The following is a 115343-nucleotide window of genomic DNA, read 5'->3' as shown; positions in this document are numbered from 1 at the left end:
CGGACGATGCGCAGGACATCAGCGCGCGCCACGTGCGCCTGGCCATTGCCGACAGCCCCTTCCACCGTCCGCCCTGGCATGCGGGCAAGCTGCTTGCGGGCGTCTTGAGCGCGCTGATGCTGCTGCTGGCCTTTGCTCTGCTGTGGCAATGGCTGACGAGCAACCAGGATCAGATGCGCCGCGCCGCGCCCGCCGACGCAGCCGCAAGCGCGCTCCAGGCAACCGTTGCGCGCACGCCGCCGCCATTGCAGCCCACGCTGCTCGACAGCAAGCTGGCCGAATCGCGCGACTGGCTGGCAAAGCAAAGGCCGCAGCAACTGGTGCTGCAAATTGCCAGCCTGCCCGCCACCGAAAAGGCCGCGGCGGAAAGCTTCCTGCAGCAGGCGCAGCAAGCCATCGGCCTGCACGACCTCCACGTGTTTCGCCTGTCTGACGCAGCCCCCTCAAGCGCCGCCGCGCGCCTGGTCATCGTCTACGGCAGCTTCGCCGACCGGGCCAGCGCCGAAGCCGTGTGGGCCAGGCTGGCGCCCACGTCGCCGCAGAAAATATTGCTGAGCGACATAGATAGTATCCGCACGGAAATGAAAGCCGCAGCGCCGCCACAAACAAGGCGTGGCGCCCCCTGACTTTATTTCGGTATATTGCCTCCCGGGCACGCACAGCGATTGCTTTTAAGCGATCATGCTGGGTAAAATTACAAAAGCACAACACGACTTCAAGGGCGAACTTTTCATGAATCAACACCCTATTCCTGTGCTGGCCTCCTGGGTCGCCCTCGCCTGCAGCACCATGCTGTCCGGCTGCGCCACGCATCAAACGCCGCTGTCGCCTGTCCACATCAATGCCGCGCCCCTCCCGGCCGGCGTCATTCCCGAACCTGTGCAGCAAAGCAGCGCACTGGCCGCACCCCTGCCGGCACCCAAAATGGAAACCTACAGCGTCACCGTGCACAAGGTGCCCGTGCAATCGCTGCTGTTTGCCCTGGCGCGCGACGCGGGCATGAATATCGATATCCACCCGCAGATCGAAGGCAGCGTCACCCTGAATGCGCTGAACCAAACCCTGCCGCAACTGCTGGCGCGCATCGGCAAGCAAGTCGACATGCGCTACGAAATCGATGGCAAGAACCTGACGGTGTTGCCCGACGCGCCCGTATGGCGCAATTACAAGGTCGATTACGTCAACATGGCGCGCAGCACCAACAGCAGCGTGAATATCGCCACGCAAATTTCCACGGCAGGCGGCGGGTCGAACAATGCCAGCAACCCCGTTGGCAACACGCAGGGCAGTGGCGGCAGCGGCAATAACAATTCGACCACCCTGGTCGTGAATCGTTCAGAAAATAATTTCTGGTACAGCCTGGAAAAGAATATCCGCGACCTGCTGCGCGAAACCACGCTCAACGACGTGCAGGTGGACCCGCTGGCGCAGCTGAACCAGCAATTGACGACCATGCCCGGCCAGCAAGGGCAGCAAGGACAGCAGCAGAACCAGGCCGGCAACGTCCCTGCCGCCGGTGCGACTGGCCAGTACGGCGCCCAGCCGCCGATGCAGTATGGCAACCAGAATGGCAATCCGAATGGAGGTCAATCTGCGCCGGGCCAGCAGGGGACCAGCCAGAACGCCACGCCTGGCCAGCCGCTGGACGCGAACGGCATGCCGCTGTTAAAACTGGCTAACAAGGGCAGCCCCTCGTCCGTCGTCGTGAATGTGGAAGGCGGCTTGATCGCCGTGAGGGCCACGGGGCGCCAGCATGAAAAGATCGCGGAATTCCTCGACGCCGTGTTACACAGCGCCAAGCGGCAAGTGCTGATCGAGGCAACCATCATTGAAGTGCGCCTGAGCAATGAATACCAGCAAGGCATCAACTGGGCGCGCCTGACGGGCAGCCTGCAGCTGCGCCAGGGACAAGTGGGCACGGCGGCCCTGTCCAGCGGCGTCACGCCGAACGCCACGCCCGGCATCTTCCTGCTCAATTATCTGAAAGACAGTTTTTCCACCACCATCCAGCTGCTCGAATCGTTCGGCAAGGTGAAAGTACTGTCCAGTCCGAAGATCAGTGTGCTGAACAATCAAACGGCCATGCTGAAAGTGGTCGACAACAATGTCTTCTTTACCATCAAGGTGACGCCTGCCGTGATCAGCTCGACAGGCACCATCACCACGCCGGCCACCTATGAGTCGAAACTGGAAACGGTGCCCGTCGGCTTCGTCATGAGCGTCACGCCGCAGATTTCCGACAGCGATGAAGTCACCCTGAACGTGCGTCCCACCATCACGCGCATCGTGGGCTATGTGCAAGACCCGAATCCGGCCCTCGCCAGCGTGATCAGCCGCGTGCCCGTGATCCAGGCGCGCGAGCTGGAATCGATCATGAAAGTGGGCAATGGCCAGATCGCCGTGATGGGCGGCCTGATGCAGGATTCCGTCGACAATGCCAAGGATGGCGTGCCTGGCCTGTCCAGCCTGCCAATCGTGGGCAATCTGTTTACCTACCGCAATGAGGCAAGCAGCAAGACGGAGCTGGTGATCTTCATGCGCCCCGTGGTGGTCAAGGATGCCAGCGTCGAGGGCGATTACCGCGACTACCGCTACCTGCTGCCCGGCCAGGCGCCGCTCAACAGCCAGCCATACACGGATGGCCCGCCGGCGCCGGCCGTCCGGCCGCAGGCGCGCCTGCAGGGAGACTTCCCATGAGCTTGCTGATGCAGGCGCTCAAGAAGGCCGAGCGCGCCAAACAGAACAGCCTTTCCGACGAGGAACTGGAAAAGCCGTCCGAAGCCTACGACCAGGTACTGGAACTGGCGCCGGCCGACGCCCTGCCGCCTCGTCCCGCGCCAGCGCCAGCGCCAGCGCCAGCGACCGTGCAGCCGCCAAGCACCTTGCGCCTGGAACCGCTGGCGGACGCGCCCGCGCCGCAGCCGGCGCAGAATGCGGCCCAGCCAGATCCACAGCCAGCTGCGCAGCAAGGCGCGCAGCCAAGTCCGCAGCAGCCCCCTCGCCCCGAACCGCCGCAGGCCCGGCCACGCGCCAGCCGCAGCAATCCGCCGCCGAAAGGCCCCACGGGGCCCATCAGCGTCGATCCGGCCACCGTGCGCCTGGCCGTGCTGCTGGCGATATTGCTGGTGGTGGCAGGTTCCATGGGATATTGGTACTGGCGCGCCAGCACCAGCCCCGGCGCGGGCGCCAGCCTGCCCGGCGTGCCCATGCCGCTGACGGACGCTCCGGGCACAACCGGCGTTGCCGGCCCCGTGCTGGTGCTGCCGGCAACGGGTGCCGCGCCGCCCGACGCCATGACGCCCACCGCACTGCCGCCCGACTATCCGCGCGACACGCGCCAGCAAACAGGTGCTGCGGAACAGCAGGCGATGATACAGGCGGCAGCCCAGGCCGCCGTGGCGGCGCAGCTGGCGCAGCTGGCGCCGCCCGCACCGCCCAGCCTGCCTCCCGTGGCGGCGCCCGACAATAGCCAGATCCAGGTACAGCGCAGTGTCGCCGCGCCGCAAATCAACCCCGGCGTGCAGCAAGCCTACCAAGCCTTCAACGGGGGCCAGCTGGGTTCTGCTCGTCAGCAATATGAAACCGTGTTGCAGCAGGATGCCACCAACCGCGACGCGCTGCTGGGCCTGGCTGCCGTGGCCTTGCGCGAGCACCAGGGCGCGCAGGCGGCGGCGCTGTACGTGCGTTTGCTGGAAATCAATCCCGACGATGGCGAGGCGCTGGCCGGCCTGATCGGGCTGCGCCAGGGCGACGTGGCGCTCAGCGAGGCAAAATTGAAAGCCATCCTGGCGCGCAGCCCCGACAGCGCCCCCGTGCTGTTTGCATTGGGCAATGTGTACGCCAAGCAGCGCCGCTGGAACGAAGCGCAACAGCAATTTTTCCGCGCCTACGGCGCCGCGCCCGGCAATCCCGACTATGCGTTCAACCTGGCCGTGGGCCTTGACCGGCTGAACCAGCCCCGGCTGGCCGCCACGTATTACCAGCGCGCCCTGACACTGGCGCAAACGACGCCCGCCGCCTTCGACCAGGCCGTCGTGCAAACGCGTTTGCGTGAACTGGCGTCCCCCGCGGCAGCGGCCGAGCCGGCCATCATCACACCCCGTCAGGAATAAGCATCACATGGCAGAACAGGCAAAACTTCCCCTCGGCAAGCTGCTGATCCAGAAAGGCGTGATCAGCGAAGACCAGCTGCGCATCGCCCTGATCGAGCAACGGCGCAGCAGCGAACCGCTGGGCAAGCTGCTGATCACCCTGGGTTTTGTGACGGAAGCCACCGTGCGCGAGGCCCTCAGCGAAAACCTGAAACAGGTCAGCGCGGATCTGTCCAGCCTGGTGGTCGACGCCATTGCCCTGAAACTGATCCCGAAGGACGTGGCCAAGCGCTACCGCGTGTTTCCCATCGTGTATGAACGGCAGGCGGACAACCTGATCCTGGCCATGGCCGACACGAGCAACATCGTGGCGCTCGACCAGATCAGCGCCATGCTGGTCAAGGGCATCACGATTTCCACCGTGCTCGTCAACGAATCGGACATTTCGCGCGCCATCGACCAGTACTATGGTTTCGAGCTGTCGATCGACGGCATCCTGCACGAAATCGAAACGGGCGAAGTCAGCTATCAAAGCATGGCCTCGCCATCGGACGAGTACAGCCAGCCCATGGTGCGCCTGATCGATGCGCTGCTGGCCGATGCCGTGCAGAACGGCGCCTCGGACATCCATTTCGAGCCGGAACAGTCGTTCCTGCGCATCCGCTACCGCATCGACGGCATCCTGCGGCAAATCCGCAGCCTGCACAAATCGTACTGGCCGGCCATGGCCGTGCGCCTGAAGGTGATGTCGAACATGAATATCGCCGAGGCGCGCGCGCCGCAGGATGGCCGCATCAGCATCAAGTTTTCCGGGCGGCAAATCGACTTCCGCGCCTCGGCGCAGCCCACCACGCATGGCGAAAACGTCGTGCTGCGCGTGCTGGACCGGCAAAAAGGCATCGTCCCGCTGGATGCCCTGGGCCTGGCCGACGCGGAACTGAACTTGTTGAAACTCATGATTGCGCGCCCCGACGGCGTGATCCTCGTGACGGGCCCGACGGGCAGCGGCAAGACCACCACCCTGTATTCGATACTCAACCATATCAATACGGAAAGCGTCAACATCATGACCCTGGAGGACCCGGTCGAGTATCCGATGAACATGATACGCCAGACCTCCGTCAATGAATCCGTCAAGCTGGGCTTTGCCGATGGCATCCGCTCGATGATGCGGCAAGACCCGGACATCATCCTGGTGGGCGAGATCCGCGACCGCGAAACAGCGGAAATGGCCTTTGCGGCCGCCATGACGGGCCACCAGGTGTATTCCACCCTTCATACGAGCTCGGCCATCGGTTCCGTCGCGCGCCTGCTCGACATCGGCATCCTGCCCGACATCATGGCCGGCAACATCATCGGCATCGTGGCGCAGCGCCTGGTGCGGCGTTTGTGTCCGCATTGCAAGGAAACCGTCATTGCCGACGACGTCGAGCGCCGCCTGCTGGGCCTGGCCACGGATGAGGCGCCCGCCTCCATCTGCCGCGCCGTGGGCTGCGAGCGCTGCGCGCATCAGGGCTACAAGGGCCGCCTGGCGATCATGGAAATCCTCAAGATGACGGCCGAACTCGATGAGATGACGGCGCGCCGCGCCAGCAGCCGCGAACTGAAGAACGCGGCGCGCGCGGCCGGCTTCAAGGGCATCGTCGACGACGGCATGCGCCGCGTGCTCGAAGGCGTCACCACACTGGAAGAAGTGGGCCGCGTGGTCGACCTGACGGAAAGGCTGGCCTGATGGCGCAATATGTCTACCGCGCCATGGATGCCAGCGGCGCATTGATTCCCGGCAGCATGGAGGCGGCCAACGTGCCGGACCTGGAAGCGCGACTGCACCGCATGCAGCTCGACTTGATCGACTGCAAGATCACGGGCCAGTACCTGGTGTTGCTGGGCAAGCGGATCATCCACCGCCGCGACCTGATCAATTTCTGCTTCCACATGGAGCAATTGACGGGCGCGGGCGTGCCCATCCTGGAAGGCTTGAACGACTTGCGCGAAAGCACGGACCACCCGCGCCTGCGCGAAGTCGTCACGGATCTGATCGAAAGCATCGAGGGCGGCTTGCCCCTGTCGGGCGCACTGGCCCAGCATGGCGACATCTTCGACGCCACATTCACCAGCCTGATCCTGGCGGGCGAACAGAGCGGCAGGATCGCCGACGTCTTCAAGAACCTGTCGGAAAGTTTGAAATGGCAGGACGAGCTGGCCTCGCAGACGCGCAAGATCGTCATGTACCCCGTCATCGTGGCCATCGTCGTGGCGGCCGTGACGTTTTTCCTGATGATCTATCTGGTGCCCCAGCTGACGGCGTTCATCCGCAACATGGGCGGCGAGCTGCCGCTGCATACGCGCGTGCTGATCTTTGTCTCGAATGTGTTCATCGATTACTGGTATCTGCTGCTGGCCTTGCCCGTGCTGCTGTTTTTCGGCCTGCGCGCGCTCATCCGCCGCAGCGAGGCGGCCCGTTATGCGTGGGATGGCTTGAAGCTACGGCTGTGGCTGGTCGGCCCCGTGCTGCACAAGATCATCCTGGCCCGCTTCGCCACATTTTTTGCCCTGATGTATGCCTCCGGCATCACGATACTCGAATGCATCCGCCTGTCCGAAGGCATCGCCGGCAACCAGGTGGTGGCGGCCGGCCTGCGCCGCGCCGCACAGCTGATCGGCGAGGGTTACGGCGTGACCGCCGCCTTCCAGCACACGGGCATCTTCCCGCCGCTGGTGATCCGCATGCTGAAGGTGGGCGAGGCAACGGGTTCGCTGGACACGGCCTTGCGCAATGTCAGCTACTTTTACAACCGCGAAGTGAAGGAATTGATTGAAAAAGTGCAAGCCATGATCGAGCCGGCCATGACGGTCATCCTGGGCTTGCTGCTGGGCTGGATCATGCTGTCGGTACTGGGGCCGATCTACGACACCATCAGCACGATCAAAACTTGAGATTCGAGACCTGAGGCCGCCGTGTTCCGCAAACAATTACTTTACATCACCAGCGACACCCTGTACGCCTACGACTGGAACCACGGCGTGCTGGGCCCGGGCCAGGCCTTTCCCGCCAGCGCGGCCGGGCTGGACGGTTTCGCCGCGTGGCTGGAAGATCCGCAGGCACAGCGGCAAGACGTGCCCGCCTACCTGCTGACGGACTTGATCGAGGAAGATTTCCAGCGCCATCTGCTGCCCCACGTGCGTGGCAAGGCGGGCCGTGCCCTGCTCGAGCGGCGCAAGCAGCAATTGCACCGTGACACGCCCTACCGGGGCAGCACCCTGCTGGGCCGCGAAAGCACGGGCCGCCACGATGACCAGGTACTGTTTTTCGCCCTGACCAACCCAAGCTTGCTGCAGCCGTGGACGGAGGCGCTCGAGCACTTGCGCGTGCCCGTGGCCGGCATCTATTCGACCAGCCTGCTCAGTATCGCGCTGGTAAAAAAGCTGTCGATCGCGCACGAACACCTGCTGCTGGTGACGCAGCAGTCGGGCGGCTTGCGGCAAAGTTATTATGAAAAAGGCCAGCTGCGCTTTTCGCGCCAGACGGCCACCATCGCGCTCGACGGCGTGGCCGTGAATATCGCGCTGGAAACGGAAAAAACGCGGCAATTTCTCACCAGCACACGCATGCTGGCGCGCGGCGACGTCTTGAATACCGTCATCCTGGCGCCGGCCGCGCAGATCGCCAAGCTCGAATTATTGTGCGACAACGGCGTGGAAGTGGCTTACCACTTCATCGACCTGCAACTGGCCGCCGGGCGGGTCGGCTTGCGCCAGACGCCGACGCTGGCCGACGAATTGCTGCTGACCTTGCTGGGCAAGCATCCGCCATCCAGCCACTATCCACCCGGCGCGCTGGCCCGCTACTACCACTTCCAGCGCGCGCGCAAGACGCTGTATGGCGCCAGCGCGCTGATCGGCGCGTCAGCAGCCCTGTGGTGCGTGATCAATCTGCTTGGCGGCATAGCCGACGGAGCCGGCACGCAGCGCCTGGCGCAGGAAACGGCGTCCTACCAGGAACGCTACCGCAGCGTCATGTCGACGCAGCCGCCGGCGCCGGCCAAGACGCAGAACATGAAAGTGGCCGTGACCCTGGGCCAGATGATCGCCAGCCAGGCGCCGGAACCGGGCCGCCTGCTGGGCATGCTGAGCGCCGCGCTGGACCAGGCGCCGCAGGTTGCGCTCGGCCAGCTGCACTGGCATGCGGGCGGGGCGCCCGCGCGCGCGGCCGGCGGCCAGCCACCGCAGCAGCAGGCTGCGAGTTCGCCGCCCGGCAGCGCCATGGCCGGCATTCCGGTCGCGCCGCCACAGGCGCTGCGCCTGGAAGCGGACGTGGCCATGCCGAACAATGACTACCGCGCCGCGCTGGCCGCCATCACGGCCTTCGCGCAAACCCTGGCGCGCCAGCCGCGCATGCAGGTGACGATCGAGGAAACGCCGCTCGACCTGCGTCCCAGCGCGGCCCTGTCCGGCAAGAGCGCCGCGCCAGCGCCGGACAGCCAGGCCCGGTTTACCCTCTTGCTGGAGTGGCAGCCATGAGCGGCCCCGTCAAGCAGCCGCCCCTGCCCGGCATGCAGCGCGCTGCCACGCCCGCGCGCACCCTGCCCGCGTGGCTGGGCGAACTGCGCCTGGTGCGCCGCGCCCTGCTGTGCTTTGCCCTGACCTTGCTGGCCAGCGTAGTGCTGCTCAGTCTGAGCGCCGCCTACCGCACGCGCGAAGCGCAACGGCTGTACCTGGCCCAGCACACGCGCGCGGCGGCGGCGACACTGTTCAACCACGTGGAAGCGGAAAAGCAGGAAATCCGCGCCTACGAACCGCAATTCCTGGCCCTGCGCCAGCGCGGCCTGATCGGCGAAGAAAACCGCCTGGCCTGGATCGATGCCATCCGGCGCAGCCAGGAACAGCGCAAACTGCTGCCGATCAGCTATGACATCAGTCCGCAGCAAGCGCTGAAGGTGCCGCTGCCCATGGAGATGGGGCAATATCATTTACACGGCAGCCGCATGCGCCTGCAGATGGATTTGCTGCACGAGATGGATTTGCTGAACCTGTTTGACGATTTGCGCCAGGCCGGCTATTTCGCCGTACAGGATTGCACGCTCAAGCGCCATGGGGCGGCCGGAGCGACGGCCGGCAGCCAGGCAGCGCCCGCCCTGGGCGCCGAATGCGAGCTGCTGTGGCTGACCGTCAACAGCGTGCCCGTGCCGGAGCGGCCATGAAGCGCACCCTGATCCTTGGCGCGCTGCTGGCCGGCGCCGCGCTCACTGTCCATGCACAGGCACAGCAGCTGGGGCGCTTGTTCCTGTCGCCCGAGCAACGCACCCAGCTCGACGCGCAGCGCTACGGGCCGCCGCCAGCCGATCCCGCCCTGGCTGCGGCGCCACCACCACCGCCGCCACCGCCCGCCCCGCCCGTGGAATTGAATGGCGTGGTGCAGCGCAGCAGCGGCCACTCCACCGTCTGGCTGAACCAGGAAGTGCAGAACGAACCGCACAATCGCCTTGCCGTCGGCAAGCCCGGCACATTGACCCTGCGCCTGTCGAACGGCCAGGTGGTGCTGCTCAAACCCGGCCAGCGCTACGATCCGGCCAGCGGCGCGGTCACCGAGGTGCAGGAGACGCCGCCATGACGCCACGCCAAGCTCATCGCCAACCTCATCGCCAGCGCGGCGCCGCCCTGTTGCTGCTGGTGGCCGTGCTGGGCCTGGGCGCGGCCAGCCTGCTGATCAGCGCCTTCGGCCGCGGCACGGGCGAGGCCGAACGCCAGGAGCGCACCCTGGCCACCCTGGCGCAAGCACGCGAAGCCTTGCTGGGTTTTGCCGCCACGCAAGGCCGGCTGCCACGTCCGGCCGCCTCCGCCCTCGACGGGCGCGAACGGGCAGCCGACTGTGCCGACGATGCCGCATGCAGCGGCTTTTTGCCATGGGTCGCGCTGGGCGTGGACGGTGTTGATGCCTGGGGCAAGCTGCTGCGCTACAGCGTCACGCCGGAAATGGCGCGCGCGCCCATCGTCTCGTTTTCCGCTGTCGCCAACAGGGTCGTGCTCGAACGCGGCGCGCGCGGCGAATTCGCCTTCGTGGCGGGCCAGGCACAATGCGACGTCAGCGCCCAATGCCTGCCCGTCGTGCTGTTCTCGCAAGGCAAGGAGCATCACGGCACGTCCGCCAGCGGCGTGACGCAGATCAATACGGCGCGCGGCAATATCGACGAAGCGGCCAACGACAGCGCCAGCCGCAGTTTCATTGCCCGCCCCGCCACCGGCAATGCCGCGCTGCCCGGCGGCGCCTTCGACGACATGCTGACCTGGATTACCTTGCCCGCCCTGTACCAACGCATGCGCGCCGCGCGCAACCTGCCATGAGCGTCCGCCATGCGCGCCGCCAAAGCGGCTTTTCCCTGATCGAGATCGCCATCGTGCTCGTCATCGTCGGCCTGATGATAGGCGGCCTGGTCACGCCATTGACGGTGCAGCTGGAGCAGCGCAAGGTGGCCGAGACGCAACTGGCACTGAATGAGGCGAAGGAAGCGCTGACGGGCTACGCGCTGCGCTACGGCTACCTGCCGTGCCCCGCCGCCTCCGCCATGAGTGGCCTGGAAGACCGGCGCGGCACGCGCTGCACGGGCGAAAAACGCGCCGGGTTCCTGCCATGGGCCACCCTGGGGCTGCGCCAGGGCGACAGCTGGAACCATCTGTTCCGCTACAGCGTGACGCCGGCCTTCAGCGACAGCGGCCAGCTTTTCAATCTGACCACACCGCGCGACATCAGCATCGTCACGCGCAATGGCGGCGCCCTGCTGCAGGCGACGGCCTTGAACGACATCCCCGCCATGATCATGTCGCATGGCAAGAACGGTTTTGGCGCCACGGGCGTGCAGGGCCAGCGCCAGGCTGTGCCTTTCGGCAACAATGTCGACGAGCGCAACAATGCCTCGAACGCCACCACCTTCATCAGCCGCGCCGCCAGCGGCCCGCAGCAGCCGGGCGGCGAGTTCGACGATCTCGTCGCCTGGGTGTCGCCGAACATCCTGTTCAACCGCATGGTGGCGGCGCAAAGGCTGCCCCGCTGATGCCGATGCTCTTGCCCGCCCTCACCATCGCCCGCTACACGCTGCTCGAAGCGCTGCGCAGCCGCCTGCCGTGGCTGTTCCTGCTGGCCGCCTGCGGCGCCGCCGCCCTGGCTGGCTTCCTGCAGCAACTGGCGCTGACGGAAAGCGGCGCCGTGCAGGCGGCCCTGCTGGCGGCCACCCTGCGCCTGGCCAGCATTTTCCTGCTGGCCACTTTCATTATTACCAGCATGGCGCGCGAAGCGGCCGACCGGGGCCTGGAATTGCTGCTCGCGCTACCCATGCCGCGCGCCGCCTACCTGCTGGGCAAGCTGCTGGGCTACGGGGCGCTGGCGGCCGTGCCCGCCATACTCTTCGGCCTGTTGATGGCGCTGTTCGCCGCGCCCGCGCAATGCGCGCTGTGGGCGCTGTCGCTGCTGGGTGAACTGTGGATCGTCGCCGCCTTCAGTCTGCTGTGCGCGGCCAGCCTGCAGCAAGCCCTGCCTGCGCTGGCCGCCACCGGCGGCTTCTATCTGCTGGCGCGCATGCTGGGCAGCCTGCAACTGCTGGCCCACGGCCCGCAAGCGGGCGACTCCTGGCCGCAGCGCGCCATGACCGGCGCCATCGATGTGCTGGCCCTGTTGCTGCCCCGCCTCGACGCCTTTACACGCACGGAGTGGCTGCTGTACGCGACGGGCGACTGGCAAGCCCTGGCCAATGTAGCGGCGCAAACCTGCATTTATGTGGCCTTGCTGGCCAGCTGCGCGCTGTGCGACTTTTACCGCAGGAACATCTGATGGCGGCGACCACCCAGCGTCCATGGTCCAAGGTGCCGCGCCCCCTGTGCTGGCTGCTGGCGGCATGCCTGCTGCTGCAGCTGGGCTGGCGCCTGGCGCAGCAGCATGCTCCCGCCCAGGCGCGTCCGCTGCCCGCCGCGCCGCCTGCTGGCGTGGCGCGCCTGGCCAGCCTGGGCGAGCCGCTGGCCATGGCTAAGGCCATGCTGCTGTATCTGCAGTCGTTCGAAGACCAGGCCGGCGTCAGCCTGCCGTGGCGCGAACTCGACTATGACCGCCTGGCCGGCTGGCTGGAGACGGCGCAAACGCTCGATCCGCGCAGCCGGTATGCGCTGGTGGCCGCCAGCGAAGTGTATGCCGGGGTAGCGGACCCGCAGCGCGCGCGGCGCATGCTCAACTTTGTCGCCGCCAGCTTTGCGGCCGACCCACAGCGCCGCTGGCCCGCCATGGCGCAGGCGGTGCTGGTGGCAAAACACCAGTTGCACGATTTGCCGCTGGCGCTCGGCTATGCGCGCGCGCTGCGCCAGCAGGCGACAGGACCGCATGTGCCGGCGTGGGTGCGCGAAATGGAAGCGTTCATCCTGGAAGACATGGACCAGCTCGACGGCGCCCGCCTGGTGATCGGCGGCCTGATCGCCAGCGGCCAGATCAGCGACCCGCACGAACTGGCGTTCCTCGCGCGCCGGCTCGACGAGCTTGCCAAGAAGAAAGCAAGGGCGGCGCCATGAGCCGCTGTCCGAAAGGCCATGCGCATCCGGCATCAATTGCAGTAAACTGCCATCTCAAGCTATCGTACTTTTTTTTCAAGGAAACCCCATGCCCCCACGCCGCCAGCACGGCTTTACGCTCGTAGAAATCGCCATCGTCCTGGTCATCATCGGCTTGCTGCTCGGTGGCGTGCTCAAGGGGCAAGGCTTGATCGACAGCGCCAAGGTGAAAAACATCATCCAGCAATCGAATGCGCTGACGGCCGCCGTCAACGCCTACCAGGACAAGTTCCGCGCCCTGCCCGGTGACGATATCCAGGGCACCGTGCACGTGCCCAATTCGGCCGGCAATGGCAATGGCGACGGCCAGATCGGCGATGGCCAGCCGCGCGAATTCACCCTGGCGCCGCAGCACCTGGCGCTGGGCGGCTTCATTACCGGCTCGTTCAACGGCACTTCGCAATTCATGACCAGCGCCCAGGGCGGCGCCGTCTACCTGTACAACGACGAAGTGGGCGGCCGCGCCGGCAACGGCATCCGCTTCGACAACCTGCCGGAGAGCTACGCGGAGCAGATCGACAGCAAGCTCGACGATGGTGTGGCCAGCACGGGCAGCGTCCGGGCGAACATGCCCTACGGTAATGCCGGTGCTATCATTCCCCGCACCGCCGTCTTTTTCTGAGCCTCCAGTCACTATCAAAGGAATACCATGTCACTGCACCGCAAACTCATCGTTTCCCTGGCCGCCGCCTGCGCCTTGCTGGCCGGTAGCGCGCAAGCCCAATACGTGGGACCGACGACCGGCCCGGCCGCGCCCGGCAATGTGGCGGCCATCCTGAAAAATCCCGTCGACGACCAGGCCGTCGTGCTGCGCGGCCATTTGCTGCGCAAAGTGGGCAACGAGAAATACACCTTCTCCGATGGTACGGCGGAAATCCGCGTGGACATCGACGACAAGGTCTTCATGAACCGCAAGATCGATGCCAAGACCCGGGTGGAAATCCGCGGTGAAGTGGAAAAAGACTTCATGGAAAGCCCGGAAATCGATGTCGACGTGCTGACCCTGGTCCAGTAAGCCGCCTTGCCATCCCGCCGCCACGGCGGGATGGGCATTCCCCCTCTTCTGTATGCCTTGCGCAACCTTTTTTCCATGCCGGAAACTAGGCTTGTCAGAACAATCAATTTCGTCTAGCATCTTTTCATTCAACGTCAGCCAGCGCCAGCGTGAGCCTGCCTGTCGATTCATCCATTCTGGGAGCTTTCCGGGTGCAAGATTTGCCTTCGATACGCTCAAGAATTTCATGGCTGGTGCTCGCCTGGGTCATTCCGACGGCGCTGGTATTTCTGCTGCTCGTGGCGCAAAGCTACACGCGTGAACGCGACCATGTCGTCAGCGAAACGGCGCAGGCGGCGCGGGCTGTCGCGGCAGCCGTCGAACGCGACCTGAACGGCGCCCAGATGGCCGCGCGCATCCTGGCCGATTCGCCCGCCCTGCAAGCCGGCGACATCGACGCCCTGCGGGCCATGGCCGCTAGCCTGCTGCAGCCGGGCATGGCCGTCAGCGGCTTCATCGTCTCCGACGCCAAGGGCCGCCAGCTGATCAATACAGCCCTGCCCGCCAGCCAGGCGCCGCCACCCTTGCCGCAAAAATGGGCCGCCAGCATGGAGCGCACGCGCGACTACGGCAAGCCGCGGCTGACCAGCCTGGCAAAGACGCCGGACAGCATGCCGCAGCTGGCCCTGAATCTGCCGCTGCCGCGCAAGCAGGGAAGCGCCTACGTGCTGACAGCCCTGTACCCGCCCGACTACCTGTCCGTGCTGCTGCGCGAGCTGCACCTGCCAGCCTACCTGGGCGCGGCCATCATCAATGCCGATGGCATCAACGTGGCGCGCACCCTGGCGCCGCAGCGCTATGTGGGCCAGCGCACTGCGGCGCCCCTGCTGGAACAGATAAGCCAGGCGCGCGAAGGCGTGCTGCGCCATGCCACCCTGGAAGGCATCGATGTGTATACGGGCTTTCGCCGCGCCCCGGACGCCGCCTGGACGGTGGCCGTCACCATGCGCACCAGCACGGTGGCAGAAGCGCTGCTGCGCTCGGTAGTCACGGGATCCGTCATCCTGGCGCTGCTGCTGGCCGCCGGCTTTGCCCTGGCCTGGCGCGTGGGCGGCCGCCTGGCCCGCACCCTGCAGGAACTGACGCAGCAGATCCACGCGCTGGCGCAAGGCAAACCCTTGCTTTCGAACAAGCACACGGACCGCGAATCGGCCGACATGGCCAGCGCCCTGGGCACGCTGGAGCGCGACCTGCGACGCCACCGCACGCAACTGGAAAGCTTGGTGGCCGAACGCACGCTGGCCCTGGAAAAATCCACGCGGCTGCTGGAAACCGTGTACGCGACGGCGCCGATCGGCATGCTGTTCGTGGACCTGGACTTGCGCATCGTCATGATCAACCACTACCTGGCCGCCATCAACGGCGTCAGCGTGGCGCAGCACCTGGGCCGTCCCGTGGGCGCCATGCTGTTCGACGACGCCGTGCGCGCGGAGGTGGAACGTTGCGTGCGCCAGGTGCTGGAGACGGGACAGCCCATTGTCGACATCGAATTGAAAGGCCATAGCGGCCAGCAGCGCGAACAGCTGAGTCACTGGATCGTCTCGTATCACCCGATTTTCGGCCCGGAACAGCAGTTGCTGGGCGTATCGGGCCTGTGGCTGGACATTACCGAGCGCAAGCGCAGCGAAGCGGAATTTCGCCGTTCAAAACACCTGTTTGGCACCATCATCGAAAACATCCCGGCCATGGTCTTCGTCAAGCGCGCCGACAAGCTGAGCTTTGAAATGATCAACCGCCACGCGGAGCTGACGTTGGGACGCTCGCGCGAGCAATTGCTGGGCAAGACGGACCACGATTTCTTCCCGCCGCAGCAGGCGTCCGCCTTCGTCAGCGCCGACCGCAAGCTGCTGGCCACGGGGCAGATGGTGGAAATCGAACAGGAAGCGATCAATACGGCCGATGGCACGACGCGCCACTTCACCACGCGCAAGGTAGTCTTGCGCGACGATGCCGGGCGCGCCAGCCATGTGCTGGGGGTGTCGATCGATATCACGGAACGCAAGCGCGCCACCGAGGTGCTGCACGCCGCCACCTGGCGCCTGGAACAGAACGAGCGCTTCATCCGCACCGTCACCGACAACCTGCCCGGCATGGTGTCGTACTGGGGCGCCGATTTGCGCTGCCTATTTGCAAATAAATTCTACAACGAATGGTTTGGCCGCAGCAGCGCCGAGCTGGCCGGCATCCACATGAGCGAATTGCTGGGGCAGGAACTGTTCGACGTGTATGCGCCCCACGTCGAGGGCGTGCTGGCGGGCCGGCCGCAAAGCTTCGAGCGCGACTTGCTCGATCCCGGCGGCCAGGTGTGCCACACGTGGACCAATTACATCCCCGATTTCGACGACAGCGGCCGCGTGCGGGGCTTCTTCGTGCTGGCCTCGGACGTCTCCGAACTCAAGCGCACGGAATTGCGCCTGCACGAACTCAATGAACAGATGGTGCGCGCGCGCGACAAGGCCGAGGCGGCCAGCATCGCGAAGAGCGAATTCGTCGCCAACATGAGCCATGAAATCCGCACGCCGATGAACGCCATCATCGGCCTGGCGCGGCTGCTGGAAGAGTCGCCGCTGGAACGGCGCGAGCGCAGCTATGTCGGCAAGATCCAGATGGCCACGCAATCGCTGCTCAATATCGTCAACGACGTGCTCGATTTTTCCAAGATCGAGGCGGGGCAGATGGTGCTGGAACAGCGCCGTTTCCAGCTCGAACGCATGCTCGACAGCGTAGGCGTCTTGCTGGCCAGCAGCGCCTGGGCGCGCGGCGTGGAACCCGTCTTCGTGCTCGCCCCCGGCGTGCCGGACGAACTGATCGGCGACGCCCTGCGCGTGGAACAGATCCTCATCAACCTGGTGGGCAACGCCGTCAAGTTCACCTCGCATGGCGAAGTGGTGCTGGCCATCGGCAAGGTGGCCGAGGATGCTGCCAGCGCCACCCTCGAGTTTTCCGTGCGCGACACGGGCATCGGCATCGGCGCGGCCGAACAGGAACGCATCTTCGACGCGTTTTCCCAGGGCGACAGCGGCACCAGCCGCAAATACGGCGGCACGGGACTGGGGCTGGCCATCTGCCGGCGCATGGTGGAATTGATGGGAGGCACCCTCAGCGTGACAAGCGCGCTGGGCAAGGGCTCCGACTTCCGCTTCAGCTGCCGCTTCGACAAGGTGGCGCCACCGCCCGAGCCGCCCGGCAAGGGCGTGCCCAAGGCCCTGTCGCTGCTGATCATCGACGACAACGCCAGCGTGCGCGCCATGCTGGAAGACTGGTGCACGGCGCAGGGCTGGCGCAGCCGCAGCGCCGACAGCGGCGCGGCCGGCCTGGCGCTGCTGCGCGCCCACGCCAGCGGCGGGCCGGCGCACGATCTTGTGTTGCTCGACGCGGCCATGCCCGGCATGGATGGCATTTCCATGCTCACCGAGGCGCGCGCCGATGCGCTCATGGCGCTGCCGCCCGTGATCATGCTGGTGGCCGACCAGGATAGCGAAAACCTCGAACGCCTGGCCGACAGCCTGATGCTGGCCGGCATCGTCTCGAAACCGGCCACCCCGGCGCGCCTGCTGGCGGCCGTGACGGCCGTGCGCGAAGGCCGCAGCTCGCCTTCCGCGCTGCCCGTGTCCACGCCCTTGTCGGGTTTGCTCACAGGCATGCGCGTGCTGCTGGTGGAAGACAATGAAATCAACCAGGAAGTGGCGCAGTACATTTTGCTGCACTCGGGCGCGCGCGTGGCCGTGGCCGCCAACGGCCGGCTGGCCGTCGACTTGCTCACCAGCACGCCGGACGCCTGGGACGTGGTGCTGATGGATTTGCAGATGCCCGTCATGAATGGCTACGACGCCACCCTGGCCATCCGCGCCCTGGGCTTGCCGGACTTGCCCATCATCGCCATGACGGCCAATGCCATGGACGAAGACCGTCTGCGCGCCATCGCCAGCGGCATGAACGCGCATGTGGCCAAGCCCATCGATGTCGACGAAATGATCCAGACCCTGACCCGGCTGGTGCGCGCGCCCCTGAGCAGCGGCGACGGCGCCGCCCAGGCAGGCAATGCCGCCACGCAGACGCTGGACCTGCCGGCCGCGGTGCCCGGCATCGACCTGGCAGCGGCCCTGCACCGCTTCGGCGGCGACTACGGCGCCTTCCTGGCCCTGCTCAAGCGCTTTGAAAATTCGCAAGGCGACGCCGTCGAGGAAACCCGGCGCCTGCTGGCCGCCGGCCAGGCGCCGCAGGCGGCGCAACTGCTGCACCGCGTCTGCGGCGTGGCGGCCAACCTGGGCGCCACGCAGATCGCCAGCCTGGCCGCCGAGACGGAAAAAACGCTGAAAACGGGGCGATCGCACGCCACGGCAGCCTTGCTGGGCCGCCTGGAACAGGCGATGGCCGAAGTCATCGAAGCGGCGCGCACCCTGCCCTCGCCCCTGCGGCGCAGCCAGCCGGCAGCGGCCGCGCCCGGCAGTGGGCCGCTCGACCTGCACGCCGGCCTGGCCGAGCTGCTGGTCTTGATCCGCAACAACAACCTGAAAGCGCTGGCGCAATTCCACGCCCTGCACCCCGCCATACAACAGTCAGACCGGGAAGCGGCACTGGCGATGGCACATGCGATTGAAACGCTGAATTTTGCCGAGGCGGAAAAACTCGTGCTCGATCAGCTGAAACGAGAGGAAAACAAGTGAGCTGGACCAACCTTGCCATGAACGGGCGCATCCTCATCGTCGATGACGCCATGGAAAACATCCAGATCCTGCACCAGCTGCTGCGCGAGGAACACGACGTGCTGTTCGCCCTGAGCGGTGAAAAGGCGCTGGAAATTGCGCATAATCAACAGCCGGATCTGATCCTGCTCGACGCCGTCATGCCCGGCATGGACGGTTATGCCGTCTGCAGCGCGCTGCGCGAATCGGCGCTCCTGAGCGCCATTCCCGTCATCTTCGTCACGGCCCTGAACCAGCCCGAAGACGAGACGCGGGCGCTGGAAGCGGGCGCCGTCGATTTCATCACGAAACCGTTCAACGCGGCCGTCGTGCGTGCCCGCGTGCGCAGCCAGCTGACCATCAAGCGGCAGGCCGACGCCATGCGCGAACTGTCGCTGACGGACTCGCTGACAGGCGTGGCCAACCGGCGCAGCTTCAACGACACGATGGACAGCGAATGGCGGCGCTGCGCGCGCGACGGCGTGCCGATGGCCATCATCATGGCCGATATCGACCACTTCAAGGATTACAACGATACGTATGGCCACCAGGCGGGCGACCTGTGCCTGCAGCAGGTGAGCGCCGCCCTGCGCCGCTGCGCCGTGCGCCCGCCCGACCTGCTGGCGCGCTACGGCGGCGAGGAATTCATCATCCTGCTGCCGCAGGAAACGCGCGACGGGGCCGAAGTGGTGGCACAGCGCATCCTCGACGAAGTGCGCGCGCTGCAAATCCCCCACGCCAGATCAGGCGTCGGCCCGCACGTCACCGTCAGCCTGGGCATGGCCAGCGTCATGCCCACGGAAGGCATGGATCCCAGCGCCCTGATCCGCGCCGCCGACGCCCTGCTGTACCGCGCCAAGCATACGGGACGGGACAGGTATTGCGCGTCGGAGGGGGAGTGATCAGGGATAGCAGCGCATCAAAAACTCCGCCACGCACACGGGTTTCGTGTCGCCTTCCCGCTCCATGGTGACGGCCCAGTTTACTTGCGCCCCTTCCGGCAAGTCGTCGACGGAGAGGATGTCGAGCCGCGCGCGCAGGCGGCTGTTCACGGGCACGGGAGCGGGAAAGCGCACCTTATTCAGGCCATAGTTGATGGCCATGCGGATGCCGGCCATGTGCAAGGCGCCAGCCAGCATGGCCGGCAGCAGGGATAAGGTCAGGAAGCCGTGCGCCACGGTGCAGCCGTACGGCGACTCGCGCCCACAGCGCTCCACATCGACGTGGATCCACTGGTGGTCGTCCGTGGCGTCGGCAAAGGTGTCGATGCGCTGCTGGGTGATGGTCAGCCAGTCGGAAACGGCCACGTGCTGCCCCGCCAATGCCTGGAAACCGGCGATGCCGGCGATATCACGCATGATTTTCTCCTGCGGGACGGCGGCCGAACATGCCCATGCCTTCGACGGTGGTCACCACTTCGCCATGCTGGTTGCGCACGCTCCACACGGAAATGACGATGCCGCGGTCCGGCTTCGACGTGGATGGACGCACTTCCTTGACCTGGTAGGTCAGCTGCAGGGTGTCGCCGGCGCGCACGGGTTTGAGCCAGCGGATGCTGTCCAGGCCGGGCGAACCCATGCTGGACGAATGCTTGAGCAGGTTATCCACCACCAGGCGCATCATCATGCCGCAGGTGTGCCAGCCGCTGGCGATGACGCCCTTGAAGATGGTCTTTTCGGCGGCCGCATGGTCGACGTGAAACGGCTGCGGATCGAAATCCGTGGCGAAGGCGATGATTTCTTTTTCCGTCACATGGCGCTGGCCCAGGTCGATTTCCAGGCCTTGCGTAAAATCTTCGAAATACCAGTGTTTCGGTGCGATAGCAGTCGATGCGGTCATGCGGTCTCCGTCGGCAAGAAGCCCGGCTGGGCGATAAAGCGCTCGATATGGTGCTCCACGTCGCCCAGGGTCAGGGCGATCATGGAGAGGCGCTTGAAATGGTGGGCGGCGGGCAATTCGTCCGTGACGCCCATGCCGCCATGCAATTGCACGGCTTGCTGGCCGACAAAGGTGGCGGCCAGCCCTATCCGCGCCTTGGCGGCCGAGACCGTGCGTCGCCGCTCGGACGCATCCTCGCTGTCGACCTTGGCGGCAGCCAGCATGGCCATCGAACGGGCCTGCTCCAGATGGATGAACATGTCGGCCATGCGGTGCTGCAAGGCCTGGAACTTGCCGATCGGCGCGCCGAACTGCTGGCGCGTCTTCAGGTAGTCCAGGGTGGCGGCGAAGATGGCGTCCATGGCGCCCACGGCTTCCGCGCACAGCAGGGCGGCGCCGTAATCCACGGCCGCGTCCAGCACGGCCCAGCCCTGCCCCGCCTGGCCGATCAGGGCCGCGTGGCCCAGCACCACTTGCACGAGGGTGACGGTGGCGGCCCGCTGGCCGTCGATGGTGCGGTAGTCGCGCACGGAAACGCCCGGCGCGTCGGCGGGCACGAGGAACAGCGAAATGCCATCCGTGTCCATCTGGCTGCCACTGCTGCGCGCCGAGACGATCAGCGCGCCGGCCTGTGCGCCATGGATGACGACGCTTTTCTCGCCGTCGAGCACGAAGCCGTCGCCGCTGGCGGTTGCCGTGGTGGCGATATCATGCATATCGTGGCGCGACTGCCGTTCGCCCAGCGCGCAAGCCAGTTTCAGGCTGCCGCTGGCAACCTGCTCCAGCACGGCATCGTGGCCACCGGCCAGGGTCAAAAAGCGCGCACCCAGCACGGTGGCCAGGTAGGGCTCGACCACCAGGCTGCGGCCCAGTTCCTGCATCACCAGCAGCATGTCGACGGCCGTGCCGTCGAAGCCGCCCGCGCCGGCCGGCAGCGGCAAGGCCGTCATGCCCAGCTCGGCCAAGGTGGCCCAGGCGGCATCGGACGTGCCCGTGGCGGAATGGATGATCTTTTGCCGCGTTTCAAAGCGGTAATCCTTGTCGACCCAGCGCCTGAGCGCGTCGGCAAATTGCTGCTGTTCCTGATTAAAATGAAAGTCCATGTCGTCTCCTTCTGGCTTACAGGCCCAGGATCATCTGCGTGATGATGTTTTTCTGGATTTCATTCGAGCCGCCATAGATCGATGTCTTGCGGTAATTGAAGTAGTACGCGGCCAGCGGCGCGGCCAGGTCGTCGCCGCCAGCGCCGTGCGGCGCGCTGCCGTCAAGGAATGCCGGGTCGAACGGCAAGGCTTGCGGGCCGATGGCTTCGACCATCAGTTCCGTCAGTTGTTGCTGCAGTTCCGAACCGCGCACCTTCAGCATCGATGCCTGCGGTCCCGGTCCCTTGCCTTCTTCGCTGATGACGCGCAAGACCGTCATTTCCAGCGCCATCAATTCGATTTCCAGGGTAGCCACCTTGGCCGCAAAGGCGGGATCGTGCAGCAGCGGGGCGCCGCGCTTGCTCTGCTGCATGGCCAGCTGCTTGAGGAAAGTCAGCTCGCGCTTGGAGCGGCCCACGGCGGCGATGCCCGTGCGCTCGTGCCCCAGCAGATACTTGGCGTAGGTCCAGCCCTTGTTTTCCTGGCCGACCAGGTTGCTGACGGGCACGCGCACGTTATCGAAGAAGACTTCGTTCACTTCATGTTCTTCATCGAGCATGATGATGGGGCGCACGGTGATGCCCGGCGTTTTCATGTCGATCAGCAGGAAACTGATGCCTTCCTGCTTGCGCACCGTGCTATCCGTGCGCACCAGGCAAAAGATCATGTCCGCGTGCTGGCCCAGCGTCGTCCAGGTTTTCTGGCCATTCACGATGTAGTGGTCGCCGTCGCGCTGGGCCGTGGTTTTCAGGGAAGCGAGGTCGGACCCGGCGCCCGGTTCCGAATAACCCTGGCACCACCAGTCGTCGCAGTTCAGGATGCGCGGCAGATAGTAGGCTTTTTGCTCGGCGTTGGCGAAGGCCATGATGACGGGCGCCACCATGTTGATGCCGAACGGCAGGATCGGCGGCGTGGCGGCGCGCGCGCACTCGTCTTCCCAGATGTGGCGCTGCACGGACGTCCAACCCGTGCCGCCATGTTCGACGGGCCAGGCCGGCGCGGCCCAGCCTTGTTGCGCGACAATCTTGTGCCAGCGCACGTAATCGTCGCGGTTCAGGCGCAGATGCTGGCGCACCTTGCGCTGCAAGTCCGCCGGCAAATGGGTGTCGAGGAAGGCGCGCACCGTGTCGCGGAAGGCGCTCTCCTCGGCCGTGTAATGCAGGTCCATGTCTGTCTCCTTGTTCTTATCGGTTGCCGTGATGACTGCACGCAAGGAAGCTCAGCGCACAAAAAAGCACGACCGTTCTCAAGGATTGTACAACAGATTGGGAGGCGCGCCAGGCCTTTTACAAGGCTGGCGCGCAAGGGAAGCGGGTGGAATTGGCTGACTGCTGGCCTTGGGACCGCGTCTAGGTGTGCGACAGGATATTAATGAGCTTGCCGAAAGGGTCGCGCACGAAAAACCGCCTGACACCCCAAGGTTCATCGGCAGGACCATATTCAATGGGAAACCCTGCTCCACGCATGCGTGCCAATGCGGCATCCACGTCATCGACTTCAATGGAAAGGTCGGGCACAGCGGTATTCGAGCCGCCTTCCGTCGCGAAGCTCACTTGCACGCTCATCTCGCTTTGCGAACCATACGTCATGATCCAGCCGTGGTCCATCAACAGGCTCAGACCCAGCACGTCCTGGTAAAACGTCCGCGCCAGGCCCGGATCCGACGCCGGGAAATTTGCAACGATACGCTTGACTTGCATATTTTTCCTCCATGTCTATATAAGTCCAACCCTGCTCAATATCGCCCTCCACGTCTCCAGACGTGTCCGCTTCTGGCGTGATGGCCACTTGACGCGATTACTTGTCAAGCAACATCCCCCGTAACAGCAATTCCAATGCCGCCACTCCTTTTATCAGGCGCACATTGCCTTCCTCACCTTCTGCGATCCAGAACGCCGCTTCTGCCAGACTGCCGTAGATCAGCGAAGCCAGTGCTTCTGGGCAAGCGTCGGCCACGATGCCTCGGTGAATCAGCTGCTGGATAAGCTTTTGCATCGACTCGAGGCAATGGCGCTGCGAGTCCGGTGAAGCGCCACCGAGGACCGCCCTCGCATCGCGTAAGACGATGCGCTGAATTTCCGGTTCCAGGGCCATCTCCAGATAAGCACGGCAGCGGCTGCGAAAGCCTTCCCACAAGTCTTCGGCGCTGTCGGAGATGGCTTGCAGGCGGCCATCCATTTCCGCGTCGATCTGTTCGACCACCGCCAGCAGCAAGCCCTTCTTGTCGCCGAAGTGATGATACAGGGCCCCACGCGTCAGGCCGGCCTGCGCGGTAAGGTCGTCCATTGACGTGTCGGCATAACCGCGCTCGCTGAACACTTTGCGGGCCGTGGCCAGCAACGATGCTCGGGTTTCTTCCATTTCCACACGGGTGCGGCGAACCATTGCTTCCTCCTTGCATACGTAGCGCATGATCGTTTACATACAGTGCGTATGAATATATACTATTCATACGCACTGTATGTATTATCACTGCGACGTATCTCCATTGCAAGCAGGGCATGCGCCGTTTATCGAATGATCACATGAAGGATATGAACCATGAGTACGTCTGCCTGCGCTGCCGCACAACCCCGTGTCCGCCACCCTTGGCTGGCGGTCTGCGCTGTCGGCATGGCCACCTTTTCGGTCGTGACGACGGAAATGCTCCCGGTCGGCCTGTTGACGCCGATTGCTGACACCCTGGGCACCTCCACGGGAACCGCCGGCCTGATGATCTCGCTGCCAGCATTGCTGGCGGCCATGTTCGCGCCGCTGGTCGTGGTCGCATCGGGCAGCCTGGACAGGCGCAATATTCTCTGTGGTTTGCTGACACTATTGGTGATCGCGAACATTGCCTCGGCCCTGGCGCAGAACATGGTGTGGATGCTGGCTGCCCGTGTTCTCGTCGGGTTTTGCATGGGCGGCATCTGGGCCATCGCCGGCGGCCTCGCTTCCCGCCTGGTTCCTGCGCGCTCGACCGGCCTGGCAACGTCGATCATCTTCGGTGGCGTGGCGGCCGCTTCCGTACTGGGCGTGCCGCTAGGCGCACAAATCGGCGACGTTGCAGGATGGCGCTGGGCCTTCGGCGCCATGGCGCTGTTCAGCAGCCTGGTACTGGCGCTGCATCTGGCCGTCATTCCCGCACTGCCGGCTGCCGGTGTGGCGACCTTGCGCCAATTCGGCAAACAGCTGCGCAACAGGCAGTTGCAAGCGGGGCTGTTTCTGACCCTGTTGCTGGTGACCAGCCATTTCATGGCCTTTACCTTCGTGCGCCCGCTACTGCTGTCCATGTCGGGATTTGATACGCAATGGCTGGGCGCGCTGCTGTTTGCCTATGGCTGCGCGGGCATCATTGGAAACTTCCTGGCCGGTGTCGTGGCGGCGCGGCGCACGGCGACTACCATCGTCGCCATCTCGGGCGGCCTGCTGCTCACGCCGCTGCTGTTCCTGGCTATCGGCGACTCCGGCATCGGCGGCGGCGTGGTGTTGCTGGCCTGGGGACTGGCCTACGGTGGCGTATCGGTCGGACTGATGACCTTGATGATGAAGGCGGCGCCCGGGACCGTGGAGATCGTCGCCGCGCTGTATGTCGGTGTCTTCAATATCGGCATTGCGCTCGGGGCGTGGACCGGCGGCCAGGCCGTGGACAGGCTGGGCCTCTCAGCCAACCTGTGGCTTGCCGCAGGATGCGCCGCTGCCGCCTTGCTGCTGTCTTTTGGCATCCGCTTGGTTGACGCCGACAAGCAGCCTGGCCCTGCAAGAGACTGACTGTGGCCGCAATCAGCCGTACAGATGCAGCAGCACCTGCACGGCAACGATCTTGACGATGGTCATGCTGGGGAAAATCATCGCGTAACCGAGGTTCGGACGGTCCGACTTGGCCAGGCGGTTGGCGAACACCAGCACGGCCGGGTTGCCCGTGGCGCCGGCCGCGATACCCAGCAATTCGGGAAACGGCAGGCGCAGGAAGACCTTGCCCAGGATCACGACAAGGGCCACCACCACCAGCACCGTCACGGCGCCCAGCGCCAGCATGGGCAAGCCGTCGGCGCCCACCTGCTGCACGAAGGGCAAGCCGGACGCCATGCCGACGGAAGCGAGGAAAATCGTCAAGCCATAGTTGCGCATCACCAGGTTGGCCGACAGCGGCAAGCGCCAGCTGATCCGGCCCACCCTGCCCAGGCGGCCCAGGATCAGCGCCATCACCAGCGGCCCGCCGGCCAGGCCCAGGCTGAACGAACCGATCCACGGCAAGGGGATCGGTACCAGGCCCAGCAGCACGCCCAGCACCATGCCCATGCCCAGAGAGACATAGCTGAACTCGGCCGTGGCCGTGATGGAATTGCCGAACAGCTTGCGCACATCGGCCGCATGTTTCGCCGGCGCAATGGCCATCACCCTGTCGCCGAATTCCAGTGTCAGGAAGGGATGCGGCAGGATCATGGCGTCGCCGCGGCGTATGAACGCAATCTGCAGGGGGAAGTCTTTCGCCAGGTTCAATTCGCCCAGGGGCACGCCGACGATTTCCGCGTCCGACACGAACACTTCCGTGCCGTCGAACGCGCTGCGGTCCTTCATCAGCCGGCCCGGGTCCAGGTGGCCCAGCGCCGTGCGCGCCGCTTCCACGCCCGCCACCGTGCCCGACACCATCAGCGCGTCGCCCACGCCGAGCACGAGGCCCGGATCGGGCAAGCGGTTCTGGTGGCCCTGGCGCACGCCGATCACTTGCACGCCCGCCAGGGGACCATCGGCCAGTTCGGACAGGGCCGCGCCCGCCAATGTTGCTGCATCAATGGTAATTTCCGACACGACGATGGGCGCCGGCGGCGGCGTCAGCACGGGTTTTAATATGCGCCCCGCTAGGTACAGGCCCAGCATGGGGCCGACGACGCCGAACGGGTACGCGACGGCATAGCCGACGGCCGCGTCGCCATTGCCGTGCGACGCTTCCAGCGCCGCCTGCAAGGCAGCCGTGCTGGTCATGGCGCCGGCAAACACGCCGCTGGCCATGCGCAGAGAAATGTCAATCCACTGCCCGCCCCAGACAGACACGGCCAGGCCGCCCATGACGGCAATAAAAGCGATCAGATTGTGTTTCTGCCCCGCACCGCGCAAGCCGGCGAAAAACTGCACGCCATACTGCACGCCTATGCCATACAGGAACAGCAGCAGGCCGATGGAGCCGACCATCGGCGGCGGCACGGAGCCGGGAGCAAACGCGCCCAGCGCCAGCCCCGCGAACAGCACGCCGCCCACGCCCAGAGAAAAGCCGAACACGCTGATGCGCCCCAGCGCATAACCGGCGCCGATGACGAGAAACAGGGCGAGAATGGGCGTGGACTCCAGCGTGTGGCGAAATAATTGAAGCATCAGGCAACCTTGGTCTGGGGAAGGCCCAGTTTAGCATGCACAAAAGCAACACGATGGCGATGATGACAAGCAAGCGTGCGCGGGTTTGTACCTGAAAAACGGGCAAAAAAAAGCCCGCTATGGAAGCGGGCTGAATCTAATTCCTGTGAGGAAGTAGAGGAGACAGGTGAATGATGCCGCATCGCAGCATATCATTCCAATTGCATGTTGTGATGATGGAAATATGATTTATCAATATCTGCCCTCCTCCTCGCGCAGCGCCTGGCGCACGGCGGGACGCTCACCGACGCGCTCGATCAAGCGCCTGACTTGCGGGAAGGCCGACAGATCCACCTGCGTATGCGCCGACCAGCCGAGGATGGTGTACAGATAGGCATCCGCGATGGAATAACGCTCGCCCAGCAGATACGGCCCGCCGGCCGCCAGTTGCCGCTCGACGTAATCGAGGCGTGCGGCCAGGCGCGAGCGGGCCACGTCCTGCGCCTGCGTGCCGTATTCCGGGTGAAACAGCCAGGGGCTGAACACCTTGTGCAGCTCGGTGGCAATAAACCCCAGCCACGATTGCAGCTGCACGCGTGCCAGGGAACCCGGCGGCGGCGCCAGGCCGCTGTCCGGCGACAGATCGGCCAGATATTGCACGATGGCCGTACCCTCCAGCAAGACGGTGCCATCGTCCAGCACCAGCGCCGGCACGTACAGGTTCGGATTCACTTGCGCGTAGTCGGCGCCCGTTTCCGTGACGCGTGGAATCTTGCGAATATCGACTCTTTCCAGTTCCAGCGCGATGCCCGCCTCGACGGCCACGATGTGCGGCGACAGGGAACACGTGCCCGTTGCGTAATACAGTTTCATGATTACTCCTCGAAAAGTTACACGGACGCGGGATCAAGTTTTTCCACGTCGATGCCGTATTTGGCGATGGCTACGCCAATCTTGTTGCGCGGCAGCTGGCCCCCGTCAGCCAGCGCCGTCAGGGCGGCCAGCACGATGAAATGGCGGTCCACCTCAAAGAAGCTGCGCAAGGATTCGCGCGTATCGGAGCGGCCGAAGCCATCCGTGCCCAGGGCAACGAAGCGCCGGTCGTGCACGAAGGGGCGCACCTGGTCCGCCACGATCTTCATGTAATCGGTGGCGATCACCAGCGGGCCTTGCCGGCCGGCCAGGCATTGCGCGATATATGGCACGCGGGGCGCGCTGTCCGGATGCAGCATGTTCCAGCGCTGCACGGCCAGGCCGTCGCGCCGCACTTGCGTCAGGCTGGTGGCGCTCCACACGTCGGCGGCCACACCGAAATCCTGCTGCAGCAGCACGCTGGCGGCCAGCACTTCGCGCAGGATGGAACCGCTGCCCATCAGCTGCACGCGCGGCGTGGTTGCCGTGGGTACTGCCGGGCTTTCCTGCAGCAGATACAGCCCCTGCAGGATGCCCGCCTCGGCCCCTTCCGGCATGGCCGGGTGCGGATAGTTTTCGTTGAGCAAGGTGATGTAATAGAAAATATCCTCTTGCTCGGCAAACATGCGGCGCATGCCGTCGTGGATGATCACGGCCAGCTCGTAGGCATAGGTGGGATCGTAGGAAATACAGTTGGGAATCACGGACGACAGCACGTGGCTGTGGCCATCGTCGTGCTGGAGTCCCTCCCCCATCAGTGTCGTGCGTCCCGACGTGGCGCCCAGCAAGAAGCCGCGCGTGCGGGCATCGGCCGCCGCCCAGGCCAGGTCGCCCACGCGCTGCAAGCCGAACATCGAATAGAAGATGTAGAACGGGATGGTGGCCAGGCCATGGTTGCTGTAGGACGTGCCGGCGGCGATCCAGGAGGAAATCGCACCCGATTCGTTGATGCCTTCCTGCAATATCTGCCCATCCTTGGCTTCCTTGTAATAGCTGAGCTGGCCCGCATCCTGCGGCGTGTACAGCTGGCCCAGGTAGGAATGGATGCCGATCTGGCGGAACAGGCCTTCCATGCCGAAGGTGCGCGATTCGTCGGGCACGATGGGCACGATGATCTTGCCCAGGGCAGGGTCTTTCAGCAGGGTGCCGAGGATGCGCACGAAGGCCATGGTGGTGGACGCGCCCCGCTCGCCGCTATCCTTGAGCTGGGTGGCGAACGCGGACAGCGGCGGTATGGGCAGGGGCGCCATCTTGCTGATGCGGGCCGGGATGTAACCGCCCAGCTGTGCCCGGCGCGCGGCGAAATAGCGCGCCTCCTCGCTGTCCGGCGCCGGTTTCAGATAGGGCATGTCTTCCAGCTGCGCATCGCTGACGGGCAAGGCGAAGCGGTCGCGGAACGCGCGCACGGCGTCGGCGCTCATCTTTTTCAGCTGATGGTTGATATTCTGTCCTTCGCCCGCCTCGCCCATGCCGAAGCCCTTGACGGTCTTGGCCAGGATCACGGTGGGCCGGCCAGTCGTGCGCATGGCTTCCGCGTAGGCCGCGTGGACTTTTTCGGGATCGTGTCCGCCGCGCGTCAGCTGCCAGATTTCGTCATCCGTCATGTGCGCCACCAGCGCCAGCAGTTCCGGATACTTGCCAAAGAAATGCTCGCGCACATACGCGCCATTCTGCGACTTGAAGGTCTGGTAATCGCCGTCCACGCATTCCATCATGCGCTGACGTAACAAGCCGCTCGTGTCGCTCTGCAATAAAGCATCCCAGCCGCCGCCCCAGATGACCTTGATGACATGCCAGCCCGCCGCGCGGAAGGTGCCTTCCAGTTCCTGGATGACCTTGCTGTTGCCGCGCACGGGGCCATCCAGGCGCTGCAAGTTGCAGTTGACGACAAAGATCAGGTTATCCAGGCGCTCGCGGCCGCCCAGGGAAATGGCCGCCAGGGACTCTGGCTGGTCCATCTCGCCATCGCCGAGGAAAGCCCACACCTTGCGCCCCTGGTGCTCCTTCAAGCCGCGGTACTCGAGGTACCGCATGAAACGGGCCTGGTAGGCGGCCGTCAGCGGCCCCAGTCCCATCGATACCGTGGGGAATTGCCAGAAATCCGGCATCAAACGGGGATGCGGATACGACGACAAGCCCTCGCGGCCCGCTTCGCGGCGGTAATTGTCCAGCTGCGCTTCCGTGATGCGGCCTTCCAGATAGGCGCGGCCATAGATGCCGGGCGCGGAATGGCCCTGGATGTAGACCAGGTCACCGGCAAACTGGTCCGTATGGCCGCGGAAGAAATGGCTGAAGCCGACGTCGTACAGCACGGCCGCCGACTGGTAGGTGGCGATGTGGCCGCCCACGTTCGAGTGCCTGGCAGCGCGCAGCACCATCACCATGGCGTTCCAGCGGATGTAGGCATTCAGGCGGCGCTCGATGGCCAGGTCGCCCGGATAAGCGGGCTGGCGCGCCGTGGCGATGCTGTTGGTGTAGGCGGTGGTGACGCGGCCGGGCATGCCGCCATGCTGCGCGGCGTCATGATCGACGAGCTGGTCAAGCAGGTAGTGGGCGCGCGGACGCCCTTCCACGGCGACGACGGCTTGCATCGCCTCCAGCCATTCTTTGGTTTCCTGCGGATCGATATCGGGTACAGCGAGGGATGGGGTCATGGCAGTCTCCTGGGGGTGGCATTCATCGTCATGATCGATTGCCATTGCAATCATTGCATTTGCAATCGTTATGCCGGCCATTGTATCGCGCTATAATTGCATTTGCAACTGTGATCGATCTGGAGGAATACCGATGTCTGCAACTGAGCCTGCAAGCAAGTCCGCAACCGCGCCCGACCTGTGGTTTTCATTCGTGCGCACGCACCGTTTGATGATCCGCGAGATCGAACGCCGTCTGGCGGCGGCCAAGCTGCCCGTGTATGCGTGGTATGACGTGCTGTGGGGACTCGAAAGCGGCCCGGACGGTTCGCGCCGCATGCATGAACTGGCCGATGCGCTGGCCATCGAGCGCTACAACCTCACGCGCCTGGTGGACAAGCTGGAAACGGACGGGCTGGTGACGCGCACGCGCTCGATGGAAGACGGACGCGCCGCCTTTGTCTCCATCACGGAAGATGGAAAGATCCTGCGCAAGCAAATGTGGGCCGTGTACCAGGCCACGGTGGCCGACCTGTTCCTGGCGCAATTTGACAGCGGCGAGCAGCAGGACTTCAGCGCCGCCCTCGCACGCGCCGCCGAGGCGGCCCGCGGCGCAGGCCAGAGCAAGGTTCAGAGCAAGGCGTAGCGCCGCAGCGCGTAATCGACGAACTGCACCGGCAGCGCGCCATCGTCGGCCAGGGCTTTCAGCGCGGTGACGGCTAGCCATGGCGCACTCGTTTCCATCCGGGTATCGGCACCGACGGCGATGAAGCGCCCGCGCACGCAGCCGCCGATCTGGCTCGCGATATGCTGCCCATAGCCGGTGACGGCGATGACGGGCGCGGCACTGTCATCGAGGCAACGCCGCACATGGGCCAACCTTGGCGTGGCGCGCGGGTGGAGCAGGTTCCACTGTTCCGCCGCCTGCGCATCGCGCGCCAGGCGCGTATAGCTGGGGCAACTCCAGACTTGCGTGGCAATATCCCAGTCCTCCTTCAGCAGGCGGGCGGCATCGGCAACGACGGCCAGCATCTTCCCCGCCCCGCACAGACGCACCCGGCCTGGTGCAGGGCCCGGCGGCGACACGCGGTACATGCCCAGGCTGGCCGCTGCCGCATCGGCAGCCGACAAGGGCGCCGCCACCGCATCTTCATCTTCATCATGTGTGGCCAGGTAGTAATAGCCAGGCTGCTGTTCCAGGTACAGCGTTGCCAGTGCCGAGCGCAGGATGGCGCGCACTTCCTCGCCCGTCGCCGGGTCGAACGGCATGCAATTGTGCTGCGCGGCCAGCCAGGCGGGCAGCGCGGGGGGCACGCCTTTCGGCCAGTGCGAGGCTTGCGTTTCCGCATCATTACAGACGATGCCACGCTCACCCGACTCGGCCAGCACCGCGCGCAAGGCCGGCAGCGAGGCGGGGCTGCACAGGTAGAGCAGCGGCTTTTCCGCCTGCGTCGCGCCATGCCGGTAGCGGACAGCCCAGGCACCTGCGGACGCTCCCACTTCCCAGGCGTCGCCGTCCGAGAACGGCGGCGCGTGCGTGCCCACCTTGCGCATCCGCGCCACCACGGCGCCGCCCTGCTTCAGGCTGCCCGCCATGGCGCCCAGCGCGCGGCGCGGCGAAGCATGTACCAGTGGCAAGCCCGACGCCGGCGCCAGCGCGGCCATGCAGGCATGGGCGGCACGGCCCGTTTCGCCGCCTGGCAGTGGAGAATGGGGAAATAAATCGGGTGACTGCATGGCGGCTCCTGTTTCTGTATCGCTTGCGCAAGGCAGACATTGCCTATACGATTGCAAATGCAATTATTTTAGTTGCAATCCTTTGCGCGAGCAAGGGACACGAGATCCAACCGGAGTTCCTGCCTTCAAGGTGAAAAATGACGCTGAACAATTCTGAAACCGTGCGCATGGCCTACGCCGTGAAACTGACGAATGCGCAAGTCGAAGCGGCCAAGCGCCTGTATGCCGCGCATTTCGGCGCCACGGACAACCCGCAGGCAATGGCCGCCATCATCGCGACGCTGGCGCGCAACTACAGTTCCGCCGTGGCGGCGAATGTGCTGTAGCCCACACGCATCATGCATGACGCGGGCAAAAAAAAGCCCGCTATGGAAGCGGGCTGAATCTAATTCCTGTGAGGAAGTAGAGGAGACAGATGCATGATGCCGCATTGCAGCATCATTATCCAATTGTATGTTGTGATGACAGAAATACGATTGTTCTATATCTCAGGCATAACGGCCTCCCCTGCCCCTGCGGTCCTTATGCCACGTTGTCTCCGCGCAAGGTTTTCGCTGCCGCCACCATGTTGGCCAGCGCGGGGATCACCTCTTTCCAGCCGCGCGTCTTCAAGCCGCAATCGGGGTTGACCCATAGGCGCTGGGCGGGAATGCGCTCGGCCGCCTTGCGCATCAGTTTGACCATCTGTTCCTGGCCAGGAATATTCGGCGAGTGGATGTCGTAGACGCCAGGGCCGATTGCGTTCGGATAGTTAAAGTCATCGAAGGCATCCAGCAACTCCATGTCGGAGCGCGACGTTTCAATCGTGATGACGTCCGCATCCATGTCGGCGATCTGCGCGATGATGTCATTGAATTCCGAATAGCACATGTGCGTGTGGATCTGCGTCTCGTCGGCCACGCCATTGGCCGTGATACGGAACGATTCCACGGCCCAGCGCAGGTACTCGGCCCACTGGGCTTTACGCAGTGGCAAACCTTCGCGCAATGCCGCTTCGTCGATCTGGATCACGCGGATGCCGGCCTGTTCCAGGTCCCGCACCTCGGCGCGCATGGCCAGCGCCAGCTGGTGGCACGACACGGAACGGGGCTGGTCGTCGCGTACGAAAGACCAGTTCAGGATGGTGACGGGCCCCGTCAGCATGCCCTTCATCGGTTTGTCCGTGAGCGACTGGGCGTAGGTGCTCCACTCGACCGTCATGGCGCGCGGGCGGCTGATGTCGCCGAACAGGATGGGCGGCTTGACGCAGCGCGAACCGTACGATTGCACCCAGCCGAACTGGCTGAAGGCGTAGCCGTCGAGCTGTTCGCCGAAATACTCCACCATGTCGTTGCGTTCCGCTTCGCCGTGCACAAAGACGTCCAGGCCCAGGGTTTCCTGTTCCTTGACGCAATGCGCGATTTCCGCCTGCATCAGTTTTTTATAGCCGACTGCATCCAGCTGGCCGCTGCGGAACTGGCTGCGGGCCTGGCGGATTTCCGCCGTCTGCGGAAATGAGCCGATGGTCGTCGTCGGATACAGCGGCAGTTGCAGCAGCGCGGCTTGCTTGGCGGCACGCACGGCATAGCTGCCGGCGCGCTGGCCCAGGCTTGCGTTGCTGCGGGCCACGGCCGCCTTCACTTCCTGATTGTGCACGCGCGGCGACTGGCGGCGCGCTTGCACGGCCGCATGATTGGCGTCCAGCGCCGCTTGCACGGAGGCGCGTCCATTATTCAGCGCGCCGGCCAGGGTGCGCACTTCATCGAGCTTTTGACGGGCGAAGGCCAGCCACGACCGGATATCCGTATCCAGCTGTTGCTCACTGTCCAGGTCGACGGGCACATGCAGCAGGGAGCACGACGGCGCGATCCACAGGCGCGACTGCAGGCTGGCGTGCACGGGTTCCAGCCATGCCAGCACTTCCGTCAAATCCGTCTTCCAGATATTGCGGCCATTCACCACACCCAGCGACAGCACGCTGGTGGCAGGCAATTGCGCGATCACTTGCGCCACTTCCTCGCGGGCGTTGACGGCATCCAGGTGCAAGCCTTGCACGGGCAGCTTGCCCGCCAGTGCCAGGTTATCTTGCAGCCTGCCGAAATACGTGGCCAGCAGCAGTTTGACGTTGTTGACCTTGCTCAAGGCAGCGTAGGCCGTGACCAGCGCCTGCTGCCAGGCGCTGTCCAGTTCCGTGACGAGTACCGGTTCGTCGATCTGCACCCACTCCACGCCCTGGGCGGCCAGTTCCTGCAACAGTTGCACATAGACGGGCAGCAAGCCTTGCAGCAGCGCCAGCTTGTCGGAGTCGTCCTTGGCCTTGCCCAGCCACAAATAGGTGACAGGGCCGATCAGCACAGGCTTGGCTTTTACACCGAGCTGGCGCGCCTGCGCCAGTTGCTGCAACAGGCGGCTGCTGTCGAGCTTGAACTGCATGTCGGCCGCAAATTCCGGCACGATGTAGTGATAATTGGTGTCGAACCATTTCGTCATTTCGCCGGCGTGAATACAGCTGCAATCGCTGTCGCTGGCCGAGCGGCCACGGGCCACGCGGAAATAGTTGTCGAGCGCTGCGCCAGTCAGGTGGCGCACGCGCTGCGGCAAATTACCCAAGGTAAAGCTCAGGTCCAGCACCTGGTCATAGAAGGAAAAGTCGCCCACGGGCGCCAGGTCCAGCCCGTTCTGGTCTTGCCAGTGGCGCTGGCGCAGTTCGGCGCCCCGGCCTTCCAGCGCGGCCAGCGTGCTGTTGCCTTTCCAGTAGTCTTCCAGTGCGAACTTCAGTTCGCGTTTGGCGCCGATGCGCGGGTAGCCCAGATTATGTGTCGTGACGGTCATGGCGGTAGTGCCTCCTGGTGAAGTATGGAGACATCATAGAGGCTTTCATCCATGAAAAATAATGGTGAAACTTCATGCATCCATTATTAATATTCATGTGAGACCAGGCTCGAACGCGGCGGGGCGCAGGCAAAAAAAAGCCCGCTGCGGGAGCGGGCTGAATCTAATTCCTGTGAGGAAGTAGAGGAGACAAGTGCATGATGCCGCATCGCAGCATAGCTATCCAATTGCATGTTGTGATGATGGAAATATGATTCATCAATATCTGCCGTCAACCGTGGCCATCAGGCGCTGGCCCGCGCGATCAGCTGGTAGGCCAGCGGCGCCAAGGCTGGCGGCGCGGCGCCCTCGTCCACTTCGCCCAGGCGCTGCAGGATCGCCTGTGCAGCCAGGCGGCCGATGTCATAGCGCGGTACGCGGATCGTCGTCAGCGCGGGGATGAGTTTTTCCGAGAACGGGAAGTCGCCGAAGCCCGCCACCGCACATTGCTCGGGAATGCGGATGCCGAGGCGCGCCGCTTCGTAGATGGCGCCTGCCGCCATGTTGTCGTTGGCAAAAAACAGGGCGTCAGGACGCTCGGCGCGCGCCATTTGCTCGCTGAACACTTGCCCGCCCGCGTCGAGCGGCGCCGTCACCAAAGCTTGCACGATTTCAGGACGCAAACCCAGCTGCTGCATGGTTTCCTCATAGCCCTGGGCCCGCTTGCGCGCGCGGAAATCGCTGCCGATGCCGCTGTCCACATACACGATGCGCCGGTAGCCTTGCGCGTGCAGGTACAAGGTCATGTCGCGCCCCGTGGCGATATGCGAAAAGCCGATTTGCGGATACGGCCGCTCGGGACGGATATCCCACGTTTCGATGACGGGAATCTGCAAGCCCGCCAGCAAGGTTTCCGTGGCGGCGCTGTGGTCGGCGCCCGTCAGCACCAGGGCGCGCGGCGACCAGCCGAGAAAGGCGCGCACCACCTTCTCTTCCGTCTCGATCGAATAATCGTGGGTGGCCAGCAGCAACTGGTAATTATGCTGCGACAAGGTAGTCGACAAGCCCTGGATGGTTTCCGCAAAGATGGAATTCGACACGCTGGGCACGATGGCGCCCACGATGCGGCCCTGGGTCGACGCGAGGCCGCCGGCCGCCTCGTTGCGGATATAGCCGAGCTGGTCGATGGCGCTCTTGATGCGCTCGCGCGTTTCCTGCGACACGCGGTCCGGCTCCTTGAAATAGCGCGACACGGAAATGGCCGAGGTCTGTGCCAATTTGGCCACATCGAACACGGTGCTGCGGCCGAGGCCGCGCCGCTTGCGTACTGGGTCGTTCATGGGTACTGCCTTCTCAAAAATCGGTGATCACCACGCATCATGCCATGGCCGGCTGCACAGGGGATGCCAGAGTGGCGCCGCTGCGCCATGGCGTGCCGCGATACTGGCAGGCCGGGCCGCAGAAATTCCACCCTGGAAATTGGCGCCAATGAAATCATGCCGATAGTGTAATGGCTACGCGCATTCCCCCTGCATTAAATCTGTTGACAGCCCCCGGCGATTCAAATTATATTTCGCTGTACTTGCAATGTTAGCGCTAACAAAGACTGACAGCAAGACCCGAGACAGCCGCACTGGAACGCCATACGCAGCGCGCCAGGCAACCAAAAAGGACACACATTGAGCTCCGCTACCTCCCGCCGCACGCTGGAATCCCTGCGCAGCCAGCGCTGGCTGGCCCCAGACGACATGCGCTCGTTCGCCCACCGCCAGCGCCTGCAGCAGATGGGCTTGCGCCGCGAGGAATTCCTCGACCGCCCCGTCATCGCCATCATCAATACCTGGAGCGACCTGTCGCCGTGCCACTCGCACCTGCGTGAGCGGGCCGAAGCCGTCAAACGGGGCATCCTGCTGGCCGGCGGCTTCCCCGTCGAACTGCCGGCCCTGTCGCTGGGCGAAGTGATGGTCAAGCCCACCACCATGATCTACCGCAACTTCCTCGCCATGGAAACGGAGGAACTGCTGCGCTCGCTGCCCATCGACGGCGCCGTGCTGCTCGGCGGCTGCGACAAGACGACGCCCGGCATGCTGATGGGCGCCATCAGCATGGACATCCCCGCCATCTTCTGTCCCGCCGGCCCCATGCTCAACGACCGCTACCGCGGCCAGAGCGTGGGCGCGGGCACGCATACCAAGAAATTCTGGGACGACTACGTGGCCGGCGACATCGCCAAGCCCGAGTGGATCAAGCTGGAAGCGAAGATGACGCGCTCGCCCGGCACCTGCAACACCATGGGCACGGCGTCCACCATGACGTCCATCGTCGAAGCGATGGGCTTTACCTTGCCGGGCGCCACCAGCATTCCCGCCATGGATGCCAACCACGTGCGCATGGCCTCGCAATGCGGCGAGCGCATCGTCGGCATGGTGTGGGAAGACTTGAAGCCGTCGCGCTTCTTCACCCGCGCCGCGCTGTCGAACGGCGTGGCCGCCTACATGGCGCTCGGCGGCTCGACCAACGCGGCCATCCACCTGGTGGCCATCGCCGGGCGCGCCGGCCTGGCCCTGTCGCTCGATGAAATGGATGCGATGGCACAAAAAGTACCGGTCATCGCCAACCTCTTCCCTTCCGGCGACAAGCTGATGGAAGATTTCTTCTATGCGGGCGGCATGCCGGCCCTGCTCAAGGAAATCATGCCGCAGCTGGACTTGACGGCCTTGACGGTGACGGGCCGTACCTTGGGCGAGAATATCGCCGACGCCGTCTGCCTGGACGACAGCGTCATCCGCAAGGTGTCGCAGCCGGTGGCCGATGGCGCGGCGCTGGCCGTGCTGCGCGGCAACCTGTGTCCTGGCGGCGCCGTCATCAAGCCATCGGCCGCCAATCCGAAGTTCGCCAAACACCGCGGACGTGCCCTCGTATTCGACTCGAACGCGGAAATGCTGGCGCAAATCCACGCACCCGACCTCGATATCGATGAAAACACGGTCTTGATCCTGCGCAATGGCGGTCCCATCGGCGCGCCAGGCATGCCGGAATGGGGCAATCTGCCGGTGCCGAAAAAGCTGCTGCAGCAGGGCATCCGCGACATGGTGCGCATCTCCGACGCGCGCATGAGCGGCACCCACTACGGCACCTGCGTGCTGCACGTGACGCCCGAAGCGGCCGTCGGCGGTCCGCTGGCATTGGTACGCAACGGCGACATGATAGTGCTCGACATCGCCGCGCGCACCCTGAACATGGAGGTAACGGACGAGGAACTGGCGCGCCGCCGCGCCGAGTGGCAGGCGCCGGCGCAAAAATATGCGCGCGGCTATACCAAGCTGTACATGGAGCACGTGACGCAGGCGGACCAGGGCTGCGACCTGGACTTCTTGCTGGGCAACGCCGCCACGCCGGAGCCGCCGATTTTCTGACGCCGCCGCCTTCCCTACCTATATTAGAGAGCACAACTATGGATATCCTGGACAACCGTTTCCGCGCCTTGCTGGCGGACAAAGCAGTACCGCTGGGCAGCTGGCTGATGGCCGGCACGCCCGTGACGGCCGAAGCCATGGGCTGCGCCGGCTTCGACTGGCTGGTGCTGGACATGGAACACGTGCCCATCGACTACCAGGACGCCTACCAGATCCTGCAGGCAGTCGGCGGCACGCCGGCCTGCCCCGTCGTGCGCCTGGCCTGGAACGACCTGGTGCAGATCAAGCGCGCGCTCGACATCGGCGCGCAAACGCTGATGTTCCCCTTCGTGGAAAATGCCGGCGAGGCGCGCAGCGCCGTGGCAGCCACCCGCTATCCACAGCCGGGCCAGTCCATTCCCGGCACGCGCGGTTTTGCCGCCATGCACCGCGCCAGCCGCTATGGCACCGTGCCCGACTACGCCACGCGCGCCAACGGCGCCGTCTTCTCGATTATCCAGCTGGAAACCCCGGCCGCCCTGGCGCAGCTGGAAGAAATCGCCGCCGTCGATGGCGTCGACGCCCTGTTCGTGGGACCGGGCGACCTGTCGGCCGCCATGGGCCATATCGGCAACATCGGCCACCCGGACGTGCAGGCAGCCATTGCCGACGCGGCCCGCCGCGCGCGCGCCATCGGCAAACCCATCGGCATTGTCGGCCCCTCGCCGGAAATGGTGCACACTTTCATCAGTTACGGCTATGACTACGTGGCCATCGCTTCGGACATGGGCATGATGATGCGCCAGGCCAATGCCTTTATCACGGCCCTGAAACCGTCGCTGGCGAAAGCCCTCGACACGGGAGCCTACTAATTGTTCTGTTGCAACGCACTGTTGCAACGCACGTAACGCGCTCAGACGCGTCATTCGCATCTTTTGGAGACAAGCATGTCAGGTGTAAAACTGGAAAAGGTCGTCAAGAAGTACGACAACGGCGTCGAAGTCATTCATGGCATCGACCTGGAAATCAAGCAAGGCGAGTTCGTCGTCTTCGTGGGCCCTTCGGGTTGCGGAAAATCAACACTGATGCGCATGGTCGCGGGGCTCGAATCCATCACGGGCGGCACCATCTCCATCGAGGGACAGGTCGTCAACGACTTGCCGCCACGCGAGCGCGACATCGCCATGGTGTTCCAGGACTATGCGCTGTATCCGCACAAGTCCGTGTTCGACAACCTGGGCTTTGGCTTGAAACTGCGCAAGTTCCCCAAGGCGGAAATCGAACAGCGCGTGCGCGCCGCCGCCACCATCCTGAAAATCGACCACTTGCTCGACCGCAAGCCGCGCGCCCTGTCCGGCGGCCAGCGCCAGCGCGTGGCCATGGGCCGCGCCATCGTGCGCCAGGCCAAGCTGTTCCTGTTCGATGAGCCGCTGTCGAACCTGGACGCCCTGCTGCGCTCGGAAATGCGCACGGAAATCAAGAAGCTGCACCAGCGCATCGGCGCCACCACCATTTACGTCACGCATGACCAGGTCGAGGCGATGACCCTGGCCGAGCGCATCGTCGTGTTGTCCGGCGGCAACATCATGCAGGTCGGCACGCCGGACCAGATCTACAACGAGCCTGTGTCGAAATTCGTCGCCGGTTTCACGGGCTCGCCGCCGATGAACTTCCTCGGCGCCAAGGTGGCGCGCAACGGCGCCGGCCAGGCCGAGATCGTCCTGGGCGCGGCCCGCCTGGCCCTGCCGCTCGAGCGCCAGGCCGCATGCGGCAAGCTCGACGGCCGCGCAGTGGAATTCGGCATCCGCCCGGAAGACATCACGCTGGAAGCGGCCAGTCCCGCCAGCGCCGCCCTGGCCGCGACGGTCGTGGTGGTCGAGCCGCTGGGCGCGGAAACCCTGGTCATCTTCCAGTGCGAAGGCGGCGAATTGACGGCGCGCCTGCCGCCCACGTTTGCCCTGGCGCCGGGACAGCAAGTCACGGTACAGCTGGACATGGAGAAATTCCATCTGTTCGATCCGCAAGGGGGCGCGGTACTGCCCTCCCGATAAGCCGCGAACGACCGGCATACCCATTCCAAAAACAGGAGACAACATCATGCGTATCAAATCCCTCGTCCTGGCGCTCGGCGCCACCTTCGTCCTCGCTACCGGCGCGCACGCGCAAACCGTCAAGGTGTTCGTCGGCGGCCAGGAGCGCCCCGAAGTCATGCGCGAACTGTTCGCCAAGTTCATGGCCGCCAATCCCGGCGTCAAGATCGACCTGGAAACGGGCGGCGCCACGTCCGAACTGCAGCAGAAATACCTGAACACGGTGCTGTCGGCCGGCGACACCACCCTGGACGTATTCCTGATCGACATCATCCGCCCGGCCCAGTACGCGTCGGCCGGCTGGATCGAAAGCCTGGACAAATACCTGGGCGCCGACCGCGACAAGATCATGGGCCAGTACTTGCCCGCCTACAAGCAAGCCAATATGGTCGACAACAAGGTCGTGGCCCTGCCCGCCTTTGCCGACGCCATGTTCCTCTACTACCGCAAGGACTTGCTGGCCAAGTACAAGCTGGCGGCGCCAAAAACCTGGGATGAGCTGGCCAGCGTGGCACGCACCATCCAGGCCGGCGAAAAGAATCCGGAACTGCAAGGCATCAGCTTCCAGGGCAAGGCCATCGAAGGCGCCGTCTGCACCTTCCTGTTGCCGTACTGGAGCCAGGGCGGCGAACTGGTCACCAATGGCAAGCTGACCCTGGACAAGCCCAAGGCGGAAGCGGGCCTGGCCATGTGGCGCAAGCTGGTCGACCAGGGCGTGGCGAAAAAGAATATCGCCGAAGTGGCCACCGACGATACGCGCAAGGAATTCCAGGCCGGCAACGTGTTGTTTGCCGTCAACTGGGGCTATGCCTGGAATCATTTCCAGGATGGCGCCGACAGCAGCGTGAAAGATAAAGTCGGCGTCGTCAGCCTGCCGGCCATGGCGGGCGGCAAACCTGCCTCGTGCATCGGCGGCTGGCAGTGGGCCGTGTCTTCATTCTCGAAAAACAAGGAAGCATCGGCAAAGCTGGTGCGTTGGCTGTCGAGCCCGGAAGTGTCGAAGCAGCTGGCCATCAAGGCATCCAACCTGCCCGTCTACCCGTCCGTCTACCAGGACAAGGAAGTACTGGCCGTCAATGGCTGGTTCGCCGATGCCTTGCCAGTGGTGCAAAGCGCCCGTTCGCGTCCCGTCACGCCGCGCTACAGCGAAGTGTCCGAAGCCGTGCGCGTCAACACGAATGCCGTGATGGCGGGCGTGAAAACGCCGGCGGCGGGCGTGGCCGAGATCGAAAACCGGGTCAAGCGCATCCTGCGCTAAGGAGACCGAACCCGTGCCGCCACGACGGCGGCGCGGGCGGCACACGCATACGCACACCGCAACAGACGAGGAAATCATGAGGCAACGCACCCTGAAAAGCCGCATCACGGACCCCAGCGAAACAATGCTGGCCTGGGTCCTGCTGACGCCGGCGATTCTCTTTTTACTGCTGATCGTGGCCTACCCGGTCAGCAAACTGATCTACAACAGCTTTTTCGACATCCGCCTGTCCGGCGGCAGCCTGCCCAGTTTCGTGGGCCTGGACAACTACAAGATGGCGCTGGAAGACAGCCTGTTCTGGAAGTCCTTGAAAAACACCGTCATCATCACCGTCGTCACCGTACCGGGCGCGCTGGTGGCGGGCCTGGGCCTGGCCATGCTGGCCAACATGCCGTTCAAATACCGCTGGCCCGTGCGCCTGGCGCTGCTGCTGCCGTGGGCCTTGCCGCTGGCCTTCGTCGGCCTGATCTTCGCCTGGTTCTTCCACAGCGAATACGGCCTGGTGAACGACATCATCCGCCGCATCGACCTCTTGGTCCCCGGCCTGGGCTGGGAACCGCAGATCTGGTTCAATTCGCCCGCGCTGACCATGGCCGCCATCTGCATCACGACCATCTGGAAAACCTCGTCGTTCATGGCCCTGATTTTATTGGCCGGCCTGCAGACCATCCCCGCCTCGCTGTATGAAGCGGCCGAAGTGGACGGTGCCAGCAAGTGGAAGCAATTCACGGAAGTGACCCTGCCCCTGCTGGTGCCGTCGATGCTGGTGGCGCTGATCTTCCGCACCCTGACGGCCATCCAGTCCTTCGATATTCCGTACAACATGCCCGGCCCTGGCGACGAAACCAAGACCCTGGCCATGTATATCCAGTCCAATACCGTCGACTACCTCGACGTGGGCTACGGCTCGACCCTGGCGGTCTTCATGTTCCTGCTGTCGATGGCCACCACGTTTGTGTATCTGAAATATGTAAGAGGAGACAAAGAATGAGCGGCCTGTTTTCATCGAAGCGCCTGCGCTGGTTCGCCGCCGCGATCGTCATCCTCAACGGCGTCTTCCCCGCCCTGTGGATCCTGTTTACCTCGCTCAAGACCGAAAGCGAACTGACGCAAAAGCCGATCACCTACTGGCCGCACGAACCGACCATCGGCAATTTCATCTCCGCCTTCCAGGACCAGCCGTTGCTGACGTTCCTGACCAACAGCCTGATCGTGGCCGGCCTGTCGACCCTGCTCAGCCTGTTCATCAGCGCGCTGGCCGCGTATGCGATTGCCCGCTTGCGCCTGCGCTTCCGCGGCCTGATCCTCACTGCCATCATCGGCGTGTCGATGTTCCCGCTGGTGACGCTGATGGTGCCATTGTTCGAGATCATGCGCAGCCTGGGCTTGCTGAACTCCTACTGGGCGCTGGTGCTGCCTTACACGGTGCTGAACCTGCCCATCTGCACCCTGATGATGGTGAGCTTTTTCCAGGATATCCCGCGCGACATCGAGAACGCGGCCATGCTCGACGGCTGCACCCGGTTGAGCGCCCTGTGGCGCATCGTGCTGCCGCTGGCCGCGCCTGGCGTAGCGACGGCCGCCATCCTCGCGTTTGTGAATTCCTGGGACGAGTTCCTGCTGGCGCTGTCGATGAATTCGGCCGTGGCTTACCGCACCCTGCCCGTCGGCATCCAGCTGTACCAGGGCGAGTTCGCCTTCCCGTGGCCGATCATCTCCGCGGCACTGGTGGTGGCCATCGTGCCCATCGTCGTGCTGATCGTGATCTTCCAGGAAAAGGTCGTCAGCGGCCTGACCTCGGGCGGCTTGAAGGGCTGAGAATGGACCACCAGTCTCCCTTCACCCTGGCGCACGGCGACTGCCGCGCCGACGTCCACCCGGCCACGGGTGGCGCGCTGGCGGCTTTCCGCTGGCGCGGGCGCGACATCCTGCGCGCCGCGCCAGCCGCTGCCGACGTGCGGCAGATGGCCTGCTACCCTTTGGTGCCGTATTCGAACCGCATCGGCAACGCCGTGCTGCAGGCGCAGGAACAGGCGCATGCGCTGCGCGCCAACTTCCCGCCCGAGCCGCACAGCATCCACGGCTTCGGCTGGCAGCGCGCCTGGCACGTGGCGGCGCGTGCGGACGACAGCGCCGAACTGCTGCTGGTGCACGGCGGCGACGCCGACTGGCCGTTCGCCTGCGAAGCGCGGCAAACCGTGCTGCTCGACGCTGCCGGCCTGCGCCTGACCTTATCCGTGCGCAATGACGATACGCGCGCCATGCCCGCCGGCCTGGGTTTTCACCCCTACTTTCCGCTGGCGCCAGGCCTGCGCCTGCAGGCGCAATGGGATGGCGTGTGGAGCATGGGCGATGACCACTTGCCGGCCGGCCTCGCGCCCGTGGCGCAGGCGTCGCCATTCGCCACGCCGCAGCCCGTGGCCGGCTGGCGCAGCGACCATTGCTACAGCGGCTGGACGGGCCGCGCCAGCCTCGATTACGGCGACTACAGCGTGCAGCTGTCGGCCAGCGAGAATTGCCGCCACCTCGTGTGCTTCGCGCCCAACGACGAGCGCAGCTTCATCGCCATCGAACCCGTCACGCACGCGAATAACGCGTTTGCGCTGGCCGCGCGCGGCGCGCGTGACACGGGCATGCGCTTGCTGGCGCCCGGCGAGAGTCTGCACATCGCCATGCGCCTGGCCATCGAGGAGAGCCAGCATGCGTGAATGGCAAGCCGAACTCGTGCTCGACGCGCGCGCCCAGCTGGGCGAATGCCCGCTGTGGAGCGTGGCCGAGCAGTGTTTGTACTGGATCGATATCGCCGGGCGCCGCCTGCACCGCTACGATCCGGCCACAAGCCTCGACCGCGTCTGGTGGGTGCCGTGCGAGCCGGGCTGCATCGCCCTGGCTGAAAAGGGCGGCCTGGTGGCAGCCCTGCGCGACGGTTTCTACCGCTTCTATCCGCAGGAAGGCTTGCTCGACAAGCTGGCCGACGCCCCCTACGACAGCCGCGACATGCGTTTCAACGATGGCCGCTGCGACAGCGCCGGGCGTTTCTGGGCCGGCGCCATGTACGAACCGCGCACGGCGGAACTGGCTGCCATGTTTTGCCTGGAACGGGGCGCCACGCGCCTGGGCTGGGGGCCGCAGCAGGATCTTGGCGTGAAAGTCAGCAATGGCCTCGCCTTCGCGGCCGATGGCCAGTCGCTGTTCCAGTCCGACACGCCGAACCACGTGATCTACCGTTTCGCCTTTGACGCGGCCAGCGGCCAGGTGGGCGAACGCAAGGTGTTTGCCCGCCTGCCCGCCAAGGGAGAGGACGCCGTCTACGGCGGCCGCCCCGATGGCGCGGCGCTCGATGCCGAAGGCTGCTACTGGAGCGCGCAATACGAAGGCGGCCGGGTGCTGCGCTTTTCGCCGCAGGGAGAGATCATCGGCATCGTGCGCGTGCCCGTCACGCGCCCCACCATGATCGCCTTTGGCGGCGCCGACCTGCGCACCCTGTACATCACCAGCGCGCGCGAAGGCGCAAGCGACGACGAACTGGCGCGCCAGCCGCAGGCCGGGGGCCTCTTTGCCGTGCGCCTGGACGTGGCCGGCCGCCCCGAACCCCTTTACCGGGATTGATATCCGGATCTTCACCCTGAGGACAGCATGAACGCCAACATCACTCTCTACCCCAGCCTGCAGGACCGCGTGGTCTTCGTTTCCGGCGGCGGCTCCGGCATCGGCGCTGCGCTGGTCGAACACTTCGCCATGCAAGGCGCGCAAGTGGCTTTTTGCGACATCGACCGCGACGCCAGCGACGCCCTGGCCGCGCGCCTGGCGCCCCTTTGCCGCCATGCGCCCTATTTTGTCTACAGCGACATCCGCGACATCGCCGCCTACCAGGCCAGCCTGGCCGACGTCGAGGCGCGCTTCGGCGCCATCCGCGTGCTGCTCAATAACGCGGGCCGCGACGACCGTCATTCGCTGGCGGAACTGACGCCCGAATACTGGGACAACTGCCTGGCGCTGAACTTGAAACACCACGTGTTCGCCATCCAGCAGGTGGCGCCCGGCATGGCGGCCGCCGGCGGCGGTTCCATCATCAACCTGGGCTCGATCTCGTGGATGCGCGGGCGCCCCAACCTGGTCGGCTACACCACCTCCAAGGCGGGCATCGCGGGCCTGTCGCGCACCCTGGCGCGCGAGCTGGGCGAGCAGAATATCCGCGTCAACGCCATCGCCCCGGGCGCCATCGCCACGGACCGCCAGGCTGCGCTGTGGCGCGACCCGGAAGAAGACCGCCGTTTCATCGAACTGCAATGCCTGAAATACCGGCTCGACGCGGGCCACGTGGCGCGCACGGCCCTGTTCCTGGCGGCCGACGACTCGGACGGCATCACGGGCCAGAACATCATCGTCGATGCCGGCCTCGCGCAAGTATCTGTAGCTGGCTAAGCCCCCATTCAAGGAGAACCCTCATGTTGAACCTGCAAGACGCAAGCCTGTTGAAACAGCAATGCCTGATCGACGGCGCCTGGTGCGACGCCGATGACGGCGCCACCATCGATGTCACCAACCCGGCTACCGGCGCCGTGATCGCCACCGTGCCGCGCATGGGTGCGGCCGAGACGCGGCGCGCCATCGCCGCCTCGCATGCGGCCTTCCGGCTGTGGCGCAAGCAGACCGTCAAGGCGCGCGCCACGGTGCTGCGCGCCTGGCATGCGCTGATCCTGCAGCACGCGGACGACCTGGCGCTAATATTGACTACTGAACAGGGCAAGTCGCTGGCGGAAGCCAAGGGCGAGATCGTCTCGAACGCGGCCTACCTGGAATGGTTTGCCGAGGAAGGCAAGCGCGCGTATGGCGACGTGATCGCGCCGCCGTCGAACGACAAGCGCATCGTCGTCATCAAGCAGCCGATCGGCGTGTGCGCGGCCATCACGCCGTGGAATTTCCCGAACGGCATGATCACGCGCAAGGCCGGCCCCGCCCTGGCCGCCGGCTGCAGCATGGTCCTGAAACCGGCGTCGCAAACGCCGCTGTCGGCCCTGGCCCTGGCCGAACTGGCGCTGCGCGCCGGCGTGCCGCCCGGCGTGTTCAATGTGGTGACGGGCGCGGCGCAGGCGATCGGCACGGAACTGTGCCATAACGACCTGGTCCGCAAGATCACGTTTACGGGATCGACGGAAGTGGGCGCCTGGCTGTCGCGCGAGGCGGCCGGCACGATCAAGAAGCTGTCGCTGGAACTGGGCGGCAACGCGCCCTTCATCGTCTTCGAGGATGCCGATATCGACGCGGCCGTCGAAGGCGTGCTGATGTCGAAATACCGCAACAGCGGCCAGACCTGCGTCTGCGCCAACCGCATCTACGTGCAGGACAGCATCTACGACGACTTCGCCGCCCGCCTGGTGGCCAAGGTGGCCGAGCTGAAACTGGGGGCCGGCACCGAAGCAGGCGTCACGCAAGGCCCGCTGATCGATGAAAACGCCGTGCGCAAGATCGAACAGCACATCGCCGATGCGCTGGCCAAGGGCGGCAAGCTGGCCATCGGCGGCAAGCGCCACGCGCTGGGCGGCAGCTTCTTCGAGCCCAGCGTGGTGCTGGAAGCGAACAGCGACATGCTGGTCGCCACCGAGGAAACCTTCGCCCCGCTGGCGCCCCTGTTCCGCTTCGGCAGCGAAGAGGAAGTCGTCGCCATGGCCAACGCCACGCAGTTCGGCCTGGCCGGCTATTTCTACAGCCGCGACCTGGGCAGAGTCTGGCGCGTGGCGGAAGAACTGGAAGTGGGCATGGTCGGCATCAACACGGGCATGATCGCCAATGAAATGGCGCCGTTCGGCGGCGTCAAGCATTCGGGCATGGGCCGCGAAGGCTCGCATTACGGCATGGACGACTTCCTCGATATCAAATATTTGTGCATGGGAGGGATTTGATTATTTCAAGGTAGGCAAGGCAGGGATCAGCAACCATACTCATAAAAAACACAGGAGACAAGATCATGCAAACGACTTTACGCAAAACCACATTGGCTGCGGCCATCACCGGCGTGCTTCTCTCGGCACCATTTGTTAGCGCTAACGTGCGCGCCGACGAACTGAGCGACATGAAAGCCATGCTGGCCCAGTTGCAGGACCGGGTGGCGCAGATGGAAGCGAAAGCGGCCCAGCCAGCACCAGCAGCGCCAGCAGCAGCGATGGCTGCCGCACCGGCAGCGGCGCCCGTGAAACCGGTCACCGGCTTCAACTGGAAACTGTACGGCCGTGGCGACATCGGCTATACAGTTTCGCGCGGCAAGGATGCCAGCGGGCGCCAGCTGACCAACCACCGCCTGAACCAGGGCGAGATGGCCAGCCGCCTGGGCCTCACGGGCGCCTGGGTCTTCAGCGATGAATACAAGGCCATCTTCGGCGTCGAGACGGGCTTGAACCTGTTCAACGGCAATGCGGGCGGCGGCACGCAAAACAACACCACCTCGTCCGTGCTGTTCAACCGCGGTTCCACCGTCGGCTTTGCCTCGACCACCTGGGGTTCGATCGAAGGCGGCACCATGTACATGGCGCCGTTCTGGGTCTCGCTGGGCGCCGACCTGGCCTCGGCGCACAATTACGGCGCCAACGACTTCAGCGCCCTGTTCTCGCTCACGCGTCCCGAATCCCTGGGCCGCTACCTGAAGGATCCCGTCACGGGCAACGCCAGCAAGACGACGAGTTTGGCCGGCAACAACTCGGGCACGGCCTTGTTCTACGGCAATGCGCTGCGCTACCGCAGCCCCACCTGGAACAACATCTCGGCGGAAGTGTCGTATTCGGCCGGCCAGCAGGCGTCTTCCGCCACCGACCTGGAAAACGATGGCCGCAGCTGGGCCGCCAACGTGCTGTACAAGAAGGGCGACCTGTTCCTCGGCTATGCGCACATGGATTACCAGCAGAGCAACGACATCAGCACGGGGGGCACGCCGAACTTCCTCAAGCGCAACCAGGTCACGGACATCGTTGGCGCGCGCTACAAGTGGCACGATTTTACCTTGGGCGGCTCCTACACCTCCTACCGCGTGTCGAACGCGGGCGGCTATGCGGCCGACGCCTTCGGCGTCTCGGGCGCCTACGACCTCGGCAAGCACCGCATCGAGGGCAGCCTGGCGCACATCAGCTATGACGGCGCCAATGCCAGGGGCGCGTTCGGCACGAACACGGGCGATGGCGTGGGCAAGCCCACGTCGACAGCCTACTCGCTGGGCTACCTGTACAACTTCCAGCCGACCCTGTCGTTCTACGCGTATGCCACGCGCATCGCCAACAACAGCCATGCCAAGCTGGGCGTATTGCAGTTCCGGGGGGACAATAACTACTTCGGCTACAGCCCCGTCGAGCTGACCGCCGGCATGTTCCTCGTCTTTTAATTTAGTGCTTATTTGTTGATGCACCGCCGGCCCGCCCCACGCCACCATGCGGGCGGCCGGTTTTCACAGGAGTTGATCGTCATGCAGTACACACTACACCAGGAAAATGACAGCGTCGCCCTGCGCTGCGCCGGCCGCTTGCTGCTGCGCCACGGCGCCGATAGCCCATGCGTGTTCGTCGGCCAGGGCCGCGAAAGCATGGAAATGTACCGCGGTAACTTCGCCATCGAGGATTATGTCGAGGAGCGCAGCGCCCTGCGCGCGCTGGCCGTCACGCAGGATGGCGATGGCGCCACCCTGAGCTTTGCGCGCCATGCGGGCGACACGCCGCAACTGGTGCTGGCCATCCAATCACAGCCGCATGGCGTGCACCTGGTGGTGCGCTACGCGGCGCCGGGCTGGAACCGGCTGTGGCTGCGCCTGCCCGCGGAACAGGACGAGCATGTCTGGGGCTGCGGCGAGCAGATGTCGTACTTCGACCTGCGCGGCCGCCACTTCCCCCTGTGGACGTCCGAGCCGGGCGTGGGCCGCGACAAGTCGACGCACCTGACGTGGCAGGCGGACGTGACGTCCAAATCGGGCGGCGACTACTATCACACGAATTATCCGCAGCCGAGCTTCATCTCCTCCCAGCGCTACTGCCTGCATGCGGAGACGACGGCGTATGCGGACTTCGATTTCCGCCAGCCGGATTTCCACGAACTGCAATTCTGGGCCATGCCCGAGCGCCTGGAATTCATGCTGGCCGAGACCTTCGTCGACCTGGTCGGCGTCGTCTCGCAGCGCTTCGGCCGCCAGCCACAGCTGCCCGCCTGGCTGCAAAATGGCGCCATGCTGGGCCTGAAAGGCGGCGAAGATCACGCGCGCGCCATCCTCGCGCAGGCGCAGGAGCACGGCTTGCCCGTCAGCGCCCTGTGGTGCGAAGACTGGGTGGGCTTACGCCAGACCTCGTTCGGCAAGCGCCTGTTCTGGGACTGGCGCTGGCAGCCGCAGCGCTATCCGGACCTGAAAAACTGGATCGCCGACCTGGCCAGACAGGACATCCGCTTCCTCGGCTACGTCAATCCCTACCTGTGCAACGACGGCACCCTGTACCAGGAAGCGCTGCGGCAGGGCTTTCTGGCCACGGCCATCGATGGCGGCGCCTACCTGGTCGATTTCGGCGAATTCGATTGCGGCGTCGTCGACTTCACCAACCCGGCCGCCGCGCTGTGGTTCGAGGAACGCATCCTGCGCCAGGAAATGCTCGACTTCGGCCTGTCCGGCTGGATGGCCGACTTTGGCGAATACCTGCCGATCGACCTGCGCCTGCACAATGGCGTCGATGCGCGCCTGATGCACAACGCCTGGCCGACCCTGTGGGCCGAAGTCAATGCGCGCGCCATCGAAGCAGCCGGCAAGACGGGCGACGCCACCTTCTTCATGCGCGCCGGCTACACGGGCGTGCAGGCGCACTGCCCGCTGCTGTGGGCGGGCGACCAGTCGGTCGACTTCAGCCGCCACGATGGCTTGCAGACGGTGATCTGCGGCGCCCTGTCGTCCGGCCTCCTGGGCAACGCCTACCACCACAGCGATATCGGCGGCTACACGAGCTTGTTCGGCAACCTGCGCACGGCGGAACTGTTCCAGCGCTGGACGGAGATGGCCGTATTCACGTCGATGATGCGCACGCACGAAGGCAACCGTCCCGACGAAAACTTCCAGTTCTACCAGGATGAACAGGTATTCCGCCACTTCGCCCGCATGACGCGGCTGCACGTGGCGCTGGCGCCGACCATCCGCGCCCTGGCCGAGGATGCCGTGGCGCGCGGCCTGCCGCTGCAACGCCCCCTGTTCCTGCACTATGAGCACGACCGCGCCACCTACGCCATCCAGGACCAGTATCTGTTCGGCCCCGACCTGCTGGTGGCGCCCGTGCATGCGGCGGGCGCTGCGCGCTGGAGCGCCTACCTGCCGCAGGGCGACGCCTGGATCCACCTGTGGAGCGGCGCCGCCTTCGAAGGCGGCCAGCGCGTGGAAGTCGATGCGCCGTTGGGCCAGCCGCCCGTGTTCGTGCGGCGCGGCTGCGCACAGCAGGACTTTTTCCTGTCGTTGGCGAAATGAGCCTGGCATGAGCGTGGCGTCGCATCTGCTGTTCCTGGCCTGCGTGGCGCTGGCCAGTTACGCGCAGAACTTGACGGGCTTTGCCTTCGGCCTGATCCTGCTGGGCCTGACGGCCGTGCTGCACCTGGCCAGCCTGGGCGACGTCGCCAACGTGGTCAGCGTGCTGGTGCTGGTGAATGCCGCCATCACGTTTGGCCGCACGCGCCCGCAGCTGGCCTGGCCCGTATTCGGCCCTGCACTGGCCGTCAGCCAGCTGGGCGTGGGCGCGGGCGTGGCCCTGCTGGGCTGGTTCAGCGCGCAGCAAGTGACCCTGCTGCGCTTCCTGCTCGGTTGCGCCATCGTCGTCTGCGCGTGCATGCTGGTGCTGCGCGCCAGCGCGCGTGCGCGGCAATCCGGCCTGCCCGCCTTCCTGTTCTTCGGCGGCGTGTCCGGCGTGATGGGCGGCCTGTTCGCCAGCGCCGGCCCGCCCATGGTGTACCACCTGTACCGCCAGCCATGGCCGGCCGACATGATCCGCCATTCGCTGATCGTGCTGTTCGCCGCGAATGCCGTGCTGCGCCTGGCCCTCGTGCTGGCGCATGGCCAGTTCAGCATGACTGCCCTGTGGCTGACCCTCGAGGCCTTGCCGCTGGTGACGGGGCTGACCTGGCTGGCGCGCCGCCACCCTTCGCGCCTGCCCATCGAGCACGTGCGCCGCGCCGTCTTCGTGCTGCTGCTGGTCGCCGGCCTGGCCCTAGTGCTGCCGCCAGTGCTGTCGCTGCTTGCCTGAGGCGGCGCCTTTTTTCCTTTTACTTTTACAAGACGAACCTTCCATGTCCGCTTCCCGCTTTTCCTCCCTGCCCGCCGACTGCGACCTGCTGGTCGTCGGCGGCGGCATCAATGGCGCCGGCATCGCGCGCGACGCGGCCGGCCGCGGCTTGCGCGTGGTGCTGTGCGAACAGCACGACCTGGCGCAGCACACCTCGTCCGCATCCACCAAGCTGATACACGGCGGCCTGCGCTACCTCGAGTACTATGAATTCAAACTGGTGCGCAAGGCGCTGCAGGAACGCGAAGTGCTGCTGCGCGCCGCGCCCCACATCATGTGGCCGATGCGCTTCGTCATGCCGCACGACGCCGCCCAGCGCCCCGCCTGGATGATACGCGCGGGCCTGTTCCTGTACGACCACCTGGCCAAGCGGGCCTTTCTGCCCGCCTCGCAAGGCATCGCGCTGGACAAGCACGCGGCAGGCGCGCCGCTGAAGGCCGGCTACCGCAAGGGCTTCGTGTATTCCGACGGCTGGGTCGACGATGCGCGCTTGGTGGTGCTCAACGCGCTCGATGCGCAGGAGCACGGCGCGCACATCCTCACGCGCACGGCCTGCATCGATGCGCGCCGCGACGGCGATGCCTGGCACGCCACCCTGCAAGCCGAGGATGGCCAGCGCAAGACCTTGCGTGCACGCGCCATCGTCAACGCGGCGGGACCGTGGACGGCGCAATTTTCCGGCGCGGCCGGCGGCGGCAAGACGCAGGGACTGCGCCTGATCAAGGGCAGCCACATCATCGTGCCGCGCCTGTTCGAGCATCCGAACGCCTATATCTTCCAGAACCCGGACCAGCGCATCATCTTCGCCATCCCCTACCAGGACGACTTTACCCTGATCGGCACCACTGACGAGGAATACAAGGGCGAAGTGAGCCAGGTGAAGATCAGCCAGGCGGAGATCGATTACCTGTGCCAGGCGGCGAACCGCTATTTCAAGCGCGAGATCAGCCCCGCCGACGTCGTGTGGACGTATTCGGGCGTGCGCCCCCTGCTCGACGACAGCGCGCAGAACGCGTCGGCCGTCACGCGCGACTACCTGCTGGAAGTGGCGCGCGGCGACGCGGCGACGGGAGCGCCCCTGCTCAATATCTGGGGTGGCAAGATCACCACCTACCGCAAGCTGGCCGAGGAAGCATTGGGCTTGCTGGCGCCCCTGCTGGAGAATGGCGCCCCGGCCTGGACGGCGCAAGCGCCCCTGCCCGGCGGCGACCTGCAGCAGGAGAATCGACTCGTGGACAGCCATGATTTCGACGGTTTCCTCGCCCGCTTCCAGCGCGATCACGCCTGGCTGCCGCCCGCGCTGGCGCGCCGCTATGCGCGCGCGTACGGCAGCCGCGCCACGCGCCTGCTGACGGGCGCCGCTTCGATGGCCGACCTGGGCGAGCAGCTGGCGCCCGGCCTGTACGAGGCCGAGGCGTGCTATCTGATCGAAGTGGAATGGGCCAGGAGCAGCGACGACATCCTGTGGCGGCGCAGTAAACTGGGTTTGCGCTGCGCGCCGGCCGACGTGGCCCGCCTGCAGCAGTGGCTGGCGGCCCATCTGACGCAAGAGGTGGCGGCATGACGTATTTGCTGGCCCTCGACCAGGGCACCTCCAGTTCGCGCAGCATGGTGTTCGATGAAACGGGCGCCATCGTCGCCGTGGCACAGCGCGAGTTTCGCCAGCTATTCCCGCAACCGGGCTGGATCGAACACGACCCGATGGAAATCTGGCACAGCCAGCTGGCGACCTGCCGCGAAGTACTGGCCAAGACAGGCCTGAAGGCAGATGCCCTCGGCGCGCTGGGCATCACCAACCAGCGCGAGACGACGGTGGTGTGGGACCGCGCCACGGGCGAACCCGTCTACAACGCCATCGTCTGGCAAGACCGCCGCACGGAAGCACTGTGCGAGGACTTGCGCGCGCGGGGCCTGGCCGGCGCCATCCACGCGAAAACGGGCCTGGTGCTCGACCCGTATTTTTCCGGCACCAAGCTGCGCTGGATACTCGACGCCGTGCCCGGCGCCCGCGCGCGGGCCATGCGCGGCGAACTGGCCTTCGGCACCATCGACACGTGGCTGGCGTGGCAGATGACGGGCGGCCGCCTGCACGTGAGCGACGTCACCAACGCTTCGCGCACCATGCTGTGGAACTTGCATGAAGGCTGCTGGGATGCCCAGCTGCTCGACTGGCTGGGCATTCCCGCCAGCCTGCTGCCGTCCGTCCATCCATCGAGCCACGTGTATGGCGAAACGGATGCGGAGGTGCTGGGCAGCCCCGTCATCATCGGCGGCATCGCCGGCGACCAGCAGGCGGCGCTGTTCGGCCAGACCTGTTTCACGCCGGGCATGGCCAAGAATACCTATGGCACGGGCTGCTTCTTGCTGCTCAACACGGGCGAGCAGTGCGCGCAATCGCAGCATGGCTTGATCAGCACGGCCGCCTGCCAGGTGGGCACGCAGCCCGCGTATGCGCTCGAAGGCAGCGTCTTCATCGGCGGCGCCGTGGTGCAGTGGCTGCGCGACGGCCTGGGCGCCATCGGCCACGCGGGCGAAGCGGAAGGCCTGGCCGCCTCCGTGCCCGATTCGGGCGGCGTGGTCTTCGTGCCTTCGTTTACAGGCCTGGGTGCGCCGTACTGGGTGCCATCGGCCAAGGGCGCCATCCTGGGCTTGAGCCGGGGCAGCACGGTGGGCCACATCGCCCGCGCGGCGCTCGAAGCGATCGCCTTCCAGAGCGCCGCCCTGCTGGATGCCATGACGCGCGACGCGCAAGCGCCCATCACCGAGCTGCGCGTGGACGGCGGCGCCTGCGCCAACAACCTGCTGCTGCAATTCCAGGCCGACCTGCTGGGCATCCCCGTGGTACGCCCGCAAGTGATTGAAACGACCGCCCTGGGCGCGGCCTATCTGGCGGGCCTGGCCATCGGCCAGTACCGTGGCGTGGAAGAGCTGGCGTCGCACTGGCGCGCCGACAGGACGTTTTTACCCACCATCGGCCGCGACCAGGCGGGCAGCCTGATGCAGCAGTGGGAAGTGGCGGTGCGGCGGTTTGCGGGAAATGGGGAGGGATAGCGAGCACTTGCAGCCGCACGCATACCAACATGCCGCCTGCGAGCGGCGGCAGCACCTGATTAGCGGACAAATTAACGGGAAAGGAAGGTATTGAGTATCGACAAGGTGAGCAAAATCACTCCCGCGCTCGTGCCGACCGCCGCAACCAGGTTGCGGCTGCGCTCTTCATCTTGCAAGAATTGATGAACTAATTGTGCCATGATCGAAGTCCCTGTTTGCTTCAGGTTAGTCAGGTTAACCCTGTGTTGTCAAGTGGATGTCCGAGTATAGCCATCCGGCCGCGATGGTAAGTATCGCAGAGGCAAGCAACACGCGATAGTGGCGCAGCGTTTTCAAGCCACCGGTGAAACCACACTTTTTCGTCGGAAACACAGGTCCTGCCGCCGCAATCAGCGCATGAAAGACCAGCACGGCGACCACCAGCCAGAACGTATTCGTGCTCCACAATTGGGATACCACCTTGCCGGCTGCAGGATGCTGCAGTTCATACAGCCCGTTGACGCACATGCCCAGCCCCGCCCACGACAGTTGGCCATCCTTGATGGCAACCAGCGGATTGGCCCGCGCCTTTTCCGTCGTGGACAAGTCAAAAAGAAAGAAGGCACTCAAAAAGACGAGGGGCAATAACGTTGGAATAAACAGATTCACCAGATGCCAATCGTTCATGACGCTCCCATGGCGGCGTTTGACGCGACAATATATGCAACTTGGGATGGTGACAGCGACCAGCGCGGTGGACGATGACAAAAGTCATGCGATGGCGGTCTTGTGCAGCGTATTGCCGGTGCACAGTTCCCGGCGGTAAAACCGGGAAGGCAATTGGGCAAAAAAAAGCCCGCTGCGGGAGCGGGCTGAATCTATTTCCTTGGAGGAAGATAGAGGAGACAGATGAATGATGCCGCGTTGCAGCATATAAAACCACTTTATATTCGTGATGTCAGAAATACGCAACGGTGATATTAAGGGCAACGAAGAATTCCATGCGGCAACTTTTACATTGCCGTTTCCGTTTTTGCGTCGCCGGAACGCAACATATTCTTGATGCCGCGCAACGCTTGCCGTACCCTCGCCTCGTTTTCGATCAGGGCGAAGCGCACGTATTCGTCGCCGTATTCGCCGAAGCCGATGCCGGGCGACACGCTGACCTTGGCTTTTTGCAGCAGCAGCTTGGCGAACTCCAGCGATCCCAGGTGGCGGTACGCTTGCGGGATATGCGCCCAGATATACATCGAGGCCTTCGGTTTTTCCACCATCCAGCCCGCTTCATGCAAGCCTTTCACCAGCACGTCGCGGCGGCGCTGGTATTGGGCGCAGATTTCCGTCACGCAGCTCTGGTCGCCTTCCAGCGCGGCGATGGCCGCCACCTGCACGGGCGTGAAACTGCCATAGTCGTGGTAGCTCTTGATGCGCGCCAGGGCCGCCACCAGTTCCGCATTGCCCACCATGAAACCGATGCGCCAGCCCGCCATGTTGTAGCTTTTCGACATGGTGAAAAATTCCACGGCCACGTCGCGCGCGCCGGGCACCTGCATGATGGACGGCGCCTTCCAGCCATCGAAAGTGATGTCGGCATACGCCAGGTCATGCACCACCAGAATATTGTGCTGTTTCGCCAGCGCGACGACCCGTTCAAAGAATTCCAGCTCCACGCATTGCGCGGTCGGGTTGGACGGGAAGCCCAACACCATCATCTTCGGTTTCGGGTAGCTTTCGCGGATCGCCCGTTCCAGCTCGGCAAAAAAATCCACGCCTGGCCCCATGCGCACGGAGCGGATGTCGGCACCCGCGATGACGGCACCCCAAATGTGGATCGGATAGCTGGGATTGGGCACCAGCACCGTGTCGCCACGGTCGAGCGTCGCCAGCATCAGGTGGGCCAGGCCCTCTTTCGAGCCGATGGTGACGATGGCTTCGCTGTCCGGGTCGATGTCGACCTCGTAGCGCTTCTTGTACCAGTGTGCAATGGCGCGGCGCAAACGGGGAATACCTTTTGATGCGGAATAGCCGTGCGTGTCGGGGCGTTTCACCGTCTCGACCAGCTTGTCCACGATGTGGGCCGGCGTGGCGCCATCGGGATTGCCCATCGACATGTCGATGATGTCCTCGCCACGGCGGCGCGCGGCCATCTTGAGTTCGGCGGTGATATTGAAAACGTAGGGGGGAAGGCGATTGATGCGCGAAAAGCTGCGCGGAGCTTGGCTGTCGGTCATGGTTATCTCTGTACGTAAGCGCCCGGATCCGTCCGAGCGACGTTGGCGCAGTGGCTGCGCCTGAGAAGATACTAACCCGGCCTTGCGCAAACTGGCAAGGCCGATTCGGACAAGCTACAATACGCGCTGATCGAAAATGAGCGCACCGGTTGGTAACCCGGTAAGTGCCTGGCACCGTCCAGCATGCTCCCGCCCACGCGGACCCACGGCGCTGACCCTTGGCTGTTACACCAGCCGGGGAGGTGTTCTGGTTCGTGCATCTTTCCGCCGCGCCATCCCTCCCCTGCTTTCTATTTTAGGAATGAGACGGATGGCAACACACGACACCGCAGTAACTGGCATGACCCTGGACCGGACCGGCATCGAGCAGCAGCTGGCCCTGCCCGTGCGCCACTTCATCGATTGCGCGTTCGACGGCGAAGACTTGTCGCGCCTCGATTTGCAGGGCTGCACCTTCGAGCGCTGCACCTTTGCCGACACCAACTTATTCGCCAGCAAGCTGGCGCGCAGCACGTGGCGGCGCTGCCGCGCGGGCAGCGCCGATTTCGAATCCGTCGACGCCGTCGACGCCAGCTTCGAAGGCTGCGACCTGAACAACACGAAATGGCGGCGCGCCAAGCTGGCCTCGGTCACGTTCCGCGGCTGCAAGCTGACGGGCGCCGCGTTCGAGGAAGTGGCCCACCTGGGCCTCACCTTCGAAGACAGCCTGCTGGTGGGCGCCGATCTACGCGGCTTTTCGTTCCGCAAGGCGATACTCAAACAGCTGGATTTTTCCGACGCCTACCTGGCCGGCTGCGATTTCCGCGACGCCGTCTTCGAAGGCGGCAGCCTGCGCAACGCCACGATCAAGCTGGCGAAGTTCCAGGGCGCGGACTTGCGCGGCGCCGATATCGACGGTTTCAAATTGAGCGAAGCGGCGCTGCTGAAGGGCGCCGTCATCACGCATGCGCAGGCGGCCAACTTCATGCGAGCGCTCGATCTGGTGGTGATTTAATCTGAACAGGCAAAAAAAAAGCCCGCTGCGGGAGCGGGCTGAATCTATTTCCTTGGAGGAGATAGAGGAGACAAATGCATCTTGCGGCATCGCGGCATATCACGCCACTTTATCTTCATGATGATAGAAATACCTGTCAGTGATAACGAGGCGCCATCAGGGTTTCACGCCGTGCGGCGTGTGGCTTGCGGTAAAAATTCTCCCAGCCACACCAGCAGGGCCAGGCCTGGAAACGCCATGCCTGTCAACAAGGTCGCTTGCCAGCCATAACTTGCGTACACCCAGGCGCCAATGGCCGAGCCGGCCGCGCCGCCGGCAAAGAACAGGGCGAAATACAGGCCGTTCAGGCGGCCCCGCACTTCCGCGCCCAGGCTGAAGATGGCGCGCTGTCCCAGCACCAGGTTGGCGGCCACGCCCATGTCGAGCACGATGGAAGCGACGACCAGCAGCCCCAGCGCCACATGTTTTGACTCCGGCGCCAGCATCGGCAAGGCAAAGGCGACGATGCCCAGCGCCAGCGCAGCGGCCGTGGCTGGCAAGGTGTGGCCAGCATCGGCCAGACGGCCGGCGATGGGCGAAGCGACGGCGCCTGCCATGCCCACCAGGGCAAAGATGGCGATACCCGTTTGCGACAGGCCGAACGCGGGGCTGGACAGCACCAGCGGCGTGACGGTCCAGAACAGGCTGAAGGCGCCAAACAAGCCAGCGTGATAGGCGGCGCGGCGGCGCAGCACGGGCGTGCCCAGCAGCAAATGCCACAAGGACGCCATCAAGGCCGGATAACGCATGTTCGACACGGGCTGGCGCACGGGCAAGGCGCGGCGCAGCACGAGCGCCAGCAGCACCATCAGCACGGCGGCGCCGCCAAACACCACATGCCAGCTGGCATGGGCCGCCACCAGCGAGGCCACTGGACGGGCCAGCATAATGCCCAGCAACAAGCCGCTGACCACCTTGCCCACCGTCTGCCCACGCGTCGCTTCCTGCGACAGGTGGGCGGCAAACGGCACGATCACTTGCGCCGCCACGGAACCGAGGCCGATGGCCAGCGCGGCAGCGAGAAACACGATGGCGCCCGTGGAAAGGGCCGCCATCACCAGGGCCGTGGCCGTCACCAACAAGGCAGTGATGATCAGGCGGCGGTTTTCCAGCAAGTCGCCCAGCGGCACGACAAACAGCAGGCCCAGGGTATAGCCCACTTGCGTCAGGGTGACGATCAGCCCGGCCGCCTTGGCCGACAGGCCAGTCGAAGCGCTGATCGGCCCGACGAGGGTTTGTGCGTAATACAGATTGGCGACGATCAGGCCGGAAGCGATGGCCAGCAGCAGCACCATGGCGGGCGCAATGTCGTGGGGAGCAGAAGGTGAGGCCTTGTTCATGTTGTTTCCTCGGTTCGATAGGGATGTCGCTATTTTATGCAAAGCCGGGGCAAAGATAATTAGGGCATAATCGCCCTACACTTTTCACATAATATGAACAATGAAAGCTATCCCATGGACAAGATCAAGGCCATGCAGACCTTCGTGCGCATCGTCGAAGCCAACAGCTTTTCCAAGGCGGCCGAAACCTTGAATTTGCCGCGCGCAGCGCTGACGGCCACCCTGCAAAAGCTGGAAGCCTACCTGGGCACGCAACTGCTGCAGCGCACCACGCGCCGTTTGTCCCTGACGCCGGAAGGGGCCGAGTACTTTCGCCATTGCCTAGATATCCTGAAGGCCGTCGACACGGCGGAACTGGCCTTCCGTGGCCCTGACGCGAAAAAACCGCGCGGTTTGCTGCGCATCAACCTGCCCAATACGGTGGGCCGGCGCCTGATCATTCCCCATATCGCGCAATTCCACGCCGCCTGGCCAGACGTGCAATTGCAGCTGAGTCTGACAGACCGCCTGGTCGACCTGACGCAAGAAGGCATCGATTGCGCCTTGCGCGTGGGCACCTTGCAAGATTCCGCCTTCATCGGCAAGCAGGTCGGCCTGATGCGCTTCGTCACCTGCGCGTCCCCTGCCTACCTGGCGCGGCACGGCACGCCGCACACCCTGGCCGACCTGGCCGCGCACCGGGGCATCATGCATTACTCGGGCCGCACGGGGCGCGCCTTCGATTGGGATTTTCTTCAAGGCAAGGAGGTCGTGCGCGTACAGATGGCCGGCCCCATCGCCGTCAACGACGCGGACGCCAGCGTCGATTGCGCCCTGCAAGGGTTGGGCCTGGCACAGGCGGCCGTGTACCAGGTGCGCGCGCACCTCGACAGCGGTGCCCTGGTGGCCGTGCTGCCCGGCTGTTCGCCGACGCCCATGCCCATGTCGCTGCTGACGCCGCAAGGCCGATTGGCCACGCCCAAGCTGCAAGCGTTTGCCGGCTGGATCACGGCCCTGCTGGCTGGCCAGCCCGACGTGCAACTGCCCACGCACAAAATCTGAGACAAAAAAAAGCCCGCTACAAAGAGCGGGCTGAATCTATTTTCTTGGAGGAGAATAGAGGAGACAAGTGAATTATGCTGCATCGCGGCATATCAATCCAATTGATTGTTGGAATGATAGAAATACACCAGACAGATAACTGACAGGGCGAAAAAAAACCGGCTCCGCAAGAAACCGGTTTTTTACTGCGTGAAAAGCCTTACTTTGCCGCCGTCACCGGTGTTGCCTTGGTGTCCGCGCCATACGGCAAGACCTTGGACGCCAGGCGGGTATCGGCCTTGATCAGCGCCACTTCGTCTGCCAGGATGCGCGCCGCTTCGTTCAGCAGCACGTCCTTGGCGCTCTTCGCGGCCGTTTCAGCGTCCAGTTCCGCGCTCAGGGCCCGCTCGTCGCCCTGCAAGCCATCGTCGGTGCGCAAGGCGCCTTTCACGGCGGCAATCTGCTTGGCCGTCTTGTTGGCCGCTTTCGCGCCCTTCAGCACGTCTTTCGGATCAGGAATGACCACCAGGTCGTCGGCAGGGTTCGAAATCTGCGCGATCAGGCGTTTTTCACGGGCCTTGGCGCGCGCTTCCTGGGCATCGCGCTCCTTGCGACGCACGGTTTCATTGAGCGAAATCTGGTTTTCCTTGCGCTGCTTGACGACGAGGGCGATGTCATCGAGCAAATACTGGAAATCCTTGTCCTTGGCCACGCGCGCATCATGCTTCTTGTCCAGCAGCGGCACGATGTCCTTCAGGTCGCCCGTCGGCATGTAGGGCGCCGGCTTGATGGCTACCCATGGCAGGGCATTGTCATAGCTCGATTCGCCGAAGTTTTCCGCGTCCGACATGGCTGGCAGCTTGATGTCAGGCGTGACGCCGCGCAACTGCGTGGTGCCGCCATTGATGCGGAAGAACTGGGCGATGGTCATTTTCAGCTCGCCGAAACGGGCTTTCTCGCTGCCGCCGAAACGGTCGAGATTGAACAAGGTCTGCACCGTGCCCTTGCCAAAGCTGCCTTCGCCGATGATCACGCCACGGCCGTAGTCCTGCACGGCGGCGGCGAAAATTTCGGAAGCGGATGCCGAGCCGCGGTTGATCAGCACGCCCATCGGGCCATCCCAGGCCAGGCCGGCGCTGGTATCGCTTTCCACTTCGACCTTGCCTTCGGCATTGCGCTGCATCACGACAGGGCCCTTGTCGATGAACAGGCCCGTCAGTTCGACGGCTTCATTCAGCGATCCGCCGCCATTGTTGCGCAAGTCGATCAGGACGTTGTCGACCTTGTCCTTCTTCAACTCGGCCAGCAAGCGGCTGACGTCGCGCGTGGCGCTTTTGAAGTCCTTGTCGCCGCGGCGGCGCGCTTCGAAGTCCTGGTAGAACGTCGGCAGGGAAATGACGCCGATGCGGCGCTTGACGCCATTGTCGCGCACTTCGATGATCGATTTCTTCGCCGCCTGCTCTTCCATGCTGATTTTCTTGCGCACCAGCGGCAAGACCACGTGCTTGGCGTCCGGGCCGGCGTCGGCCGGCAGGATGTCGAGGCGCACCACGGAATCCTTGGCGCCGCGGATCAGCTGCACCACGTCGTCGATGCGCATGCCCAGCACTTCGGTGATGGGGCCGCTTTCGCCCTGCCCCACGCCGACGATGCGGTCGCCCACTTTCAGCTTGCCCGACAAGCCGGCCGGGCTGCCTGGCACGACTTCGCGCACCACCGTGTATTCGTCGCGCGTCTGCAGCACGGCGCCGATGCCTTCGAGCGACAGCCGCATGGCGATGTCAAAATTGTCCGAAGCGCGCGGCCCCAGGTAATTGGTATGCGGTTCGATCGACATGGCGTAGGAGTTCATAAAGATCTGGAACACGTCTTCGCTGTTGAGCTTGCGCGCACGGGTCGTGTAGCTCTCATAGCGCTTGTCCAGCGTCTCGCGGATGGCCTTGTCTTCCTTGCCCGCCAGTTTCAGGCGCAGCCAGTCGTTCTTGACGCGCTTGCGCCACAGGTCCCGCACTTCCTCGTCGTTCTTCGGCCAGGCGGCCTTTTCGCGGTCGAGCTGGTAGCTCTCGTCGGCCGTAAAGTCGAACTTGGTTTTCAGCAATTCACGCGCATACGCCATGCGCTCGTCGAAACGCTGCTGGTACAGGTTATAGATGGCAAACGGCGCCGTCAGGTCTTCATTGATGATGGCGTCATCGAGCTTGGTGCGCAAGGGCGCGAAACGGTCGATGTCGGCTTGCACGAAAAACAGCTTTTCCGCGTCCAGGGACTTGAAATAGCGGTCGAAGATCTTCTCCGACATGGCGTCGTCGAGCGGCATGGCCTTGTAATGGACGCGTGTCAATACGCGCGATGCCCACAAGGCGGCCTGCGTTTGCTGGGCCAGCGGCTTCATGGGTAGCGGAGGAGCGGCGCTCTTGTCCGTCTGGGCTGCGCCAGCGTGGGCTGACAGGGCAAGCACCAGGGTGACCAGCATCATTTGCTTCTTCATCGGCTTCTCCGAAAATTAGTTGAATCAATTCCAGGCGGCGCAGCCATGCATGCGCCAGCCAGCAAGACAGTAAGGGGAATACACGACTGGTCTGCATATTATTCTACAGGATACGGCCTGGCAGTCTCCCATGGAATATCAGTTTCTTCCTGGAAGCTTAAACGCGAATTAAAGGCGGCGTCTCATTCATTACAAAGTGAAACATTCGTGAGAAAAATTACATCGCCCCTCGGCGCCAAAGATCAAACGCTCCATTGAAATCGAAAAAGTCAATAGGCCATTTTTATAATCCTTGATACGGATGATGTTTTTACGCGAAAAATTGATTCCTGCGGGAAACACTTAGTAACAAAACGCAAGCAACATGCTATCATCGCGCCCTGAAATCCAGCTTGCCTGTGCGCGGCTCCCAACGCCGGCGCGCCTCAGTTTCAACAGTATTCCCCACCAGATCACCTCCCCGCGTGTCATGTCATGACCAGGAATGGCCGAGCTGATTACCCTTTGCCAGACTCACACTATGCCTACAAAATCATTCTCCCCCCGCCACTGGAGTGTCGGCGGCAAGATCACCATTTTTACCTTTGCCCTGGTCAGCCTGATCCTCGCCAGCCTGACGACCTTGATCAGCATCCGCACCTCGGCTGCGCTGGAACAGCGCGCCGAAGCGGCCGTCACCAGCGAACTCAATAGCGTCATGACCACCACGGAAGTGTTTCACACGGCCATGGTCAACGAGGCGGCCAGCTTTGCGCGCCTGTTCGCTGCCGAATTTCCCGGCCCGTTCACGGTCGACGCGGGTGCGATGGTGGCCGTGGCCGGCAAAGCCACGCCCGCCCTGGCCAACGGCGGCAAGGTGCTCAACCTCGACACGGCCGTGGTCGACCGCTACACGGCGCAAACGGGCGTGATCGCCACCATTTTTGCCGCCAATGGCGATGAATTCGTGCGCATCAGCACCTCGCTGAAAAAGCAGGATGGCGAACGGGCCATCGGCACGCAGCTCGACCACAACCACCCCAGCTATGCGCCGCTGCGCGCCGGCCAGCGCTTCGTTGGCATGGCCACCTTATTTGGCAAGCAATACATCACGCAATATGATCCCGTGCGCGATGCGGGCGGCAAGGTGGTCGGCGTGCTGTTCATCGGCTTGGACATCAGCAAGAATCTGGCCATGCTGAAAGAGAAGATTCGCCAGGTCAAGATCGGCCAGACGGGCTACATCTATATCGTCGACACGGCCCCCGGCGCCAACTACGGCCACCTGGTGCTGCACCCGAACAGCGAAGGCAAGAGCGCGCTCGAGTTCAAGGCCAGCGACGGCCGCCTGTTCATCCAGGAAATGCTGGCGCAAAAGGACGGCGCCACGCGCTACACGTGGACGGCGCCCGGCGAAACGGCTGCCCTCGCGCGCGAAAAGCAGCTGTTTTACCGTCAATTCAAGGATTGGCAATGGATCATCGCGGGCGGCACGTTTACGGACGAAATCACCCTGGAAGCGCGCCAGATGCGCAACCAGCTGGCCATTTCCGGCTTCATCGCCCTGCTCGTCTTCGCCCTGCTGCTGTACTGGCTGGTGCGCACCCTCGTGTCGCGCCCGCTGGCCGCCGCCGAAACGGCCGCCGCGCAGATTGCCGCCGGCGATCTGACGGTGCACCTCGATACCAGCAGCCTGGACGAAATCGGCCGCCTGCTGCTCGCCATGAACCGCATCAGCGACAACTTGTCGCAAGTGGTCAGCAATGTGCGCGGCAGCGCCGGGCAGATCGCCACGGCATCCGGTGAAATCGCCAGCGGCAACCTGGACTTGTCGAGCCGCACGGAACAGCAAGCCAGTTCGCTGGAAGAAACAGCCGCCTCAATGGAAGAACTCAGTTCCACCGTACGCCAGAACGTCGACCATGCCCAGCAGGCAAGCCGGCTCGCGCACGACTCCTCCAGCCTGGCAGCAGAAGGCGGCGCCGCCGTGGCGCAAGTGGCCAGCACCATGGATGCCATCCGCAGTTCGTCGGGCAAGATCGCCGACATCATCGGCGTCATCGACGGCATCGCCTTCCAGACGAATATCCTGGCCTTGAACGCGGCCGTGGAAGCGGCGCGCGCCGGTGAGCAGGGACGCGGCTTTGCCGTCGTCGCCACCGAGGTGCGCACCCTGGCGCAGCGCTCGACGGCAGCGGCGAAAGACATCAAGGACCTGATCCAGGCATCCGCCAGCACGGTGGACCTGGGCCACGCGCAAGTGAGCCAGGCCAGCGCCACCATGGACACCGTGGTGGCCAGCGTGCAGCAAGTGAGCACCATCATGGCCGAAATCGCCCAGGCAAGCGAAGAGCAGCGCAGCGGCATCGAGCAAGTCAACCAGGCCATCGCCCAGATGGACCAGGTAACCCAGCAGAATGCGGCCCTGGTGGAAGAAGCGGCCGCGGCCGCCGACGCCTTGCAGGAGCAGGCGCAGGAGCTGAACCAGGTGGTAGGCGTGTTCAAGCTGTAAAAGCGGGTCCGGTGCTAAGATGGCGCATACCACCGCGCCAGGATAGACCATGCACGACGACTACGTTTTAATTGCCCGGCTGATGATCCCCACGGATGCGCACGTCATCCGCGGCTGCCTGGCAGCGGCCGGCATCGACGTGCTGCTGACGGACGACCAGCACATGCAGGCCGACATGCTGCTGGCAGCCGCCATCGGCGGCGCCCGCGTGCTGGTGCGCGAACACGACGTGGCGCGCGCCAATGACATCCTGGCCGCCTTCGAGCGGGGCGATCTGGCGCTGGCGGACGATGCCGATGTAGGCGCGCCAGTCGCCGAATAATTTACGAGTAGATTTACGAGTAGAAACAGCGCCCGCATGCCTGGCGGTAACTCTCGTTGCCGCCAATGCTGATCTGTTCGCCTTCCTTGATGCGGCGGCCCTGCTCATCCACGCGGATGTTCATCGTGGCCTTCTTGCCGCAAGTACAAATATTCTTCAATTCCTCGATATCGTCGGCCAGCGCCAGCAGATAGGCCGAGCCGGGGAACGGTTCGCCCTTGAAATCCGTGCGCAAGCCGTAGCAGATGACGGGCACGCGCTTCACTTGCGCCAGTTGGTGCAGCTGCTGCACCTGGGCCGTGCTGAGAAATTGCGCCTCATCCACCAGCAAACAGGCGACCTGGGGGATATCGTTGAGGAAATTCGTGTCGGCATGGAAGATATCGACCTGGCGCTGCGGGCCCAGGCGCGAGGTGACACGCCCCACGCCGTAGCGGCTGTCGATGGCGGCCGTGTACAGGCGTACCTGCTGGCCCTGCTCTTCATAGTTGTGCGCGACTTGCAACAAGGCCGTCGACTTGCCCGCGTTCATTGCGGAATACCGGAAATAAAGTTTTGCCACTGCCGCCTGCCCTGTTTGTCTGGTTTTCAGGATACTGTTTAGTTCCTTTTCGAGGCGTGATTATAAATCGCAATGGCGGGCTTGCGGCAGCTTAATAGTTGTGTCATTGGTGCGGCAAGCGGGCAAAAAACGGCGCATACTCGAAGCGCGCACGCTGTTGCCGCGCTGCAGCCGATATGCGCAAAGCGCATATGCAAGCATGCAAACATTCGTTCGCCGCACTCGTCCACCCGCCTACACTGCGCGGCACGGAAGGCGGCTCGGGACACAATCCCGGGCGGCTGTTTCTCTGACAGGAGCCACCATGAATGATCGAATGCCATCCCCACCCCAGCCGCCAGCGCTATACAAGCTGATCGGCAATACCCCGCTGGTCGAAGTGACCAGGCTTGACACGGGCCTGTGCCAGCTGTTCCTGAAACTGGAATCGCAAAATCCCGGCGGTTCCATCAAGGACCGCATCGGCCTGTCCATCATCGAAGCGGCCGAAGCCGACGGCCGCTTGCAGCCGGGCGGCACCATCGTCGAGGCAACGGCCGGCAACACGGGCATCGGCCTGGCGCTGGTCGGCCGCATCAAGGGCTACCGCGTGATTCTCGTCGTGCCCGACAAGATGTCGACGGAAAAAGTGCTGCACCTGAAAGCCCTGGGCGCGGAAGTGCACACCACGCGCTCGGACGTGGGCAAGGGCCATCCCGAGTACTACCAGGATTACGCGGCGCGCCTGGCGCGCGAACTGCCGGGCGCCTTCTTTGCCGACCAGTTCAACAATCCCGCCAATCCGCTGGCCCACGAAACGACGACGGCGCCCGAAATCTGGGAACAAAGCGGCCATGACGTGGACGCCATCGTCGTCGGCGTCGGCTCATCCGGCACCCTGACGGGCCTGACGCGCTACTTCCGCAAGGCGCAGCCGAAGCTGGAATTCGTGCTGGCCGACCCGCAAGGCTCCATCCTCACCGAATACATCGACACGGGCAAGGTATCGGACACGAGCGGCTCGTGGGCCGTCGAAGGCATCGGCGAAGACTTCATCCCCTCGATCGCCGACATGGACAGCGTCACCAAGGCCTATACCATCAGCGACCAGGAAAGTTTTGATTCCGCGCGCGCCCTGCTGCTCGCCGAAGGCATTTTGGGGGGCTCGTCGACGGGCACCCTGCTGGCCGCCGCCCTCAAATACTGCCGCGAACAGACCACGCCGAAGCGCGTCGTCACCTTTGTCTGCGACACGGGAACGCGCTATCTATCCAAAGTCTATAACGATGGCTGGATGCGCGACCAGGGCTTGTTGCAGCGGGCCGTGTCGGGCGACTTGCGCGACCTGATCGGGCGCCGCTACGACGAGGGCGATGTCGTCAGCGTGGCGCCGGGCGACACCCTGCTGACGGCCTTCAACCGCATGCGTGCCAGCGACCTGGCCCAGCTGCCCGTCATCGATGGCGGCCAGCTGGTCGGCATTATCGACGAATCGGACTTGCTGCTGCATGTCTCGGGCGACGCCGCCCATTTCGCGGGTCTGGTGGGCGCCACCATGACGACGCAGATCGAAACCCTGGCGCCGTCCAGCGGCTTGCCCGCCCTGCGCGCCACCCTGGACCGGGGCTTGACGGCCGTCGTCGCCGACGATACTGCCTTCTATGGCCTGATCACCCGCTTCGACCTTCTCAACCACTTACGCAGGACACTATCTTGAGCCAGCACATTCCCCGCAAGAGCCGCCTCGCCACGCGCGTCATCCACGCCGGCCAGTCGCCCGACCCGTCGACGGGCGCCATCATGCCGCCCATTTACGCCACCTCCACTTTCGTGCAGGACAGCCCCGGCGTGCACAAGGGACTCGACTACGGCCGCTCGCACAACCCCACGCGCTGGGCGCTCGAGCGCTGCGTGGCCGACCTGGAAGGCGGCAGCGCGGCCTTCGCGTTTGCCTCGGGCCTGGCCGCCATCTCGTCCGTGCTGGAATTGCTGGATGCGGGCAGCCATATCGTCGCCGGCGACGACATGTACGGCGGTACCTACCGTTTATTCGAGCGCGTGCGCCGGCGCTCTGCCGGCCACGAATTCACGTACGTGGATCTGACGAATCCCGAAAACCTGCTGGCCGCGCTGCGCCCGGAAACGAAAATGGTGTGGGTGGAGACGCCCACCAACCCGATGCTGAAACTGGCCGACCTGCGGGCGATTGCCGACATCTGCCGCGCACGGGGCATCATCGCCGTGGCGGACAACACCTTCGCCAGCCCGCTGGTGCAGCGCCCGCTGGAACACGGCTTCGACATCGTCGTGCACTCGACCACCAAGTATTTGAACGGCCACTCGGACATCATCGGCGGCATCGCCATCGTCGGCGCGGAAGAGCGCCAGGCGGAGTGGCGCGAGCAGCTGGGCTTTTTGCAAAACTCGGTGGGCGCGATTGCCGGGCCGTTCGACAGCTTCCTCGCCCTGCGCGGCGTGAAAACCCTGGCTATCCGCATGCAGCGCCATTGCGAAAGCGCCCTGGCGCTGGCGCAGTGGCTGGAGCAGCAAAAGGAAGTGCGCAAGGTGTTTTATCCGGGACTGGCCTCGCATCCGCAGCACGCGCTGGCGCAGCGCCAGATGGATGGTTTCGGCGGCATCATCTCCATCGATCTCAATACGGATCTGGCCGGCGCGCGGCGCTTCCTCGAACGCTGCGAGGTGTTTGCCCTGGCCGAAAGCCTGGGCGGCGTGGAAAGCCTGATCGAACACCCCGCCCTGATGACGCATGCCAGCATCCCGCCGGAACAGCGGGCAAAACTGGGCATAGGCGACGGCTTGATCCGCCTGTCGGTGGGCATCGAGGATATCGAGGATTTGCGCCACGACCTGCGCACGGCGCTCGACGCGATTTGAGGTGGGGATTGTCGGATTACGCGGCGTACCGCCGCTAATCCGACCTACATGCCAGGGGATACCGTAGGTCGGATTAGCGAAGCGTAATCCGACACATCGTTGCCATGAACAGCAACGTTCACTCCCCCGGCCGGTACCTGCGCTCCAGGTGCCTGGCCACGTCCTCGGGATAAAACAGCACCTCCTTGAATTCGCCGCGCGCATACATGGCCGCCTGGTCCTGGAAGTGGGGCGACTTCGGGTCGCCGCTCTGGCCGCCGGCGAGGATGCTTTTCGCCTTGATGCGGGGGCCGAATTCCACGGCCGCCACAAAGCTGTTGCCGCGCTCGCCGTAGATGCGTCGCGTCGTACTCTTGCTGCTCTGCCCATATGCGGCCAGCGCGCCCCAGTTGCCCGACGCGTAAGGCACGGGCAGGCTGGCTTGCGCATCGTCGAACGGCTGCACCACGTCGCCTGTCAGGCGCTGGTAGCGGTTGATCTCGCCCCACGGCGTTTGCCAGTTGCCGAAATCGCGCCGCAGCTTATCGGCCGCACTGGCCAGTGCGGCCAGCCGCTGCTGCGCCGTGACCTTGTCCGTCGCCATAAAGTCGACCACGGGCACGCCCTGCTCGCGCGCCTGCTTGCCTGCCAGCTCAGCCAGCTCCTGGCCCCAGAACACGGCCAGCGAGGTGGCGGTGGACGTCAGCGAATAGCGCCAGTCCCAGGCACGCAGCAAAGCCACCTTGTCGGCCAGCGCCAGCTTTTGCGGCGAATTCTCAGGTAGCGCATCGTACGCCGCGAACAACGGCGGCAGCAAGGATTCGAACGCCGTCAGTTCGCTGTCGTAGGAGGCGGCGATCAGGCTGTCCAGGGTAAAACCCGTCCTGTTCTGGAAAACCTTGACGGCATGCAGGCCGCGCGCGTTTTCGCCATACACGGACATGTAGGCGGGATAGTCGTGCTGGCGCGGGCTGTTGGCGCCGGCCGCCGAATACGGCCAGTTGTTCGTGTTCTGGATCCAGCCATTCTTCGGATTGAACATGGTGATGGTTTGCGCCACCGTGTGCAACCCTTGCCATTCCGTGGCCGGGTCGCTGCCATCGACAGGCTGCTTCCAGTTGAAGCGCGGGTCGCGCACGGGGATGAAATTGCCATGAAAGTAAGCGATATTGCCATCCGCATCCGCATACACCGTGTTGTTCGACGAATTCGTGCGCAACTCCATCGTCTTGTAGAACGCCGCATAATCGCGCGCCTTGGTGCGCGTGTACGACTGCATGAGCGCCTTCAACGGCTCGTTCATCAGGCGCACTGCCACCCATTTACCGTCCAGCGCGCGCACGATGGGGCCGTGGTGGCTGTAGTAGACGGTGATGGTTTTGGCGCCCATGCCGCCATCAGCCAGTCTATATGGCAAGGTGATGGGCACGGCCTTCAAGGGACGCAGCCCGCCGTCATAGCGATAGAACCATGCGCCATCCCGGTCGACGATGCTTTCCAGGTATTCGTCGATGACATCGCCGCCGCCCGAGGTATGCATCCAGCCGAGACGGTCGTTAAAACCCTGGTAGACAAAGAACTGGCCCCAGGTGACGGCGCCATACGCGTTCAAGCCTTCGCCGCTGGTGACTTGCACTTCAGGGCGGAAGTAGAACGAGGTGTGCGGATTGATCATCAGCAGCGCATGGCCGTTTTTCGTGATGGCGGGCGCGATGGCGAAGCCGTTCGAGCCGCTGGGTTCAGGATCCAACCCGGTCTCCACGCTGGCCAGCGCCACGGCGGCAGGCCTGGCTTGCTGGCCATAGAACGCTTCGAGCTGCGCCAGGTTGACCGATTCGATATCGCCGCCGATGCTGCCTTCGCTGAAGCTCAAGGCCATCCACGGCTCGAAATGCGCGATCAGCCGCGGTTTCACCTGCGGATGCGTGGCCAGATAAAAATTCAGGCCATCGGCAAAGGCGTCCATCAGCTTGCGCAGCCACGCCGGGCTGGCGCGGTACTGCGCCTGCAAGTCGGCCGGATCGATGAAGAGCTTCATGCGCAGGTCGCGGTACAGCTCCCGCTCGCCCTCCACTTCCGCCAGGCGCCCCGTGGCGTTGATGTAATTGAGTTCCACGCGGGGGAAATCGTCCTCGGCCTGGGCATACATCAGGCCAAAGACGGCATCCGCATCGCTCTTGCCCGTCACATGGGGCACGCCCCACGTGTCGCGCGCGATGCTGACATTGGCGGCCTGCGCCTGCCAGCGGGCCATGTCGGCACTGGATGCCGCCAGCACGGGAGGAACGGCAACGATGCCGCAGGCGATGGCGGCGAACAGGGTACGGCTATGCAGCATGCACTACTCCAGAATCAAGTCGGCAATCAGGATGCATCGATCAGCGCGGCGATGCGCTGGTTCAATTCGGTATTTTCCGCCTGCAGCTGCGCCACTTTCTGTTTCAGGCTGGCGATCTCGCCGCGCAGGCGTTCCGCTTCGGACGGCGCCTGCGCCGCGTTTTCCGCCCACGGCTCGTTGCCCGTTTCCGGCGTATCCTGCGGCACGTGGGGTGCCTTCGGCTCGCGCGGCGTGCGCGTGGCGGCGCGCTGTTCGCGGATTTCCTTGGCCGCCTGGCGTAATAATTTCTTGCCGCCGGCGACGGCCGCGACCTGTTCTTCCGGCGGCAGGGACGCCACGGTGGCCGCCGCATTGATGGAGATCGTGCCCGAGCGGACGGCTTCCACCAGTTCCGGCGACGCCGCCTTCTGGATCTTCTCGATCTGGCTGATCTGGTTGCTGCTCAAGCGGGCCGCCTTGGCCACCTCTTCGCGCGTGCTCATGGCCGGCTTCGGCGCGTTTTCGCCGTCCGGCGCATCCTGGGCACTGACGGGCGCCGGACTGCGCGCGGCGACGATTTCCTTCTTGCGCAGGGCCAGCACGCCGCGCTGGAAGTCCGACACGCTGCGGCGCGCCAGGTGATTGTCGATCATCCACAGCATGACATCGTCGAGCGAGGTAAAGCTGGTGTTCTGGATGGTCTTGAATTCGATGCCGTGCTGGCGGCAGATGGCGTAGCGGTTATGCCCGTCGATCAGCACGTCGTTCCACAGCACCAGCGCGTCGCGGCAGCCTTCGGCCAGCAGGCTGCGTTCGAGCGCCGCGTATTCGCTGACGGTAAGCGGATCGATATACGACTGCAGCACCTGATTGATAGTGATATTCATGGTTGTCCTCAATATTGCGGCGCGATGGTCCGCGCCGGCACGAATGCTACACCATCCGCCACCCCTGGCCGGGTAAAATCACGGCGGCACAGCTCATACAAAAACACGGACCATGAAAAGAAAGTACGCCACCGCGATCATTTTTACCGTTGCCGCCATCGGCTTCACCTGGGTCAGCCCCTACATCGCCATGTACCGCATCAGCATCGCGGCGAAATCCGTGCGCCTGGAAAACCTGGCGCAGCAGGCCGACCTGCCCGCCGTGCGTGCCAGCGTGGCGCGCCAGTTGCGGGCGGCCGGCGAAACGGCCAACGAAGAGGACTTCAAGGAAATGCTCGACACCATCGTCTCGCCGCCCGGCATTACGGTATTGATCCTGCACGGCAAGCAGGGGGCGGACGGCAAGCGCCACGACTTTGGCATGGCATACCGCTCGTGGAACGAAGTGGTGCTGCGGCGCAGCGGCGCTGGCCCCGCCGCCAGCCAATTTTTGCTGCGCCGCCATGGCATCTGGGACTGGAAACTGACGGACATCACCTTGCCGCCGGAATTACTTTAAAGAAACTTGATCTAAAACAACACTTACCTAAACCTCTATATTGATTTTGGGAAATATTATGTAGAATGCCAACACTTCAGGCGCACCGGGTCGCCAGGCATCCAAAAGATTGCACAATGAAAAGAATGATGCTTCTTGCTGTAGTGGCACTGGTCGCGCTGGCCGGCGTCTTCTATGGCAGCCCGTATTTCACCATGAACAAGATACGCGCGGCCACGATGGACGAGGATACGCAGGCCCTGGCCGCGCATATCGACCTGCCCCAGCTGCGCGGCAGCCTGGGGCAGCAACTGCATGCCCTGTTCTCGGCGCCGGAAGTGGCCGACGACATCAACCCCGACGTCATCGACCCTTTGCTCGATACCATGCTGATGCCCGAGGGCATCGTCGCCTTGATGAAGCTCAATGACCGCTACGAAAAACCGATCGCCAAGGTCAGCGATATCAGCGGCCGCAAGCGTACTACCAAACCCGACTACAAACTGCGCTACACCTCCTGGGACAGCGTCGTGGTGCAGCGCGCGCACAGCAAAAGCCATATCGGCGAGCTGACCCTGGCGCGCGACGGCCTGTGGCACTGGAAGCTGGTGTCGGTGGCCCTGCCGAAAAACCTGCTGGCCGACGCGTAAGGCACCAGGCCCGCGTAGCGGCAAACCAGCGGCGGTGCGACACTGCTATCATCGGGTTTTGATTTCCAACGGAGGCAACATGTCAGACCTGGTACAACACGCCCTGACCCACGCGGGCAAACCGGCCACCACGCCGTGGGTGGTGACCCTGACCAGCGGTGAGAAACTCACCGGCCCCATTTTCCCGCTCAGCGACGGCTGCTACGCCATCGGCTTGGGACAAATCAAGTATTTTTCCAGCGACAAGGTCGCCTGCCTGAATGTATCGGGCGCCGGCGCGTTTCCCATCTGAAGACCTTGGCAATGGACCGCACGCAGGACAGTCCGCAAGGCAACGCACACCTGGCGGCGCAGTTGCAGGCGCTGGAAGCGGCGCTGCAAAGCCAGGCGGTGCGTGCTGACAGCGCCAGGCTGGCAGCACTGCTGGCCGACGAGTTCGTCGAATTCGGCAGCTCGGGCAATCTCTGGACGCGCGCGGCGACCTTGGCAGATCTGCCGGCAGAAGATTTTTGCCTGCGCAGCATCAGCGATTTCCAGGCCCGCTTGCTGGCCGAGGATGTTGCCTTCGTTACCTACCGCTCGCAGCGGCACGCCAGCAGCGCCCTGCCCGCCAGCGCCAGCTTGCGCAGTTCGCTGTGGAAGTGGCGCGATGGCCGCTGGCAAATGGCGTTTCACCAGGGCACGCCGATTCCCGGCTGATCCGCCTCCCTTCGGACGCTTTTCCCACGTCCGCTCCACCGGCGCGGGAAAAAGCCGCGCATGTCGAAAAGTTGTTTTTTTTGTCCGTAAAATCTCATTGATTTACTGAATTTTTTATGTGAAAATGATTTTAATAAATAAAACAAATAAATTATTTAAATCGGTTTTCAAGTAACGCAATCCTCACACCACGAATCCGTGTTCTGGATAGAGAAGCACTGCGCAGGCCACGACCCGTTGCCAGGCAATCGCCTGCCCTCGTCCCGCGCAAGCCCCCTTTCTAATCGTCAGCACGTATTTTTGGGAGAGACATCATGGATAAATTCACCGTACGCACCCAGCTCACTCTGGCTTTCGGCCTGCTGGTCTTTTTACTCATCGGCATCTCGGTCTTGTCCGTGCGCAGTTTTTCCATCTTCAACACCGGCTTTGACCAGTATGTCAACGGCATCACGGCCCGCGCCAATACGGCGCACCGCGTGCGTGACGCGATCGACATGCGTGCCGTGGCGGCCAGGAACCTGGTGCTCGTCACCAAGCCGGAAGACCTGGAAATCGAACGCAAGCAGGTCATGCAGGCGCACGCCGATGTCGTCAAGAACATGCAGCAGCTGCTGCAGCTGGCACAGCAGCCGGAGGTATCGGACGAGGTGCGCGCCATCATCAACAAGATCGACAGCATCGAAAAACGCTATGCTCCCGTGGCCCTAGGCATCGTGGACCTGGCGCTGCAAAAGAAAACCGAACAAGCCATCGTCAAGATGAACGAGGAATGCCGCCCGCTGCTGGCCGCCCTCGTCGCCGCCAGCAATGAATATTTCGCCCTGACGGACCAGCGCTCCGCTCTCATCCTGCAGGAAGACAACGAACGCTACATTCTCAACAGGAATATCCTGATCGGCGCCAGCTTGCTGTCCATCGTGCTGGCGGCCCTGGCGGGTTGGCTCATCACGCGTCACCTGCTCAAGGCGCTGGGCGCCGAACCGAAACAGCTGTGCGACGCCGTCAGCCTGCTTGCCGCCGGCGACCTGACAGGAAAACTCAGCGTCGCTCCGAACGATAGCGTCAGCGTGCTGTCCGCGCTGCAGCGCATGCAGGTATCGCTGACTTCGGTTGTGTCCTCCGTCCGCCAGGATTCCGACACGGTAGCCCTTGCCGCCACGGAAATTTCCACCGGCAATAGCGACCTGTCGCTGCGCACGGAACAGCAGGCCAGTTCACTGGAAGAAACCGCTTCCTCGATGGAAGAACTCACCAGCACCGTGCGCAAGAATGCGGAAAATGCCCGCGAAGCCAATGTGCTGGCCACGACCGCCTCGGACGTCGCCAGCAAGGGCGGCGCCGTGGTGGGACAAGTGATGGGCACCATGGACCTGATCAGCGAATCGTCGCGCAAGATTGTCGACATCATCAGCGTCATTGACGGCATCGCCTTTCAGACCAATATCCTGGCCCTGAATGCCGCCGTGGAAGCGGCGCGTGCCGGTGAACAGGGCCGCGGCTTCGCCGTCGTGGCCACCGAAGTGCGCGGCCTGGCCCAGCGCAGCGCCAGCGCGGCCAAGGAAATCAAGACGCTGATCGACGATTCCGTGAGCCGCGTCGATGCGGGCGCCAGGCTGGCGGCGCAAGCGGGTACGACGATGTCCGAGGTGGTCGCCAGTGTCGCCCGCGTCAGCAACATCATCGCTGACATCACGATGGCCAGCCAGGAACAGACCACCGGCATCGAGCAGATCAATCAGGCGGTGGCCCAGATGGATAGCGTCACGCAACAAAACGCGTCGCTGGTGGAAGAAGCGGCGGCGGCAGCCGAATCCCTGCGCGACCAGGCCAGCCACCTGGTGCAGACGGTGAGCATCTTCAAGACGCACGACGGCCATGTGGCGGCGCCCACGCCAGCATCTGCGCGCGCCAGCCGCAAGCCGCTGCGCCTGGTGCCGGCCCCGGCCAGCAGCACCGTCAAGCGCCAGGCAGCGCCGGCAAAACACCGTGCGGCGCAAGCGGAAACCGTGACGGCCGGCGATTGGGAAGAGTTTTAAGCGTTAAACCGATATGGGCATGCCGCCACGCATGCCCCCGTGACGCGCGCAGGAGATAGCCGCCACTGGCACCATCCCCTGTCGCGCAGCAACAACACGCCCCTGCCGAAAAAATCCGCGGCAGCTGTTGTATTTCCACTGTCCGGACATGGGCAGCACGGCAAACACCATCCCTCTTTTTGCGCTCCCGCAGGAAAGCCCATCCCCATGCCAGGCCACTTTTGCGCACGCGCAAGCCTGGCGGCACTCCACTATGCACCCGCCAGATATTGACGACAAATACGATTTTATTCGTATATTCAGTCGAAACGGATATGAATAGCCGTCGCTGGAAAATGGCATGAATACCAAAACTTTCCGTGCTAGCATGATTTTTCGTCCAGCTGGCCAGCGCCAGCTGGCAGCGTCCCAACAACCTTCACCGACAGGAGCCGTTTCATGATGACACCGCATGCCAGCACACGCGCCAGCACAATACGCCACACCCTGATTGCCCTGGCAATCACTGCCGCCTTCCCCCTGCAGGCGATGGCGCAGGCACAGGACAGCATCCCGGCGCCAGCCGCCGACGCGCCTGCGGCTCCGGCGGCACAGGCCGGCCCTGGCCAGCTGGAAACGGTGATCGTGACGGCGCAGCGGCGCGCGGAAAACATCAAGGACGTGCCCATGTCCATCGCCACCCTGAAAGGCGACAAGCTCGACACCCTGACGGCCGGCGGCGCCGACATCCGCTTCCTCAACAGCCGATCGCCCAGCGTGTCCGTCGAATCGGATTACGGCCGCACCTTTCCCCGCTTCTACATTCGCGGCCTGGGCAATACCGACTTCGACCTGAATGCCTCGCAGCCCGTGGGCCTGGTGATGGATGACGTGGTGCAGGAAAATGCCATGCTGAAAGGTTTTCCCGTGTTTGACGTCGACCAGGTCGAAGTGTTGCGCGGCCCGCAAGGCACCTTGTTCGGCCGCAACTCGCCAGCCGGTGTGATCAAGTTCGATTCCGCCAAGCCCGTCTTCAAGACGGAGGGCTACCTGAGCGGCGGCTTCGGCAAGGATGGCATGAAGAACCTGGAAGGCGCCTTCAACGTGCCGGTCAGCGACACGGTGGCCCTGCGCTTTTCCGGACAGACACAGCGCCGCGACGACCGCGTGCACAACCCGCGCCCGACCGGCACGCGCGACTTCGAAGGCTATGAAGACAGCGCAGGCCGCCTGCAGGTGCTGGTCAAGCCCACGCGCGACTTCAGCGCCCTGTTCAACGTGCACGCGCGCAACCTCGACGGCACGGCCACGCTGTTCCGCGCCAATATCCTCAAGCAAGGCACCAATGACCTGGTCGACGGCTTTGATTACGATAACTACCCGACCGACGGCATCAACCGCCAGCACCTGAAAACCAAGGGCGGCAGCATGCGCCTGAAATGGGACTTGCCCGGCGTCACCCTGCATTCGATCACCGGCTACGAAAAACTCGATTTCTTCAGCCGCGCCGACGTCGACGGCGGCTATGGCGCCGTGTATGCTCCGCCGATGGGCCCGGGCTTCATCCCCTTCGTCGTGGAAACGGCCGACGTGATCCCCAACCACAAGCAGATTTCGCAGGAATTCCGCGCCGAATCGTCTGCCCGCGGCCCGCTGCAATGGATAGCCGGCTTGTTCTACTTCAAGGAAGATATCCAGATCGACAGCATCAGCTTTGACAGCCTGGCGCCCGGCAATCCGCAAAACAGCGCCTACGCCACGCAAAACCAGAGTTCGAAGTCGTACGCGGCCTTCGGCTCGCTCAACTACACGGTCTCGGACGCCCTGAAACTGCGCGCCGGCCTGCGCTACACGACCGACAAGAAGGATTTCTCCGCCAAGCGGGTAGAAGCGACCACGGCTGGCCCCTTCAACCTGAACGACACCTCGCACAACATCAGCTGGGACGTGAGCGGCACCTATGTGCTGACGCCGGAAACCAATGCCTATGCGCGCATCGCCACCGGCTACCGCGCGCCGTCGATGCAGGGACGCCTGAACGGCCTGGCCGACCGCCCCTCGTTTGCCGGCGCCGAGAAAGCGCTGTCCGTCGAGGCCGGCATCAAGCAGGATCTGTTCGACAAGCGCGCGCGCCTGAGCGTGGCCGTGTTCCAGTACCGTGTAAAAGACAAGCAGCTGACGGCTGGCAGTGGCGCCGTCAATATGAACCAGCTGATCAATGCCGACAAGGCCACGGGCAGTGGCGTGGAACTCGATTTCCAGGCGAACCTCAGCGACTCGCTCAGCATGACTCTGGGCGGCAGCTATAACCACACGGAAATCCAGGACAAGAAGCTGTTCGTGCAAAGCTGCGGCAACGCGCAAAACAACCCGGCCAGCGGCTGTACCGTCACCGACCCGCTGGGCCCGTTCAAGGGCACGGCCTACATCGACGGCAACCCACTGCCGCGCGCGCCGGAATGGCAAACCAACTTCACCCTGAAATACAGCATTCCCCTCGCCAATGGCGAGTTCTACGCCTACACGGACTGGGCCTACCGCACCAGCTACAATTTCTTCCTGTATGAAGCGAAGGAATACAAGGCCAAGGAATTGCTCGAAGGCGGCTTGCGCGTCGGCTATAAATGGGACAAATACGAAATCTCCGCCTACGGTCGCAACATCACCAACCAGATCCAGTCGCTGGGCGCCATCGATTTCGACAACCTGACGGGCATCATCAACGAACCGCGCACATATGGGGTGCAGTTCAAGGCGACGTTCTGATAGCCGCCGGAAGCACCGCGCACAGGAATGCCCTCGGCGCCAGCTGAACGGCATTTTTCATGCCCGTCCGCTGGCCACCCCGCTTCAGCGTCCCGATAATGCGCCTATTGTGGCATTGTCGGGCGCGTAAGGCTGTCCGTCAAAGTAACGCCTGCCGATATTCGCCACCACCTTCCCGACATGTCCGGCTGACACGATGCGCATGCTCTCGTCATGCATCCCCATATTGGCCACGGTCGCGTTACTACCTATGAAATGCGGACCAAAGATACTATTTTGATCAAAACTGCTGCCGGCCATACGCGCCTTGTAGGTCACGATATTGTTTGTCGTGCCATCAGCTCCTGTGTAAAAACCGTCGCCGCTCATACCGCTTCCTTCCGTGAAATAAATATTCCGGTCGCCCGTCGGACGGCCGGCTCCGGGGTTCAGATTGACCATGCGGGGGAAACGCGCCACAAGCGGATCGCGCTTGAAATATACAAGGTTGTTGCTGAAATTGACGAAGCCATCGGCTGCAGTCCCGTCGACATAAAGTGCCGTACACTGCTGCTTGCCTGCGGGATCGGTTAGCGCCTCATCGTAATAGATCGTGTTTTGATAGACACTCAATCCCTTCCCTCCCGATATGCGCACTCCGCGAAGTCCTGGCAAGACAATCATATTGTGATGCGCAACGTTATCGAAATTCCTGGTGTTCGTGGCATCGTTGTTGGCCAGGCTGCCGGCACTGTGATAGTTGTTGGCGAACCAAATACCACCGGAAGCATAAGCAAGATGGCGCCGGTCGCGCGTCGTGCTGTAATAGCCATAGTTGTAGCGGATGATGCTGTTATCGTTGGATGACCAGAGCTCCACGATTGAATTGCCGCCGCAATTGCTGCTGTTATTCTTTTCAACGATAAGTCCCGAAGTGCAGCTGTATTCAATCGCGTTGTTAAGTACATCGTCGATGCGGTTCCCTGCCACGTAGCCCCCTTTCAGGCGTATCGCGTCTGACAGTCCAATGATAGCGATACCGTCCGAGGCAAGCACAGGACCATCGGCGCCAGCCTGGGTAGCGCGGCAACCGACCAGGCTGATATCGGTGACACTGACGATGGCATCGACCACTCCAGACGTCGGAGGCGTCACCGAAATGGAGACATTGCGTGCCTTGCGCACATCAAGGCCGCAGACATGGATGTGCCCGGTGTGCGGCACGTTCGAGTAGTTGATCATGATGCCATGCTGGCTACTCGAAACCTCCATTTGTCCCAGACGTGGATCCTCACCGCCGTAGGGGCGCACGTACAAGATGCCGTTAACGTACGCACTGCTGCCTTCCGTGATCAGGCTTGCTGCGGCGCTGCCAGAAAATGTCTTCTTCCACAGACGCACTTCATTTTGCCAGCAGTCATGCTCGATGGCGCCCATGGGATAGGACCAGATATTCGCTGCGCCGTCCACCAGCGTCCAGTTCAGGACGACCGCGCCACTCGTAATGATGGGTAATGCTTCGGCATCGCCATACGGACAAATGGTGAATGGCTTGCCAGGCGAACCGTACACGTCCAGTTGCAGGCCCATTGGGCCCGTCACGCGCAAGGTCGTTCCCCGCTTCATGCCCAGTACCTGCCCGGACATATTTCCATTAATTACCAGCATTAACTGGGCCTGCGTGAAATACGGATGTTTCAAGGTTCCCAGTCCAAGGCTGGATGTGGCGCTGGGATCGAAAAACAGGGAAGGCCGGCGAATAAACCCCTTATCGTACAGATCAATGCCGCTCAGGGTATCGTCGAGCCATGTCAATCCTTTCGGCACATTGATATCAAGGCTCAGCGGGATCGCATTCAATTCACGGCCCTCCTCTGAAGCAGTAGTAGTGTGCGGTTCGGTACTAGCGATTTTTTTTTGCATGACAACTTTCAAACAAGAAATTGAGGAAGCGTCCCGGCGTGCGGGACGCGTGATTCAAGCCTTGGGGGCAGTGATGGCAAGGATATGGCCGCTTTGCTCGCGCACCTTGGCCGGGCTTGCAATGATCGCAGCCTCGCATGAGATGGAGGTGCTGATTTTTGCCCCCTCCTTACATTGACCTTGCGGCCATAAAAATCTATGGTTATCTATCCTATGGTTACCCTCCCTTTGCAAGCTGATTGTGAATGATGCAAGCAGGCTCGCTTCAATCTGTCCGACGTCTGGCGGGAGATGATTCTTCTCGCTACGATGAGGGTCGCGCCTGTCGCCGCTTAAAAGAGCCGCCAGACCTTTGACAGCCGATTTTATGCCAGCTTATCCTTCAGACCGGTGTGCCGTTCACGTCATCCAATGTCAGCAGTCGCCACCAGATAAGCGTGCTACAAGAATGGCACGCACGTTGCGGCGCCGGGAGTGTTTGTTGAGCCTCCATTGTGGGCGCGACGAAACGCATGGCGGGGCGGCTAGCCGCCGCGCAAATGGCTTCGGCATCAATGAAGTTCGCTTCCGCACAAGCCGCCATGACAATGGTGTATGGGTAGAATTTGGCGAAAAACTCGATCAGTTATTTGCTTCTGCCCCCCTTGCGCGGCAATATTTTCCACAACGCTCCTGTCCGTGGACATGAAGACTGTATTTGCCGAGATCAATGCCGACGAGCGTAACGTTGTCCAGTAAGCACCCACCAATCTGGAGAAGTAACTCGATCAACCTGACTGACGCAAATGCGGCGCAGCATGGCGTTATCTATATCACTTGTGCTAGAATCTTGCCGCGCTGCCCGGATGGTGAAACTGGTAGACACTGGAGACTTAAAATCTCCCGCCTGTAAGGGCGTGCCGGTTCGATTCCGGCTCCGGGCACTCAGAACAAAAAACGCATAGCAGTACAAAACCCGCTTTTCTCTATTTTCATAGGGGAAAGCGGGTTTTTTTTCGTTTGTAGAAAACGCAAAATGCGGCATAGAACACCGAAATACTGCTACCATTTGCCAAAATTTACCAATGGATTTACCAAAATGGCAGCTCCGGTCAAGGATGGCAAGATTTGGCGACATCGCCTCATGGTCAAGGGTGTTCGGGTGTCAGGCACCTTTGAGACCAAGGCCGCCGCCCTCGCGTGGGAAGCGAGCCAGCGCGTCCAGCTGGCCGAAGGCAAGGCCAAGGTTGTCGAAGAAACTTGCAAGGATGCTTTTGAGCGCTACGAGCGCGAGGTTTCCAGGAACAAGGCCGGGAAGCGCTGGGAGGTCAACCGCCTGGCCGCCATGGGCGCCACATCCCTTGGCACCGTGAAAATCGCTGACGTCGATGAAACCCATGTGGCCGCCTGGCGCGACGAGCGACTCAGGACAGTATCGGGGGCAACGGTTAATCGGGAAATGAACCTGCTGTCGCACGTGTTTTCAGTCGCGCGCAAGGAATGGAAGTGGCTTTCGAAGAGTCCCACGACCGATGTGGCACGGCCGAAGGTCAAGCCACCCAGGGACAGGCTGATAAGCGAGGACGAAATTACCGCCATCTGCCTGGCCCTGGGCTGGGATCAAAAGGCCCCCGGCATGGCGCCAACGACGAAACAGCATCGCATCGCCCTCGCCTTCCTATTCGCCATTGAAACGGCTATGCGGGCGGGAGAAATATGCGGTCTGAGCAAGGCGGACATTTCGGGCCGCGTGGCCAGGTTGAAAATGACGAAAAATGGCTTTCCTCGGGATGTGGCATTATCTCCGCGCGCGCAGGAGATATGGGCGATGGTGCCGGACGGTTTTGATGTTTCGTCCGCCTCCCTAGATGCTCTTTTCCGAAAGGCCCGTGAGCGGGCTGGCGTCAAAGGCCTCACTTTCCACGATACCAGGCACGAAGCCATCACCCGCCTGGCTGGCAAGCTGGGTGTGCTGGATCTGGCGCGCATGGTCGGACACCGCGATATTCGGCAGCTCCAGACGTATTACAACGCAACTGCCGACGATATCGCGGCGAAGCTATGAGGTGTGCTTTTCTGCCCACGCGATCACCTCGCGGGCTTTGTACAGCGCCTGAGATCTCCCTTCCACCGGCAGCCGGATAGGCCGCGGGAACGTCGGCAGGCACACTATGTCGCTGCGTACACGTGCCGCTGAGCGCTTGAAATAGGTAGCCAGGCAGTTGGTATCCCAAAGGTCAACCGACAGCGGCAAAGCCGGCCGTTGCATTTTTTCGATTGCTTCGGCCAGCTTGGCCAGAACGTCAGTTTCGGTGGCGGTCATGCTTGTGCTCCCATTTTCTTCAGTGAAGTAACGCCAAGCCCTAGCAGCTTGGCGAGTAAATACTCAATGCGCGCGCCCTTGCTGAACGGCCAGCCCGGCAGCATCACCAAGCAATCGACGCTCGCCACCTGCGCCACGCTCATGCGCATGTAGCCAAGCCAGCTACCGCAGTCTGGCACCGGGTTCTCAGCAGGGTTGATCACGATGTGGCCGGCGGCACGCAGCACCACCGCCGCATGGTTGAAAGCCGGATAGTTGAATTGCGGATACCCGGTCATGGGGCCGGCGATGTATACACGCATCACTCGCCTACTCTACTGGCAGCGATAGCGGCTTCGATGGCGCGATGCCAGCTGTCGTAGCATTTCTGCGGGTAACCCTCCGCGGGCCGCGATTCTTTGCCATCGCGCTCCGCGGGAAGCCATACATTGCAGTATTCACCATCCATGCTCCAAGATATGCGCGCACCGGATTCGACCATCCACCGCAGGTATTCCGCATCCTTGGCATCGCCCTTCAACGTTTCCAGTTCATCCTTGACGGTCTTCAAATTCACCATCAGCGCCAGGCCAGCGCGTACAAGCTCGGCTTTTTCGTCATCGATATCGCCCTGCGCTGCTGACGCTATCGAACTTTCCGGCAGCGCGTGCCGGTTTTTCTTCAGTGAGCGTATTGCGTCAAATGCGCTTATTGCAGCGATTGTTTCGGATTCCCCGGCTCGCTCGGCAACGGCTTGCACGGCTAATTCCAACGCCGCATCGCGCCAGCCATCCGGCACGGCCACGGGCTGCACCGGGGCGCGGTTATGCAATGCCCATGCGGCTTTTGCGGCTGGCCCCATGACATAACCGGGTTGGTCATCAGGAAGGCTTTCCAGCTTGTCCATGGCAGCGCTCAACTCGTCGAAATCGGGCTTATGCCATTGCAGGCCATGCTCGTTCTCTTCGGCATTGTCCATCGCGTCATAGGCCAGTCTTGTGACTTCAAGCAGCATTTCCAGCACCGGCTCTTGCGCCTGCACCGGGGCGGCTGCGAGGGCGGCACGGGCTTGCCAGCCATTCCAGCAGGATTCCAGATGCTTATTCGCGTATTCATCCCGTCCGCCAGGTGATGGCGCGCGGCTGAAGTCAAGCTTAGCGGGGAAGAATCGCAAATCGTTCATTGCCTTTTCAAACGCCGCCCGTTCATCCGCTACCACTTGGGGCGCGGCGAGTTGCTCAATGTACGCGATAAGATCGTCAACCAGAGGATCGCTGCCTTTCTTGCCATCAATCCACTTCGGCAAAGCAATTTTCATTTTCATATTCGGCTTTCAGGTTATCGCAGCCAAGACGCCCAACAGGGTCGCCGCCACGTAAATCAGGATCAGGGCCGCCGCTACGCGTGCGGCGCCAGGGCTACGCTCGCTGCTCGGCACTTCGTCGTTGTCGGTCATGCTGCCTCCGTGATTGCAGGCTCGCCGGCTGGTGGCGCATACAGGGTTTGGAAGGCAGGCAGGTCATCGCCATGCACGCGGAAGCCTTCCTCGCCGAACACAAACCGCCCTGGCCATCGGCCGCCTGGAAAACTGAAGTCGACATACGCCCGCATGCCGCCGCCATACGCTGCCTCCAGGCGCCAGCCGTAGACGTACACCTCCGTCACATGGCAGCCTGGCAACTTGGCCTCGACCAGTTCCTGCAGCGCGGCACCCGCCGCCGCATTCGCGCGCTGCCGGGCGAAGTGACTGGCCATGCAGGCTTCGCAGCAATACGGATCACCGGCCGCGCTGAACGTCAATTCTTCCATGTCCCGAGTTGCCCAGTTGCTGCAGCCGTGGCGGCGGCATTCGAACTGCCACCCGGCCTCGATCAGTGCCCGGGCCGGCACAGGGCCAGGCGCATACTGGTCGTATTCAGGTGTGCGCATGCACGAATCGACGCCACCCCACTCGCAACCGATTTCTCTGCCACCTTCGCGGCGCGCCGCCGCGCTGCTGGCGGCGTAGCGAATCACGGTCATGTCCTCGCCGTCGCTGACCTGATAGGCTTTCAGGCGCTTCATGGAGCCACCACAACATTTCGTCGAGCGCATTCGCCCTCATACTCCAGCCAGGTTTCGACAGCCGCCCCGTTACGCTTCACGATATTCCCATTCTTGTCCGTCTTCGGGCCGCGGACCATAATCACTGCGCCACGAACATTCCCCGGGTCTATCGCCAACCAATCACGACAGAATTGGGGTGCGTCGAGTTCCGGACTGATCTTGGTCAGACGAGTGGTTTCCTTGAAGATCCTCTCGGCCAATGCGTCACGTAGCGAACTCCACTCTGCCATCGTGTAACTTTGGTCATTTTTTAAATCGTGAGTGGGAGTTTTCTTGCTCGCGATGTACCGGCACATCGAACGACTAACGCCATATATGCAAAAGGCTCCCATGACTATGCCCCCCCCTTTGGCGCACTTGATACAGCGGCCGTGCTGTGCCAGTTGGCGTGCAGTACTAGCCTTGCCACATGCGCACCGTTTGCGGATCAACGAATACACCGGGCCCTTGTTGTTTGCCTGGTGCTGGCGTTCAACACGCCCAAGGTCGTACATCATGCTGCTCTCCTATAGGTTTTTGTCAGGGATTGATTGACGCAATGCCCGCGCCGCATCACCGCGCGCGCCAGCGCCGCACGGTCGGCGTGGCTGCTGTCCGCCTGGCGCAGCAGGCCGAAATAGCTGTTGGCAGCCGCGAACACGTCGACCGCCGGGATGCCTGCAATACGGCTGGTCGCCTCGTGCACGGTGCGGCGCCGAGTGTGGCTGTGCCAAGGCTTGATGACCTGGCCAACGAAGTCCACGCCGCGCTCGATAGGTTGCAAGATGGTTTTGGTGGGGTTCAGGTTGGCGTGCAGCACACGCGGCAGGAACTCGTTGATGTTGGCCAGCGCCGCGCCCAGCCACTGCGGCGATTCGTGCAGCAGCAGGAAGTCGTCGACGTAGCGGATGTAGTGGCGGGCGCCGATGCGGTGTTTTGCGTGCTGGTCCAGCGCGTCCAAATAAATATTTGCAAAGAACTGTGACGACAGGTTCCCAATCGGCAGGCCCAGGTGCGCCGGCTGATTGACCAGGAGTTTGTGCGCCGGCACGCGCGCCAGCAGCTCGGGCGCGCCGCGCAGCTGGTAGTTCTCGCGTGGGTCGTGAAACAGGATCGTCTCGGCCAGGCGCAGCCACCACGGCTCGCTGACGCGAGCGGCGATCTGCCCGCGCAGCACGTCCTTGTCGATGGCGACGAAGAAATTGGCCAGATCGCACTTCAGGTAGAAGGCGGGCCGGGCCCAGTTCTGCGTGACACTGCGGATCTTCGCTTCGAGCCGCTTGGCCGCGTACATCGTGCCGCGCCCGGGTATGCAGGCGCAGGTGTCCTTGATGAACGAGGCGTAAAAGCGCGGCGCGATTTTGTTGTACAGCAGGTGGTGCACGACGCGATCACGGAAGTCGGCAGCCCACACCTCACGCGCTTTCGGGCGCGTGACGACAAAGCAGATCGACTGGCCAGGCTGGTAGGTGCCATCCTGCAGGTCATCGAACAGGTTGATCAGGTTGCGCTCCAGGTGCTGCTCAAACACCAGGGCGCTGGGGGTATTGCGCTTGCTGCGGCGGCAGTCGAAATATGCGACGGCCAGCTGCTCGAGCGTGAAGTCCGCATCGGGATGATCTGCGGACGGCGCGGGCGCGGCCCTCGTACGAGCGGTTGTTGTTGTTCTGGTTGCCATTGTTGAAATTCTGATTCCACGCGTTAGAGGGGCCGGCCTGCGTCAATTCGTGCTATCTACGTCGCCCCACCGAAGGCTATGCCGATCAGTGGAGAAACTGCGCCAGGCCTGCCTGGACGCCGCCAGGTGGTTACTGTGGTGCGCATAGCGGTGGCCTTGTGAGCCAGCGGCACGACCAGATTAAATAATTCGCACAGTCAACTCGGCCTTGACCGGGAAGATGCAGGCGACGATGCGGTGTATTTCTTCCAGCCGCCGGCCTGCTTGCCGATCATGCTGGTCAGTGCGATGGCCCGCGCATACTGCGCGACGGAGATAAAGCGCAAGTCCTTGGAAAGCCGGAACAGCAGCTCGATCACCTGCGCGCGCTCGAGCAGTTTGTCGAGGTACGGTGTTTTGTCGCCCGCGACGTTTGCGCGGAAGATCAGCACCGTCAAGCGCACGCACTCGTCGCGGATTTCCTTGCCGACCGATGCCTTGAAGTCGCGGGGCATATTTTTGGTCAGGTCGGTTGCCACCACCAGCAGGTCGTAGGCAACTTTGGAAATCGGCAGGTCGGTATGGTTGGCCATGTTGAAATGGTTAAAGGATTAAATTTCTAATCTGCGGACGGCGCGGGCGCGGCCCTCGTACGAGCGGGTGGTGTCGTTCTGGGAGCCATTGTAGAAAGTCTGAGTCCACGCGTTAGAGGGGCCGGCCTGCTCACTGGACCAGTAGTAGCGCGGTTCGAACTCGTGTTTCAGGTTCGCAAACAGCAGCGCCTGCTCGGCGCGTGTAGGCAGGCTGTGGCCGAGCTTCTTGGCCCAGTCCATAGCCGCCTGCCATTTCACGCCAGTTGCGGCGCCTGGTTGCAGGAACAGGTGATAGTCGGCGGCGCCGTCCTTGCCGAGGATCAGGCCAGCGTAGATCTCGCCTTCCTGCAGGTTCTCGGCCATGAATTGTTGTTTGCTCATGCTGGGCTTTCGAAGTGAAAGAAAATTGATGAATGATTAAATTGGCAATCTGCGGACGGCGCGGGCGCGGCCCTCGTACGAGCGGTGGCTGAAGTACTGGCTGCCATAGTGGAAATACTGAACCCACGCGCCAGAGGGGCCGGCCTGCGTGCTCGACCAGTGCCAGACCGCATCCAGCGCCTGTGCGCCACCTTCGCGGAAGTCGGCCACGCCGGTCTGCGCCGGCCGCTCTTCCGTGTAGTGCCGCCCCATCGGCATGCTGCTCGGATTTTCGCCGTCACGGAACGATGCGGAGTTTTTCCGAGCTGTCGGCTTGAGGTTGCGATAGATCAGCTCCAACTCGTCGCGTGCCGGGATGTACCAGTCATCAAAGCCTTCGATGACGCTGCCGCGCACGGCCTTGGCCAGCTCGCTGCCTGCAGCGGCCATGGCGGTCGTGTTGACCAGGCCATCGGCATAATCCTCAGCGCCCGGCACGCTTTCATCTGATGCGATCCAGCGCCCCTTGAACTCACCAAACAGCTTTGGCGACACGACCAGGGCGAATGCTTTGCCATCGACTTTGATCAGGCCAGCGAAGAAGCCGCCGCCAAATGCGGCGCCAATGGCGCCCGGGGTATTTGCAAGTGCTGCTGGGGTGTTGATATCCATGGTTTCCTCGTGGTTAAAATCAGTCGTGATCATTGGCTTGCAGCTTTTTCACATCAATACGCACGCGGCGCTGCATGTGCCGGCGGGCAAGGCATTTCAAAATCAATTCGTAGTGGCGCTGCTTCAGCATGTCGTCGAGCGACATAGTGGTTTGCAGCGCGTGGTGCGCAATTTCCAGCGCGGCGCGGTCCGGATCGGCGCGCGGCATATCAGAATCCAGTCTGATAGACACGCACCGCCTTGACGGCAGCGCCAAACTGGCCGGCGCCCAGGCGCCGGAAGTGGCGATACATGTGCAGCAGGGTGATCATCTTGCGCATGGCAATTCCTTACGCTGGTTTGACGGTGATGGAACAGGCGCCGAATCGATCCAGGGCGGCCATGTGCACGGCGCAACTATCGCTGCCGATGGCTGGATAGGTCAGCAAGCGGCCTGCACTGCGCACAGTGACCGTGAAAGCCATCATTGCGGACCACCGATAGGTGCGCTTGCAAGCAAACCTGAAACCAGCGTCGCGCCGACGATGTCGTGGTGCTGCAACGAGCCTGCCAGTTCCGTGATAAAGGCGTGCACGCGCGCATCGGGGCAGCCAGGCGCATGCTCGTGCGCTTCGCCGGCGCAGCGGCGGATCATTGAGAAGAAATCGTTGGCGCTCATGCGGCACCAATATCGTCAAGCAGGCGGCGCATCAAGCTGACCGTTTCCGGCGCCACAGCGCCAGACAGCTCATAGTCAAGACTGGCCGTACGCATCGCCCCGGCCATTTCAGCGGAATACGCCATTCGAGCAGCTGCCGTACGGGATGAACCCAGTCCGCGCGCCATTATCGAAACAAACGCAATGCGCTCGCCGCGATCATTGGCCAGACTGTACGTCAAGCTCCCGGGAAGATGCAGCGGATTCCAAGCCAGCGTTGGTGCCACGCGCGCTACGCCATGAGGGCCTGGCGCCGTTGTCGGCTGCCGGGCAGATAAGCCGGATCGATCAGCTATTTCTGCCGCATGCTCAACAGGCAAACGGCGCACGGCGCGCGCACGGCATTTGTTTGCCTCTTCGCCAAGCTGCTGGTTTTCATTCCCAAAATGCTGAGCCCAAGCCTGATCTGACGAAGCGCTATCGTGCGCGCTGGACCAATACCATTCAGGATAAAAATACTCCTTCAAATTCACTGCCAGCAAGCGCTGCTCACGCAGGCACGGCAGATCGCCACCGACTGCCCGCGCCCACTCGCTGGCGTCGCCCCAACCCACATCAACAACATCACCAGGAAGCAGCACCAGGTGCATATCGGCATGACCGGCTGGGCCTTGAATGATGCCGGCATAAATGCCACCGCCGAAGGATTCGCCGATAGCGACAGGGATAGCAACAGGCCCCTCCCCGCCGTTAAAAGGCGGAATGGGGGCAATGTCTACGGCGGTAGCTGCTGCGACGCTGATGGTGTTGTTCATGTAAGGCTCCGGCTACTGTAGAAGTGGGTCGAGCTTCAAGAGAAAATTAATGAAGGATTAAATTGGCAATCTGCGGACGGCGCGGGCGCGGCCCTCGTACGAGCGGTAGCTGTCGTGCTGGGTGCCAACGTTGAAAAGCTGACCCCACGCGCAAGAGGGGCCGGCCTGCTCACCCGACCAGTACCAGTCCGACTTGAACTGGTCTTTCAGGTTGGCGAACAGCAGCGCCTGCTCGGCGCGTGTCGGCAGCGAGCCGCCCACGGATTCGGCCCAGGTGCCGGCGGCTTCCCAGGACAAATCCACGCCCTCCCCGTCAACCAGCACCAAGTGCTGATCAGGACCGCCATCCACGCTGCGGATGATGCCGGCATAGATGCCGCCGGCAAAAGCGGCGCCGATGGCAGAAGGGATAAAGCCAGGCTGGAAGGCTGGCGGGATGAAGGATTGGCTGCCGAAATCGGCCGCTTTGGTTAAATGCGCTGCAACGGTGCTGGTCATGGCAGGTTCCTTAAGTGAAATTTTTTGAAACGATCTTGAGATCGCGAATTCTCGCTCTTGAATTGAACTATACGTATGCGTATTGTTTGTGTCAATACGAAAACGCATAATTTTTCGCATTGCATCTTCTTTGTATTTGGTTCGTATATGAAGGACGAAAAAAAACCCGCATAGGCGGGTCTTTTTTTGAGGGGGCTGTTTGATTTCGGCCGAGAAAAGAGGTGTTGCAGCGTCGGCGTCTCGCTACATCACTTCTAAATGGCTCGCGATTGCAAAGATATCGTTAATTGCTCATTTGCAGAGGAAGCGGATTTCACCCTCAGGATATGCGCCAGGGCGCAACCCGACTGGGCGCTCTTGCGTGGCCAGTATTTCAATCTGCTTTCTCTGGGCAGCGCAATGATTCCCTGCCTCGCGTGTTGCATCCGCAACCAATGTGCTTGGCGATGTCCAGAAACCGGTACCTTGGTTCAGTATCATGTACGAGTCTTGACCAGTAGAAATAACCCCTGTTTGAGTCGCGCACCCAGAGACAATGCAAATTGATGCGGCAAGGAATAATTTATTCATTATGTCCAATTTGGAAAATAATTGACTTATACATAACAAATTTGCTAATATCATTGTAGGACAATTCCTACTACGAAGATTGCGAGCTTTGTTTTTTGCCATGGAAATTTTCATCCAGAGAATCCCAAGACATCTCTTTGGGCTTTCTTGGATGCATAGAGTTTTCTAGCTCTTCTATCAGCCTCACATTTCTTTCTTGCCTGGACCTTATCATTGCTGAAAATTCGGCAATATCATCACTCCCCAAGTGATGCAAAAGGCCAAGCCACTCACGCTGCCTAGCATCCAAAAGTGGCATGTCTTCCGCAACAGCTTTGACGCCTTCCTGCTGGATGAGTTCAGTTTGAAATGTGGCAAGGTCCCGATCCCTCAAGTCCGCAACTGAAACTCCAAAGTACTTCGCCAAGGGCTGCAGCGTCTTTGTGCGAGGGTCATCACTCTCGCCGGTCAATATGCGAAATATAGTTGGCTGTGGCACACCAGTCTCAGAGGCGAGCGCATACGGGCTGATTTTTTCCCCCATCAGCCATTTCAAATTATTCCTTACAAACAACATTGATGCCTTTTTCATGTTTGAAATATACGCGGGCGAATAGTCCGCTTCAATGTTTTATGTGATACCGCATTGACAGCAATACGTTTTCGTATAAAAATGGGCGTACTTAACCATATGAATGCGTGCCATGCCCCTCAGAACACCCCAAGAACTCGTGAAATTTCTAGTTGCTGAGGGATACTCGCAAGCAGTGATTGCAGAGCGTGCGGGGGTCAAACAGCCGACTATTAGCAGGATTCTTTCTGGCGATCATGATGACCCAAAGAGCTCAGTTCTCATAAGGCTGAATCAATTTGCCGATGAAGTTCACGCACACGCCCAGATTTCTATGGGCCACGCCGGCCGGCAGCCTCCATCCCCCACCAATATCCTCGACACCGTGCCGCCGCGCAGCGTCGTGCTGCCCGCCATCCCGCCATCGCTCGATCCAAAGGAAAAGCCATGAACCGCACCACCACCCACGCGCGCTGGCGCGTCCTCCCCGTCCACCTGGTCGCCAAGCTGTTCGGCGTGCTGATCAAGGTGGAAGGCATGCCCTTCGGTTCGAACCGCACGCGCCTGGCAAACTCGCCACGCCGCGAAGATGTTGCGGGTGGACAGGTTGGTGGTCAGTTCACCGTCGGCGGCAGCGGCAGCCAGCTCGCAAATCGTGACCGGGACGCGCTGGTGGTGTTGCTGACGCAGGTTATTGCGAACTCCAGTGCCCACTTCGTAGTGGGGCCATCAGATGCAGCCGAAGCAGCCGCTCTTGCTTTTAGGGCTGGCTTATCTGCGTTCGAGGCAAATCTGCAGCCAGTTGCCCCCGAGCCGCCACAGCGTCCTCTGGGTGTGGATGGCCTGGCGGGATGCCAGGAAGCCCGCCACTCGCCTGTCTGCGCAAGCTCAGGTGGCACAGCAGAATGTGGCTGCCGGTCAGCTACCGCTGCTTGATGGCGTTGATCGTGTCCGTTTTGATAGCGATCGGGTCGATCTGTGCCGAAAGCACCTTATGGCATTTCGGGCAATTCAGAGTGATGCATTTCCAGCTCCCACCTGCCGCATACCCGGTGGGAGTTTGGATGGTCAGAGATCCGATTTGCTGATCGCAGTAAGGACAAATAGTCATGGGATACACCTTTCAAGTTGATTGCTTTGTGGAATTAGTAATTTAACACGTTGGTGTATCCCACCCTATTTTTAGTACCGCAATACCCGTAGTCCAGATCCACTTTTAAAAGGAAACCCCATGAGTACCACCCGCACGAAGTTATTGAAAACCTACCTCGACCCCGAGGAAGAAAAAACCATCTTGCAGGCGTGCGCCGCAGCTGGCGTCACGCGCAGTGACCAGGCCCGCCAGAGCCTGTTGCATTGGGCCCGCCAGCAACGCCATGGTAGCCAACAAGGCAGCCGCCGCGAAGGGTCCAATGTCGGTCCGCGCCGCCGGTCCCAGTTGCTGCCATGCCGTCCGAGTTTTGGCGTCATCCCCAAGATGCACATGCGGGTTTAACGGAATAGAGGCAGAGCCGATGTACGAAATCAGACCGATAGGCCGGCCAGTGGAGCCGGCGCAGAAAGAAGAGGCGCAGGATGAAGAAGCAAGGAGCGACGGCAGCGGATTACGCGCTGCACGCGGTGTGCGTGTGGCGCCTGAGCGACAGGGCCAACCTGGCAGCCAAGGCCCAGCCGGACGGGCCAGCGCGGCTTAAAGCTGGTTCGCAGTTGTATCGCGACACCAACAAGCTGCGCGAGGCGGCGGACAAATACATGAATACGTCCGACCCGCCGTCGTAGCGGGGCGTAGTCCCCGACAGCTACAGGATGGCCGCGCAGGCAGATATCTGGTCTGCGCTTCATCAAAAGTGCAGCAGATGCAGAGCAAGGAAGCACGAGAAAGACGGGCAGTCGCTCACCGGGTCGGGCGACACATCGAAAGCGAAATATGAACGATCGAGAAATCGAGCAGCAAATCCAGGCCAAGGGCAAGACTGCGCCGCGCATCACGCCAGCAGACATTCAAGCAGCCATCGCACAGACGCACTACTTCACGGCCGCTGACGGTGTGCGCGGCGCGGCCATCGATGGCGGTGTCGACGATGGCTCGACCCCGCCGCTGCATCTGCTGACGTTCTGCGTCTTGGTGCTGCGCAATGGTTTCACCGTCACCGGCGAAAGCGCTTGTGCCAGTCCGGAAAACTTTGACGCCGAAATCGGCCAGGAAGTGGCACGTCTGAACGCCGAGCAGAAGATCTGGGCGCTCGAAGGTTACCTCCTGAAAGAAACGCTGTTCCAGCAGGCGCAGTAAGCGCGAACGAAAAAAAGCCCGCGTACAAGGCGGGCTTCCTAAAACTCTTACTTAAAACGAACATGCCAAGAATAACATACTCCGCGTTTTCGATGAAGCCCCAGGCTGCGCAGGTGCGGCAATGACGGCGCGCTTGATGCCGTATGTCGGCTCCCGTCCTTACCTGGTGCTGCAAACGCTGCTGGCCGGTCCCGGCACCTTCTACCAGATCTGCGAGCGCGCTGGCTTTGATCTGGAAGAGTCCGGCATGGAATGCAACATGCGCAAGCATTTCGCCAGCCTGCTGCTGGCCCACATCGAGCTCAGCAACATCACCTACACCATCAAGGCATCGACGCGCCAGGCATTGCAGGGCAAGATCGCTGCCTGCGCCTGTAGCGTGGCCACGGCGCATCATCGCGGCCCGAGCGCGCCGCAACCTGTCACCGTCGTGCGTCGCCCTGATCGCGGCGATCTGGGCGCCACAGAATCACATCCAGAGAAGCACTTATGAAGCGCCCATCATTCCAGTTTTATCCAGCTGACTGGCGCATCAATTCCAAGCTGCGCCGCTGTTCCGAGGCAGCGCGTGGAGCTTGGGTCGATATCATGTGCGTGCTGCACGATGCCGATGAATATGGCATCTGCCGCTGGCCCCTCAACGAGCTGGCCCAGGTGGCCGGCGTGCCACTGAAGCTGGCGCGCGAACTGGCGGCCAAGGATGTTCTCAAGGGCGCGGACAAGAACGCTGCGGACTACGTTTTCACGCCACGTCATGCAGGTCGTGACGGTCAGCCGGTGACTTTGGTGACGTCAAACGCAGGCCCATTGTGGTACTGCAGCCGCTTCGTGCGCGACGAATACATCCGCCAACGGCGCGGACAAGGTACCCGTTTTGGTGACGAGAATACCGCACCAAACAACACTCCTAAGTCATCACCAAAGCCCCCCATTGGTGATGACTTAGGAGACGGCCCTACATCTTCATCTACATCTACATTAAAAACAAGTACCCCAAACCCCGCTGTCGCGGGGCCTGCTGCCAAGCCTCGCCTGACGGCCATTGCCTTGCAGACGTTCCTTGACGATTGCCAGCTCAAGGGGGAGCGCCCGCTGCGCGACTATTCCCCGCTGTGGACCTACACCCAGGCCGCAAAGCTCCCGGTCGACATGGTGACGCTGGCCTGGGCTGAGTTCCGCCGCCGCTTCCTGCCTGGAGGAACTCAGCCGGAGAAGCGGCAGAAGGACTGGCGCGCGACGTTCCGCAAGTACGTCGAAAACAATTATTTCAAGCTATGGGCCATCGACCGTGACGGCCAGTATTTCCTGACATCGAGCGGCAAGCAAGCCGAGAAATTCCAAGAAACCCTGGAGGCAGCATGATCGAAGAACACGCCATGCCGGCCGCCATCGAGGCCGAGCAATCCGTCATCGGTGCGCTGCTGCGCGACAACGGTGCGGTTGATCGCATGGGCGACCTGCGAGCCGCTCACTTCTTCCGCCACGAACACCGCACGATTTTTGTCGAGATCATCCGCCAGATTTCGCAGGGCATTGAGTGCGATGTGATCTCGGCCGGCGCCGCGCTGGCGCAGGCCATGCCGGACTGCATGGCCTACCTCAACTCCGTGTCGCAAAGTATGCCCAGCGCGGCGAACATCGGTCGCTATGCCGACCTGGTACGCGACCGCGCGCTGCGCCGTGGGCTGCTGGCCGCCACCGCCGACATGTCCGAAATGGCCTTCAAGCCAGACGGCCGCAGCGCCGGCGAAGTGCTCGATGCTGCGCAATCGGCCCTGGCAGCGCTGGCTGAAACGCGCACCCTGCGTGAGCCGATCCAGGCCAGCGCTGCCATGATGGCGCACATCGATGTGCTGGGCGACCGTGCAGAGCGCAAATACACCGGCATCGCTACCGGTTTTGCCGATATTGACCGCCTGCTGAACGGCGGCCCAAACCGTGGCGCACTGGTGATCTTGGGCGCCCGTCCATCGATGGGCAAGACCGCCCTGGCCCTGAACATCGCCACGAATGCAGCCGAAATGCACTCGGTGCTGTTCCTATCGCAGGAAATGCAGAATGGGGAGCTGCTCGACCGCGCCGTGGCCGCGCTCGGCAGCATCCCGCTTAGCACCGTGATCCGCGGTGATTTCAGCGACGGCGACTGGAACAATTTCACGGTGGCCAACGTGAAATTGAACGCCATGGGCCTGCACCTGGACGACCAGCCAGCGTTGACGCTGCTGGACGTACGCAGCAAGGCGCGCTTGGTGAAGCGCAAGCACGGCCTTGACCTACTGGTGGTCGACTATCTGCAGCTGATGAGCGGCGCCGGCGACAACCGGAATAGTCAGATCGAGGAAATCTCGCGGGGCTTGAAGGCGCTGGCCAAGGAATTGAACATCGTTGTGCTGGCTCTGTCCCAGCTGTCTCGCAATGCAGCAAACAAGGCGCGCCCGCAACTGTCCGACCTGCGCGACTCCGGCGCCATCGAGCAAGACGCCGATATCGTCATCTTCGTGCACCGCGATGAGGTGGATAACCCGCAAAGCCATCTGCGTGGCTGCGCCGATATCTTCGTGGCCAAGAATCGGCAGGGCCGTATCGACGACGTGCTGCTTGCCTACGAAGGCATGTACACCCGCTTCGCCGACAACAATCGCCCCCGCCCTACGCCTCCCAAGCAGCCCTACAAGCGCGGCCTGGCCGAGCACCTCTAGAAAAAAGGACCATCCGCATGACATTCGCCCTGTTCAAGGTCAAAAAAATCTGGCACTACCGCTTCCAGGTGGCCGGCAGCCGCGTGCAGCGCAGCACGCGCGAGCGTGCCAAGGCCCGTGCCGAAGCCGTGGCCAGCCGCGCCTACGATGAAGAGGTGGTGCGCACGAACGGCGGCAAGCCGGTACCAACATTGCGCGCACTGTTTGCCGAGTGGCTTCTGGTGCGCGGCCCGGTATCGAGCGCCGCCCACGTGCGCAGCGTCAGCACTTGCTACCGTCTGCACCTGTACGACCTGGGCGACCTGCTCGTCAGCGAGATCACCGCGCGCCACATCGAGCTGGCGCGCAACGAACACCTGTCCACGCGCGAGCCGGCCACGGCGAACCACTGGCTGCGCGTGATGCGGCTGGTGACGAACTGGGCAGTTGCGCAGGGCATGCTGGCGCGCCGGCCATGGAACGTGGCCATGCTCAGCACCCAGAAACGGCCTCGCAAAATCCTGCCGCTCGACGTTGCCATGCAGTGGCTCGATGCCATCGACGGCGCCGGCCGCCGCTCCCCCGCCGTCTCTACCGCCATTCGCTTCATGTTCGGCCTGGGCCTGCGCGAAAGCGAGGCCGCCAGCGCACGCTGGGAATGGATCGACTGGGAGCGCCGTACCTACACGCCTGGCATCACCAAGGGCAAAGAAGCTGAGCCAGTGCCCATGCCGGCCTGGCTGGTGGATTACCTGCAGCCGCGGCGCCAGAGCGAAGGCCTGATCACGGCGCGCAAGGATGGCAGCCAGCAGCCGCCAGGCTTTGCCCGTCGCCCTATCGCCACTGCCAACGCCCATTGCAAGACCAAGGGCATCACGCCCCACCGCCTGCGCGGCAGCTTCGCCACCCTGCTGTCCGAATCCGGCGTGCCGATCCAGACCATCCAGAAGGTGCTGCGCCACAAAAGCCCACTGACCACCATGGCCTACCTCGAGAAGAACCTCGACACCGCCGTGCAGGCGCAAGGCAGCATTGCCAAGAAAATGGGATTCACCGCACGGCGAGAAAGTGGCGAAGACCACCCCGCCGACCCGCATGAATCCTGAATAGCACGATTATCGGTAGTCATCGGTACAAATCCAGCGCACCGCCTCCAAAAATGGCGAAAGGTGCAATTAAAAACAGACTGAAAATGGGAAATTCAATGCGCCAAGAACACTACGACAGCATCAAAGGCATGCTCGACCGCTGGGCGGAATGCATGAGCGTCGGCGGCGCCGTCGGCGAAGGCGCCCGGCGCGAGTGCCTGGGCGCGCCCGACGCGCGCATCCACTCCATCGAGGATATCGAGGTCGAAGTGGACAAGCTCATAGTGCGCGCAGTCGATTTTCCGCTGTATGGGAAATTTGCCGGTTTTTGCAGCGCACCGCCGTGCTTTCGCACTATGGGCTGAACACGTTCAACGCCTGGCGTGCGGACTTTGAAGTGGTGTTCGATCTCGCCATCGAATCACTGTTTTCGCTGCTGAAAAGCCGCATCGCCTGCTGAAAGGGGCTTGCAACCAAGAAAAAAGCCGCGTATATTTCGACCTGTCGGGGCTTCGTGCGCCCGGAAATAAGCCTGCTACCAGAAATGGTCGCGGGCTTTTTGCATTCTGCGCGTCGTTTTTCATAGGAGAACTGGTCATGGGTCGCAAATCGTCGCTGACCGATGACCAGTGGGTGGAGGTGGAGCGCCGCCACTTGGTCGACGGCATTTCGATCAACGCCTTGGCGCAAGAATTTGGCGTCAACGAATCGTCATTACGCCGAAGAATAAAGCCGAATAAAGCCGAGCCGAAAAAAGCGACGAAATCGTTGCTGGCTCTAGCTGAAATGAAAGTTGAGGCCGATGCCAAGGCAAAGCATTTTGCCGAACAGCTCGGCGCATTGCCGTTCGCCAAGCAGCAGATCGTTTCGGACCTGGCGCGCAAGCTGACGAACACCAGCGAACACATGGCGTCGGCTGCCGAAATCAGCGCCGCGTCATCGCACCGCTTGTCCCGCATGGCAAACCAGCAGCTCGAGTTGGTCGATGAAGTTGACCCGATGAAGACCAGGGCGCAGCTTGAATCGTTCGCGGCGCTGCAGAAGCTGGCAAACATATCTGGCGAGATGCCTGGTCGCCTGGCTGCGTTGAGCCGTGGCCAACCGCCTGAGGCTCCACCATCGCAAGAAGAGGTGGATCAAGAGCTGGCCCTGCTGCTGGGCAGCGAGGGTGGCTGAAATCGATCTGTCTGGCATCAATATCGCCAGATTGAGCCCGGAGCAGCGCAGACGAGCGCTGGAGTTGTTGAAGTTGAAGCGCCGCTACGCCAGCGAGAACAAACTCGCCACCTATTGCGCATACGCAAAGCAGGCCGAGTTTCACGCCGCCGGTAAAACGTTCCGCGAGCGCTTGCTGATCGCCGGTAATCAGTTGGGTAAGACCTGGTCGGCTGGCTTTGAAAGCGCCATGCACTTGACCGGCCGCTACCCGAACGACTGGCCGGGCCGTGTATTTGCCAAGCCAGTCGTCGGCTGGGCTGCTGGTGTCACCAGTGAGGCCACGCGCGACACCGTGCAGCGCGTCATGTGTGGGCGCATTAATGCCATTGGTACCGGCTCGATCCCGAAGGATGCGATCAAGTCCAAGTCGATGAAGCGCGGCGTGGCCGACGCTATCGATACCGTGGTGGTGCGTTTTGGTGGCGGTGGTGATGTGCAGGCCGGCGAAAGCCTGATTGGCTTCAAGTCATACGACCAGGGCCGCGAGAAGTTCCAGGGCGAGACGTTGGACTTCTTCTGGCCCGACGAGGAGCCGCCAGAAGACATTTACATGGAAGGCCTGACGCGGACCAACGCCACGAACGGCATGCTGCTGATGACCTTCACCCCGCTGCAAGGCATGTCTTCGGTGGTCAAGCGGTTTCTGATTGATAAATCACCAGGGACGCACGTGACAACCATGACTATCCACGACGCCGAGCATTACACGCCCGAGCAGCGGGAGGCGATCATTGCCAGCTACCCGGCGCACGAGCGTGACGCGCGCACCAAGGGTGTACCGTCGCTCGGTTCGGGGCGCATCTACGCCATCGATGAGGAAACGCTCAAGGTGCCGCAGTTCGAGATTCCGTCGCACTGGGTACAGCTGGGTGGCCTCGACTTTGGCTGGGACCACCCGAGCGGCGCTGTTCGGATCGCCTGGGATCGGGACGAAGACGTGATCTACGTCACTGCGGCGCACCGCCAGCGTGAGCAGACGCCGCTGATGTTCGCGGGCACCATTCGACCTTGGGGCGACTGGCTGCCATGGGCGTGGCCACACGACGGCCTGCAGCACGACAAAGGATCGGGCGAAGCGTTGCGGGATCAGTATGCAGCCCAGGGCCTGCTGATGCTACAGGACAAGGCGACTCATCCACCCGCAGAAGGCAAAGCCGAAGGCACAGGCGGTAACGGCGTCGAGGCTGGAGTCATCGAAATACTGGACCGCATGCTGACGGGCCGCTTCAAGGTCTTTTCGCACCTAAACGACTGGTTCGAAGAGTTCCGTATGTACCACCGCAAGGACGGCAAGATCATCAAGCTGGACGATGACTTGCTGTCAGCCACGCGCTACGCCTACATGATGCGCCGCTTTGCCGTCGTGAAAGGCGGCCCCAAGCGCGCCATGTACGATTTTTCCAATTCAGCAGCATCAGGAGCAAGGGCAATTTAATGGATGACTTCCAGGAAGCGCAGGAGCTGTACGAGGACGCGATGAGCGCGACTCGCGAGCAGCGGCAGCAGATTGAGGAAGACCTGCGCTTTTCCGACCCATCGAACCCGCAGCAATGGGATGAAGCGGTCAAGCGGTCCCGTGAGCTCGACCCGGGCGGCGCGCGGCCGTGCCTGGTGATGGATCACGTTGGCCAGTACGTCGCCAACGTGGCTGGCCAAGTTACAAAGTCGCCGCCGGCAATTCATACCGTACCTGTCGGCTCCGGCGCCGACGTCAAGGTCAGTGAGCAGCTCGACGGCATGCTGCGTCACATCGAATACGCCAGCCGCGCGCAGGCTGCTTACGGCATCGCGCTGACCTCTTCCGCCCGTACAGGCGTTGGCTACTTGGTGGTGCGCCCTGAATATGTCGACCGCGCGCTCGGCTACCAGGAACCGCGCATCAGCGCTGTTGCCGACCCGCTGCGCGTGGTGTTCGACCCGTGGAGCGTGCAGCTCGACGGTAGCGATGCCACTTTCGGCTACCTGTTGACCGCCGTGAGCCAGCGAGAGTTTGAACGCAAGTACGGCGCCAAGGCCGAGAAAAAGAGCTTTGGTGCTGAGCGCCAGTCATGCGGCGAAGGTGAACGGCAATCCATCATCGTGGCCGAGCAGTGGTACAAGGAAGAAAAGACGCGTCGGATCAGCATCTGGACCGGCACCGACGGCGAGGACCAGGCCGGCAGTGAGGATGAATACTGGGCCGCGTGCCAGGCCGCCGGCGTACAGCTCCCCCTGCAGCGCGTGTACAAGGACAAATACGAGTGCGTCAAGTGGCGCACCATGTCCGGCGCTGGCATCCTGGAGACGCCCAAGAACAAGGACGACAGCGAAGGCTTATACCCGGCCGATTCCATTGGCATCGTGCCGGTGTATGGCTACTGGGGTATCGAGAATGGCGTCATGCGCTATTGCGGCATCCCGCGCCGCGCGATGAACCCGCAGCGGGCCTACAACTATCACAAGTCGGAATTGCTGGCCTACATGGGCAGCGCACCCAAGGCGCCGTGGATTGTTCCGGCGCGCGCAATCACAGGTCTGGAGCAACTTTGGGACCGTGCCTCACTGGATTCGCGCGCCTACCTGCCTTATCACGACCAGGATGAGCGCGGCAACTCCATTGCGGCACCATCGCGCCCGAATGTATCCGTCAACCTGCAAAACCATGCAGTTGGCGCTGCCGACGCACTACATGATCTTGAGGCAAGCATCGGCATGTACCAGGCTAACCTGGGTGCGCCGAGCAATGAGTCGTCCGGCGTGGCTATCGACGCGCGAAAGCAGCAAGGCGAGGCATCAACCAGTCATTTCCCGCAGAACTTGGCATTTTCGCTTGGCCAGGTGGGTCGCATAGCCGTGCAGATGTCCACCAAGCTGATCGATACCAAGCGTCAGCAGCGCATCATGGGCATCGACGCGAAGCCCGGCACGGTCACCATCGATCCGGAACAAAAAGAAGCGCTGCAAGATACAGACCAGGGCATCATCATCAATCCGAATGTCGGTGACTACGACGTGCGCGTGGTGGTCGGCTCGTCATTCTCGACCCAGCGTAGTCAGGCGCAAACGGCATTGGGCGAGGTGATGCGCACGAATCCGGATTTGACGCCAGCCATCGCGCCGCTATGGGCGCGCAATCTGGATATTCCGCACGCCGACAAGCTTGCGCAGGTGTTGACCGCCATGGCGCCACCTGCGGTGCAGGCAATTCTTGACCCGGAAACCAACAAGGCGCCGAAGCCTGAGCAGCTGATGCAGCAGATGAAACAGATGGAAGAATCGCTCAAGGAAGCCTTGAAGCACGCACACGATGCTCAGACCGAGGCCGATGAAGCCATGGAACAGGTGCACAACAAGCGCGAAGAGAACGAGGCCAAGGAGCGCGAGCTGAATATCAAGGCCTATGACGCCGAGACCAAGCGCCTGCAATTAACCAGCGCGGCCATGACTCCGGAGGAAATCCGGCTGATGGTGGCACAAACCATCGAAAGCATGCTCAGCAACCCAACCCCATTGCCATCCGAAGTACCCGAGGGCACCGAATTGGCCGCCATCCAGCAGGAGCAACAGGATCAGGTTGTCCCGCAAGAGCCAGACCCGAATGACCCTGGCCAGATGGATGCGCAAGCACCTCCTGGCATGCCTGACCAGCAGGACCCTGCTGAAATGCAGACCCAATCGAACCCGCCAAGTGCGGGTTTTTCTTTGCCTGAACCACAACCAGGAGCATGACCTTGACCACTGAAAACGCATTGCCACAAGGCGGCGACGCCGCGGCGGGCGCCACGAACAACGATCATACCGGCGCCGAACACGATAACCACCAGGATGATACCGGTAACACGACCGGTGTCGAGGACGGTGAAGACGGCGGCACGGCTGGCGACCAGCCAAAGAAGGAAAAGACCTTCGAACAGCGCGAAATTGAACGCCTGCGCCGTCGGGTCGACAACCTGACGCGCAAGAAACACGAGCTGCTGGCCGCCGTACAGCCATCGCAGCAGCAACAGCAGCACGCCGACGAGAACGACGACGAGCCCGTATCGATGACCCGCGCTGAATTGCAGCGTCACATCGCAGAGCAAGCCAAGCAGCTTGCACCAGCGTTGACGCAGCAACAGGCCGTGGTTGATCGCCGCCAGGGCGTCGTCGCATCGCTGGCGAAGGAATGGGGTACCGAGAAATTCGACACACTGGCATCCGATCTGGACGATGTGTTTGGCGGTTTAGCAGATCGCAGCGGCGCGCCCAAGCCCGCCACTGATGCGATTTTCGAATCCGACAACCCGAAAGGCCTGATCGAGTACCTGACTGACCCGGACAACGTCGAAGAAGCCGAACGTATCGCAACCATGTCGCCTACCCAGGCTGGCCGCGCGATCGCCCGCATCGAAGACAAGATCGCGGCAGCCGGTAAGGCAGGCAAGCCAAAGCCAAGCAACGCGGCAGCGCCGCTGGAAGCGCCACGCAATGGCGCTGGCAAGACCAGCAGCATGCCCGATCCATCCAACACCAAGGCCTATATCGCCTGGGCAAATGCTCAGGAACAGGCAAAACGTTAATTAGGAGCCATCCATGGCAAACGCACTCGTCACCTCGCAGATCATCACCAATGAAGTGTTGCGCATCGCGCACAACGCATCCGCCTTCCTGGGCAATACGAACACGGATTACAAAGACGCCTGGGACAAGGATCTCAAGCCGGGCCAAAAAATCAGCGCGCGCGCGCCGGTCCAGTTCATGCACCGCGACGGTGAAACCGCCGTGGTTCAGGACATCACCGAGCGCAGCGTCGATGTCACGCTGCAGCCACTGCTTGGCCTGGACTTCGCCATCGGCTCGACCGAACTCACCACCTGCGTGGGCGGTAACAACCAGGTCAGCAAAGCATTCAAAGAACGCTACCTGAAGCCGGCTGGCCTGAAACTCGCAGCCCTGCTGGATTACCGCCTGGGCGTGGTTCTCAAAAACGGTACGCACCAAGTAGTCGGTACGCCTGGCACGCCGCCAGCGACCTTTGCTGACCTGCTGCAAGCCGGTGTGCCGCTGGACCGCATGAGCGTTCCGCGCGACGGCCAGCGCATGGCTGCCATCGAACCTGGTGCAAACGCCACCATCGTGGCAGGCCTGTCCGGTCTGTTTAACAACAAGGAGGTGCTGGGCGAGCAGTATAAGACCGGCGTGATCAAGACCGGTGCCGGCCTCGACATCGCCATGTCGCAAAACGTCCCATCGCATACGGTCGGCCCGCTGGGCGGTGTGCCGCTGGTGAATGGCGCCAACCAGGGCATCATCAACGTCGGTGCGACCGACAATCCGTACGCAGCCACCACCTCGCTGGTGACGAACGGCTGGACAGCCGCCGCCGCACTGCGCTTGAATGCCGGTGACACCTACACCATTGCGGGCGTGTTTTCGGTAAACCCGGAAACCAAGGCCTCGACGGGCGTGCTGCAGTCGTTCCTGGTTACGGCTGCCGTATCGTCGGATGCCAGCGGTAATGCCACCATCATCGCCAGCCCGGCAATCATTGCTGGTGGTGCCTACCAAAACGTGACGGCGCGCCCAGCCACCGGTGCTGCGATCACGATCACCTCGGGTGCGGCCAACACGACCTACACGCAAAACATGGTCTGGCACCGCGACGCCCTGACCTTCGTATCGCCAAAGCAGGAACTGCCAGGCGGCATGGACATGGCTTACCAAGCCTCGATGGCTGACGAAGGCGGCATCAGCTTGCGCTTCGTGCGCGGCTTCGATATCACCGCCAACAAGTTCATCAGCCGCTTTGATGTCCTGTGGGGCGCCGCCGTGACGTTGCCGAACTTCTCGGTACGTCGCACCAACTAAAGCGGCCTGGGCCAGCCACACGCTGGCCTTTTCGCATTCACCCAATCAAATGGAGCACAACATGTACCCCCTCAATATGAAACTGAAGGAAGGCATCGGCTTTGCCGTTGCCAGCGACGAAGCCGAACACGACACGCTGGTCTCCGCCGGCTACGGCCCGGCTCGCGCTGGCGCCGTTGCAGTCGCGCCAGCGACGCAAGCAGATTTCGCCGCCAGTGTCCGTGCCCAGCTCGATGCGGCCGGCATCAGCTATCCGGACGGCGCTGGCTTGGCCAAGTTGGTAGCCTTGCTGCCGAAGGAATAAACAGTGGTCACCGCCCGCACCATCATCAGCCTGGCTCTCGAGGCCATGAACCGGCTTGCGCCAGGTGAGGTGGTAGATGCCGATCTCGCTGCTGCCTGCCTGCGCCGGCTCAACACGATTGCTGATGACTGGTCGGTCGGTACAACTATGCCGCCGCAGGACCAGATTGTATCCGGCATGGTCGCGGGGCCAGCTCTGACGCTGGGCATCGGGGATTTTGCGGCAATTGCGCCAGGCGACCAGGTCGAGCAGCTACAGGCAGACGACTTTCCCATGACGCCCATCACCATGGCGCAATACAACAACATTCAGCTGAAAACAACCGGCGGCCGCCCTGAGGTATGGGCCCGTGATGGCCTTTCCACCATTTTTCTGTACCCGGCCTCCAGCGGCAGCATCATCAACGTGCTGTCGCGCAAGGCATTTTCGCAATTCGCAGACATCGATACTGACTACCTGATGCCCGCAGGCTACAAAGGCGCATTTTCCGCCTCACTGGCCGTGGCCATGGCACCGACATTGATCGGCAAGGTGACGGCCGACTTGGTGCTGGCTGAGCAGCGCGCCCTGTTCCGCATCAAGAATGGCAATATTCGTCCTGCCGTGTTGAGCGCCAATCCGATGGCCCCCAACTGCGCAGGTAACATCTTGCAGGGCTGGAACTGATGGCTGGCCGCAACTACGTCGCCTGCATTGGCCCCAGCTACCACCTGGATGACCGCAAGGCAGCTGTGCAGACGGCGATCAACTGCTATCTGGAGCAGATCGAGGGTCTGGGCGAGACGCGCGTGCTGACGCAGGTATCGGCCCCGGGCCTGGCCCTGTTCCTTGACTTGGGCGCCGAAATTCGAGGCCAGCGCAACGTTGAGGGCCGCTGGTTTGTGGTGGCCGGTAGCACCTTGTTCGAGATCGTGGCCGGCGCCGCCGTCAGCCGCGGCACGCTGGTGTCGTCCAGAGGTGCCGTCGGCATGGCGCACAACAATACCCAGCTGGTGATCGTGTCCGGAGCCGTGGGCCAGGTCTACACCCTGGCCAGCAATGTGCTGGGTACGATCACGTCGCCGGCCTGGCGCGGATCAAATACGGTCGACTTCATCGACGGCTACATGATCTTTGTGGCACCCGGTACCGACCAGTTTTACATCACCGCCCTCGACGACGCCAGCAAGCTCGATGCCCTGGATTTCACCTCGGCCGACGCCCAGCCGGACAACATCGTCACCAGCAAGGTGCTGCACCGAGAATTGATCTTGCTGGGCACCTACACCACCGAAATCTGGATCAACAGCGGGGGCGCCCTATTCCCCTTCGTGCGCTACAACTCGGCGCAGATCGACGTGGGCTGCGTCGGCAAGGATGCTGCCATCGTCGCTGCAGATTCGATCTTCTGGATCGGCCAGACGCGCACCGGCAGCGGCATCGTCTATCGCATGCTGGGCCATGCCCCTGCTCGCGTTTCCACGCGCGCCATCGAGCAGCTGCTGGCCAAGTCGACCAACATCGCAGCAGCCAGCATGTGGACATACCAGGTCGATGGCCATGAATTCATCGGCATCAACGCGCCGGGGATGGAAACCACGCTGGTCTATGACGCCGCCATGCAGCAATGGCATGAACGTGCTGAATGGGGGGATGGCTGGGCGCCGCTGCGCGCTACCGACGTCTGTTTCGCCAATGGCGCGCAATACGCTGGCGATGCCGCCGGTAAGCTCTACAAGATTGATCCCGCCACCTACACCCTGGGCGGCGATCCGCTGGTGCGCGAGCGCACCTGGCCCCACATGGTCAAGGGTAGCATGGAGCCGATCACCTTCACTGGTCTGGAACTGGCATGCACCACCGGCTATGGCGGCAACGTCACGCTCGAACTGTCGAACGATGGCGGCTATACCTTCGGCCCCAAGCTGCTGCGCCAGCTCGGCGCCGTCGGGCGCTGGATGCAGAAAGTGCGCTGGATGATGTTGGGAACGTCGCACGACCGCGTTTTCCGGATCCGCTGCTCTGATCCGGTCCCATTCAATATCCATGCGGCGGCCATCGATGATTAGCGTTCCAGCACCTACCCGCATTGCCATCGGTACCGCAATGGTGGCGGGCAAGCAGGTCGAGATATACCTCACGCCGGAATGGGCGCGCTATTTCCTATCCCTTAACACCCAAGTGGTCGACACCAGCGAGGCGCTCGGCCAGATAGGTCTGCCCGGTAAGGACGGCGCATCCGGTGCCGCCGGCGCATTTGGCGCCGCGGGCGCGGCGCTGGCCTTCATGGACGACTCGGCAGGATCGGCAGACATTATCCCAGGGCCCCCAGGCATCGAGGGCGCAGCCGGCGCACCCGGCCCGGCACTGTTCTTCACTGCTGCCGACCCGGATTCGCCTGAATTCACCCCGGGGCCACCCGGCCCGCAAGGCGTGCCCGGCCCACCTGGCCCGGCCATATTCTTGTTGCAAGACGCCGAGAGCAATGATGTTCTCTGGCCAGTTAAAAATACCTAAGAGGAAATCATGGCATCGAATAAGACATTTCGCTTTGGCCCCCTGGCGCTGAGCGCGACCCTGACCACCAACCTGCTCAATCCACCGGCGGCGAGCGGCGGCGTGAATGCAGGTGCCTCGCCGCAGTTCATCATCCTGAAGCACCTGCGCATCACGAACCGCACTGCGGCCGCCGTGAGCTTCTCGCTGTGGTTGGGCGCGACCGGCGCCAATGCCGCCGGCACCGAAGCGGTGGGCGCCGGCCAGGTCGTGGCGGCCAATTCCTCGTATGACTGGTATGGGCTGCTGCGCATGGACGCGCCAGACTTTCTGGTGGGTGGCGCGAGTACCGCCAGCGCACTGACAATTTCGGGTGAAGGTGAGATCGGAGTGGCTGGCTGATGCAGATTAAGCAACTGATGGACTGCAGTGTCGCGCCATTTGAGCCAGGTGCCGATTGCGAGGCAACCAGGTCGGCAATAGCCAAACGCAAGGACGAAATGCTGGCTAGTCCCGATCTCGTGAGTCTGCCTTTCACGGAATCGCTGATTGATGGCCTCTACACGCGCACACTGTTCATCCCCAAGGGCTGCGAACTAGTTGGCAAGATCCACCGCAAGCCGTGCGTCAATATCGTGGCAAAGGGGGATATCACCATCATGACGGAAACCGGCTGCTTGAGAGTTCAGGCTGGTTACACCGTGACATCGCCAGCTGGTATCCAGAAAATCGGTTATGCGCATGAGGACACTATCTTCATCAATGTCTTCCGGACGGATGTAACAGAGTTGGCGCTCATTGAGGACGACTTGATTTGCGAGAATCATGATGCGCTCAGCGCGAAGGAAAAATTATGTCTTGGGTAGCAGCAGCAATTGTTGGGGGCACAGTGGGCGGCGCCCTCATCAGCTCGAAAGCGGCCGGCAAAGCGGGCGACCAACAGGCGGCGGGTACTGATAAGTCGCTGGCGGAGAATGCGCGTCAGTATGACCAAAATCGTGCCGACTATGCGCCATACCGCGACGCTGGCGCCAAGGCGCTCGGCACATTCGCCACTGAAAATGACACGCCGCTCGACCGGAGTCAGGTGCAACTCGAGCCCGGCTACCAGTTCGGCCTGGACCAGGGCCAGCAGGCGATCAACCGCCAGACGTCCGCCGCCGGCGGCCGTATTTCCGGCGCAGCGCTGAAGGCAGCAGCCCAGTATGGCACCGACTACGCCACCAGCGGCTACAGCGCGGCCTACAACCGCGCGAACCAGGCGCGCAGCGACCGGTTGAACCGCCTGGCGGCGCTGGCGCAGATCGGCCAGACCAGCACACAGAACGTCAGCGCCTTGGGCGCCCAGACCACGGCATCCAACAATGCCTTGACGCAGGCCGCCGCCAATAATGCGGGCGCTGCCACGCTGGCCCAGGGGAATATCTGGGGCAATGCAGGCAACCAGATCGCTGCGCTGTATGGCCGCAATGCCGGAGGCAACGCCATGCAGGGCATCACAGAAGGCGCGACGAACCAGACCGCCAACTTTAACGACTACGGCTTCGGCTACTCGCCTTGATCGGGAATTGAAAAATGGCAGACGATAATATTTTCCAGCAGTATCTGCGGCCGCCGAAATCGGTCATGGAATATACGGCTGAGTATGATGCGGCCGATTCGCGCAAGAATGCCCTGCGTCAGAACGCCCTGGAACTGGCCGCGGGCCAGCAGAAATATAGCGACGGCGTGCAGTCTCGCCAACGGGCCGACCAGCTGCGCCAGGCGCTAATGGGCTTGCCACAAGGTGCCACCGACGATCAACGCATCCAGGCGATGCGAGGCACGGCCTCGCCGGAAGGCTTCGCAGCGGCCGACGCCCTCGACAAGTCGCTGATCGAGCGCCGCAAGGGAACCGCCGCCGCCGACAAGGACGATGCAGAAACTGCTGTGAAAAAGCTGGCGCAGTCGACCGCGTTGCACAACTTTCAGGCGCAGAAGCTGGCCATGGTGCAAAGCCCTGAGGATGCGCTGGCCTGGGCTGATGAAAGCCGCGCCTTGGGTTTGTTTTCAAAGCCGGGTCAGTACGAACAAGGTATTGCTCGCATCCAGGCCGCCGCCCAAGATCCAAGAGCATTTGCGCAATGGAAGGCTGATGCAATGCGCGGTGGGCAATCGGTAACGGAACAGTTTCAGCAGGAGCTCGAGCAGCTGAAGCAGCGGGAGCAAGTGCGCCAGTTCGGCATCACTGACCAGCGCATCAAGTCCGAGGGCGATGCAAACCGTGCTGTGACGGTATCCGGGCAAAATAAGGTCGATGCGCGTGCGCGTGAGTCAGCGAGCCAGGGTCGTGTCCCCAATGGGTATCGCGCCAACCCGGATGGAACCCTCGCATTTATCCCTGGCGGCCCTGCTGATCCGGCAATCGTCAAAGGCAAACCAACCGAGTTTGAGGGTAAGAGTGCAATCTTCGGCGCTCGTGCGGAGGAGGCTGACAAGATTTTGAACTTGATAGACTATAGGCCGGCAGCAGTCAATGCAAAGCGCTCCGCGGAGGGCTTCCCGCTTATCGGTGGCGCTTTAGGGGCTGCCGCAAACAAGTTTTCGTTGACTGAAAATGATCAAAAGGCTGAACAGGCCCAGCGCGATTTTGTGAATGCAGTGTTGCGGCAAGAGTCTGGTGCTGCTATTGCCGCATCGGAATTCGACAATGCCGTCAAGCAATATTTCCCGCAGCCAGGCGACAGCGCTGGCGTGATTGCTCAAAAATCCAAGGCCAGAAAAACCACGATCCAAGGTTTGAAAAGGAACGCCGGAAACTCTGCATTCACGGCAGATTCGGGTGCCGCGAAGCCATCCCTAAACGACATTTTCAAATAATCCATGGCTACCGTTCAAGAGAAAATTGCCCAGGCTAAGGCAGCCGGTTATGGTGACGCTGAGATTGTCGGCCACCTGGCCGCCATGCCTGAATATGGTGAAAAAATCAAGGCAAGGCAGCGTCGAGCGCTGGATACAAGGCATCGGATATCGTCAATCACCTTGGCGGAAATCAGTCCTCCGAACCCGCTGCAGGGCCGGTGCCATCGGCCAATACGAATGAGGGTACGTTCCTGGGCGGCGCAAAAGCCATGACGGCTGGTGCCGGCACCAGCGTCGGCCGCCTGGCGCTCGGCGCCCAGCGTTTGTTGGGAAAATGGTACGGCGTTCTCGGTGATGCGACCAGCACCTCGACGCCATCCATGTCCGACCTGGTCACCGGGAACAGGCCGCCGCCGAACATGCTGGCGCGCGCCGGGAAATGGCTGGTCGACGATGCCGACGCCGGCCGCGCCCGTCTGACGGCCGACCTGGCGCCGTACAAGGAAGCCTATCCGATTGCCACGGGTACCGGTGAAGTGGGCGGGGATATCCTGGCCACGCTGCCAGTCGGCGGTGCGGCAGTCAAGGGTGGCGCCAAGCTGATGCAGATGGCGGGGATGGCGCGCGCCGCGCCCGGCATCATGGGCACTGGCGCCAAGGCGGCGCAGGCGGCCGGCATCGGTGCGGCGTATGGCGGCGTTCTGGGTGCAGCGCAGTCCAAGGCCGATACCTTCGCGGGTACGCTGGGCGACGCAGCCACAGGCGCGGCTACCAGCGCGGCTCTGGGTGGTGTGGCCTCGCCAATCACCGGCGCGCTGGGCGCCGTGGCAGGCAATGTGAAACAACGCTTTTCCCAGTCATCCGCCCTCGAATACGCAAAACAAAAGGTAGCCGAGGCCATTGCGCGCGACGCACGCGGCACCCTGGCGACCGGAGGCTACGTCAACCCGCTCACCCAGGTGGCCGCCCGCTTTGGCAAGCTGGGCGACGAAGCAGTGCTGACAGACGCCGCCGGCCGCAATACGAATCAACTGCTCGACACGCTGGCCACCCTGCCCGGCCGAACAAAGGAATCCGTGTTCAACCTGCAGCGGCAACGCACGGCCAGCGTGGGCGATCGCATGCGCAGCTCTGCCGAGAAAGCCCTCGATACGCAGGGCCAGCGCCTGCCGACCACCGTGGACGCTTTGATCGCCCGGCGCACGCGAGATTCGGCACCGCTGTATGCGCAGCTGCGCCAAATTGAGGTGCAGCCATCAGATACCTTGAAAGCCATCGTTGCCGACGCTGACAAGCTGGGCGCCGTAGCGCTCGGCCGCAAGATTGCGACTGGTTACCAGCAGCCCTTTACCATCGACGGAACGCCCGCAGCGAATGGCATCATGAACCAGTCCGGCAAGTGGGGAATGGGCGACCTGGATCACGTCAAGCAAGGCTTGGATGACCTATTGAAGTCCTCGAACGCGACGAAGCCTGATGGCACCGTGACGGCGCTGGGCCGCTCGATCACTGACTTGCGCAGCAAATTAATCAACGAACTCGACACGGTCACGACCGACCCGCAAACCCGGGTATCGCTGTATCAGTCCGCTCGCAACGCGTTCTCGCAACCCAGCTCCCTGATCGACGCGGCCAACGCCGGCAAGCAGTCCATCAATCAGGGTGAGTCCAGCATCAACACCGTCGTGCGAAACATGAGCGACAACGAGCTGCAGGCCTTCCGCATCGGCGCCTTTGAGGGTCTGCGCGAAAAGCTCGGCACCCAGGGCGGCCAGACCAACATCATGAACATGTGGAAAGAGCCGGCGACGCAAGAGAAGTTGCGCGCGATTTTCGGAAGCCAGCGCGCCTACCGCGAGTTTGCCGCTGATGTGGCCAAGGAGGCGCAATTGAAGCGCATCCAGAGCGTGGGAGTGGGTTCGCAGACGGCGGCGCGCCTGGCTGGCATGGGGGATATGGACACGCGCGTGCTATCCGAGGCAGGTTCCAGCCTGGCATCGGCCAAGGCAGGCAACCCGCTGGCCGCCATTGGCGCCGCCAAGAACGTCTGGAACCGCGTGGCGGTGCCCGAATCCGTCCGTAACCAGATGGGTGCCATGCTCTTGTCGCGCGGCGCTGAGGGCCAGCAGAACATGAATGCCATCGTCAAAATCGTGCAGCAGCTCAACGACCGCAATTTGATGCTGAATGGCGGCGTCGGCGCTCTTGCTGGCCAGGCCGGCGGGAGCCTTTCCGGCAATCTGTCGACTCCAGTACGCATCCAGCAGCAGTAACTCATACCCCGCGCACCAAGCAAGCCGCCCTTCCCGGCGGCTTTTTCTTTTCCAGCCTCGCTCATGCGGGGCTTTTTTGTTTCCAGGGCCAACCATGTCAGCAAGCCAGCCAGCACTTTTCAACGTCCAGGAATTCACTGATGACGGCATCACGTTGGTCGGCGGTCGCCTGTACACGTATGCTTTTGGCACTACGACACAGAAAGTGGCCTATACCGACCCAGAGGGCACGGTGCCGCAGACCTACACGGCCGATGGACTGGGCGGCCAGTATATCGCGCTCAATGCGCGGGGGGAGTTGCCGACGCCACTGTATCTGGCCAGCACTGGCGCGTACGACATCAACCTTAAACGTGCCGATGGATCGACGGTTTGGACGCGCAAGGCGGAGGGGGTGGGAAATTTAGGATTTGCACTCGCATCGCCGTCTGGATCGACGTATATCGGCAACGGCGGTGAAAGCGTGGCTCAATCGTTTGAAGCTTTGCAGCTGCTGGATTACGCGGCGGTGCGCGCTTCGACAAGTCCTCGCAAAAGCATCTATGTAACGGGCATCATGGGCCAGTCGTTTGGTGGAATTGCCGGCATGTTCCTGCGTGACGACTCCGATACGACGAGCGCCGATAATGGCGGCACGACAATTGTTCGCGCTGATGGCATTCGATACAAGCGCGCGGGCGTGGAGCGCATGAACATTCTGTGGTTTGAAGCTGTTCCAAGCCAGCTTATCAACAATTCCCCAATGATCCAGGCAGCCGTAAATGCCGGTAAATTGATCGGGGTTGGTATATACATTCCATCTGTTACGGCTATCGGATACCGAATTGACCAAGGGATTGTTCTACCTGAGTTCTTCGTCGGCATCATTGGCGATAGCTCTGTTTTTTCAACACTTAATTACACCGGACTTGGGACGGCAATTTCTTTTGCAACAACCACCGGCAAGCTCGGTGTTTACTCAAACTTTCAAGTTCAATCTGGATTATCAACGGATAGTGTAGCCACACGAAGGGCTGTTGCTCGTAATGGTATTTTTTGGAAATGTTATGGGGGCCAGGGAGAAATTAAGAATGTCCGCACTTTCGGGTTTAATGGCTTTGGGCAAAAGTACGAAGCCATTTGGGATTCAATCGTGGAAAGCCCCGTTGTCGAAGAATGCGGGAACGATCTGGAATATGCTTGGGGTGTCTTCAATGGGACAGATACATCAAACCACACAAACTTCAATCGAGTGCAGATCGAAACTTGCCACGGGAAGGCGATGTATTTTTCTGGGTTGAATAACGTTATGATCGGCCTACACTCAGAACGGACAATTGGCAACGGGACGGATTTCACCCATATCATCACTGGTGACGTTTCCGTGATCGACAGTCGAATCGAGGGAACCAGCAATGTAAAAACACAAATTGGTGTGGCTACTGGATTTTTGCAAGGACTGAAAATATTTTCTGGTCCTGTCGAGTTCCGCTACAGCAGCCGCTTAGCAATTCAAGCAATGATCGAGGGCTGCAATTTCGGCGGCGACGTAAGCATTCCATCTGGCAACCTTCGACAGTACGAATTTAAGGCATGTGGTTTTGGTGCTGCTGTCAATATTGGCTACTCCGAGAAGCAGACTGTTTTTACAAGTTGTTTCATCACCGGGGGCATGACGCTTACTGGAACGGGGTGTCGTGTTGAATTTTATGGCGGCTCCATTTCCAACAATATTATTACAACAGGCGGCGGCAATAATTCCGTGGAAATTCACGATTCTGTCCTTGCATATTATCCGACCGTGGATTTTGTCTCAATATTCAATTCAGACGTCCTCAATGCTCACGTTACTCCTTTCGGTCAAAAAGCAGTTTCCACCAATGTAATTTTTTCTGGCACGGTGACAATTGGCAGCGGCAATGTGAAATGGTCAAGTTCTGGATGTGAGTATAAAGCTGGCGTGACACTCGGCGCTGGAACGCCCGGCTGGAAATTTGGTGCCGGTGACTTCGTAAGTGGAGGATCCGTCTCGGCCGGATTACTGGCAGCCCCTTCAGGTGCAAACGCCGCATTCTCCTTGGGTGAGCGTACCTATAGGTTAATTCCAGCAGTAGGACAGCCAAAATCATGGGTATGTACCACAGCTGGAAGCGCTCCTACCCTCGCCTTTACCTCCGAAGGAAACCTGTAGGAGGAATGCGCCCCCGATTCAAAGATAGACCCGCTTCGGCGGTTTTTTTATTTCCACCACCTGAAAGAGACTACATGGCCCTCGAAACGACCGCCGCCGGCGGCGCACTGATTAAAATTTTTGGCATCCCGGTCCTGGCCGGCGCTGCCGCAACCTCACTGGGGTTCATGTTTATGTGGCCAAAAACTGCCAAGGAAGCGGGCGTGCGCTTCTTCGTCACCATTCTGTTTTCCGCCCTGATGGGCCCGGCCCTGGTCGTGGTCGTGCGCAACTGGATGCCCGGCCTGTTCGACAGCGCGCGCGCTGTCGCCGTGCTGTACGGCAGCGACCCGGCGCTGGGCTTCCTGTTCATCGCCGCGCCGCTGATGGTGGCCGCCGGCCTGCCCGCCTGGGGGTGCTGGGCGCCACGGTGCGCTGGTTCGACAAGCGCCGCGACAAGGACATTGGCGAGCT

The 115343-nt window shown here is 62.7% G+C and carries 109 protein-coding genes, 1 tRNA gene and 1 pseudogene (1 of these 111 running past the window's edge); 74 read left to right on the top strand and 37 right to left on the bottom strand.

The genetic code is table 11. The annotated features are described in order from the left end of the window. The 16 genes from JAB1_RS23375 to JAB1_RS23300 all read left to right on the top strand — a co-directional run. Positions 1–626 carry the 3' portion of an AAA family ATPase gene (locus JAB1_RS23375; protein ID WP_254672237.1) on the top strand. 796 nt of this gene lie to the left of the window's left edge, so only the last 626 of its 1422 coding nucleotides appear in the window; its start codon lies beyond the left edge, outside the window; the stop codon is at positions 624–626. Between the two features lie 106 nt (positions 627–732). Beyond that, positions 733–2697: a secretin N-terminal domain-containing protein gene (locus JAB1_RS23370; protein WP_083299935.1), complete on the top strand. Its 1965-nt coding sequence runs from the start codon at positions 733–735 to the stop codon at positions 2695–2697. After that, positions 2694–4112: a tetratricopeptide repeat protein gene (locus JAB1_RS23365; RefSeq protein WP_070281982.1), complete on the top strand. Its 1419-nt coding sequence runs from the start codon at positions 2694–2696 to the stop codon at positions 4110–4112. Before JAB1_RS23370 ends, JAB1_RS23365 begins: the two co-directional genes overlap by 4 nt. 7 nt (positions 4113–4119) lie before the next feature. Beyond that, positions 4120–5823, top strand: coding sequence for an ATPase, T2SS/T4P/T4SS family (locus tag JAB1_RS23360; protein ID WP_070281981.1), 1704 nt, complete (start codon positions 4120–4122; stop codon positions 5821–5823). Further along, positions 5823–7028, top strand: a complete 1206-nt coding sequence (locus tag JAB1_RS23355; protein WP_070256783.1) for a type II secretion system F family protein — start codon at positions 5823–5825, stop codon at positions 7026–7028. Before JAB1_RS23360 ends, JAB1_RS23355 begins: the two co-directional genes overlap by 1 nt. 21 nt (positions 7029–7049) lie before the next feature. Beyond that, positions 7050–8612: a hypothetical protein gene (locus JAB1_RS23350; RefSeq protein WP_070281980.1), complete on the top strand. Its 1563-nt coding sequence runs from the start codon at positions 7050–7052 to the stop codon at positions 8610–8612. Next, complete coding sequence (locus JAB1_RS23345) at positions 8609–9292, top strand: hypothetical protein (RefSeq protein WP_254672235.1); 684 nt, start codon at positions 8609–8611, stop codon at positions 9290–9292. The genes JAB1_RS23350 and JAB1_RS23345 overlap by 4 nt, the downstream gene beginning before the upstream one ends. Next, positions 9289–9702, top strand: a complete 414-nt coding sequence (locus tag JAB1_RS23340; RefSeq protein ID WP_034781088.1) for a hypothetical protein — start codon at positions 9289–9291, stop codon at positions 9700–9702. Before JAB1_RS23345 ends, JAB1_RS23340 begins: the two co-directional genes overlap by 4 nt. Next, a complete protein-coding gene (locus JAB1_RS23335) occupies positions 9699–10433 on the top strand; it encodes a hypothetical protein (protein WP_034781086.1) in 735 nt (244 codons plus the stop codon). The genes JAB1_RS23340 and JAB1_RS23335 overlap by 4 nt, the downstream gene beginning before the upstream one ends. Further along, positions 10430–11140, top strand: coding sequence for a type II secretion system protein (locus tag JAB1_RS23330; RefSeq protein ID WP_070281979.1), 711 nt, complete (start codon positions 10430–10432; stop codon positions 11138–11140). The genes JAB1_RS23335 and JAB1_RS23330 overlap by 4 nt, the downstream gene beginning before the upstream one ends. Then, positions 11140–11913 (top strand): ABC transporter permease, encoded by a 774-nt coding sequence (locus JAB1_RS23325; RefSeq protein WP_070281978.1) that lies wholly within the window; start codon positions 11140–11142, stop codon positions 11911–11913. The genes JAB1_RS23330 and JAB1_RS23325 overlap by 1 nt, the downstream gene beginning before the upstream one ends. Next, complete coding sequence (locus tag JAB1_RS23320; RefSeq protein WP_070281977.1) at positions 11913–12638, top strand: hypothetical protein; 726 nt, start codon at positions 11913–11915, stop codon at positions 12636–12638. The genes JAB1_RS23325 and JAB1_RS23320 overlap by 1 nt, the downstream gene beginning before the upstream one ends. A gap of 88 nt (positions 12639–12726) precedes the next feature. Further along, complete coding sequence (locus JAB1_RS23315) at positions 12727–13299, top strand: prepilin-type N-terminal cleavage/methylation domain-containing protein (protein WP_034781076.1); 573 nt, start codon at positions 12727–12729, stop codon at positions 13297–13299. Positions 13300–13326: 27 nt separating this feature from the next. Further along, a complete protein-coding gene (locus tag JAB1_RS23310; protein ID WP_034781075.1) occupies positions 13327–13692 on the top strand; it encodes a NirD/YgiW/YdeI family stress tolerance protein in 366 nt (121 codons plus the stop codon). Between the two features lie 233 nt (positions 13693–13925). Further along, entirely contained in the window at positions 13926–18398 is a 4473-nt protein-coding gene (locus JAB1_RS23305) for a PAS domain-containing protein (protein ID WP_083299906.1), read from the top strand. Further along, positions 18395–19318 (top strand): diguanylate cyclase, encoded by a 924-nt coding sequence (locus tag JAB1_RS23300; RefSeq protein WP_034781074.1) that lies wholly within the window; start codon positions 18395–18397, stop codon positions 19316–19318. Before JAB1_RS23305 ends, JAB1_RS23300 begins: the two co-directional genes overlap by 4 nt. Here JAB1_RS23300 and JAB1_RS23295 read toward each other — a convergent pair whose 3' ends face one another. From JAB1_RS23295 to JAB1_RS23270, 6 genes are all read right to left on the bottom strand, one after another. Then, positions 19319–19774 carry a MaoC family dehydratase gene (locus JAB1_RS23295; protein WP_070281976.1) on the bottom strand — a complete coding sequence of 152 codons (456 nt, stop codon included), beginning with the start codon at positions 19772–19774 and terminating at the stop codon, positions 19319–19321. After that, positions 19767–20255: a MaoC family dehydratase gene (locus JAB1_RS23290; RefSeq protein ID WP_034781070.1), complete on the bottom strand. Its 489-nt coding sequence runs from the start codon at positions 20253–20255 to the stop codon at positions 19767–19769. Before JAB1_RS23290 ends, JAB1_RS23295 begins: the two co-directional genes overlap by 8 nt. Beyond that, positions 20252–21397, bottom strand: coding sequence for an acyl-CoA dehydrogenase family protein (locus JAB1_RS23285; RefSeq protein ID WP_034781069.1), 1146 nt, complete (start codon positions 21395–21397; stop codon positions 20252–20254). The genes JAB1_RS23290 and JAB1_RS23285 overlap by 4 nt, the downstream gene beginning before the upstream one ends. Before the next feature lie 16 nt (positions 21398–21413). Then, on the bottom strand, positions 21414–22604 hold the full coding sequence (locus tag JAB1_RS23280) for an acyl-CoA dehydrogenase family protein (protein ID WP_070281975.1): 1191 nt from the start codon (positions 22602–22604) through the stop codon (positions 21414–21416). Positions 22605–22785: 181 nt separating this feature from the next. After that, on the bottom strand, positions 22786–23136 hold the full coding sequence (locus JAB1_RS23275) for a VOC family protein (RefSeq protein WP_034781067.1): 351 nt from the start codon (positions 23134–23136) through the stop codon (positions 22786–22788). A 97-nt stretch (positions 23137–23233) separates the two neighbouring features. Beyond that, positions 23234–23821 (bottom strand): TetR/AcrR family transcriptional regulator, encoded by a 588-nt coding sequence (locus JAB1_RS23270; protein WP_070281974.1) that lies wholly within the window; start codon positions 23819–23821, stop codon positions 23234–23236. 228 nt (positions 23822–24049) lie between these two features. Between JAB1_RS23270 and JAB1_RS23265 the strand changes: the two genes are divergently transcribed. Further along, positions 24050–25186 carry an MFS transporter gene (locus tag JAB1_RS23265; protein ID WP_254672234.1) on the top strand — a complete coding sequence of 379 codons (1137 nt, stop codon included), beginning with the start codon at positions 24050–24052 and terminating at the stop codon, positions 25184–25186. Between the two features lie 12 nt (positions 25187–25198). Here the strand turns inward: JAB1_RS23265 and JAB1_RS23260 are convergent, their stop codons facing one another. The 3 genes from JAB1_RS23260 to aceE all read right to left on the bottom strand — a co-directional run bounded on the left by JAB1_RS23260 (position 25199) and on the right by aceE (position 30333). Further along, positions 25199–26788, bottom strand: coding sequence for a TrkA C-terminal domain-containing protein (locus tag JAB1_RS23260; RefSeq protein WP_070281972.1), 1590 nt, complete (start codon positions 26786–26788; stop codon positions 25199–25201). A gap of 231 nt (positions 26789–27019) precedes the next feature. Beyond that, positions 27020–27640: a glutathione transferase GstA gene (gene gstA / locus JAB1_RS23255; RefSeq protein ID WP_034781063.1), complete on the bottom strand. Its 621-nt coding sequence runs from the start codon at positions 27638–27640 to the stop codon at positions 27020–27022. 17 nt (positions 27641–27657) lie between these two features. Beyond that, positions 27658–30333, bottom strand: coding sequence for a pyruvate dehydrogenase (acetyl-transferring), homodimeric type (gene aceE, locus JAB1_RS23250; RefSeq protein WP_070281971.1), 2676 nt, complete (start codon positions 30331–30333; stop codon positions 27658–27660). A 133-nt stretch (positions 30334–30466) separates the two neighbouring features. Here aceE and JAB1_RS23245 point away from each other — a divergent pair, with 133 nt between their 5' ends. Further along, complete coding sequence (locus JAB1_RS23245) at positions 30467–30958, top strand: MarR family transcriptional regulator (protein ID WP_034781061.1); 492 nt, start codon at positions 30467–30469, stop codon at positions 30956–30958. On the opposite strand, the gene JAB1_RS23240 is transcribed toward JAB1_RS23245, so the two are convergent. Continuing rightward, positions 30943–32049 carry a hypothetical protein gene (locus JAB1_RS23240; RefSeq protein WP_070281970.1) on the bottom strand — a complete coding sequence of 369 codons (1107 nt, stop codon included), beginning with the start codon at positions 32047–32049 and terminating at the stop codon, positions 30943–30945. The two genes, JAB1_RS23245 and JAB1_RS23240, sit on opposite strands and share 16 nt — an antisense overlap. A 137-nt stretch (positions 32050–32186) precedes the next feature. On the opposite strand from JAB1_RS23240, the gene JAB1_RS23235 reads away from it, so the two are divergent. After that, a complete protein-coding gene (locus JAB1_RS23235) occupies positions 32187–32375 on the top strand; it encodes a hypothetical protein (protein WP_070281969.1) in 189 nt (62 codons plus the stop codon). A 196-nt stretch (positions 32376–32571) separates the two neighbouring features. Here JAB1_RS23235 and metE read toward each other — a convergent pair whose 3' ends face one another. Together metE and JAB1_RS23225 are read right to left on the bottom strand one after the other, a co-directional pair. Then, positions 32572–34860, bottom strand: coding sequence for a 5-methyltetrahydropteroyltriglutamate--homocysteine S-methyltransferase (gene metE / locus JAB1_RS23230; RefSeq protein WP_070281968.1), 2289 nt, complete (start codon positions 34858–34860; stop codon positions 32572–32574). Between the two features lie 284 nt (positions 34861–35144). Beyond that, entirely contained in the window at positions 35145–36179 is a 1035-nt protein-coding gene (locus tag JAB1_RS23225) for a LacI family DNA-binding transcriptional regulator (protein ID WP_070281967.1), read from the bottom strand. A 339-nt stretch (positions 36180–36518) separates the two neighbouring features. Here JAB1_RS23225 and araD point away from each other — a divergent pair, with 339 nt between their 5' ends. The 15 genes from araD (at position 36519) to glpK (ending at position 54913) form a co-directional block, all read left to right on the top strand. Beyond that, on the top strand, positions 36519–38255 hold the full coding sequence (gene araD, locus JAB1_RS23220) for an L-arabinonate dehydratase (protein ID WP_070281966.1): 1737 nt from the start codon (positions 36519–36521) through the stop codon (positions 38253–38255). Positions 38256–38293: 38 nt separating this feature from the next. Next, positions 38294–39106, top strand: a complete 813-nt coding sequence (locus tag JAB1_RS23215; protein ID WP_070281965.1) for an aldolase/citrate lyase family protein — start codon at positions 38294–38296, stop codon at positions 39104–39106. Between the two features lie 75 nt (positions 39107–39181). Continuing rightward, positions 39182–40285, top strand: coding sequence for a sn-glycerol-3-phosphate ABC transporter ATP-binding protein UgpC (ugpC, locus tag JAB1_RS23210; protein WP_070256740.1), 1104 nt, complete (start codon positions 39182–39184; stop codon positions 40283–40285). Between the two features lie 46 nt (positions 40286–40331). Beyond that, complete coding sequence (locus JAB1_RS23205; protein WP_034778560.1) at positions 40332–41582, top strand: ABC transporter substrate-binding protein; 1251 nt, start codon at positions 40332–40334, stop codon at positions 41580–41582. Between the two features lie 76 nt (positions 41583–41658). After that, positions 41659–42573, top strand: a complete 915-nt coding sequence (locus JAB1_RS23200; protein WP_070281964.1) for a sugar ABC transporter permease — start codon at positions 41659–41661, stop codon at positions 42571–42573. Further along, complete coding sequence (locus JAB1_RS23195) at positions 42570–43400, top strand: carbohydrate ABC transporter permease (protein ID WP_034755232.1); 831 nt, start codon at positions 42570–42572, stop codon at positions 43398–43400. Before JAB1_RS23200 ends, JAB1_RS23195 begins: the two co-directional genes overlap by 4 nt. A 2-nt stretch (positions 43401–43402) precedes the next feature. Next, a complete protein-coding gene (locus tag JAB1_RS23190; protein ID WP_083299904.1) occupies positions 43403–44290 on the top strand; it encodes an aldose 1-epimerase in 888 nt (295 codons plus the stop codon). Then, positions 44283–45191: an SMP-30/gluconolactonase/LRE family protein gene (locus JAB1_RS23185; RefSeq protein WP_070281963.1), complete on the top strand. Its 909-nt coding sequence runs from the start codon at positions 44283–44285 to the stop codon at positions 45189–45191. Before JAB1_RS23190 ends, JAB1_RS23185 begins: the two co-directional genes overlap by 8 nt. 27 nt (positions 45192–45218) lie before the next feature. Next, on the top strand, positions 45219–46007 hold the full coding sequence (locus JAB1_RS23180) for an SDR family oxidoreductase (RefSeq protein ID WP_070281962.1): 789 nt from the start codon (positions 45219–45221) through the stop codon (positions 46005–46007). Positions 46008–46030: 23 nt separating this feature from the next. Next, positions 46031–47485 carry an NAD-dependent succinate-semialdehyde dehydrogenase gene (locus JAB1_RS23175; RefSeq protein ID WP_070281961.1) on the top strand — a complete coding sequence of 485 codons (1455 nt, stop codon included), beginning with the start codon at positions 46031–46033 and terminating at the stop codon, positions 47483–47485. Positions 47486–47550: 65 nt separating this feature from the next. Continuing rightward, a complete protein-coding gene (locus JAB1_RS23170; RefSeq protein ID WP_070281960.1) occupies positions 47551–48951 on the top strand; it encodes a porin in 1401 nt (466 codons plus the stop codon). An 81-nt stretch (positions 48952–49032) separates the two neighbouring features. Further along, positions 49033–51054 carry an alpha-glucosidase gene (locus JAB1_RS23165; protein WP_070282052.1) on the top strand — a complete coding sequence of 674 codons (2022 nt, stop codon included), beginning with the start codon at positions 49033–49035 and terminating at the stop codon, positions 51052–51054. A gap of 7 nt (positions 51055–51061) precedes the next feature. Next, the gene (locus JAB1_RS23160) at positions 51062–51823 is read left to right on the top strand and encodes a TSUP family transporter (RefSeq protein WP_034778569.1); all 762 of its coding nucleotides are present in this window, start codon (positions 51062–51064) and stop codon (positions 51821–51823) included. A 43-nt stretch (positions 51824–51866) separates the two neighbouring features. Then, positions 51867–53426, top strand: a complete 1560-nt coding sequence (gene glpD / locus JAB1_RS23155; protein ID WP_070281959.1) for a glycerol-3-phosphate dehydrogenase — start codon at positions 51867–51869, stop codon at positions 53424–53426. Further along, on the top strand, positions 53423–54913 hold the full coding sequence (glpK, locus tag JAB1_RS23150) for a glycerol kinase GlpK (protein WP_034778574.1): 1491 nt from the start codon (positions 53423–53425) through the stop codon (positions 54911–54913). Before glpD ends, glpK begins: the two co-directional genes overlap by 4 nt. 71 nt (positions 54914–54984) lie before the next feature. Here glpK and JAB1_RS30585 read toward each other — a convergent pair whose 3' ends face one another. The 3 genes from JAB1_RS30585 to alaC form a co-directional block, all read right to left on the bottom strand. After that, positions 54985–55113 carry a hypothetical protein gene (locus JAB1_RS30585; protein WP_257217274.1) on the bottom strand — a complete coding sequence of 43 codons (129 nt, stop codon included), beginning with the start codon at positions 55111–55113 and terminating at the stop codon, positions 54985–54987. Between the two features lie 34 nt (positions 55114–55147). Continuing rightward, a complete protein-coding gene (locus JAB1_RS23145; protein WP_070281958.1) occupies positions 55148–55579 on the bottom strand; it encodes a hypothetical protein in 432 nt (143 codons plus the stop codon). Positions 55580–55905: 326 nt separating this feature from the next. Next, positions 55906–57123, bottom strand: coding sequence for an alanine transaminase (gene alaC / locus JAB1_RS23140; protein ID WP_070281957.1), 1218 nt, complete (start codon positions 57121–57123; stop codon positions 55906–55908). Positions 57124–57463: 340 nt separating this feature from the next. On the opposite strand from alaC, the gene JAB1_RS23135 reads away from it, so the two are divergent. Continuing rightward, positions 57464–58117 carry a pentapeptide repeat-containing protein gene (locus JAB1_RS23135; protein ID WP_083299903.1) on the top strand — a complete coding sequence of 218 codons (654 nt, stop codon included), beginning with the start codon at positions 57464–57466 and terminating at the stop codon, positions 58115–58117. 164 nt (positions 58118–58281) lie between these two features. Here the strand turns inward: JAB1_RS23135 and JAB1_RS23130 are convergent, their stop codons facing one another. Beyond that, complete coding sequence (locus JAB1_RS23130) at positions 58282–59496, bottom strand: MFS transporter (RefSeq protein WP_070281955.1); 1215 nt, start codon at positions 59494–59496, stop codon at positions 58282–58284. Positions 59497–59610: 114 nt separating this feature from the next. Here JAB1_RS23130 and JAB1_RS23125 point away from each other — a divergent pair, with 114 nt between their 5' ends. Next, entirely contained in the window at positions 59611–60537 is a 927-nt protein-coding gene (locus JAB1_RS23125) for a LysR family transcriptional regulator (RefSeq protein WP_070282051.1), read from the top strand. A gap of 199 nt (positions 60538–60736) precedes the next feature. Here the strand turns inward: JAB1_RS23125 and JAB1_RS23120 are convergent, their stop codons facing one another. Further along, positions 60737–63004, bottom strand: coding sequence for a carboxy terminal-processing peptidase (locus tag JAB1_RS23120; RefSeq protein ID WP_070281954.1), 2268 nt, complete (start codon positions 63002–63004; stop codon positions 60737–60739). A gap of 520 nt (positions 63005–63524) precedes the next feature. On the opposite strand from JAB1_RS23120, the gene JAB1_RS23115 reads away from it, so the two are divergent. Together JAB1_RS23115 and JAB1_RS23110 are read left to right on the top strand one after the other, a co-directional pair. Next, complete coding sequence (locus JAB1_RS23115; RefSeq protein WP_070281953.1) at positions 63525–65495, top strand: methyl-accepting chemotaxis protein; 1971 nt, start codon at positions 63525–63527, stop codon at positions 65493–65495. 49 nt (positions 65496–65544) lie between these two features. Next, entirely contained in the window at positions 65545–65817 is a 273-nt protein-coding gene (locus tag JAB1_RS23110; protein ID WP_070256715.1) for a DUF2007 domain-containing protein, read from the top strand. Positions 65818–65830: 13 nt separating this feature from the next. Here JAB1_RS23110 and JAB1_RS23105 read toward each other — a convergent pair whose 3' ends face one another. After that, on the bottom strand, positions 65831–66379 hold the full coding sequence (locus JAB1_RS23105; protein WP_070281952.1) for a thymidine kinase: 549 nt from the start codon (positions 66377–66379) through the stop codon (positions 65831–65833). Positions 66380–66695: 316 nt separating this feature from the next. On the opposite strand from JAB1_RS23105, the gene JAB1_RS23100 reads away from it, so the two are divergent. After that, positions 66696–68075 carry a cystathionine beta-synthase gene (locus tag JAB1_RS23100; protein WP_070281951.1) on the top strand — a complete coding sequence of 460 codons (1380 nt, stop codon included), beginning with the start codon at positions 66696–66698 and terminating at the stop codon, positions 68073–68075. Continuing rightward, a complete protein-coding gene (locus JAB1_RS23095; protein WP_070281950.1) occupies positions 68072–69253 on the top strand; it encodes a PLP-dependent aspartate aminotransferase family protein in 1182 nt (393 codons plus the stop codon). The genes JAB1_RS23100 and JAB1_RS23095 overlap by 4 nt, the downstream gene beginning before the upstream one ends. Positions 69254–69371: 118 nt before the next feature. Here JAB1_RS23095 and JAB1_RS23090 read toward each other — a convergent pair whose 3' ends face one another. Together JAB1_RS23090 and JAB1_RS23085 are read right to left on the bottom strand one after the other, a co-directional pair. Then, positions 69372–71570: a penicillin acylase family protein gene (locus JAB1_RS23090; RefSeq protein WP_070281949.1), complete on the bottom strand. Its 2199-nt coding sequence runs from the start codon at positions 71568–71570 to the stop codon at positions 69372–69374. A gap of 26 nt (positions 71571–71596) precedes the next feature. Further along, positions 71597–72436 (bottom strand): hypothetical protein, encoded by an 840-nt coding sequence (locus JAB1_RS23085; RefSeq protein ID WP_070281948.1) that lies wholly within the window; start codon positions 72434–72436, stop codon positions 71597–71599. 112 nt (positions 72437–72548) lie between these two features. Here JAB1_RS23085 and JAB1_RS23080 point away from each other — a divergent pair, with 112 nt between their 5' ends. From JAB1_RS23080 to JAB1_RS23055, 6 genes are all read left to right on the top strand, one after another. Further along, positions 72549–72995, top strand: coding sequence for a DUF2939 domain-containing protein (locus JAB1_RS23080; RefSeq protein ID WP_070281947.1), 447 nt, complete (start codon positions 72549–72551; stop codon positions 72993–72995). A 125-nt stretch (positions 72996–73120) separates the two neighbouring features. Beyond that, the gene (locus tag JAB1_RS23075; RefSeq protein WP_217494318.1) at positions 73121–73624 is read left to right on the top strand and encodes a DUF2939 domain-containing protein; all 504 of its coding nucleotides are present in this window, start codon (positions 73121–73123) and stop codon (positions 73622–73624) included. A 79-nt stretch (positions 73625–73703) separates the two neighbouring features. Continuing rightward, positions 73704–73916, top strand: coding sequence for a hypothetical protein (locus JAB1_RS23070; RefSeq protein WP_070281945.1), 213 nt, complete (start codon positions 73704–73706; stop codon positions 73914–73916). Positions 73917–73927: 11 nt separating this feature from the next. Further along, positions 73928–74323, top strand: a complete 396-nt coding sequence (locus JAB1_RS23065) for a nuclear transport factor 2 family protein (protein ID WP_070281944.1) — start codon at positions 73928–73930, stop codon at positions 74321–74323. A 314-nt stretch (positions 74324–74637) separates the two neighbouring features. Beyond that, the gene (locus JAB1_RS30580) at positions 74638–76362 is read left to right on the top strand and encodes a methyl-accepting chemotaxis protein (protein WP_070281943.1); all 1725 of its coding nucleotides are present in this window, start codon (positions 74638–74640) and stop codon (positions 76360–76362) included. Between the two features lie 441 nt (positions 76363–76803). Next, entirely contained in the window at positions 76804–79107 is a 2304-nt protein-coding gene (locus JAB1_RS23055) for a TonB-dependent receptor (RefSeq protein ID WP_070282050.1), read from the top strand. Positions 79108–79191: 84 nt separating this feature from the next. Here JAB1_RS23055 and JAB1_RS23050 read toward each other — a convergent pair whose 3' ends face one another. Both JAB1_RS23050 and JAB1_RS30400 read right to left on the bottom strand, forming a co-directional pair. Next, positions 79192–81009 (bottom strand): hypothetical protein, encoded by a 1818-nt coding sequence (locus tag JAB1_RS23050; RefSeq protein ID WP_070281942.1) that lies wholly within the window; start codon positions 81007–81009, stop codon positions 79192–79194. A 466-nt stretch (positions 81010–81475) separates the two neighbouring features. Next, positions 81476–81744, bottom strand: a pseudogene (locus JAB1_RS30400) (IS110 family transposase); the annotation flags it as partial. 104 nt (positions 81745–81848) lie between these two features. Between JAB1_RS30400 and JAB1_RS23045 the strand changes: the two are divergent. Beyond that, positions 81849–81932, top strand: a tRNA-Leu gene (locus tag JAB1_RS23045). A 155-nt stretch (positions 81933–82087) separates the two neighbouring features. Beyond that, a complete protein-coding gene (locus tag JAB1_RS23040; protein ID WP_070281941.1) occupies positions 82088–83053 on the top strand; it encodes a site-specific integrase in 966 nt (321 codons plus the stop codon). Here the strand turns inward: JAB1_RS23040 and JAB1_RS23035 are convergent. The 15 genes from JAB1_RS23035 to JAB1_RS22970 form a co-directional block, all read right to left on the bottom strand. Then, on the bottom strand, positions 83048–83311 hold the full coding sequence (locus JAB1_RS23035; RefSeq protein WP_083299899.1) for a hypothetical protein: 264 nt from the start codon (positions 83309–83311) through the stop codon (positions 83048–83050). The two genes, JAB1_RS23040 and JAB1_RS23035, sit on opposite strands and share 6 nt — an antisense overlap. Continuing rightward, the gene (locus JAB1_RS23030) at positions 83308–83613 is read right to left on the bottom strand and encodes a DUF4406 domain-containing protein (RefSeq protein WP_083299897.1); all 306 of its coding nucleotides are present in this window, start codon (positions 83611–83613) and stop codon (positions 83308–83310) included. Before JAB1_RS23030 ends, JAB1_RS23035 begins: the two co-directional genes overlap by 4 nt. Further along, the gene (locus JAB1_RS23025) at positions 83613–84614 is read right to left on the bottom strand and encodes a hypothetical protein (protein WP_070281939.1); all 1002 of its coding nucleotides are present in this window, start codon (positions 84612–84614) and stop codon (positions 83613–83615) included. Before JAB1_RS23025 ends, JAB1_RS23030 begins: the two co-directional genes overlap by 1 nt. A gap of 9 nt (positions 84615–84623) precedes the next feature. Next, a complete protein-coding gene (locus JAB1_RS30575) occupies positions 84624–84746 on the bottom strand; it encodes a hypothetical protein (RefSeq protein WP_275527775.1) in 123 nt (40 codons plus the stop codon). Next, positions 84743–85354: a hypothetical protein gene (locus JAB1_RS23020; protein ID WP_070281938.1), complete on the bottom strand. Its 612-nt coding sequence runs from the start codon at positions 85352–85354 to the stop codon at positions 84743–84745. The genes JAB1_RS30575 and JAB1_RS23020 overlap by 4 nt, the downstream gene beginning before the upstream one ends. Next, entirely contained in the window at positions 85351–85893 is a 543-nt protein-coding gene (locus JAB1_RS23015) for a hypothetical protein (protein WP_070281937.1), read from the bottom strand. The genes JAB1_RS23020 and JAB1_RS23015 overlap by 4 nt, the downstream gene beginning before the upstream one ends. After that, entirely contained in the window at positions 85890–87053 is a 1164-nt protein-coding gene (locus tag JAB1_RS23010; RefSeq protein ID WP_175445110.1) for an RNA-directed DNA polymerase, read from the bottom strand. The genes JAB1_RS23015 and JAB1_RS23010 overlap by 4 nt, the downstream gene beginning before the upstream one ends. A gap of 197 nt (positions 87054–87250) precedes the next feature. After that, entirely contained in the window at positions 87251–87625 is a 375-nt protein-coding gene (locus JAB1_RS23005) for a four helix bundle protein (protein WP_070281935.1), read from the bottom strand. An 18-nt stretch (positions 87626–87643) separates the two neighbouring features. Then, positions 87644–88006 carry a DUF1566 domain-containing protein gene (locus JAB1_RS23000; protein WP_070281934.1) on the bottom strand — a complete coding sequence of 121 codons (363 nt, stop codon included), beginning with the start codon at positions 88004–88006 and terminating at the stop codon, positions 87644–87646. 36 nt (positions 88007–88042) lie between these two features. After that, positions 88043–88657: a DUF1566 domain-containing protein gene (locus JAB1_RS22995; RefSeq protein WP_070282048.1), complete on the bottom strand. Its 615-nt coding sequence runs from the start codon at positions 88655–88657 to the stop codon at positions 88043–88045. 19 nt (positions 88658–88676) lie between these two features. After that, positions 88677–88865, bottom strand: a complete 189-nt coding sequence (locus JAB1_RS22990) for a hypothetical protein (RefSeq protein WP_070281933.1) — start codon at positions 88863–88865, stop codon at positions 88677–88679. Between the two features lie 255 nt (positions 88866–89120). Then, on the bottom strand, positions 89121–89315 hold the full coding sequence (locus JAB1_RS22985; RefSeq protein ID WP_070281932.1) for a hypothetical protein: 195 nt from the start codon (positions 89313–89315) through the stop codon (positions 89121–89123). Further along, positions 89312–90109: a hypothetical protein gene (locus JAB1_RS22980; RefSeq protein WP_070281931.1), complete on the bottom strand. Its 798-nt coding sequence runs from the start codon at positions 90107–90109 to the stop codon at positions 89312–89314. The genes JAB1_RS22985 and JAB1_RS22980 overlap by 4 nt, the downstream gene beginning before the upstream one ends. Before the next feature lie 57 nt (positions 90110–90166). Continuing rightward, a complete protein-coding gene (locus tag JAB1_RS22975; RefSeq protein ID WP_139144658.1) occupies positions 90167–90607 on the bottom strand; it encodes a DUF1566 domain-containing protein in 441 nt (146 codons plus the stop codon). A gap of 640 nt (positions 90608–91247) precedes the next feature. Beyond that, positions 91248–91748, bottom strand: a complete 501-nt coding sequence (locus JAB1_RS22970) for a helix-turn-helix transcriptional regulator (protein ID WP_070281930.1) — start codon at positions 91746–91748, stop codon at positions 91248–91250. Positions 91749–91860: 112 nt separating this feature from the next. On the opposite strand from JAB1_RS22970, the gene JAB1_RS28970 reads away from it, so the two are divergent. From JAB1_RS28970 to JAB1_RS22845, 26 genes are all read left to right on the top strand, one after another. Beyond that, entirely contained in the window at positions 91861–92178 is a 318-nt protein-coding gene (locus JAB1_RS28970) for a helix-turn-helix domain-containing protein (RefSeq protein ID WP_071653403.1), read from the top strand. Next, the gene (locus JAB1_RS22965) at positions 92175–92663 is read left to right on the top strand and encodes a hypothetical protein (protein WP_070281929.1); all 489 of its coding nucleotides are present in this window, start codon (positions 92175–92177) and stop codon (positions 92661–92663) included. Before JAB1_RS28970 ends, JAB1_RS22965 begins: the two co-directional genes overlap by 4 nt. Positions 92664–92958: 295 nt before the next feature. After that, positions 92959–93222 (top strand): hypothetical protein, encoded by a 264-nt coding sequence (locus JAB1_RS22960; RefSeq protein ID WP_070281928.1) that lies wholly within the window; start codon positions 92959–92961, stop codon positions 93220–93222. Between the two features lie 80 nt (positions 93223–93302). Further along, positions 93303–93506, top strand: a complete 204-nt coding sequence (locus JAB1_RS22955; protein WP_070281927.1) for a hypothetical protein — start codon at positions 93303–93305, stop codon at positions 93504–93506. Between the two features lie 148 nt (positions 93507–93654). Further along, the gene (locus tag JAB1_RS22950; RefSeq protein WP_070281926.1) at positions 93655–94017 is read left to right on the top strand and encodes a Gp49 family protein; all 363 of its coding nucleotides are present in this window, start codon (positions 93655–93657) and stop codon (positions 94015–94017) included. Positions 94018–94138: 121 nt separating this feature from the next. Beyond that, on the top strand, positions 94139–94510 hold the full coding sequence (locus JAB1_RS22945) for a hypothetical protein (RefSeq protein WP_070281925.1): 372 nt from the start codon (positions 94139–94141) through the stop codon (positions 94508–94510). Beyond that, the gene (locus tag JAB1_RS29705) at positions 94507–95379 is read left to right on the top strand and encodes a hypothetical protein (protein ID WP_139144657.1); all 873 of its coding nucleotides are present in this window, start codon (positions 94507–94509) and stop codon (positions 95377–95379) included. The genes JAB1_RS22945 and JAB1_RS29705 overlap by 4 nt, the downstream gene beginning before the upstream one ends. Beyond that, positions 95376–96716 (top strand): replicative DNA helicase, encoded by a 1341-nt coding sequence (dnaB, locus tag JAB1_RS22930; protein ID WP_070281922.1) that lies wholly within the window; start codon positions 95376–95378, stop codon positions 96714–96716. Before JAB1_RS29705 ends, dnaB begins: the two co-directional genes overlap by 4 nt. A 17-nt stretch (positions 96717–96733) precedes the next feature. Further along, a complete protein-coding gene (locus tag JAB1_RS22925; protein WP_070281921.1) occupies positions 96734–97801 on the top strand; it encodes a site-specific integrase in 1068 nt (355 codons plus the stop codon). 98 nt (positions 97802–97899) lie between these two features. Beyond that, entirely contained in the window at positions 97900–98148 is a 249-nt protein-coding gene (locus JAB1_RS22920; RefSeq protein WP_070281920.1) for a hypothetical protein, read from the top strand. Between the two features lie 232 nt (positions 98149–98380). Continuing rightward, positions 98381–98959: a hypothetical protein gene (locus JAB1_RS22915; RefSeq protein ID WP_070281919.1), complete on the top strand. Its 579-nt coding sequence runs from the start codon at positions 98381–98383 to the stop codon at positions 98957–98959. Further along, the gene (locus JAB1_RS22910) at positions 98952–100436 is read left to right on the top strand and encodes a terminase family protein (protein ID WP_254672230.1); all 1485 of its coding nucleotides are present in this window, start codon (positions 98952–98954) and stop codon (positions 100434–100436) included. Before JAB1_RS22915 ends, JAB1_RS22910 begins: the two co-directional genes overlap by 8 nt. Then, on the top strand, positions 100436–102709 hold the full coding sequence (locus JAB1_RS22905; protein ID WP_070281918.1) for a portal protein: 2274 nt from the start codon (positions 100436–100438) through the stop codon (positions 102707–102709). Before JAB1_RS22910 ends, JAB1_RS22905 begins: the two co-directional genes overlap by 1 nt. Before the next feature lie 2 nt (positions 102710–102711). Next, positions 102712–103539 (top strand): hypothetical protein, encoded by an 828-nt coding sequence (locus JAB1_RS22900; protein WP_139144656.1) that lies wholly within the window; start codon positions 102712–102714, stop codon positions 103537–103539. Positions 103540–103552: 13 nt separating this feature from the next. Then, positions 103553–104827 (top strand): P22 phage major capsid protein family protein, encoded by a 1275-nt coding sequence (locus JAB1_RS22895; protein ID WP_070281916.1) that lies wholly within the window; start codon positions 103553–103555, stop codon positions 104825–104827. A gap of 61 nt (positions 104828–104888) precedes the next feature. Beyond that, entirely contained in the window at positions 104889–105131 is a 243-nt protein-coding gene (locus tag JAB1_RS22890; RefSeq protein ID WP_070281915.1) for a hypothetical protein, read from the top strand. Positions 105132–105134: 3 nt separating this feature from the next. Next, positions 105135–105797, top strand: coding sequence for a hypothetical protein (locus JAB1_RS22885; protein ID WP_139144655.1), 663 nt, complete (start codon positions 105135–105137; stop codon positions 105795–105797). Then, the gene (locus tag JAB1_RS22880; protein WP_070281913.1) at positions 105797–107179 is read left to right on the top strand and encodes a packaged DNA stabilization protein; all 1383 of its coding nucleotides are present in this window, start codon (positions 105797–105799) and stop codon (positions 107177–107179) included. The genes JAB1_RS22885 and JAB1_RS22880 overlap by 1 nt, the downstream gene beginning before the upstream one ends. Continuing rightward, positions 107172–107627, top strand: coding sequence for a hypothetical protein (locus tag JAB1_RS22875; protein ID WP_070281912.1), 456 nt, complete (start codon positions 107172–107174; stop codon positions 107625–107627). The genes JAB1_RS22880 and JAB1_RS22875 overlap by 8 nt, the downstream gene beginning before the upstream one ends. A 9-nt stretch (positions 107628–107636) precedes the next feature. Beyond that, positions 107637–108008, top strand: a complete 372-nt coding sequence (locus tag JAB1_RS22870; protein WP_070281911.1) for a hypothetical protein — start codon at positions 107637–107639, stop codon at positions 108006–108008. Beyond that, positions 108008–108472, top strand: a complete 465-nt coding sequence (locus JAB1_RS22865) for a hypothetical protein (protein WP_070281910.1) — start codon at positions 108008–108010, stop codon at positions 108470–108472. The genes JAB1_RS22870 and JAB1_RS22865 overlap by 1 nt, the downstream gene beginning before the upstream one ends. Then, a complete protein-coding gene (locus tag JAB1_RS22860; RefSeq protein WP_139144654.1) occupies positions 108460–109167 on the top strand; it encodes a hypothetical protein in 708 nt (235 codons plus the stop codon). The genes JAB1_RS22865 and JAB1_RS22860 overlap by 13 nt, the downstream gene beginning before the upstream one ends. 14 nt (positions 109168–109181) lie before the next feature. Beyond that, the gene (locus JAB1_RS22855) at positions 109182–110465 is read left to right on the top strand and encodes a hypothetical protein (protein WP_070281908.1); all 1284 of its coding nucleotides are present in this window, start codon (positions 109182–109184) and stop codon (positions 110463–110465) included. A gap of 251 nt (positions 110466–110716) precedes the next feature. After that, positions 110717–112720 carry a hypothetical protein gene (locus tag JAB1_RS22850; protein ID WP_139144653.1) on the top strand — a complete coding sequence of 668 codons (2004 nt, stop codon included), beginning with the start codon at positions 110717–110719 and terminating at the stop codon, positions 112718–112720. A gap of 94 nt (positions 112721–112814) precedes the next feature. Continuing rightward, positions 112815–114890, top strand: a complete 2076-nt coding sequence (locus JAB1_RS29700) for a hypothetical protein (RefSeq protein ID WP_139144652.1) — start codon at positions 112815–112817, stop codon at positions 114888–114890. Positions 114891–114964: 74 nt separating this feature from the next. Further along, positions 114965–115343 (top strand): hypothetical protein (locus JAB1_RS22845; protein ID WP_070281906.1); only part of this gene is annotated, 379 nt, incomplete at its 3' end.

It is taken from the genome of Janthinobacterium sp. MP5059B (assembly GCF_001758645.1).
Classification (GTDB): Bacteria; Pseudomonadota; Gammaproteobacteria; order Burkholderiales; family Burkholderiaceae_D; genus Janthinobacterium; species Janthinobacterium lividum.
The sequence above is the reverse complement of the archived record's forward strand: the minus strand, read 5'-3'. Positions and strand labels throughout refer to the sequence as shown.

Excerpts from the sequence above, each read along its gene's own strand:
- JAB1_RS23370 (WP_083299935.1), top strand. The coding sequence starts at position 733 with ATGAATCAACACCCTATTCCTGTGCTGGCCTCCTGGGTCGCCCTCGCC.
- JAB1_RS23365 (WP_070281982.1), top strand. The coding sequence starts at position 2,694 with ATGAGCTTGCTGATGCAGGCGCTCAAGAAGGCCGAGCGCGCCAAACAG.
- JAB1_RS23360 (WP_070281981.1), top strand. The coding sequence starts at position 4,120 with ATGGCAGAACAGGCAAAACTTCCCCTCGGCAAGCTGCTGATCCAGAAA.
- JAB1_RS23355 (WP_070256783.1), top strand. The coding sequence starts at position 5,823 with ATGGCGCAATATGTCTACCGCGCCATGGATGCCAGCGGCGCATTGATT.
- JAB1_RS23345 (WP_254672235.1), top strand. The coding sequence starts at position 8,609 with ATGAGCGGCCCCGTCAAGCAGCCGCCCCTGCCCGGCATGCAGCGCGCT.
- JAB1_RS23340 (WP_034781088.1), top strand. The coding sequence starts at position 9,289 with ATGAAGCGCACCCTGATCCTTGGCGCGCTGCTGGCCGGCGCCGCGCTC.
- JAB1_RS23335 (WP_034781086.1), top strand. The coding sequence starts at position 9,699 with ATGACGCCACGCCAAGCTCATCGCCAACCTCATCGCCAGCGCGGCGCC.
- JAB1_RS23330 (WP_070281979.1), top strand. The coding sequence starts at position 10,430 with ATGAGCGTCCGCCATGCGCGCCGCCAAAGCGGCTTTTCCCTGATCGAG.
- JAB1_RS23325 (WP_070281978.1), top strand. The coding sequence starts at position 11,140 with ATGCCGATGCTCTTGCCCGCCCTCACCATCGCCCGCTACACGCTGCTC.
- JAB1_RS23320 (WP_070281977.1), top strand. The coding sequence starts at position 11,913 with ATGGCGGCGACCACCCAGCGTCCATGGTCCAAGGTGCCGCGCCCCCTG.
- JAB1_RS23315 (WP_034781076.1), top strand. The coding sequence starts at position 12,727 with ATGCCCCCACGCCGCCAGCACGGCTTTACGCTCGTAGAAATCGCCATC.
- JAB1_RS23310 (WP_034781075.1), top strand. The coding sequence starts at position 13,327 with ATGTCACTGCACCGCAAACTCATCGTTTCCCTGGCCGCCGCCTGCGCC.
- JAB1_RS23295 (WP_070281976.1), bottom strand. The coding sequence starts at position 19,774 with ATGCGTGATATCGCCGGCATCGCCGGTTTCCAGGCATTGGCGGGGCAG.
- JAB1_RS23290 (WP_034781070.1), bottom strand. The coding sequence starts at position 20,255 with ATGACCGCATCGACTGCTATCGCACCGAAACACTGGTATTTCGAAGAT.
- JAB1_RS23285 (WP_034781069.1), bottom strand. The coding sequence starts at position 21,397 with ATGGACTTTCATTTTAATCAGGAACAGCAGCAATTTGCCGACGCGCTC.
- JAB1_RS23280 (WP_070281975.1), bottom strand. The coding sequence starts at position 22,604 with ATGGACCTGCATTACACGGCCGAGGAGAGCGCCTTCCGCGACACGGTG.
- JAB1_RS23275 (WP_034781067.1), bottom strand. The coding sequence starts at position 23,136 with ATGCAAGTCAAGCGTATCGTTGCAAATTTCCCGGCGTCGGATCCGGGC.
- JAB1_RS23270 (WP_070281974.1), bottom strand. The coding sequence starts at position 23,821 with ATGGTTCGCCGCACCCGTGTGGAAATGGAAGAAACCCGAGCATCGTTG.
- JAB1_RS23265 (WP_254672234.1), top strand. The coding sequence starts at position 24,050 with ATGGCCACCTTTTCGGTCGTGACGACGGAAATGCTCCCGGTCGGCCTG.
- JAB1_RS23260 (WP_070281972.1), bottom strand. The coding sequence starts at position 26,788 with ATGCTTCAATTATTTCGCCACACGCTGGAGTCCACGCCCATTCTCGCC.
- gstA (WP_034781063.1), bottom strand. The coding sequence starts at position 27,640 with ATGAAACTGTATTACGCAACGGGCACGTGTTCCCTGTCGCCGCACATC.
- aceE (WP_070281971.1), bottom strand. The coding sequence starts at position 30,333 with ATGACCCCATCCCTCGCTGTACCCGATATCGATCCGCAGGAAACCAAA.
- JAB1_RS23245 (WP_034781061.1), top strand. The coding sequence starts at position 30,467 with ATGTCTGCAACTGAGCCTGCAAGCAAGTCCGCAACCGCGCCCGACCTG.
- JAB1_RS23240 (WP_070281970.1), bottom strand. The coding sequence starts at position 32,049 with ATGCAGTCACCCGATTTATTTCCCCATTCTCCACTGCCAGGCGGCGAA.
- JAB1_RS23235 (WP_070281969.1), top strand. The coding sequence starts at position 32,187 with ATGACGCTGAACAATTCTGAAACCGTGCGCATGGCCTACGCCGTGAAA.
- metE (WP_070281968.1), bottom strand. The coding sequence starts at position 34,860 with ATGACCGTCACGACACATAATCTGGGCTACCCGCGCATCGGCGCCAAA.
- JAB1_RS23225 (WP_070281967.1), bottom strand. The coding sequence starts at position 36,179 with ATGAACGACCCAGTACGCAAGCGGCGCGGCCTCGGCCGCAGCACCGTG.
- JAB1_RS23215 (WP_070281965.1), top strand. The coding sequence starts at position 38,294 with ATGGATATCCTGGACAACCGTTTCCGCGCCTTGCTGGCGGACAAAGCA.
- ugpC (WP_070256740.1), top strand. The coding sequence starts at position 39,182 with ATGTCAGGTGTAAAACTGGAAAAGGTCGTCAAGAAGTACGACAACGGC.
- JAB1_RS23205 (WP_034778560.1), top strand. The coding sequence starts at position 40,332 with ATGCGTATCAAATCCCTCGTCCTGGCGCTCGGCGCCACCTTCGTCCTC.
- JAB1_RS23200 (WP_070281964.1), top strand. The coding sequence starts at position 41,659 with ATGAGGCAACGCACCCTGAAAAGCCGCATCACGGACCCCAGCGAAACA.
- JAB1_RS23195 (WP_034755232.1), top strand. The coding sequence starts at position 42,570 with ATGAGCGGCCTGTTTTCATCGAAGCGCCTGCGCTGGTTCGCCGCCGCG.
- JAB1_RS23190 (WP_083299904.1), top strand. The coding sequence starts at position 43,403 with ATGGACCACCAGTCTCCCTTCACCCTGGCGCACGGCGACTGCCGCGCC.
- JAB1_RS23185 (WP_070281963.1), top strand. The coding sequence starts at position 44,283 with ATGCGTGAATGGCAAGCCGAACTCGTGCTCGACGCGCGCGCCCAGCTG.
- JAB1_RS23180 (WP_070281962.1), top strand. The coding sequence starts at position 45,219 with ATGAACGCCAACATCACTCTCTACCCCAGCCTGCAGGACCGCGTGGTC.
- JAB1_RS23175 (WP_070281961.1), top strand. The coding sequence starts at position 46,031 with ATGTTGAACCTGCAAGACGCAAGCCTGTTGAAACAGCAATGCCTGATC.
- JAB1_RS23170 (WP_070281960.1), top strand. The coding sequence starts at position 47,551 with ATGCAAACGACTTTACGCAAAACCACATTGGCTGCGGCCATCACCGGC.
- JAB1_RS23165 (WP_070282052.1), top strand. The coding sequence starts at position 49,033 with ATGCAGTACACACTACACCAGGAAAATGACAGCGTCGCCCTGCGCTGC.
- JAB1_RS23160 (WP_034778569.1), top strand. The coding sequence starts at position 51,062 with ATGAGCGTGGCGTCGCATCTGCTGTTCCTGGCCTGCGTGGCGCTGGCC.
- glpD (WP_070281959.1), top strand. The coding sequence starts at position 51,867 with ATGTCCGCTTCCCGCTTTTCCTCCCTGCCCGCCGACTGCGACCTGCTG.
- glpK (WP_034778574.1), top strand. The coding sequence starts at position 53,423 with ATGACGTATTTGCTGGCCCTCGACCAGGGCACCTCCAGTTCGCGCAGC.
- JAB1_RS30585 (WP_257217274.1), bottom strand. The coding sequence starts at position 55,113 with ATGGCACAATTAGTTCATCAATTCTTGCAAGATGAAGAGCGCAGCCGC.
- JAB1_RS23145 (WP_070281958.1), bottom strand. The coding sequence starts at position 55,579 with ATGAACGATTGGCATCTGGTGAATCTGTTTATTCCAACGTTATTGCCC.
- alaC (WP_070281957.1), bottom strand. The coding sequence starts at position 57,123 with ATGACCGACAGCCAAGCTCCGCGCAGCTTTTCGCGCATCAATCGCCTT.
- JAB1_RS23135 (WP_083299903.1), top strand. The coding sequence starts at position 57,464 with ATGACCCTGGACCGGACCGGCATCGAGCAGCAGCTGGCCCTGCCCGTG.
- JAB1_RS23130 (WP_070281955.1), bottom strand. The coding sequence starts at position 59,496 with ATGAACAAGGCCTCACCTTCTGCTCCCCACGACATTGCGCCCGCCATG.
- JAB1_RS23125 (WP_070282051.1), top strand. The coding sequence starts at position 59,611 with ATGGACAAGATCAAGGCCATGCAGACCTTCGTGCGCATCGTCGAAGCC.
- JAB1_RS23120 (WP_070281954.1), bottom strand. The coding sequence starts at position 63,004 with ATGAAGAAGCAAATGATGCTGGTCACCCTGGTGCTTGCCCTGTCAGCC.
- JAB1_RS23115 (WP_070281953.1), top strand. The coding sequence starts at position 63,525 with ATGCCTACAAAATCATTCTCCCCCCGCCACTGGAGTGTCGGCGGCAAG.
- JAB1_RS23110 (WP_070256715.1), top strand. The coding sequence starts at position 65,545 with ATGCACGACGACTACGTTTTAATTGCCCGGCTGATGATCCCCACGGAT.
- JAB1_RS23100 (WP_070281951.1), top strand. The coding sequence starts at position 66,696 with ATGCCATCCCCACCCCAGCCGCCAGCGCTATACAAGCTGATCGGCAAT.
- JAB1_RS23090 (WP_070281949.1), bottom strand. The coding sequence starts at position 71,570 with ATGCTGCATAGCCGTACCCTGTTCGCCGCCATCGCCTGCGGCATCGTT.
- JAB1_RS23085 (WP_070281948.1), bottom strand. The coding sequence starts at position 72,436 with ATGAATATCACTATCAATCAGGTGCTGCAGTCGTATATCGATCCGCTT.
- JAB1_RS23080 (WP_070281947.1), top strand. The coding sequence starts at position 72,549 with ATGAAAAGAAAGTACGCCACCGCGATCATTTTTACCGTTGCCGCCATC.
- JAB1_RS23075 (WP_217494318.1), top strand. The coding sequence starts at position 73,121 with ATGATGCTTCTTGCTGTAGTGGCACTGGTCGCGCTGGCCGGCGTCTTC.
- JAB1_RS23070 (WP_070281945.1), top strand. The coding sequence starts at position 73,704 with ATGTCAGACCTGGTACAACACGCCCTGACCCACGCGGGCAAACCGGCC.
- JAB1_RS23065 (WP_070281944.1), top strand. The coding sequence starts at position 73,928 with ATGGACCGCACGCAGGACAGTCCGCAAGGCAACGCACACCTGGCGGCG.
- JAB1_RS30580 (WP_070281943.1), top strand. The coding sequence starts at position 74,638 with ATGGATAAATTCACCGTACGCACCCAGCTCACTCTGGCTTTCGGCCTG.
- JAB1_RS23055 (WP_070282050.1), top strand. The coding sequence starts at position 76,804 with ATGACACCGCATGCCAGCACACGCGCCAGCACAATACGCCACACCCTG.
- JAB1_RS23050 (WP_070281942.1), bottom strand. The coding sequence starts at position 81,009 with ATGCAAAAAAAAATCGCTAGTACCGAACCGCACACTACTACTGCTTCA.
- JAB1_RS23040 (WP_070281941.1), top strand. The coding sequence starts at position 82,088 with ATGGCAGCTCCGGTCAAGGATGGCAAGATTTGGCGACATCGCCTCATG.
- JAB1_RS23035 (WP_083299899.1), bottom strand. The coding sequence starts at position 83,311 with ATGACCGCCACCGAAACTGACGTTCTGGCCAAGCTGGCCGAAGCAATC.
- JAB1_RS23030 (WP_083299897.1), bottom strand. The coding sequence starts at position 83,613 with ATGCGTGTATACATCGCCGGCCCCATGACCGGGTATCCGCAATTCAAC.
- JAB1_RS23025 (WP_070281939.1), bottom strand. The coding sequence starts at position 84,614 with ATGAAAATGAAAATTGCTTTGCCGAAGTGGATTGATGGCAAGAAAGGC.
- JAB1_RS30575 (WP_275527775.1), bottom strand. The coding sequence starts at position 84,746 with ATGACCGACAACGACGAAGTGCCGAGCAGCGAGCGTAGCCCTGGCGCC.
- JAB1_RS23020 (WP_070281938.1), bottom strand. The coding sequence starts at position 85,354 with ATGAAGCGCCTGAAAGCCTATCAGGTCAGCGACGGCGAGGACATGACC.
- JAB1_RS23015 (WP_070281937.1), bottom strand. The coding sequence starts at position 85,893 with ATGATGTACGACCTTGGGCGTGTTGAACGCCAGCACCAGGCAAACAAC.
- JAB1_RS23010 (WP_175445110.1), bottom strand. The coding sequence starts at position 87,053 with ATGGCAACCAGAACAACAACAACCGCTCGTACGAGGGCCGCGCCCGCG.
- JAB1_RS23005 (WP_070281935.1), bottom strand. The coding sequence starts at position 87,625 with ATGGCCAACCATACCGACCTGCCGATTTCCAAAGTTGCCTACGACCTG.
- JAB1_RS23000 (WP_070281934.1), bottom strand. The coding sequence starts at position 88,006 with ATGAGCAAACAACAATTCATGGCCGAGAACCTGCAGGAAGGCGAGATC.
- JAB1_RS22995 (WP_070282048.1), bottom strand. The coding sequence starts at position 88,657 with ATGGATATCAACACCCCAGCAGCACTTGCAAATACCCCGGGCGCCATT.
- JAB1_RS22990 (WP_070281933.1), bottom strand. The coding sequence starts at position 88,865 with ATGCCGCGCGCCGATCCGGACCGCGCCGCGCTGGAAATTGCGCACCAC.
- JAB1_RS22985 (WP_070281932.1), bottom strand. The coding sequence starts at position 89,315 with ATGAGCGCCAACGATTTCTTCTCAATGATCCGCCGCTGCGCCGGCGAA.
- JAB1_RS22980 (WP_070281931.1), bottom strand. The coding sequence starts at position 90,109 with ATGAACAACACCATCAGCGTCGCAGCAGCTACCGCCGTAGACATTGCC.
- JAB1_RS22975 (WP_139144658.1), bottom strand. The coding sequence starts at position 90,607 with ATGACCAGCACCGTTGCAGCGCATTTAACCAAAGCGGCCGATTTCGGC.
- JAB1_RS22970 (WP_070281930.1), bottom strand. The coding sequence starts at position 91,748 with ATGAAAAAGGCATCAATGTTGTTTGTAAGGAATAATTTGAAATGGCTG.
- JAB1_RS28970 (WP_071653403.1), top strand. The coding sequence starts at position 91,861 with ATGCCCCTCAGAACACCCCAAGAACTCGTGAAATTTCTAGTTGCTGAG.
- JAB1_RS22965 (WP_070281929.1), top strand. The coding sequence starts at position 92,175 with ATGAACCGCACCACCACCCACGCGCGCTGGCGCGTCCTCCCCGTCCAC.
- JAB1_RS22960 (WP_070281928.1), top strand. The coding sequence starts at position 92,959 with ATGAGTACCACCCGCACGAAGTTATTGAAAACCTACCTCGACCCCGAG.
- JAB1_RS22955 (WP_070281927.1), top strand. The coding sequence starts at position 93,303 with ATGAAGAAGCAAGGAGCGACGGCAGCGGATTACGCGCTGCACGCGGTG.
- JAB1_RS22950 (WP_070281926.1), top strand. The coding sequence starts at position 93,655 with ATGAACGATCGAGAAATCGAGCAGCAAATCCAGGCCAAGGGCAAGACT.
- JAB1_RS22945 (WP_070281925.1), top strand. The coding sequence starts at position 94,139 with ATGACGGCGCGCTTGATGCCGTATGTCGGCTCCCGTCCTTACCTGGTG.
- JAB1_RS29705 (WP_139144657.1), top strand. The coding sequence starts at position 94,507 with ATGAAGCGCCCATCATTCCAGTTTTATCCAGCTGACTGGCGCATCAAT.
- dnaB (WP_070281922.1), top strand. The coding sequence starts at position 95,376 with ATGATCGAAGAACACGCCATGCCGGCCGCCATCGAGGCCGAGCAATCC.
- JAB1_RS22925 (WP_070281921.1), top strand. The coding sequence starts at position 96,734 with ATGACATTCGCCCTGTTCAAGGTCAAAAAAATCTGGCACTACCGCTTC.
- JAB1_RS22920 (WP_070281920.1), top strand. The coding sequence starts at position 97,900 with ATGCGCCAAGAACACTACGACAGCATCAAAGGCATGCTCGACCGCTGG.
- JAB1_RS22915 (WP_070281919.1), top strand. The coding sequence starts at position 98,381 with ATGGGTCGCAAATCGTCGCTGACCGATGACCAGTGGGTGGAGGTGGAG.
- JAB1_RS22905 (WP_070281918.1), top strand. The coding sequence starts at position 100,436 with ATGGATGACTTCCAGGAAGCGCAGGAGCTGTACGAGGACGCGATGAGC.
- JAB1_RS22895 (WP_070281916.1), top strand. The coding sequence starts at position 103,553 with ATGGCAAACGCACTCGTCACCTCGCAGATCATCACCAATGAAGTGTTG.
- JAB1_RS22890 (WP_070281915.1), top strand. The coding sequence starts at position 104,889 with ATGTACCCCCTCAATATGAAACTGAAGGAAGGCATCGGCTTTGCCGTT.
- JAB1_RS22880 (WP_070281913.1), top strand. The coding sequence starts at position 105,797 with ATGGCTGGCCGCAACTACGTCGCCTGCATTGGCCCCAGCTACCACCTG.
- JAB1_RS22875 (WP_070281912.1), top strand. The coding sequence starts at position 107,172 with ATGATTAGCGTTCCAGCACCTACCCGCATTGCCATCGGTACCGCAATG.
- JAB1_RS22870 (WP_070281911.1), top strand. The coding sequence starts at position 107,637 with ATGGCATCGAATAAGACATTTCGCTTTGGCCCCCTGGCGCTGAGCGCG.
- JAB1_RS22865 (WP_070281910.1), top strand. The coding sequence starts at position 108,008 with ATGCAGATTAAGCAACTGATGGACTGCAGTGTCGCGCCATTTGAGCCA.
- JAB1_RS22860 (WP_139144654.1), top strand. The coding sequence starts at position 108,460 with ATGTCTTGGGTAGCAGCAGCAATTGTTGGGGGCACAGTGGGCGGCGCC.
- JAB1_RS22855 (WP_070281908.1), top strand. The coding sequence starts at position 109,182 with ATGGCAGACGATAATATTTTCCAGCAGTATCTGCGGCCGCCGAAATCG.
- JAB1_RS22850 (WP_139144653.1), top strand. The coding sequence starts at position 110,717 with ATGACGGCTGGTGCCGGCACCAGCGTCGGCCGCCTGGCGCTCGGCGCC.
- JAB1_RS29700 (WP_139144652.1), top strand. The coding sequence starts at position 112,815 with ATGTCAGCAAGCCAGCCAGCACTTTTCAACGTCCAGGAATTCACTGAT.